This is a genomic window from Shewanella sp. FJAT-51649 (assembly GCF_019457435.1).
In the GTDB taxonomy this organism is placed as follows: Bacteria; Pseudomonadota; Gammaproteobacteria; order Enterobacterales; family Shewanellaceae; genus Shewanella; species Shewanella mangrovisoli.
The window spans coordinates 2,595,222-2,710,564 of sequence record NZ_CP080411.1 but is presented as its reverse complement, the minus strand read 5'-3'; the positions used below and the strand labels follow the sequence as shown (position 1 = coordinate 2,710,564).

Here is a 115,343-nt window from a genome sequence, read left to right as displayed (position 1 = left end):
CTTCTTGGATAGATGCTGGAATGCCCAGCGTCTTCTTGAGTTGCTCGATTTTTTCCAGCAATTTCTCGACTTTTTCCGCATCTGAGTTTCCACCTAAGGCTAAATGATCGGCAATGGCCGCGTAGCGACAGAGGGCTTTGGGTCTGTCGTATTGGCTGAATGCGGCTTGCTTAGTGGGTAAGTCGGTCGCATTAAAGCGGATCACGTTACTAATGAGTAGCGCATTGGCCAGTCCATGGGCTAAGTGGAACTCGGCGCCCAGTTTATGGGCCATAGAGTGACAGATCCCAAGGAAGGCGTTGGCAAAGGCAATACCTGCAATGGTGGCGCCATTGTGCACCTTTTCACGGGCAATAGGGGATGCGGCGCCAAGCTGATAAGCATCGGGTAAATATTTGCACAGTAGGTCAAGTGCTTGCAGGGCTTGACCATCGCTGTACTCATTCGCCATTACGCTGACATAGGCTTCGAGTGCGTGGGTGATCGCATCAATTCCGCCGAAAGCGGTTAAGGATTTCGGCATATCCATCACCAGATTCGGGTCAACAATCGCCATGTTTGGGGTGAGTTGATAGTCGGCGATGGGGTATTTTTTACCTGTTTGTTCATCGGTTACTACGGCAAAAGGTGTGACCTCTGAGCCTGTGCCGGATGTGGTGGGGATCGCCACCATAGTGGCTTTGACGCCCATTTTAGGGAACTTATAGATACGTTTACGGATATCCATAAAACGCAGGGCTAAATCGGCAAAGTCGACATCGGGATGCTCGTACATCACCCAAATAATCTTGGCCGCATCCATGGGCGAGCCACCGCCTAAGGCAATAATCACATCGGGTTTAAAGCTATTGGCGACTTTAGCACCTTGGCGCACGGTGGCTAGAGTGGGATCGGCTTCTACCTCGTAAAAGACTTCGGTTTCAAGGCCCTGGGCTTTTAAAATCTTTAAGGTTTCGTCGCAATAACCTTGGTTAAACAGGAATCTGTCGGTCACCACGAGGGCACGTTTTTTATCGCTCAATTCTTCAAGGGCGATGGGTAAACTGCCGCGGCGGAAGTAGATAGACGAAGGAAGCTTGTGCCACAGCATATTTTCAGCCCTCTTAGCGACGGTTTTCTTATTGATTAAATGGCTTGGGCCGACGTTTTCAGAAATCGAGTTTCCGCCCCAAGAGCCACAACCTAAGGTGAGCGAAGGAGCGAGTTTAAAGTTGTACAGATCGCCAATTCCGCCTTGTGATGCAGGAGTGTTTATAAGAATTCGCGCGGTTTTCATTCTAAAACCAAAGGTTTTCACCCGCTCGGTTTGGGTGTCTTGGTCGGTATATAAGCCGGATGTGTGGCCAATGCCGCCTAAGGCAACTAAGGCTTCGGCTTTATCGACGGCGTCATTGAAATCGGCGGCGCGGTACATGCCAAGTAATGGTGAGAGTTTTTCGTGGGCAAAGGCCTCTGCCTCAGTGATGTCGGTGACTTCACCAATCAATACCTTGGTGGTGTGGGGAACATCAATGCCCGCCATTTGCGCAATGGTTGCGGCGCTTTGGCCGACGATATCGGCATTTAAACCGCCATTTTTAAGGATGACTTGTTGCATTGCAGCGGTTTGCGCCGCATTTAATAGATAACCACCGTGGGTGGCAAAGCGCTCTTTAACTTGTTCGTAGATACTATCGACGACAATCACCGCTTGCTCCGAGGCACAGACAACGCCGTTATCGAAGGTTTTAGACATCAGAATCGAGCTGACCGCGCGTTTTATATCGGCGGTTTCATCAATCACAATCGGCGTGTTACCCGCACCGACACCAATGGCGGGTTTGCCGGAGGAGTAGGCGGCTTTCACCATACCAGGGCCACCTGTGGCGAGGATAAGGTTCACTTTAGGGTGGGTCATCAATTGATTGGAAAGTGCCACACTTGGCTCATCAATCCAACCGATAATGTCCTTGGGCGCACCGGCGGCAATGGCGGCATCTAGCACCAGTTTGGCCGCTGTGGTGGTCGAGACTTTTGCCCTTGGGTGAGGGGAGAAAATAATCGCATTGCGGGTTTTAAGGCTGATCAACGCTTTGAAGATGGCGGTGGAGGTGGGATTTGTGGTGGGAACAATCCCACAGATAATGCCCACAGGTTCGGCGATTGTGATAGTGCCGAAGGTGGGGTCCTCAGATAAAATCCCGCAGGTCTTTTCATCTTTGTACTTGTTATAAATGTACTCGGAGGCAAAGTGGTTTTTAATCACTTTGTCTTCAATCACCCCCATTCGGGTTTCGGCGGCGGCCATTTTCGCAAGCGATATACGTGCATCGGCGGCGGCCAGTGCGGCGGCACGGAAAATCGCATCGACCTGGGCTTGGCTAAAACTGGCATATTCGGCTTGCGCTTTGGCGACGCGCTCGACCATGAGATCCAGTTCTTGTGCATTAGTTACTGTCATGATTAAGACTCCTAAAAAGATTTAGGGAATGCGCGATTCGCTAAATCTTCTTTATGGTGAAAAATTACACCTAAAGCCTAAGTGAAAGTGTGATCGTTCAATCAGTTTGGCGCTTTTATGTAATAAAAATACAGTAACAATGATCTGTTTTAGCCTCTTTGACCTAAAATGAGTCGAGTATCTAAAGCAGCTATTACTCAAACTTGTGATTTAACCTCAAAAATCTCATTTTTCAGTCATCTGTGGTTAAGCTACTATACTTGCCCTTACGGTTAGTTTGATGAAATTGGCGTGATACGCTCAATAAGGACTGCAACTTGGAGTTAACACTTTACGTTAAATTTTTTCTTGGCCTCGTTGCCATTATCAACCCCATTGGTTTACTGCCAGTGTTTGTGAGCCTAACCAGCCATCAAACTGAAGCCGAGCGCAACCATACGGGTAAAGTGGCTAACTTTGCGGTGGTGGTGATCCTGCTGGTGACCATAGTGGCGGGGCAACATATTTTGAATATGTTTAGCATTTCACTTTCGGCCTTTAGGATCGCTGGCGGCACCTTGATCGCGATTATTGCGATGTCGATGCTGCAGGGTAAATTGGGCGAGGTGAAACGCAACCAAGAGGAAGATCGCGAATCTTCGGCCATGGAGTCTGTTGCTGTAGTGCCGTTAGCCTTGCCGTTAATGGCAGGCCCTGGTGCGATTAGCTCGGTCATCGTGTTTGCCGCAGAGCATAATTCCTTCTCCAATTTTGTGGCGATGTTTATCACAGTGATCATTTTTGGTTTGGTGAGTTTCGCCTTGTTCAGAATGGCGTCAATCATCTACAAAATTCTTGGTAAAACAGGGATTAACGTTATTACCCGTTTGATGGGGCTATTAATGCTATCGATCGGGATTGAAGTGATTGCCGCAGGGATTAAAGGGCTGTTCCCACAATTATTTAGCTAATTGATCTTATCAGGGGAGGAGCATGTTCCTCCCTTGTTTTAGGTGTGGCATTAGTACAATTATCAACCTAGTTCTTTTGGTTTTCCTCAAGCATTATTCTCCGGCTAGAGCAGGTCTTCTACCACGCTAACGAATGCAAGCATCTGTTTTTTAGGTATTTAGCAGTTGCTAAATTAGTGCAAAATGGTCGTTATCGTGTTAATCCTATGCTATACCTTATTTGTCTTACCTTTAACCCCATCTAATAAGGATATCGCTATGAAATGGCAATGGATTGGCAACCTCAGCTTAAAGCAAAAATTACTTATGGTTGTATTGCCACCGTTATTTGCGTGTTTTCTGTATGGTGCGTTGTTTCTCATTGAAAAATATGAATATCGTCAAGAGCTCAAGCTGATTGTGCAATTGAGTGAACTCGCCGTCACCAACAGTAACTTGGTGCATGAATTACAAAAAGAGCGCGGCATGAGCGCGGGCTTTATTGGTTCTGCGGGTAAAGCCTTTGCAGGCAAAATCCCCGGTCAAAGGCAGTTGACCGACACTCAGTTGAGGCAATTCCAGGATTTCATTTCAAACAATGCGTTACCTGAAGTATTTGCGCCTAAGTTACGGGAGATAAACACCCAACTTGGCCGCCTTTCTAGCATACGTTCTCAGGTCGATAGCCTATCCATTAGTGTGGCCGATGAAGTGGCCTATTACACCGACTTAAACAAACAGCTATTAGCCATCGTCGATGAAACGGCAAAAGCGGGGGCTAACCAAGAAATTGCCATTAAGGCTGCAGCATTCAGTGCCTATCTACAAATGAAGGAGAGGGCGGGGATTGAGCGTGCTGTACTGAGTTCGACCTTCGGCCAAGCGGGGTTTAAGCCTAAGGTTTATGCCAAGTTTATTACCTTAGTCTCTGAGCAAAATACGTATCTTGAGCGCTTCTTGGCGCTGGCCACGCCCAATTTAGTGGATGGTATTCGCCAGCTGCAAAATGGTAATGAAGTTAAAGAGGTTGAGGCATTAAGACAAATAGCAATCGACCAAGATAATCAGAAAATTCAGCAACAAAACCCTGAGGATTGGTTTGCAAAATCCACTGCGCGTATTGACCGTTTGCGGGATTTTGAGCAACAAGTTTCAGCCGATCTGTTAAAAACCACCACAGACCGACTCTTTACAGCCAACGAGCATATGTTCTTCGTGCTGGTGACCTTAACTGTGGTGTTAGTCTTAGTGTTATTGCTGAGTTTGTCGGTGATCCGTTATCTACACGACAGTGTGCATCATGTCTATTCGACGGTGACCAAGGCAAGAAAACATTATGATCTTAGTGTGCGTTTAACCCAAAATAGCTCGGATGAATTTGGGGAATTAGCCATTGCATTCAACGATATGATGAATGATTTCGAGAGTGTGATCCTGCAAGTGCGTGCTAGCGCGAGCAAGTTACAGCAAGCGGTAGAGCAAATGGATGTGTGCACCCACGGAATGGAGCAAGATGTGATGGCAGGGCACTGTGAGGCTGAGCAAGTGGCCTCGGCAATGACAGAGATGAGCGCAACCGTGGCAGAAATCGCCAGTAACGCCGTTAATGCGTCGGAAGCCTCCACCGCGGCAAACCATGAGGCGAAAGCGGGTAATATCGAAGTGGGCCGCACCAGTGCCGCCATTAAGGCTTTAGCCGATGATATTGATGGCGCCTCTAAAGCCATTAATGAACTCGACCGTGAAATCCACGGTATTGTGGTGGTGCTCGATGTGATCAGCGGCATCGCCGAACAAACCAATCTACTGGCTCTCAATGCGGCAATTGAAGCAGCAAGGGCTGGTGAGATGGGACGAGGCTTTGCTGTAGTGGCCGATGAGGTGCGAAGCCTCGCGCAGCGCTCACAAACCTCGACCTCGGATATTAAGAACATGACGGATAGACTCAAATCGGGTGCCAGCATCGCCGTTAAAGCGATGGAGCGCGGGCTGATGCAGGCCAATAACAGTGTGCACGAAGCTGAGCAGGCGGGGATTGAGCTTAAACGCATCGTCGAGCAAGTGGATATTATCGACCGCATGAATGAGCAAATTGCCACTGCAACCCATGAGCAGTCCGCCGTGTCTGAGGATGTGAATCGCAACGCATTAAAAATCAGTGAAATTTACCTCAATACCCAGAGGATTTCGGATGAATTACGGGAATTGACCAAAGCACTGACCTACGATGCGGCCTTAATGTCTAAGGAAGTGAACAAGTTCCACGTCAATTAATGGTGAAAGCCGGACATAAATCCCACTTTATCAGGCGGTTTGTTTAGCAATTGCGCAACCGCCTGAAATCCTCTCTTTTTTACTTGACCACCCACAGGCTTTTGCGTACAGTACCGCTCCGTTAACGACGAAAGCTTACGAGTAAAGCTTATAAAGTTGTAACATCGTGGATGATTAACACGTGAAACTAATCACAACAATCTGGTGAGATGTCCGAGTGGCCGAAGGAGCACGCCTGGAAAGTGTGTATACGGAAACGTATCGAGGGTTCGACTCCCTCTCTCACCGCCACATTCAAGTTTAAAGACGTCCTAGGACGTCTTTTTTCTTATCTGTATTTTGTAAAAATCAATAACATACCATCCTATATTGTTTAATAACATCCTACTGTATCCGAAATTTTAGTAATGCGAGAAGTAATCTGATTCAATACTTTTGGACATCTCTCTAAGTGAGTTAACTCGCTTATTGAGATGAAGTTTGTCACCTAGAAGGATGAAGCGGCCTTAAATCGCTCCTCATCTTGTTAAATCTGCTGTAGACAGTAGCATTTTCCCAAAATTTTATCTTTTGAATTGATATTGACGACACCATTTGACGTTAAAGCTAGCATCATATTGCTCAGGATGTTGCTTTAGTTGCAGCATCATTTGGCATTTAGGGGTAAACGCTATGATGAGTCAGTATTGGGATGAGCTGTTCAATTACGTTTTTAATGATTTTGTTAAGGGGTGGGATGGTTTGGAGTTAACCTCTCATAATCCGATAATTTTTATCCAAGAAAGTGATGATTTTTCGGCTATTTATGACTGGAGATCGCAAGAGTTTGAAAACGAGTACTTTGACAGCCTTCTGTTAATGCGGCTGTTTGTAATCTCGTGGTCAAAACCCTTACAGGGCTTAGCGGCATGGTTGAAAAAAGACATAATCTATTCGGCCTCATGCTTCAAATTTTCCCAGCCGTTACTACAGCGACTGTACACTTTATTTTTAGAAGATAATATCTCGCTAAAGCGTCATATACAGAATGGTACCTTTGCTGGAAGTGATGCCAACCCTGCAGCATTGATCACTGCCGCTGAAACAGTGTTGGATCAATACCTCCGTCGATGTGAAAGGCTTAACCGCCGTTTTCGAGGTGACAAGCGTCGTTGGCAGGAGGCAGATTGGTTCTCTTCTGCAGCACTAGAAAATGATCTGGCACAAGGCAAAGCTGGGTTCAGAACTAAAAGAGACCGAAAGTTTGATTGTTACTTTGCAGAATTATTTATGGCGGCGACAGTGCTAAATGAGTACTACCCCAAAAGTCCTCTTCTCCGAGCTTTGGCAACAGTGCCATTATGTTTTCCGGCATCATATGACTACTTTGAGCCCTATTTTCAACGTTATGTGCAAGAGTTATACCTGCGTAATGCTGACCCTTGGTTTCTATTCGAGCTGATGCGTCATATTATGCCCGAAGCGTTTTTATTTCTCTGTAGTAGAACTCTCTTCAGCATGCGTGAGGGAGAAGCTTTAGTGCGTTATTTTGACGAGTTGTATCCGAGCGATGGCTTGATAGGTTGTTCACATACTAAAGCTGAATACTTGCAATGTTTTGGGAAATTGGCTTTGATAACGCCAATATAAGAAAATTTGGACACAGAGAACGATAGATGACGAACAAGGATGTTTTAAAGTGCCCAAGTAAAACGGTGAATACAGTCCATCGTCAATGGATGATCTTGAAATATCTCTCAAGGACTGCAGAACGTAAGACAACCGAAGAGCTTCGCGATTATTTGGCGTCTGAGGGCGTAAACCAGACGCAGCGCACTATTCAACGTGATCTTGCATTTTTGGCAGATATTTTCCCTCTGCAATGCGATAGAGACGGCCATCAGGTGCGCTGGTATTGGCAACGTGATAGTCGTACTGAGCTGATGGCTGGGCTCTCATTTTCAGACAGTATTTCACTGCTACTGGTACAAAGCTCGTTGACGTCGTTGCTACCTAAGTTGTTATTTAAGGAACTAGAGTCGCAATTTACGCTAGCTTCAAGTACGCTGTCGAAGTCAAAAACATTGGCTAATTGGTCGCAAAAATTTGCCAGTATTGAGCCAGACCTTTCCTGCTCGCCACCCGCTATTGATGAACAGGTGTTGGAGCGAGTACAAAATGCAGTGTTACGCGAACAACAGCTTGAAGTGAGTTATCAACCCATTCACCAGTCTGAGCCTAAATCTTATCAACTGGCTCCTTTAGCATTAGTGCTGCGAGGCCAAGCGCTGTATCTGCTCGCAACAGTTGGGAAGCATACAGATGTGCGCCGGTTTGCCATGCATCGTATGCTAGCTGCTGAGCTTTATGGCGAAGCGAACCCCAAACGAGATTTTAACCTGCAAGCCTATCTCGATACTGGTGGCATGCAATTCACCAGTGAAGGTTCTGCGGGTTTAATAACCTTTAAAGCCAAAGTGAAGGCGCAGCAAGCCGATCACCTTGAAGAACAACCGTTAAGCGACGATATGCAGCTTAGCAAAATCGATGATGAATGGTGTTTGTTAACCGCCACTGTTATTGATAGCTGGCAACTGCGCTGGTGGATTATGTCGCACGCTGCCAATGTTGAGATGCTTGAGCCTAAGTCATTAAGAGAGGGAATTAAGCGTCAGCTGTCAGAAGCCTTGGCTCACTATTCTAGCTAGTGTGTAATAAAGGAAGTTGTTATGAAACAAATAAGGATACTTGACCGTCTTGAGCTTAGCTTTCAAGGTGTGAAAACAACAGATAATGAGGAAGTCGCACTAAGACAAGGGGATATGGACGGAGCCTGCGGACCATACAGCGTATTGATGGGGTTGATTTATCAAGGTGCTGTAACTCGTGACGAAGTAACTAGTTTAGCTCGATTAGATGGGCGAACTCGAATTGGTAAGTTCATGAATTGTTTATATGAATTTAACGCGATGGTTCGAGATGGTACTGATGAGGATGATTTGGTTCGTTTAGGCAACTATTTCAAGAGCTCTCCCTATTCACAGATTAATATTGAGCCACTTAAAGCAAAAAGTACCAAGGAACTAGCGCATAGAACTGCCGATGCTATTGATGATGATAAACCTGTACTCATTTGGATCGACTGGCAGGGAGGTGGTGCGCATTGGGCTCTTGTCGTTGGTTACGAGTTCGTTGACAGTGATGACTCGGGGTCAATTATCACAAAGCTGTTGTTATTAGACCCAAGCGAGGAAACTCCAAGATTGTCACATTGGAATGGTGTGATCCATGTGACTAACGAATCAGGCAAGGTTATCAATTCCGGGCAATTCCCTAGTGACCATTGGGCTGCAAATGGCGAAGTCACATCCTGCAAAATACGTTTGGGATTAGAAATGACTAAAGAGTTATTTTAGTAAGCAGAAATTTAAGCTCTCCAGTTTATTTCAAGGAAAGGAAATTAAGTTACATGAGTATTAGTAATCAAGAGCGTCAACAATTTTTAGAGCAATTTATTCACGAATGGCCCGTTGAACGTTTAGAGTCATTGAGCCTCGAAGAGTATACCTCCGTAGATGATCAAAACACATTTGCGTATTGGATTGAGTTCGGTGTTGGTCGTTATTTAGGCTCGATCAAAGGTGGTGATGCTTCTAAATTTGGCATTTATAAACGTAAATCTGAGCCGAAAGGGATTCGAGAATTTATTGATTCTGACGATGTATATTCATGGAAGCGAAAGTATGGTTCATCGGCAGAACAGGCATTTTCTAACATCAAATCGAAAATACTGTTGGTTATTCAAGCTGCTAAGCACGCAGAACTCGAAAAAATTGAGTTACTGGATTTTGAGCAAGTTCTAAAATGGAAATTGGCGTTTATTTATCAAGATCATAATGCTCCTTTAGTTCTACCTATTTATAAGCTGAAAAAATTTAATGTGTTACTTGATGAAAGACCGTTAACTCACTCAACTGCTTACACTAAGTTGTTACAGTCACGAGGGAACAAAACACCGTTGGAATACGGTATGGAGCTATGGCGAAAGGCTGATGAACTGGAAGGAAAGATAAGTAGTGAGCAGTTTGATAATGGCGATGATTATCTCGATAGTGCTCCCATCGCTCCGTTAAACCAAATCCTCTTTGGCCCTCCAGGAACAGGCAAAACCTATTCTACCATTGAGTCCGCTGTCGCCATTGCTGAACCTGAATTTAATTGGAGTTCTAGGACAGAGTTGAAGGATAAATACAATCAACTGGTTAAAGAGAAGCGTATTCGTTTTGTCACATTTCACCAGAGCTATGGTTACGAGGATTTTGTTGAAGGGTTAAGTGCGCTGAGTGACGAAGAGAATCCAGATGTCATTCGTTACTTTGTGAAGAAAGGCATCTTTAGAGAAATCTGTGAAGATGCCCAAGCAAGTCGTTATACCATCAATAATGAAATTAATAAATCTGGCCAGGTTTGGAAGCTTTCAATTGAAAGTGCGCAAAAAAATAGTACCAAAGATTACTGCTTAGCCAACGGGATAGGGGCCATTGGCTGGGGAAATACGGGTGATCTTACTGGAGGTGAGGAAAATTCTTACCATCAATCGTTAGGGAAAAATGCGAAAAACTCCCTCTATTATTTCAGCCAACAGATGCAGGTTGGTGACCTAGTACTGTGTATTGATAGCAAGACGTCCGTTGGCGCTGTTGGTGTCGTGACGGGGGACTATCAATATGTTGAATCGGCTGTACCTACTCGTTCAGATTTTAGACATCAGAGAAATATAACTTGGTTAGCAACAGATATATCTGTCGAGTTTAAGGAGCTAAACGGCAATACCAGTTTTAACCTCTCCACTTGTTATCCACTCTCACGGCTCAGTGTTGCTGATGTCTTGGAGCACCTGAATTCATATGGTGTAGCACTAAAACAGACACAATTACAGCAACAAACTCAAAATTACGTGCTGATTATCGACGAAATTAACCGTGGCAACATTTCCAAGATTTTTGGTGAATTGATAACCTTGATAGAACCATCTAAGCGTAGCGGCCACAATCAAACTGAAGCACTACAGGTAACCTTACAATGCTCGCAAATGCCATTTTCAGTTCCTGATAACCTCTACCTTATTGGTACCATGAATACTGCAGATCGCTCGTTAGCATTGATGGATACCGCATTACGTCGCCGCTTTGATTTTAAAGAACTGATGCCACAACCATCTAAAATTGCAGGGCATCCCCTCATTAATGGTATTGATCTATCGCGTATTCTCACCACGATAAATGAACGTATTAGTGTCCTATACGATCGTGAGCACACGCTGGGTCATGGATTTTTCTTCCCCGCTTTTGAGGCCGCGAAAGATGAAGATCAAGACAGAGCTTTCGAACTACTTATTTCTGCATTCAAAAATAAAATTATTCCGTTACTGCAAGAATACTTTTTTGACGATTGGCAAAAGATTCGTTTAGTTCTTGGTGATAATCAAAAGGTGAATCAAGATTTAGCGTTCGTCATAACTAAGTCAGTTGAACTAGACAAGTTGTTTGGTTATGACACTGATTTTGATTTAGATACGAGTACAAGTTATCAGCTTCAAAGTGAAGGGAATTGTTGGAGACAGCCGGCTGCCTATATTGCTATTTACGAACCACAAAACGCAGGGACTCTTTGATGGTTAGTGATGGCAAACTAATTAGTGTCTTTGAGTTTGATTTTTTGTGTGTTGAGTTACCCAGCAATGGACAGGAACGTTTTCGCCAAATTTCGATACAAGCGTTTGAGTACATAAAACAGTTATGTTTATCAAAAGAGGCTGCGCAAGCAGCCTTTAAGCTGCGAATTCAACATCAGCGAGAAGTACTCCAGGCGCAAAATTTCGCGGGTGTTGTCATTACTCCTGATGGTACTCAAATCGAAATTTTACCCAAAATTGGTAAGCAAACAGAGTGTTATACGTCAGAACAGGGGCGTATGACCTTGCTATGGATGTTAAAACGTCTTAAAGGATTTCGACATCTACAAACCAACCAAGCTAATATCAAAACGCAGAAAATGCCCCTTATGGAGCTTTTTATAAGCCAATTTTTGACCGCCGTTAGTGTTTTGGTAAAACGTGGTTTACGAAGTGATTATCGAGGACGTCAAGACAACTTATTATTTCTAAAAGGAAAATTAAGTGTCACTCGTCAACTTCGCTATAACCTAGTTAACCGCCAACGATTTGCGGTAGATTTTGATGAGTTCTCTGTCGATAGGGCTGAAAACCGATTAATCCACAGTGCGCTAACGATAGTCGCTAAGTATTCTCGGCTAGCCAGTCACCAGCGACTAATTAAGGAGCTTCGTTTTTCTTTTGATGCTGTTCCACCTAGCCGCGACTATGTTAACGATTTTGAAAATGTTCGCTCAGATCGCAGTATGCACACTTATGAAGTGCCATTAGCCTGGGCGAAAATCATTATCGATGGACTATCGCCGCAGTCAATGCTGGGAACACAGCAAGCCTTTTCGTTGCTCTTTCCCATGGAAGCAGTGTTTGAAGCGTATGTCGCAGCTGAGCTTAAACGCCAATTGCTCCCCACCTGCAAAATGACTGCGCAAGCTCGCTCTCACTGGTTAGTTACTCATGATTCAGCAAATTGGTTTCGTTTAAAGCCAGACATCGTCATTGATACTACTGAAGCTTGTTTTGTTCTAGATACTAAGTGGAAGATTCTCGATCAGAAAGAGAATAACGTTTCTGCTAAATATGGTGTTTCGACGGCAGATCTCTATCAAATGTTCGCCTATGGGCATACTTACTTAAATGGCAGTGGAGATATGTATTTGATTTACCCAATGCAATTTGGATTCAGCAAAGCCGTGCAGTTACCACTTCTTTACCATTCATCAAGCTCAAATGGAGAGACTTTAAGATTATGGCTTGTTCCATTCGAAATTAATGAAAAACTGGGCAAGCTGCATCTACCAAGAATACATCAACAGGTGGCAACAGCATTCATAGCAAACAGTAGCTTTGATAATATACGATGAAGCTAATGGCTGCAGGTGTGCATAATCGAACTTCTTGAGATAAAATGGTGAAGGCTTACACTAGCCTTCACCTCATCAAGTTAATTAAGTTTATTTGTCAGATTTTGCTAGATAGCAAAGACGAAAGCCTGTTTTCATGCCTTTAAAGCGCATAGTTGAGGTCGTCAGAGGCTTTGTTTCCTAAATCGACTCAGCAAACAAAGCCCCTCATAATTGTTCAAATATCAAACTACATAGTGAGTTTCTGGCATACCTAGCCCTGTGAGCTTGTTCAACGCCCTTATCATCGCGTAAGTTTCTCCTACCTGACCGTTATAATTTCGCAAGCTTAATCTGCCACCTAGTAGTTGCTTCACCCTGTACATGGCCGTTTCTGAGATTGACCGACGATGATACCCATAGCGCTTCTTCCACTGTTTATTTGAACCATGAAGTTGTTGCCAACTGACAGCTAAGTTACGTGGATGTCCTGGTTCCCAGAGGGCGGCACCTTCCCTCGGTGGAATGAGTACTAAAGCGCATTTTCTACGGACGGCATCGTGAAAGGCTCTCGTGTCGTAAGCACCATCACCTGAGATATTACGGATTTTTCGATGGGGTTGTTTGAGCAAACTCGGCATGACTTCAGCGTCGGTCACATTTGATAAGCTGAGTTCTGCACCAATGATCTCGTGAGTATGTGTATCAACGGCAATGTGTAGCTTACGCCACACTCGGCGTTTGAATCGCCACTATTTCACTAGACAATTTTGAGCCTCATTAAAATACTGACGTTCATACTCTAACGGTGATAAGCCATGATTGGAACTATGCTGCTGTTTAGGGTTATAAAACATCTCGATATAATTAAAAATATCACTTTTAGTCGCTTCTCTTGTCGAATAGATTTTCCGCTTGAACCGCTCACGCTTTAACAGCTGAAAGAAACTCTCAGCCACTGCATTATTATGGCAATAACCACGTCGACTCATGCAGCCTTCTAATCCATGCGCGGTCAGAAATTCACTCCAGTCATGATTAGATATTGGCTTCCCTAGTCTGAATGGACTAACTTTACCTGTAGGCTTACGGCGCCACACCGCCATTAAAAGCGCGTCTAATGCCAGTTCTTTGGTTATTCTGCTGCCCATCGACCACCCGATAATCCGACGAGAAAATAAGCCCATCACTGCACCGAGATATAACCAACCTTCATGAGTTTTGATGTAGGTAATATCCGTTACCCAAGCCAAATTGGGAGCCGATGGATTAAATTGTCGCTCTAAACGATTTGGCGTCACTACATGCTGTTCACCGCCCCGAGCACGCAGTTTCCGATATCCATAAACTCCACCAGATTCGAGCCAACTCTGCTTAAGCTGCCCAGTAAGCCGTTCATTATCCTTCTGCCGCTTTGATTTAGGGCTTAGTCTCCATGCGTAATACCCGCTCGGATGAACATCAAACAGCTGACAAAGTTGTCGAATGGCTGTGGTGATGCTCTTGAATAAAGGTGTATCTTACTCGGGGTGGCTTGCGAAGTACGCCGCGGCTTTTTTTAACAAGTCACGTTCTTCAGTGACACGTTTGAGCTCTTTCTGTAGCCGTCGAATCTCAGCGGACTCTTCAGACTTTTGCAAATGTTCTTCTGAATCGGGGCCGTAGCGTTTAATCCAGGCATAAAGACTGTGGGTGGTTGTTCCTAACCGCTGAGCAACATCAGCAACAGAATGGCCAGCAACGGTAACTTGCTTAACGGCTTCGATTTTAAATTCTTCGGGATAACGTTTATGGTTCATAGACACCTCTTTTGGGTTAGTTTATCTAACTAAAAGGTGTCTAGAAAATCGGCGGCGATTCAGTATCTTACTGGTTCCCATTGTTGCTTCTGGGCAAAATCTGTGTTTTCCTGTCCGCTTATGTCCGCTTATGTCCGCTTATGTCCGCTTATGTCCGCTTATGTCCGCTTATGTCCGCTTATGTCCGCTTATGTCCGCTTATGTCCGCTTATGTCCGCATTAAAGCCCATCATTTCAGATATACGACTTGCCATTCTTTGCGAGTCTTTAGGTATCCACTTGCCATAGTGCTTCTTGACCATAGTGGTGTGATTGTGACCAAGTTGGCGCGCTACCCACTGAAGCTGAACGTAGTTTTAAAGTGACAGACTAGCGAATGTATCATCAGTATTTCATCTTTCCGATTAAGTAGTTTTATCTCTCACTCGCCAATCTTAACAAGGTAATGACCTAGCTCGTAATACCTCTCTAAAAATCACTGTCACCGATCAGATTATTAATGCAAGGTAAGATTGTAAAAAGTATTTATCACCAGTAAGTTAGTTGCACAGGATCTAGATATTTAGATTAAGTGTGGATTGCAAAAGAGCGTCACAGATAAAGGAGTTATGATGAGAAAGTTTAAATTAGCGGCATTTTTGAGTTTGATTATGATGCTAGGAGGTTGCGCTTCCTATACTACGCCTGGCGGCAGTGTGGCTATTGGTAGTTTGGCGGAGTCGGATATTAATGCGCTGATGTCAGTACAAGCGGGGCAACATTTCCCGCGCATATTGCTGTGGCACGTATTCAAGCGCCGGGATATGCATCCTATCGTTTAAGCAGTTTTGGCACAGGCCGTTACAGTGTCGTTACTACCCGTGAAGTTGAAACCGAAGCCGATTTTGTTCAGCTAGCCAAAATGCCGCAGGTGGCAGGGATTGCACCGTTAAACCGTATTTTATTGCCCGAGCAGTTAGACTCCATTAAATCACTGCGGGAGGCCGCAGCAAGGCTCAAGGCAGATATCTTACTGATTTATACTTTCGATACCTCTTTCCATGCAGGTGAGCAGCAATTTGCGCCATTAAATGTGATTTCTCTAGGGCTGTTAAAAAATAAAGAAGTCAGTGTGACGACAACCGTATCGGCGGCTCTGTTTGATGTTCGCGCCGAATATTTGTATGGATTAGCGGAGTCGACGGCAAAGGAGAGTCGAAATGCGTCGGTATGGAGCACCTCAGATGCAGTCGATGATTTACGCCGAGAGACTGAAAAACAAGCGTTTTCGCAGCTTATTCCTGAAATTGAAAAAACATGGGCGGGAGTGATTCCCCAATATGCGAGTTCGTCAATGAAGGCGATGAACTAAACGTTGTACCTGTTTACCGATAAAAAATGCCGCGCTTAATCATTTTATTTAAACGGTTAAGCGCGGCATGACAGTGTTAAACACTTTAAGTAGATTACAAGCTTGAGTGGATTAACACTCTACAATGTTAACAGCGAGGCCGCCTTTGGCGGTTTCTTTGTATTTGCTGCGCATATCTTTACCTGTATCCATCATGGTTTTAATCACTTTATCCAGTGATACCTTGTGGTTACCGTCGCCGCGTAGCGCCATGCGTGATGCGTTAATGGCCTTGATTGCGCCCATCGCATTACGTTCAATACAAGGGACTTGTACTAGGCCGCCAACCGGATCGCAGGTCAGGCCTAAGTTATGTTCCATGCCAATTTCGGCCGCGTTTTCAACATGTTCGACAGTGCCGCCCATGATCTCGGTCAATGCGCCAGCCGCCATTGAGCAGGCTACGCCAACTTCGCCCTGACAACCGACTTCTGCGCCCGAAATCGAGGCATTTTTCTTGTACAAAATACCAATCGCAGCGGCGGTTAACAGGTAACGGGCGCAAACATCGATATCGACTTCTTGCACGAAGGTATCGTAGTAACACAGCACAGCAGGAATAATGCCCGCGGCGCCGTTTGTCGGTGCGGTGACCACGCGATCGCCAGCAGCGTTTTGCTCGTTGACCGAGAGGGCGAATAAATCGACCCAATCCATTGCGGTTAACGGATCGACGTTGTTACGGCCTTCGGCTTTGAGGCGACGATAGAGTGCTGGTGCGCGGCGACGCAGTTTTAAGCCGCCAGGCAGAATACCTTCCTTCTGATAACCTCGTTCGATACAGGTTTTCATGGTTTGCCAGATATTCCACAGCTTGGCTTTGACTTCTTCTTCGCTAGCGAGGCTAAGCTCGTTGGCCATCATCAGGGAAGAAATGCTCAGGCCATGCTCGGTACATAAATCCAGTAATTGGGCGCTGCTATTAAAATCGTAAGGTGCTGATTCAATTTGTGATGCTGGAGAGGCATTGCGTTGATGGATTTCATCTTCGTCTAAGATAAATCCACCACCGACAGAGTAATAAGTGCGCTCAAAAATACATTCGCCTTTGCTGTAGGCATACAGCGTCATGGCGTTAGCATGGGCGGGGAGCGTTTTACGTCTGTGGTAGGTAATGCCGTCTTCACGGGTAAACTTGACTACTTTGCCGCAGCTGAGGGTGAGGGTCTCATTTTTAGATACTTGCTCAAGAATACCATCGATGCTGTCGGTGTCGACGGTTTCAGGATCTTCACCCATTAAGCCTAAAATAACGGCTTTACCCGTGCCGTGGCCTTTACCTGTTTGACCGAGTGATCCAAAGAGTTCGGCTCTTAATTCATCCACTTGGGCAATCTGGCCCGCATCAGCAAGGTGCTGCATAAAAATTTTGCCCGCTTTCATTGGGCCAACAGTGTGTGAACTCGAAGGGCCAATGCCGATCTTGAACATATCGAATACGCTAATCATGATTGAAGTCCTGTTGTGTCTCGATTTTTATTTTAGTCTGTGCGTGGAAGATCTTTGCAGTTACCGCGCCAATACGCTGGTTTTTATGTCGTAAACTCTGGCAAACTGCACCCATCTACCACACAAAATGTGCTTGTGTGATACGTTTAAGGTCAGTATCCCACAGTTTAGTATCAAGATTCACATTAGTTTTTTTGATTAGAAAGACTTCGGATAAGCTGAGCTTAATTAGCTTGTGGTGAATGTCGAATTAATCGGCAAGATAATCGCTTTGTGGCAAAGTGTGACGGCGAATGGCTCGCTTTTCGGGGATTTTTGTGAACCCAGTGGCCAGTATCGCTATGGTTATTTTTTGAGTATGAATAAGAATTTTTAGGGAGAAATATGAGTTATCTAATGTTGGATCTGCTGTCTTTAGATGTTAGCGAAGCAGAAGCCGAGATGCTGCGCCATCCACAGGTCGGTGGTTTGATCCTGTTTTCCCGCAATTTTGCCAGCCGTGAGCAGTTAATTCGCTTAGTGCATCAGATCCGCCAAATTCGTCCCGAGATTTTGATTGCCGTCGACCATGAGGGCGGGCGAGTACAGCGTTTCCGTGATGGATTTACCTTGATTCCGGCCATGGGGGATATTTTGCCGGCGGCTAAGGGCGATATGCTTCTCGCTAAACGTTGGGCCTGTGAATTAGGCTTTTTAATGGCCATCGAATTACTCGCCTGTGACATCGACTTAAGCTTTGCGCCAGTGCTCGATCTTAACGGTATCAGTCAAGTCATTGGCAAACGTAGTTTTAGCGCAAAGCCCGATGAAGTGATTGCCTTAGCCCAGAGTTTTATTGAGGGCATGGCCGAGGCGGGCATGGGCGCTGTGGGTAAACATTTCCCGGGGCATGGCAGTGTTGCAGCGGACTCCCATATCGCGCAACCTATCGATGAACGTGAAGCTGAAGCGATTTTTAATCAAGATATTTTGCCGTTTAAAGAGTTGATTGCTAAAGGTAAATTATCGGGCATTATGCCAGCCCATGTGATTTACTCTAAAGTTGACCCCAATCCTGCGGGCTTTTCAACTTATTGGTTAAAGCAGATCCTACGCCAAGAGCTGGGCTTTAACGGGGTGATTTTCTCCGACGACCTAGGTATGAAGGGCGCTTCCTTTGCGGGGGATTATTTAGGCCGCGCCCAAGCTGCGTTGGATGCGGGCTGCGATATGATTTTGGTCTGTAACGATAATCCGGGCGTCATGTCACTGCTAAATGGCTTTGTGTGGCCAGCCGCTGCGCCACAACATCCGGCAAGTTTACTCAAACCCAATGCGGCGCAAACGGCTATCGCATTAGAAAACGCTAGCCGTTGGGAAAATGCTAAGCAGCTGGCTGAGCAAATCCAGCTCGCACAACAGGCAAAAGTTTGATGTAGCGCAAGGTTCTGCAATGAATATTTGCTAGGGTTAGTGGCATGCGCCGTGTTTGGCAGATTGTTAAAAGGTCTCAATATGATTTTTTATCTTCATGGATTCGATGCAACTAGCCCTGGTAATCACGAAAAAATGCGTCAGTTGCAGTTTATTGACCCAGATGTACGGCTTATCAGCTACAGCACTCTGCATCCCAAGCATGATATGCAGCATTTATTGAAAGAGGTCGCCAAGCAAATGCAGTATAGCGACGATCCTGCGCCATTAATGGTGGGAGTTGGCTTAGGGGCGTATTGGGCTGAACGAATTGGCTTTTTAAACGGGTTAAAGTCGGTGTTAATCAATCCCAATCTTCATCCTGAAGAGACGATGCAAGGGAAAATTGACCGCCCCGAAGAGTATGCCGATATTGCCAATAAGTGTGTCTCTGAATTCAGGTTGAAGAATACCCATAAAGCCATGTGTATTTTGTCGCGTGTGGATGAAGTGCTCGACAGTGAGGCTAGCGCCGCGGCACTCAAGCCTTATTACCCCATCGAATGGGACGAGACGCAGCCCCATAAATTTCCGCAGTTAGCTGCACATCTTCCTAAGATAAAAGCCTTTAAACTGGGTTAACGTTTGACGTGTTTGTCTTGTGATTGTGTCTTGTGATTAAAAAGGCTTATCGTCGCTCATTTAGGCGATAAGCACTTTCATATCAACTCCGTATTTTCCCCTTTGGATCTGTTACGCATCAATCTATTAGATTTGTCTGCCTTGGGAATGCAAGGCGATAATTCATGCCATTATTTGGAATGTGTGACGGTATACATCATTGGTTTAGCTGGTTATTTCAGCAAAAAGCATTAGATAATCCCTATTTATGTGGCTTTATCTATCATTTTGTTGAAATTAATAATGAATTGTGTAAAGTAGCCCCTCTTAACAGTTTGTTACAAAATGCTACAAACTTTTATGCCAATTAGTCCATTTATGGACAACCTTTTGCGTATGTCGCCCGACACAGCTAACAGCGGTCTCGTTAGCTGTTTTTTTATGCCTACTTTGTAGTGTTTCACTTAAAAATCCATCATTTACTCATGCTTAAGCCCAATCAAGTTGAAAACTCGGCTATGCTTAATCTCGCATAACAATAACAAACTCACCTTGTTCAGGAGACGAAAATGAAACGGGTGCTGATCCGATTGATGGGAAAAGTGCAGGGCGTTGGTTGCAGACATGCGACCCTTACCAAAGCTCGTACGCTTGGCGTCACAGGCTATGTGACCAACTGCGCCGATGGCAGTGTTGAAGTTCTTGCCCAGGGCAGTAATCCGGCGGTGGATAGTCTTATCGCCTGGTGCGAGGTGGGCGTGCCTTGTACGGATGGATTAACGGTAACAGTGGAAGAAGACCAAGGTGATGATATTTACTTGGATTTTTCGATAGTGCGCTGATGCTCTTTGCTTTGATGAGCATGAGTACTTATTCACACCATTGAGACAATAAAAAAGCGGTATGCATGGCATAACCGCTTTTTTGTTTACTCGCTCTAAGCCCATTGATGAGTTTAGGCGTTAGGTTGCGCCATCTTACGGATTTGGATCACCATGCCCATTTCGGGATGATCGAGATAATGGATCTCATCACTTTTCACTCGGCGATTTTGCTCCAATGGAATAGACATTAAATAAGGTGTCATCACTTTTGCTGGGGCCGCAGCAGTATTTGTTGCGTTCATGCTCGCCTCATCGGCTGCCACAGGCATTAATTTGCGGCCTTCTTTACGCAAATTGAGCGCGGTTTCGATGTACAGATAATGGCTAAGATAAATATTGAGTGTGCCATCGAGCTGCCACACGGGAGAGGGCAGTAATGGCGCAGATGTTTCTGTCATCATGCCTGTCGTGCCGTTATCGCCTTGCATTGAGCTTGCGATGGCTTGCTGCACAATTTGACGACCATCGAAGTGATAACTGGCGGAATAATCTTTACCCGCAAACAGGCGAATGGGCACTGAGCCACTCTTGCCCGTCATAGGTTGTTGCCACGTCATATGCAGTAAGCTGCGGTTACCACGCTCTCTCGATAGGCTGTTGATGATACTTGCAAACTGGCCTTGGCTGCTGGCGAGTAATACTGGGCCACTGCCTTGAGACGCATAGGCCTGACTTCCGCTGCCGATTTCCGATGGAATGACACTCGGATAGCGATAGCTGGTCACCACATTCGAGCTTGCAGTGCTTGGGCCTGAAATGGCTAAGGCGTCGCCGTTACTCATCTCGGTAGTGGCGTCCGTATTCGCACCAGTGCTCGTGCTTTCGGCGCAATGGCTATTGGCATCGGCATCATACACTAAGGTGCAGGGCGCGGATTCATTGCTCATGGAGACCACACCCTGACCCACAACCGGTGAAATCAGATCGATAGCGCGGTTGGTTTTGGTCTCAATTGGTGCCATCGGCCACTGCTCAGTCGATTGGCTTTGGCGTTCAAAAATATAGACTTCAACCTCGAACCAAGCTTCAGCACGGGCAAGTGGACTGTGTGAAAGTGCAATAAGTGTAGCGATAGAGACCGCGAGTTGACGTAACACTATTTATCTCCAAGACGATGTTGCGATAGTTGTTCGAGCAAGAGTTTGACCAAAGCGAGCCTATCTTTTGCCGTTTCGGCATTGAGGATGAACTTTAACTTATTCGGCCCATCCATTCGATAGATTTGTGGCTGACTTTGCAGTAATCCGATGATAAAGCCGGGATCAATCACATGGTCATCACTAAATTCGATGCTGCCGCCCTTGGCATGTACCTCAATTTTAGTCGCCCCCAGCCGAGTTGCCTGATGTTTATACAGGGTCATTTCCATCAGGTTTTTGGTGGCATCCGGCAGCAGACCGAAGCGGTCGATAAGTTCAACCTTAAGTTCATCTAAGGCTTCTTCACTGTCACAGCTAGCGATGCGCTTATAGAGTGATAGGCGAATATTGACATCACCGACATAGTCTTCCGGCAATAGCGCAGGGATCCTCAGTTCCATCTCACATTGCTGATTGAGCATTTGCGCCAGCGATGGCTCTTTACCCTGTTTGAGCGCCTTAACTGCCGATTCCAACATTTCCATGTAGAGGCTAAAGCCGATTTTAGAAATATGGCCGCTCTGCTCATCGCCCAATAGCTCACCCGCGCCGCGGATCTCTAAGTCTTGAGTCGCGAGCATAAAGCCTGCGCCTAAATCCTCGAGGGCATCGATGGCTTCGAGACGTTTACGGGCATCGCTGGTCATGCGTTTAGGATGTGGCGTCATCAAATAGGCATAGGCTTGATGGTGAGAGCGGCCGACGCGACCACGCAGCTGATGTAACTGGGCTAAGCCGAAGGTGTCGGCACGTTCGATAATAATCGTATTCGCACTGGGGACGTCGATACCGGTTTCGATAATAGTGGTACAGACTAACACGTTGAATCTTTGATGATAAAAGTCCGACATCACCCGCTCAAGATCGCGCTCACGCATTTGGCCATGGGCCACAACAACCCGCGCTTCGGGTAGCAGGGTACTAATATCTTGGGCACATTTCTCTATGGTTTCGACATTGTTGTGCAAATAATACACTTGGCCACCACGGAGGATTTCACGCAGTATGGCCTCACGCACGGTGGCGGGGTCGGATTCGCGCACAAAGGTCTTCACCGCCAAACGCTTAGCGGGGGGCGTCGCAATAATCGATAAGTCGCGCATCCCCGACATCGCCATGTTTAAGGTGCGGGGGATGGGCGTGGCCGTTAGGGTTAAAATATCCACGTTGGCACGCAGCGCCTTGATTTTCTCTTTTTGCCTTACGCCGAATCTGTGTTCTTCATCGATGATTAGCAGGCCTAAGTTTTCAAACTTAGCCTCGGATTGCAGCAGCTTATGGGTGCCAATGACGATATCGACTTTGCCTTCTTCGAGCAGTTTTAGCACTTGAGTCTGCTCTTTGGCGGTTCTAAAGCGTGACATTACCTCAATCACCACGGGCCAGTCGGCAAATCTGTCTTTAAAGTTTTCGTAGTGCTGCTGGGCGAGTAGCGTGGTGGGCACCAGCACAACCACCTGTTTACCCGCATTGACGGCCACAAAGGCGGCGCGCATCGCGACTTCTGTCTTACCAAAGCCCACATCACCGCAGACGAGGCGATCCATGGCGACGGGGGATTGCATATCGGCAAGCACGGCATGAATCGCACTTTCCTGATCGACGGTTTCTTCGAAGGGGAAACCCTGGGCGAATTGCGCATACTCTTCATCGTTGATGTCGCAACTTTCGCCTGGGCGTGCTTGTCGGCGAGCATAGACATCAAGCAGCTCGGCGGCCACATCGCGGATTTTCTCAATCGCTTTGTTCTTCGCCTTAGCCCAAGTGTCGTTACCGAGTTTATTAAGGTGAGCTTCACCATCGGCACCGACGCTGTAGCGGCTGATCATGTGCAGGTTAGACACGGGCACGTAGAGTTTATCGCCGCCCGAGTATTCCAGCTGTAGGTATTCCGCCACTAATCCGCCGGTATCTAAGGTAACTAAGCCTTGATACAGCGCCACACCGTGCTCTAAGTGCACAATCGGCTGGCCGACTTTGAGCTCGGCTAAGTTTTTGATCAGAGTATCGTTGCTGATCTGGCGCTGTTTTTCACGGCGGCGCTGCTGGGAGATACGATGACCAAAGAGTTCGGTTTCGCAGATGATGCTGACGGCGGTTTGCTTTCCTAGCCCGAGTAAACAACCACGGGAGAGGGGAGAAACGATTAAACCCAGTTTGGCATCGCTTTGAATAAACTCATCAAAATGGCCGAATAACGCTGGTTTTAACTGGATTTTACTTAAGAGTTCGAGCAAGGCTTCGCGGCGACCTTCCGATTCGGCACTAAACAACATGCGCGGCGCATGTTCGGCGTACTCTTGCAGCGCAATCAGCGGTTGTTTTAACTTGTGATTAGCGCTTACCTCGGGCAACACACTGGCATCAATCTGCACTGTGCCAGCGACGGTATCGGGTTGTGGCGCAATAAACTGATAGCGAGGTAGCGGCTTAAAAGCGGCAAATAATTCTTCAATCAGTAAATACAGCTCTTTAGGTGCCAACAGCGGCCGCAATGGGTCGACCCGTCTGTCTTCATAGCGGGTTTCAACCTCTTGCAAATGGGCACGGGCAGACTTTTCGATATCGCCTAAGGTGACTAACTGTGTGTCCTTCGGCAGGTAATCGAACAGTGTCGCGACCTCATCGAAAAATAGGGGCAGATAGTTCTCAATTCCGGCGGGCATCAAATTGCGGCTCACCAGTTGATACACAGACTCAGGCTCTTTGACTATAACCTCAAAGCGGCGGCGATAACGTTGCCTAAAACCTTCAATGGCGCTGCTGTCAGTGGGGAATTCCTTGGCGGGTAACAGGCGCACTGCATCGACTGGCGTGGATGAGCGCTGGGTTTCAGGATCGAAATAGCGAATGGTCTCGACTTCATCATCGAACAGTTCGATACGCAGCGGCATATTCACGCCGGTGGGGAAGATATCGAGAATCGAGCCACGAATGGCAAACTCGCCATGTTCGTACACCTGCTCAACCAAGTGATAACCCGTGTCGGTTAACTGTTGTCGCACATCATGGAGCTGATATTTATCGCCTTTTTTAAGCACAAATACATTGGAGCTTAAATAGGATTTTGGTGGCAAGCGCATCATCAGCGTTGTCACCGGTACTATCACTACGCTGTGCTCGGCTTGGGTGATTTGCGACAGGGTTTCTAAACGCTGGGAAATCAAATCCTGATGGGGTGAAAAACTGTCGTAGGGCAGGGTTTCACGGTCAGGGAACAGTCGTACCTTAATGGCGCTTTTTGCCAACAAATAGTTGAGCTCTAACTCGATACTCAATGCCGTCGGCGTATCACTGGTCACAATCAGTGTTGTGCTCTTGTGTTGGCGAACTAGGCTGGCGAGGGTAACAGCTTGACCAACCCCGGCGAGACTCGACAGGGTTTGCATTTGATTTCCATTTTTGACAACGGGCGGTGTTAGGGCTGAAATTTGTGTCATTGGCGTGGGATAAACTGATTCATTCACAATAAGTTGCGTTCATTGTAGTGGCTTGGGCGCTAGGGTGCCAGCAAAAACGCTAGCCTTTATTGGCGCTCGTCACGGGCCTGTTTACGCAGTTTAAGTTGTTTTTGTTGCACATTGAGGCTGGCTTTGACCAGTTGCTCGACATCTGCATCCAGTATTTGACTAAACTCGAGGTCGACGAGATAGGGCGATGCGGCATTGGGTTGTTGTGCTTGTTGCCCATCGGATTGGCCTTCCTGCGAAACTAAGCAGGCCGTGACCTTGGCAAAACATAAAATGGCGACCAATTCTTCGTGGATAAATAAAGTCACTTTATATTGGCGGCCGAGGGGGAGGGCCTCACTGCTCATTAGGCGAATGCCACTGCCACCAAACTGACAACCGCTAAATTTATCGCCCTCTTGCACTTCTTTTTCGAGCACATGCTGCAGGACTAAATCGACCTTGCGGGATTGGAGCTTGAGAAAGTCCACCACCACCTTGGCTTCGTTGTCTAAATGCCGCAGTTGCAGCAGGCAACTGGCCTCGAGTGCTTTGACTTCGCTCAGCAGCTGGATCCCTAAGGATTGCATTGATCTTAAAGCCATTTCACTGGGTAGTGGCTGGTTTTCGTCCCAAAGGCTTAAGTAAGCGGTGAAGGGATGAGGCACACTAAAATACGGATTGGTGTCAGTGAACAAGGCTTGCCTCTTTATTTATAGGACCTAAACCCCTATTATCGTGCCCATCTTTATGATTTAGCAAGTTCAGCACACAGGACGCAGCCCTCTTTCAATGGATCTTCGATTTCCTCTCTACGTTGGTTACCGTTATTGGCGGGCCAGAAAAGCAAACGCCTTTGCTTCTTTTATTACCTTATTTGCCGTTTCGGGCATTTTTCTAGGGGTGGCGGCCTTAATCGTGGTCAGCTCGGTGATGAATGGCCTCGAAGGGCAATTAAAGCAGCGCATTTTAGGTGCCGTACCTCAATTGACTGTGGTAACTGAGACGCCCTTAAGCGATTGGACTATACCTGCGGACAAACTCAAAGCCTTGCCGGGCGTTCAGGGCGTGACGCCTAGCGTGTCGACCCAAGCCATGGTGCAGTCGGCGGCGAATATCCGCGCCGTGCAAGTATTTGGGGTGTTTCCTGAGCTTGCCGAAAAACTCTCTATGGTGGCGCAGCATACCTATTCGGGCGCATTTAACGAGTTAACCAGTGGCCAATATAAGGTCATCTTAGGCAGCGAGCTTGCGCGCCAATTAAAGGTGAGCCCTGGTGATACTGTGCGCCTGTTAAGTGGCGATGGCGTAGTGTATTCGCCGCTCGGTCCAGTCCCTAGCCAACGTAAATTTTTAGTGTCCGCCGTGTTTGAGATGGGCTCACAGGTGGATGCGGGCGTTGCATATATTCATTACCAAGATGCCAAGCGTTTAATGCGTCAACCGAGCGATGAAATCAATCAGCTTAGGCTGTATCTGAGCGATCCATTTATGGCGCCAGCACTGGCTAAGGACGTAAAGCAGGTTCTTACCCAGCAGGGCATTGAGGCGACGACCATTGATTGGCGCGACACCTATGGTCATCTGTTTAGTGCCGTGAAGATGGAAAAAAACATGATGTCGCTAATGCTGAGCCTGATTGTAGCCGTGGCAGCGTTTAACATAGTGTCAGCGCTGGTGATGATGGTGGTGGATAAAACCACCGACGTGGCGGTACTCAAAACCCAAGGCTTACGTACCTCGGCGGTGATGGGCATTTTCGTGGTGCAAGGTTTGTTGAATGCGGTCTTAGGTTTAGTACTGGGGCTGGTGGTCGGCATTCTGTTCACCCTTAATTTAAATGGCATTATGGCGACCTTGGGGATTTCTATTTTAGGCACTGGGCAAGTGCTGCCGGTTAAATTAGAACTGGGGCAATTGTCGATGATTATTGTCGGCACCTTAGTCGTCACCTTAGTGGCGACACTTTACCCCGCATTGCGGGCGGCGCGGGTGCAACCTGCCACGGCGCTGCGTTACGAATAGCTGCGATGTAACAAATTAAAGCGTCGCTCCCATGATGAGAGACGTGTTTAGACATGGGGTTATCCATGTCATTTAGAATCTATAGCGAGAATCTCAATGCAAGACGTGTTACTGCAAGTGCAGGCGGTGAGTAAGAGTTATCACGATGGCGATGTGACCACTCAGGTGTTGACTGAGGTGGATTTACAGGTATTTAAGGGCGAGCAACTGGCGATTGTCGGTACCTCTGGCTCGGGCAAGAGTACGCTGCTGCATATTATGGGCACCTTGGATAAACCTTCTGCGGGCAAAGTCTTGTTAGCGGGTGAGGATTTATATCAGGTGAGCAGTGCCCGTCAGGCGCAGATCCGCAACCAAGACTTAGGCTTTATCTATCAGTTCCATCATTTATTGCCTGAATTTAGCGCGCTGGAAAATGTGGCTATGCCAGCGTTTATCCAAGGCAGAGACTGCGCTCAGGCTCAGGCCGATGCCAAAGTGTTGCTCGAGAGAGTAGGGCTTGGGCACAGAATGAGCCATATTCCCGCCGAGCTTTCGGGCGGCGAACGTCAACGGGTGGCAATTGCCCGGGCGCTGATCAACAAACCCAAACTCGTACTGGCCGATGAACCAACGGGAAACCTCGATGCTAAGAGCGGCGAGGCGGTCTATGAGCTGATCCGCGAATTAGCCAATCAACTCGGAACGGCGTTTGTGGTGGTGACCCACGATCCTAAATTGGCGGCGCGGATGGACAGACAACTCACCATGAAGAATGGTTATCTGCAAGCTGTCGCGGAACACGCCCAATGAAAGGACCATTAGCCCTCTCCATTGGTTGGCGTTTTTATCGTGCGCGCCAATCCAATAGTTTTATTAGCTTTATCTCCTTTGCATCGACCGCGGGGATTGCGCTCGGGGTTGCTGTGCTGATTGTGGTGCTCTCGGCCATGAATGGTTTTGAGCGAGAGTTAGAGCAGCGCTTGTTAGGGGTGATCTCTCAAGCTGATGTGGTTGGTGTGAATGAGCCGATTGCCGATTGGCGCGCGGTTGAACAAACCGCTATGCAGATTGAAGGCATTACGGCGGCGGCACCTTTTATTAGGATGCAAGGATTAGTACAAAAGCCTGGTGGTTTTCAGGGGCTTGCCGTTGTGGGTATTGATCCTGAGCAAGAGGCAAAAGTATCGACCCTCTCGCAATTTATGTCGAAAGAGACTTGGCAAGGCTTGAGTGAGGATGACAATCATATCGTCCTCGGTGAGAGCCTACTGAAAAAGTTAGGCCTCGAAGTCGGCGATACCCTCGCTTTGTATGTGCAAGATCTTGATCCTGAACATGCTGGCAGTTTAAGGGCGGCCAAGAGCCATCGCTTTGTGGTATCGGGTGTGTACCGTTTAGGCGGCGAGCTTGAGTTAACCACGGCGTATATTCCGATGCGCTATGCGGCGAATATCTTAAATTTACATCAAGGTGTGACCGGTGTTCGCATCAGTGTGGCGCAGGTGTTTGATGCGCCAGCGAAAATTCGCGAGCTAGGTTATGCCTTAAACCAGTCTGTCTATATCAGTGATTGGACGCGTACCCAAGGGCATTTATATCAAGATATTCAATTGGTTCGCACCATCATGTATCTCGTGTTGGTATTAGTGATAGGTGTGGCCTGTTTCAATATTGTCTCAACGCTAGTGATGGCGGTGCGGGATAAAGCCAGTGAAATCGCTATTCTGATGACCATGGGCTTAAGCCGTCTTTCAGTGATGGGGATTTTTATGGTGCAAGGCGCGTTAAATGGCCTTGTGGGTTGTGCCCTCGGCGGCGTGATTGGGATTGCGACCGCGATTAATCTCAGCGGTATCGCCCGTGGCATTGAGCAGTTGCTTGGGATTCAACTCCTGTCGGCCGATGTGTATTTTGTGGATTTTCTGCCCTCAGAGCTACATATGACGGATGCTGGTTTAGTGATAGCAACGGCGTTTGTGATGAGTCTTATCGCAACTCTGTATCCCGCGTGGAAGGCGAGCCAGATTGGCCCTGCGCAGGCATTAGCGGGTAGATAGAAAGTCTTTAAGCCGACAAGTGCGTTCCAAGCAGATTAGCCAAAGCTGAATAACTAAAGCTAAAGTACGAAAGCAGCAAACAAAAAGGCCAGTGAATTCACTGGCCTTTTTAATATGCGTTACTGCCTACAGGGTGTGATTAACGCTTTAAACCTTCGTTCAGCAATGGACGCATGGTTTTCACTAACTCTGTGGTCACTTTCGGTGAACCTGCAACGATGTTGCCAGAGATCAGGTAGTTATGACCGCCAGTGAAATCGGTGACTGTACCACCCGCTTCGCGGCAGATTAAGTCGCCAGCAGCGATATCCCATGGCTTTAAACCGATTTCGAAGAAACCGTCTAAACGGCCAGCAGCCACATAGGCTAAATCTAATGCGGCAGAACCAGCGCGGCGTAAGTCAGAACATTGACCGAACACTTCGCCAAAGATTGCCATGTAGCTTTCGGTGTGTTGACGTGCTTTGAATGGGAAACCTGTACCGATAATGGTTGGAGCCAGTTCAGTCACATTGGTTACGCGGATACGGAAATCGTTTAATTTGGCGCCTTTACCACGGATAGCGGTAAATAATTCTTCACGAACAGGATCGTACACAACGGCAACTTCAGTTTTGCCTTTGTGTTGCAGTGCGATAGAAACCGCGAAGTGGGGAATGCCTCTAACGAAGTTGTTAGTGCCATCCAGAGGATCGACTATCCAAACATAGTCTTTGTTTTCGCCGCGGTTTTCGCCTTTCTCTTCACCCACGATAGTGTGATCTGGGTAAGATTTGCGAATTTGATAGGTAATGGCGGCTTCTGCTTCCTTATCTACACTGGTAACAAAATCGTTGACACCTTTAGCACTGACTTCAACTCGGTCAAGTTCAGTGTAGGCGCGCATAATAGTTTGGCCGGCCGCGCGGGCAGCGCGAACAGCAATCGTCAGCATCGGATGCATTGCAATCCCCTGGATGTTAAAGAACGTTAAAAATAGCGGGCGGCATTATACTCGATTTGAATGTTATATCAAATACCGATTTTCATATAAGCATTCACGCACGCCTGTGATAGTATTCGCTCCCTGTGTTTTGTGAATTAAATTAAGTCGTTTCATGCTAAGTAATATTCGTGTGATTTTAGTGGGGACATCGCACCCCGGCAATATTGGCTCGACAGCCAGAGCGATGAAGACCATGGGGTTATCGACCCTGTATCTTGCCGAACCAAGATGTGAAGTGGATGGTCAATCCATTGCCTTGGCCGCCGGTGCATCGGACATTTTAAAGCATTTGGTTAAAGTGGATTCCTTAGAAGAAGCCATCGCCGATTGCAGTTTAGTGATTGCCACCAGTGCCCGCAGCCGTACCTTAGATTGGCCAATGCTCGACCCCCGTGAAGCGGGACAAAAGCTGGTCACAGAGGGCCTAACAGGGCCCGTCGCCATAGTCTTTGGGCGTGAAAATCATGGTTTGACCAATGAAGAATTACAGCAATGTACTTATCATGTTGCGATTCCTGCTAACCCTGAATACAGCTCATTGAATTTAGCACAAGCTGTGCAGATTATTTGTTATGAGACGCGTGTGGCACACTTAGCGCAAACAGAGGCGCCGCAAGTGGAAGAAGAGTATCCGCTTTCTGCCGATCTTGAGCGTTTCTTTGTGCACTTAGAAAGCACCTTATCATCGACAGGTTTTATTATTAAAAACCACCCCGGCCAAGTGATGACTAAGCTACGTCGTCTGTTTAGCCGTGCTCGTATCGAAAGCCAAGAGATGAACATTCTTCGAGGCATTCTAACCTCGATAGATAAAGTGGTGGGTAACAAACAAAAATAGCCAAAGCACATTTGGCAAATAACGCTAATCGCGAAGGATTGAAGCATGGGTGTGATAGCTAGGCTAAAAGAAGACATTGAATCTATATATCACCGTGATCCCGCGGCGCGCAGCGCCTTTGAGATCTTGGTTAACTATCCTGGCATGCACGCCATTTGGCTGCACCGGATAAGCCATAAATTATGGAAGCGTGATTGGCGCTTAATGGCCCGTTGTTTATCGACTTTTTCGCGCTGGTTGACGGGAGTGGAGATCCACCCCGGTGCCACCATTGGTGATCGTTTCTTTATCGACCATGGTATGGGCGTGGTGATCGGTGAAACCGCCGAGATTGGCGATGACTGTACTTTGTATCACGGCGTGACACTCGGCGGCACCACCTGGCAAGCGGGTAAACGCCATCCCACACTGGGCAATAACGTGGTCGTGGGCGCAGGGGCTAAAATTTTAGGTCCTATCACTATGCATGATGGGGCGCGTGTCGGCTCTAACTCTGTGGTGGTGAAAGATGTGCCTAAGGATACGACTGTGGTCGGGATCCCTGGGCGCGTGGTGGCCACACCTTCGCCACAATCGAAAGAGAAGTCTGAGCGTCGTAGCGCCATGGCCAAGAAATATGGCTTCGATGCGTATGCAGTGTCTCCCGACAATCCGGATCCCGTCGCGAACGCTATCGGTCAAATGCTGGACCATATGCATTTGATGGATTCAAAAGTGCAGGAATTGTGTCAAGCCATTCAGCGCTTAGGTGGCGATGTCTGCACCGAAAGATTGCCAGAGCTGAATGTGGGTGAGTTTAACGACGCGGAAAAAGCCGCCGCCGATAAGCGCCAGAGTGCGCTCGATGAGTTTGACCCCAGCATCTAATTAAGGTGTTTTGCGCAGTGGCGTGTTGATGTTAATCCACATGCTTCTGCCAACGATTATCGGGGTTCAATTCACTCTATGGTTGCGCGGTTTTTAAACCGAGTGGACCTAGGTGGCTAGCATTCATTCTAAGAGAGTGCGTTAGATCCCGATATGGGGGCGATTAGGACGATTAATTGCCCCTTTAGCATTGAATCTTAGGGCAGAAAAAGGTTAAATACCCCACCAAGATGAAAGGGTATTGGTTCACTGCACGCTTATATACTTGAGTGTTTTACTAGGTTTTATACTTGACTGAAATACTCGGGTATGTTGAAATAACCCCCATACCTGTTTGGGAGCTATGGTAGTTATGAAACTTACATCTAAAGGCCGTTATGCAGTAACCGCAATGCTCGATGTGGCCATCCACTCGGCTTCGGGACCGGTTCCCTTAGCGGATATCTCTGAAAGACAAGGGATTTCGCTTTCCTATCTGGAACAACTCTTCGCAAAGTTACGTAAGCATGGCCTAGTGGCCAGTGTCCGTGGTCCAGGTGGTGGTTATCGCTTAGGCCTCGAAGCTAATGATATTTCTGTTGGCATGGTGGTCCATGCTGTGGACGAGTCTGTCGATGCGACTCGTTGTCAAGGATTAGGCAATTGCCAGAGTGGAACTCGCTGCTTAACGCACTCGCTCTGGGGCGATTTAAGCAAACAAATTTCAGATTTTTTAGATGGTATCAGTCTTGCTGGCTTAATGCAGAAACGGGATGTGCAGTTTATCTCGCTTAAGCAAGACATTATGCAAAAGGAGCAAAGAGTCAGCTTATAGGCTTTTTGTTATACGATAAAAATTATTTTTGTACGTTGTATGTAGCCTCGGCAGAGACTGCTAAGTACGGAGTGTGTTATGAAGCTTCCTATCTATTTAGATTATGCCGCCACCACGCCAGTTGATCCGCGAGTCGCGGAAAAAATGTTCCAATACATGACGATGGATGGCATCTTCGGTAACCCAGCATCACGTTCTCACCGTTATGGCTGGCAAGCGGAAGAAGCGGTGGATGTGGCACGCAGCCAAGTGGCTGATCTGATCAATGCCGATCACCGTGAAATCGTGTTTACCTCAGGTGCAACTGAATCAAACAACCTAGCGATCAAAGGCGTAGCGCATTTCTACAATAAGAAAGGCAAGCACATCATCACCAGCAAGACTGAACATAAAGCGGTACTCGATACCTGCCGTCAGCTTGAGCGTGAAGGCTTTGAAGTGACTTACTTAGAGCCAGATGCCAACGGTATCATTCCGATGGAACGTTTAGAAGCGGCGATGCGCGACGACACCATTCTTGTCAGCATCATGCATGTGAATAACGAAATCGGAGTGATCCATGATGTGGATGCCATCGGTGAGTTATGCCGCTCAAAAGGCATTATCTTCCATATGGATGCGGCACAAAGTGCGGGTAAATTACCTATCGATGTACAAACGACTAAGGTCGACCTCATCTCTATCTCTGGCCACAAAATGTATGGTCCAAAAGGGATTGGTGCGCTGTACGTTCGCCGTAAGCCACGCATTCGCTTAGAAGCGCAAATGCACGGCGGTGGTCATGAGCGTGGTATGCGAAGTGGCACACTGGCGACTCATCAAATCGTCGGTTTAGGTGAAGCGGCGGCGATTGCAAAAGCGGAAATGGCAACCGATAACGCGCGTATCGCTCAGCTGCGTGACAAGTTATGGAATGGCATCAAGCACATCGAAGAGACGTATGTAAACGGCGACATGACTCACCGTGTGAGCGGTAGCCTGAACGTCAGCTTCAACTATGTTGAAGGTGAGTCGCTGATGATGGCATTAAAAGATTTAGCGGTTTCATCGGGTTCTGCCTGTACTTCAGCCAGTCTCGAGCCAAGCTACGTGTTACGTGCGCTCGGTTTAAATGATGAAATGGCGCATAGCTCAATTCGTTTCTCAATCGGTCGTTTTACCACCGAAGAAGAAATCGACCACGCTATCGAAACTATTACACAATCTATTGATAAATTAAGAGAAATGTCTCCATTGTGGGAGATGTTCAAAGATGGCATCGACCTGAATCAGGTGCAGTGGGCCCATCATTAATTCGACCGTTTACAATAGATAATTTTGGAGCAGTACCATGGCTTACAGTGAAAAAGTGATAGATCATTATGAGAACCCACGTAACGTTGGTTCTTTCGACAAGAACGATCCTTCGGTCGTGACCGGTATGGTGGGAGCACCTGCCTGTGGTGACGTGATGAAGTTACAGCTGAAAATCGGCGCTGACGGCATCATCGAAGACGCTAAGTTCAAAACCTACGGTTGTGGCAGCGCGATTGCGTCTAGCTCACTGGTAACCGAGTGGGTGAAAGGCAAGACTATCGAGCAAGCGGCGGCAATCAAAAACACCGATATCGCGGAAGAATTGGCCTTGCCACCGGTGAAAATCCACTGTTCCATTTTGGCAGAAGATGCCATTAAAGCGGCGATCGACGAGTACAAATTGAAACAAGCTAAGTAACATCTGGAGTTAAGATGGCGATTACAATGACCCCAGCGGCAACTGAGCGTGTCAGATCTTTCTTAGCGAATCGAGGCAAGGGCATCGGCCTGCGCCTCGGCTTAAAGACCTCTGGCTGTTCGGGTATGGCGTATGTGCTTGAGTTTGTTGATGCGCTGAATGATGACGATGAAGTGTATGATATTGATGGTGTTAAAATCATTATCGATGCGAAAAGCTTCATTTATCTACAGGGCATTGAGTTGGATTTTGTTAAAGAAGGCCTGAACGAAGGTTTCCAATTTAACAATCCTAACGCAAAAGGTGAGTGCGGTTGCGGTGAGAGTTTCACTGTTTAATTGCCGAATTGACGCATGAATTATTTCGAGCTGTTTAAGTTTTCCCCTGCCTTCGATATTGACACCGCTGTGCTTGCAGAACGCTACCGCGAACTGCAACGGGCGGTGCATCCCGATAAGTTTGCCAACGATACCGAGCAACAACGCTTATTGTCGGTGCAACGCACTGCGCAAGTGAATGACGGTTATCAAACCCTAAAAGATCCTATCCGCCGTGCCGAGCATATGCTGTCGCTACGTGGTATCGATTTAAGCCACGAAACCACCACAGTGAAAGACACTGCATTTTTAATGCAGCAGATGGAATGGCGTGAAGCATTAGAAGACATTCGCGATAGCGCCGATCCCCAAGAAAGTATTGATGAGTTATACGACTCTTTCGCGGCCTACCGGACTAAGTTGACGAAATTGCTCACCGCCCAGCTAAGCAGTGGCAGCGAAGAAGATGCCTTGTTAGCGGCAGATCAAGTACGCAAGCTTAAATTTATGGCAAAATTACACGATGAGCTGACGCGTATCGAAGACGCGCTGCTCGATTAATTTTCCCTATTGCAGTTATTTAGCCGATTCAGACGGGTCTGAGTCGGCGCTACTAAGTTGGATACATATGGCCCTTTTGCAGATTGCAGAGCCCGGACAAAGCGCCGCGCCGCACCAACATAGACTTGCCGTTGGCATCGATTTAGGTACCACTAATTCCCTCGTGGCCGCCGTCCGCAGCGGCGTAACGGCGACCTTACCCGATGAAAATGGCCAGCATTCTTTACCTTCTATCGTTCGTTATACCCAAGATGGCATTGAAGTGGGTCAAGTCGCGGCGTTAAGTTCAGCGCAGGATCCGAAAAACACTATTGTATCGGTCAAGCGCTTTATGGGTCGCAGCCTCACGGATATTCAATCCGGCGAGCAAGCTTTTCCATACCAGTTTGAAGCCAGTGAAAACGGTTTACCGCTGTTTGTCACGCCTCAAGGGCAAGTGAATCCGGTGCAAGTGTCAGCGGAAATTTTACGTCCGCTGGTTGAACGCGCCGAGAAAACCCTCGGTGGCGAACTGCAGGGTGTTGTGATCACTGTGCCAGCGTATTTCGATGATGCGCAGCGTCAAGGGACTAAAGATGCCGCGTCTTTGCTTGGTGTGAAAGTATTGCGCCTGCTCAACGAGCCTACCGCGGCGGCAATCGCCTACGGGTTAGATTCAAAGCAAGAAGGCGTGATCGCGATTTACGATCTCGGCGGCGGAACCTTTGATATCTCTATTCTGCGTTTAAATCGTGGCGTCTTTGAAGTGCTGGCCACTGGCGGCGATTCGGCGCTGGGCGGCGATGACTTTGATCATCTGTTGCAGGCTCATATGCAGCAAGTGTGGCAATTAGCTAATATCGATTCACAGCTCAGCCGTCAGTTATTGATTGAAGCGCGCCGTGTGAAAGAAGCCTTAACCGATGCGAGTGAAGTCGAAGCGAGCCTGACACTTGCCGACGGCAATGTGCTTAAGCAACTGGTGACCAAAGCTGAATTTGATGGCTTAATCAGTGCATTAGTGAAGAAAACCATCGCCACCTGTCGTCGCACCCTACGTGATGCGGGCGTAACGGCTGATGAAGTATTAGAAACTGTGATGGTGGGCGGTTCCACCCGCGTACCGTTAGTGCGTGAACAGGTTGAAGCCTTTTTTGGTAAGGCGCCGTTAACCTCAATCGACCCTGACCGTGTCGTTGCCATTGGCGCGGCGATTCAGGCCGATATTCTGGTCGGTAACAAACCTGAGTCTGAATTATTACTGCTCGATGTGATCCCCTTGTCATTAGGGATTGAAACCATGGGTGGTTTAGTGGAGAAAGTGGTTTCTCGTAACACCACGATCCCAGTCGCCCGCGCCCAAGAGTTTACCACCTTTAAGGATGGTCAAACGGCGATGGCCTTCCATGTGGTGCAGGGCGAGCGTGAGTTAGTCGATGACTGTCGCTCACTCGCACGCTTTACCCTAAAAGGTATTCCGCCGTTAGCGGCGGGCGCAGCCCATATTCGTGTGACCTTCCAAGTCGATGCCGATGGTCTGCTCAGCGTCACTGCGATGGAGAAATCCACCGGCGTGCAATCGAGTATTCAAGTGAAGCCTTCGTTTGGTTTATCGGATACCGAAATCGCGACTATGCTCAAGGACTCGATGAAGCATGCGAAGGAAGACATTAGTCGTCGTATGCTGGCCGAGCAGCAAGTGGAGGCGGCGAGGGTACTTGAGTCGTTAAATGCAGCGCTTGCAAAAGATGGCGACCTGCTGACAAGCGATGAGCGTCAGCAGATTGATGCGGTCATGGCGCAACTTGCCGAAATTGCCCGTGGTGATGATGCCGATGCGATTAAGCAAGCGATTGAAGTCCTCGATGAACATACTCAGGATTTCGCCGCGAAGCGTATGGACAATTCTATTCGAGTGGCCTTTAAGGGTCAGTCAATTGACAACATATAGGTGATGTGATGCCCCAGTTAGTCTTTCTTCCCCATGCTGAGTTATGTCCCGATGGCGCAGTGTTGGAAGCCAAAGTAGGTGAAACGATTCTCGATGTGGCGCTGCGTAACGGCATCAATATCGAGCATGCCTGTGAAAAATCCTGTGCCTGCACCACATGCCACTGCATCGTGCGTGAAGGCTTTGATGAACTAGAGCCAAGCGATGAGCTTGAAGATGATATGCTCGATAAGGCTTGGGGACTCGAGCCTGAGAGCCGCTTGTCCTGCCAAGCCAAAGTTGTCGATAGCGATCTGGTGATTGAAATTCCTAAGTACACTGTGAATATGGTGAGCGAAGGTTAATCAACCCGATGCGACAATATCGTCAAAAACCAGTCCATGTGACTGGTTTTTGGCTTCTGGCGCCCAGCATTTGCGCAAGCAATAATTGCCATGATTGATTTATCCTAATCCGAGCGTATGATGCGCTCAAAATGAAATGGTTGTCGGAGACCAAAATGAGAATCGCGATCCTATCGCAAGGGCCTGAGCTATATTCCACAAAGCGACTCGTTGAGGCTGCGACATTACGTGGTCACGAAGTCCAAGTGATCAACCCGCTCGAATGCTATATGAACATCAATATGCGTCAGTCGAGCATTCATATTGGTGGTCAAGAGTTGCCGCCTTTTGATGCGGTTATCCCGCGTATCGGCGCTTCGATTACTTTTTATGGCTCTGCTGTGCTGCGCCAGTTTGAAATGATGGGCGTGTATGCGCTCAATGATTCCGTCGGCATTTCGCGCTCCCGCGATAAGTTACGTTCGATGCAGTTGATGTCACGCCGTGGTATCGGTCTGCCAATTACTGGTTTCGCCAATAAGCCGAGCGATATTCCTGATCTTATCGACATGGTGGGCGGCGCGCCGTTAGTGATCAAGTTGCTCGAGGGCACGCAGGGCATTGGGGTGGTGCTAGCCGAAACCCGCAAGGCGGCCGAGAGCGTGATTGAAGCTTTTATGGGATTAAAAGCCAACATCATGGTGCAGGAATACATTAAAGAAGCCAATGGCGCCGACATTCGCTGCTTTGTGCTGGGCGATAAAGTGATTGCGGCGATGAAACGCCAAGCCATGCCTGGGGAGTTTCGCTCAAACTTACACCGTGGTGGCACTGCAAGTTTAGTTAAATTGACCCCAGAAGAGCGTTCAGTCGCAATTCGTGCGGCCAAAACCATGGGACTCAATGTCGCTGGGGTGGATTTATTGCGCTCAAATCATGGCCCTGTGGTGATGGAAGTGAATTCTTCGCCAGGCCTTGAAGGGATAGAAGGGGCAACCGCAAAAGATGTCGCCGGTGCCATTATTGAGTTTGTTGAAAAGAATGCCCTCAAGGCAAAAAAGCCCACACAAGCGTAGAGTTAAGCCGCGATTAGGCTACACTCAGGAGAGCAACGTTTAGCTGCAGATGGCACAAGGGGGAGAGGATGTCGTTAAAATGGATTGATTCACTAGATATCGCCTTAGAATTGCTAGAAAAGCATTCCGAGGTTGACCCCCACAAGCTGCATTTTACTCAGTTATACGAGTGGGTGTTGGCTCTCGATGATTTTGACGACGATCCTAAGCATTGTAATGAGCGGATATTGGAAGCCATTCAGCAATGCTGGATTGAAGAGAAGTAATCTTGCCTACTTGGGCATCTTGTCCAAGTGAAAAAGATGTCACGTGAGATTGATCACGTTTCATCTCTCCTAAAATGGGATTTTTGTAGGAGTTTGATCAGTATCAAATTCATTTTAAGTGAATGACGTACCTTGTTATGTATCAGTTAAGTGATTAACCGCTTAATGTTATTTCCGCTACGCAAGGATGTTCACATGAAACTTTTGTTTGCTATGTTATTCACACTGTTACCCGCCTTGGCATGGGCTCATCCTGGTCATGGCGGCGTCGGTTTATTCCACCATCTACTCGATTTAGCCCCTGCAATCATTTTAGTTGCCTTGATTGCGTGGGCGGGTATTTGGGCAAAAAATAGAAAATAACCCCTGAGTCTTTGGCAAATATGCCAATTTAGTTGTGTTGTTATCCTTTCGCCAGTCCGGTGGAAAACATGGACTGGCGTTTTTGTGTGAACAATCCGGTTACAAATCCAGCCAATGTGCGCAATATCTCAGACTTATTTGCTTTAAAGATAGGATTTGGTTTTTAAATTTCGTATAATCCGCGCGAATTTTTTCAAACTTGCTGACAAAGGAAGCTTGTTATGGCGATCGAACGCACATTTTCTATCATTAAGCCTGATGCTGTTGCTAAAAACCACATCGGTGCAATCTACAACCGTTTTGAAACTGCTGGTCTGAAGATCGTTGCAGCTAAAATGTTACACCTGACTAAAGAACAAGCTGAAGGTTTCTATGCTGAGCATAGCGAGCGTGGCTTCTTCGGTGCTCTGGTTGCTTTCATGACTTCTGGCCCAATCATGGTTCAAGTTTTAGAAGGCGAAAACGCTGTTTTAGCTCACCGCGAAATTTTAGGTGCAACTAACCCAGCTCAAGCGGCTCCAGGTACTATCCGTGCTGATTTCGCTGAAAGCATCGACGAAAACGCTGCTCACGGTTCTGACGCTTTAGAATCTGCTGCACGTGAAATTGCTTACTTCTTCAGTGCTGAAGAACTGTGTCCACGTACTCGTTAATCTGAGTGTGAGACCGAAGAAGGGAGCCTAAGGGCTCCTTTTTTATTGGCGATATTCGACTAACCACGCCAGATACAAGGTTTTTAATGCTAATAACCTGCTCTTTTTATTTAGCTTTTAAAAAATTTTAAAAAACTGCCTTGAAATACGCTTTCCTATCCTTATATCTATTGCAGGATCGCTCGATGAGGATCCCAATCGATTCTGTGCCGCTAGGACAGAAGTTAATTTAGGCGAGACAAATACGTTTTCAATTGAAAAACGTTCGCCACTTTCCCATATTGCTTAAGACAAGGATATGAATATGCGTACTTATGATTTAACTCCTCTTTACCGTAGTGCTATTGGTTTTGATCGTTTAGCCCAAATGGCAGAACACGCTGCCGCGAATAATGGCAACTCAGGTTATCCTCCATATAACATTGAACTCCTTGGCGAAAATCGTTATCGCATTACAATGGCCGTGGCCGGGTTCTCGATGGAAGAGCTTGAGATCAGTAGCGAAGGTGAGAAATTACTGGTTAAAGGCAATAAGGCCGAGAGCCAAACCGAGCGTAAATACCTATACCAAGGTATTGCCGAGCGCGGGTTTGAGCGTACCTTCCAACTGGCCGATTATGTGACTGTATTGGGTGCCAGTTTAGAGAATGGTTTATTGAACATTGATTTAGTGCGTGAAATCCCTGAAGCGTTAAAACCACGCAAGATTGAAATCACCACCTCGCGCCTATTAGATGGTCAGTCCTAATCCTGAATTGCGCGGATAAAGAAGGGGAGCTTAATGCTCCCTTTATTGTTATCCCACCAATTAAAATCCCATGTTGGCTATTTCAAAGCATTGCGATGGCAAGCTCGCATGCGTTAATGGGCATTTCACTTCTATTAGGCTCTCATCGCTTTCTCGCCGCGGGCCAAGCCCACAACGCCAGAGCGCGACACTTCAACCACTTTGGTTACTTCACCCATGGAGTGAATAAAGGCATCGAGTTTTTCGGTCGTGCCCACCAATTGAATGGTGTAGAGATTGGCAGTGACATCGACAATCTGCCCACGGAAGATATCGGCGGTACGCTTAATTTCTTCCCGTAATTCCCCTTGAGCGCGGACTTTAACCAGTGCCAACTCCCGCTCAATATAAGCCGATTCGGTGACATTCGACACCTTGAGCACATCGACTAACTTGTGCAGTTGTTTCTCGATTTGCTCTAGCACCTTTTCGTCGGCCACTACGGTAATATTGAGGCGCGATAAGGTGTTATCATCGGTTGGTGCCACAGTTAAACTTTCGATGTTGTAACCGCGTTGGGAAAACAGACCGACAACACGAGATAATGCGCCGGATTGGTTTTCGAGTAATACAGATATAATTCGACGCATTAGCATTTCTCCGTTTTGCTTAACCACATTTCATTCATCGCGCCGCCGCGGATAAGCATGGGATACACGTGCTCAGTCTCATCCACCATAATGTCGATAAATACCAGTCTGTCTTTCATGGCAAGGGCTTCGGCCATCTTAGACTCAAGCTCAGCGGGATCGCTAATCGTCATGCCAACATGGCCATAGGCTTCAGCAATTTTGGCAAAGTTGGGTACCGAATCCATATAGGAATGGGAATGGCGACCCGAGTAGATCATATCCTGCCATTGTTTAACCATGCCAAGGAAGCGGTTGTTTAAGTTGATAATTTTAACCGGCGTATCGTATTGCAGAGCGGTTGAAAGCTCTTGAATATTCATCTGAATCGAGCCATCGCCCGTGACGCATACAACGGTTTCGTCAGGCATTGCCATTTTGACTCCCATGGCAGCGGGTAAACCAAAGCCCATGGTGCCAAGGCCGCCGGAGTTAATCCAACGGCGAGGTTTATCGAAGGGATAATAGAGCGCGGCAAACATTTGATGCTGGCCCACATCCGAGGCGACATAGGCCTCACCATTAGTGAGTTTGTAAAGGGTTTCAATCACTTGCTGTGGTTTGATCCGATTGCTTTCCTTATCGTATGCTAAGCAGTTGCGGTTACGCCACACTGTGATTTCTTGCCACCATTGATTAATTGCCTCGCTATCGTTGCTCTCCTTCGACTCCTCCAGCAGGGCTAACATGCTGTCCAGTACGATGTCTGCCGAGCCAACGATGGGGATATCCACTCGGACGGTTTTTGAAATCGATGAAGGGTCGATATCGATATGCAAAATAGTGGCATTTGGGCAGTATTTCTCGATGTTGTTGGTGGTTCTGTCATCGAAACGCACGCCAATCCCGAAGATAAGATCGCAGTTATGCATGGTCATGTTGGCTTCATAGCGACCGTGCATCCCCAGCATGCCTAAGCTGTTTTTATGGGTGCCAGGGAAAGCGCCAAGGCCCATCAAGGTGCTGACAACGGGGATATTTAATTTTTCCGCTAGGGCTAAGATTTGCTTTTCACAGCTGGAGATAATGGCGCCGCCACCCACATAAAGCACGGGTTTTTTCGCCGCCAGTAATGCCTGCAATCCACGGCGAATTTGCCCCTTGTGGCCCGATGTCGTTGGATTATAGGAACGCATTTTAATGCTCTCGGGGTAAATATAGTCGTGCAGCAATGCAGGATTGAGGCAATCCTTTGGCAAGTCGACAACGACGGGGCCGGGGCGCCCCGTGGAAGCAATATAAAAGGCTTTTTTAATGATTTCAGGTATTTGAGTAGGATCTTGTACTAAAAAGCTGTGTTTGACGACTGGGCGTGAAATCCCAATCATGTCGCATTCTTGGAACGCATCATTACCGATAAGATTGCTGGGTACTTGGCCGGATAACACCACTAATGGAATTGAATCCATATAGGCGGTAGCGATGCCGGTAATGGCATTGGTGGCACCTGGGCCTGAGGTCACGAGTACCACGCCTACTTTACCCGTGGCGCGGGCATAACCATCGGCCATATGTACGGCGGCTTGTTCGTGGCGAACCAGAATATGTTCAATACCGGGGATAAGGTGCAGGGCGTCGTAGATATCTAACACTGAGCCGCCAGGATAACCAAATATGTGCTTTACACCTTCATCGATAAGGGATCGCACAATCATGCTGGCGCCGGATAACTTCTCCATGTGAAACTCCTATTGCATAGTACCGTTACGGTAAACAGTATCTTGTTACAGCGACGGTAATCGCTCTAAAAATAAGCCTGAAGGGTAATTCAGACTCCGATTGCTGAGCTTGAAATTATCGATTTCAAGCGCTCATCCCTTTGGATGCAGCAGCTGTTGCAATGAACAGAATTTCATCATATTCAAAAAAGAACACATTTCAAGGCTTTTATGTAAAAAATAACCAACTTGAAACAATTTCATGTTTAGACGCGATAAACGCTTATGAAACGGGAGTTTTTGTGTGTGAAGATTCTATTTAATCTCTTTTATTAGAATGGGTTAGCAGATTTACCATGAAAAACGGCACTCAAGGTTCTATATATAACCTGAGTGCCGTTTATTTAGAAAACACTTAATTTGTTACAAATCAGCTACAAAAGCGGTAGATACCACAATTGCTTCGTTTACGTGGCATAAAGATGCAGATTACTCCTTCGGCTTGGCTTGATGGGTCGGTCGGTTAAATTGACAGAATCCCACCAACAACACTGCCGTCAGCATTAATGCCGAGAAAGGCACTGCGGTGCCATTGTAAAACAGCGCGAGTAATGGCCCTGCAAGGGCGCCAAAGCCGAATCTTAAGGTGCCAATCACCGCCGTTGCTGTGCCCGTTTCCTGCTTGAATTTCATCAGCACAATGGCATCGGCGTTGACCGACATGATGCCAAGGCTCCCCATCAGCGGGATCAGCATCAACACGGTGAAGTGATAACTGAGTCCCAGTAAGTTCACTCCCAGTAAACCTACCGCCGCCAGCGCACCGAAGAAGGTCGACACGTGCAGCATCCTCAACGAGCCATAACGGCCCACAATTCGGGTATTGATAATATTTGCCAGCATCAGCGCGCCCACATTGGTACTAAAGAGTAGGGCAAATAAGGATTTATCTAAGGAAAAAACCTCCATATAGACAAAGGGCGACGCGGTTAAATAACAAAAAAACGCAAAAGAGGTAAGCACGCCACTGGCAATATTCATTTTGACGCCGGGACGTGAAAACACAGTAGCATAAGCCCCTAAAAAGGATTTTTGACTGCGACTACTCTGATCTTTATCGCTCGGCATTCTGAGCAACGTAATGACCAACAACAGCAACAACATGGCATAGGCCGATTGGATAAAGAAGATCAAATGCCATTCACCAAGCTCGAGGATAAGGCTGCCGATGCTTGGGGCTAATAATGGTGCTAACATCATGATTAAACTGACATAAGACATACCCTTAGCCGTGTTTTCACCATAGACTTCTTTGATATACCCAGGGACGACCACTGTGGCCGCCGCGCCGATAAAGGCTTGTAAAAAGCGCAGCCCTAAAAACACTTCAATCTGCTCGGCTAAGCCTAATAACAGGCTGACTAACATAAAGCCCGAGAGCCCCATTATTACCATGGGGCGACGACCAATACGGTCTGCAAGTGGGCCAAAGCACAGCATACCCAGGGCGTAGCCGCCCAAGTAAACACTCAAGGATTGTTGCACTAGGGTGATATCGGTATGAAAACTATGGGCGAGGGTTGCCATGGCGGGCAAATACATGTCGATCGCGAGCGGCGTGATCGCAACAATGGCTGCGAGCATAGGGATCAGCAGGGCCAAATGGGGAATGTTGCTCGGTTTAGTCGGATAGCTTGACGGTTGTGGGTCCACTGTTACCTCGGGTGGCGAAAGAAGGCGATATAAAGTGTTATGTCACTCGAAAACCAAAATTGTAGGGTAACAATTTTGCCTATTGGCGGCTCATTTCGCCTCAATTGACATAGCGTTTCTCGCCATGAGCATTGGAGGAGTATAGGGGAGAAATGAGTGACCAGCGAAGACTCAGCCAACAGTTGAACTGAATGATAGGTCTTGTCATCGAGTATAAGGATATTAAGCCATAACATAGTAAAACGCTCGGGCAAATAAGCCAATCTCGATGACGATATCTTTACACTTAAATTGTAACCAAAATCGCTTTACTGTCCTTGTATTGCATTAATTTACCAATGCATGCCTGAACGTCATTCATTCGACTGAGATTGTCACTCCGGTGTCATCTATATGTCATCTAACCGTCTTGAATGCGGATTAATTTAATGGGCTTTAGCTTAACCCTACGACTAATAACAACACATTCAGGAATGATGCAATGAACACAAAACGACTGCCGCTGGCCGGTGCGATACTGGCAAGTTTACTCCTTGGTGCCTGTAATGGTGATGATGGTACCAATGGTGAGCAGGGGGATAACGGCTTAAATTCATTAGTTAAAGTGACCGCACTCGCCATCGGTGATACGAACTGTCCCGCCGGTGGTCAACGCATCGATACTGGGCTTGATGCGAATCGTAATGGCCAGTTGGAAGAAACTGAAATCGATGCGGCGCAAACACAATTTATTTGCCAACCCCAAGCTGCGGGAGTCACAGCTGAGCTGATTGGCCGTCATCAAACGGGCGTTTATGGCCTGAGTGCCGCTGAGATTGTCGAATATCACAGTGCTTCTGAGCGTATTTTTGTGGTTAATGCGAGAAGCGGTAAAGTCGACATTATCGATGCGCACTTACTTGGTAATGCGACCACGGCAACTGCGCCATTAGCTTTGAATAATCTTGATAAGCTCGGCGAGTTGGATGTTGCCAAGGATGTGGGTTTAAGTTTTATGGGCAGCGTTAACAGTGTCAGTATTTCTGGTAACTTGTTAGCGGCGGCCATTGAGCGCGGCGATGCGGCGGGCAATAAGACTCAAGCCAATGGTTATGTGGCTTTCTATCAACTTAATGGCAATGACACGCCGCAGTATCTCAGCGCGATAGAAGTCGGTGCACTACCGGATAACGTGGTCTTTAGCCATGATGGCAAAACGGTACTCGTTGCCAACGAAGGCGAACCAAATCAAGACTATAGTGTCGATCCTGAGGGCAGTGTTGCCATTATTGCCATTGCGGATGGCAAACCCGCAGCGACGGCAACGCTAGTGACATTCACTGAGTTTAATCAGGGTAATGCTCGCTATAATGAAATCACCAAGGACATTAAAATCAATGGCCCTATGGCCACTGTTGCGCAGGACTTAGAGCCTGAGTATATCAGTGTCAGCCCCGATAACAGCCGTGCCTTTGTGAGTCTGCAGGAGAACAATGCCATCGCCGTGATTGATATTGCCAATGCCAAAGTAGCGAAGATTTTACCTTTGGGACTGAAGGATTACGGTCTTGATGTGAATAAAATTGATGCAAGTGATAAGGACGATATGATCAACCTTCAGGCCTATGCGGGCGTGTATGGCATGTATCAACCTGATACCGTAGCGAGTTACCGTTGGAATAATGCTGATTTTATTGTTACCGCAAACGAAGGGGATTCCCGCGACTATGCTGGGTTTTCGGAGGAAGCCCGCGCCGGTGACTTAACCTTAGATCCTAATCATCCACAATTTGCCGCCGCGAAAGATAAGACCCAATTAGCCCGTTTGAAAGTGACTAAGAGTATGGGGGATGACGATAACGACGGCGATTATGACAAAATCGTGAGCTTTGGCGCGCGCTCCTTCTCAATCTGGACGGCCGATGGTCAACAGGTGTTTGACAGTGGTAGCGATTTTGAGCGGATCACCGCAGCCTTGTTGGGCAATAACTTCAACAATAACAACGAAGAAAACAAAGGCGATAGTCGCAGTGACGATAAAGGACCCGAGCCAGAAGCCTTAGCCCTAGGCAAAATTGGCCAGAAACTCTATGCCTTTATCGGGCTTGAACGTACCTCTGGTTTTATGATTTACGATGTGACCAATCCCTTTGACGTGCATTTTGTGGATTACGTGGTAAACCGTGATTTTGAGGCGGATTTCAGCATAGATACAGATACGGGTGAAGTGAAAGGCGATGCCAGTTTGGCGGGAGATTTAGGGCCAGAAGGCATGAAGTTTGTGAGTGCCGAGAAGAGTCCAAATGGTCAGCCTCTGTTGATTATCGGCAATGAAGTCAGTGGTACAACCAGCGTGTACCAGATTAAGGTGCAATGGCCATAGCTTGTGTTCAAGGCGCCATAATGTTACATCTCGACACCTAAAATGCTTGTGATTAAGCAAGCTTAAAACGCCAGAGCATCACTCTGGCGTTTCTTTTTGCTTCTTTCTCGCGATAAAAATGCAATGTTAAACGACTGAATAGGCGTTTTGCTTGAGGGCGTTAAAGGTGGATTCGATACATTCGAGCGCAAGCTGGAATTGGGTATCGTTTTCGGCGCCGCCTAAACTTAAACGGATAAAGTTATCATGGCAGTTAAAGTCATCCCCATTACGGATCAGCACACCTTTCGCCGCTAAGGCGGTCACCAGATGATGAGCTTTAATGTCTTCGGGCAACTGAACCCAGCCATTTAAACCACGCCAGCGTTGAGTTAACCCCAGCCTGTCGCCCAATGCCATGCACTGCTGCTGACGCTCGCGAATAATGGCATCGCGATTGGCGGTGATTTGCCCGCGCTTGATTAGCTGACAGGCGAGCTCCACATTGAGCGGCGACACCATCCAACATTGGCTGTGGATGGCGAGGCGCAATGGGGCGATGAGCGGGTCGGGCACGAGAATAAAACCTTGCCTTAAGCCCCCTGAAAACAGCTTAGACAGGCTTGAAATGTAAATGACCCTCGGCACATTCAGCGTCTGTGCTAACTGCCACAGCGGAGGGCGCCATTCTTCTGGGAGGCAATAATTCACATCATCTTCAATGATATAAAACTGGTACTGCTCCGCGAGTGATAACAGTTTTTCTCTCTGTTGCTCACTGTATTGAATACAAGTGGGGTTTTGATTGTTAAGGGTTAAATACACCAGCTTAGGTTGGTGGATTTGCACTAAGGCTTCGAATCTAGCGAGGTCGACCCCGTCAGAGGTTAACGGCACGCCAATGCTATTGATACCTAATTGTTTTGCGCAAATTCGCACTCCGGGATAGCTGTACTGCTCGTGCAGTAGTACCTCGCCCTTGGTGAGGAAGGCATTTAGGCAGGCAAAAATGGCCTGTTGGCCACCATGGGTAAAAATCAATTGCTCGGGTTGCTGTTCAATCCCGCGTTGTAAAAGCCAGTGGTGAAATATCTGTTGATGCTGGTCTAAGGGGCTGGCGCGATAGCCAAGGAGTTGACTCAATTTAGCCGGATCCTTAGCCAGTTGGCTTAGGCAATCACTCAGGGTACTAATTTGATCCGTCAGCGGCTGCTGACACGTCGCCATATTGAGCTGCAAGTTACTGAGCTCTGGCACGGGAGAGGCGTTGACATAAGTCCCATCACCGACACGTGCTTCCACATAGCCGCGCTGCTCCGCAAGGGCGTAGGCCCGGGTAACAGTACCTATGGTCACCCCAAGTGCATCGGCTAAACGCCGTTGTGGTGGGAGTTTTGTGCCATGGGGCAGGACTTTACGCAAAATGCCTTGCTCAATGGCACTGACGAGACGTTGATATTTAGGTCCAGTAAATGCCTCTAGATCCGGTGTCCAAATTGTACCCATGACAATAAATCCATTGATCTCCGTTAATCTACCTATATTATTTATTGTATCGTTTATTGTCAAATATTGTATGCGTACAATTTGAGGTGTTTATGGATATTCAACTTGTCAATGACCCACAACTCTGGACTTTAATGGCCTCAGCGGCACTCTTTTGTGCAACCATGACCATGACTCCCGGTCCGAATAATATTTTACTCGCCAGCTCCGGCGCTCATTTCGGGGTGATGCGCACCATTCCACATATCGCGGGGATCCGCTTAGGCTCGACTTCTCTGCATCTGTCGGTATTACTGGGGCTTGGGGCTTTGTTCGAGGCGTTTCCAGTGTTGCACCAAGTGCTAAAGTACGCGGCATTAGTGTATTTACTGCATCTTGCCTATCGATTAGTGACCTCTCCCGTTAAGGCGGCGCATTTGGATGAAGGGCGTAAGCCGATGAGTGTGATGGAGGCGGCGCTGTTTCAGTGGATTAATCCTAAATCTTGGATGTCGACCATTACCCTTTGCAGTGCGTTTACTTTAGGGGGCGATGGTTTTTGGCTCAGTGCGGTATTGGGCGTGCTGGTGTTTAATCTGGTGGGATTTCCCGCGTCCTTCACTTGGGTATTTGTGGGCGCCGCTATCAGTAAAAAGCTGAATACGGATAAACGTCGACGTCATTTTAACTGGTTTATGGGCAGTTTATTGTTGGTGTCCTTACCTATGATCCTGCGTTAAAGAGTGCTAATTGCGCTAAAAGCTTAAATATTCTGGGATACTGACTCGCGTAAGGATTGGCTTTATGCCATAACCAACATACTATTGGTGGCTTTTTTAGGTAACGGCCTTTTGGGATCCCATTGAGGCTTAGTTATACTTAGCCACCGCAAGTTAGTGATTAACTTGGGAGTGAGTATATGGAGGTTACTGCGTGAAGTTTCCCAGTTTAGTATCGTTAATGCCCGGTTTGGCGCAGATGCTGCAGTATGAGAAGCAATGGCTCAGGGATGATGTGAGGGCGGGATTATCCGTTGCGGCGGTTGCTTTACCCGTTGCTATCGCCTACGCCCAATTGACCGGGGTCAATGCCGCCGTGGGTTTATACTCCTGCGTGCTGCCTATGTTGGTATATGCACTGTTTGGCACATCTAGACAATTGATTGTTGGCCCCGATGCCGCCACCTGCGCCGTGATTGCCGCCGTGGTGACGCCGCTTGCTGCTGGCGATAGCATGAAGCACTGGCAACTGGTGATGACCATGACGGCGATGACGGGCTTTTGGTGCTTAATCGCCAGCCGTTTTCGCCTTGGGGTATTAGCAGACTTTCTCTCCAAACCTATTCTGATGGGGCTACTCAATGGTGTGGCGATCACCATTATCGTTGGCCAATTCTCAAAAATTTTTGGTTTTACCTTCGATGAGCGTTATTTAATTGAGCGCTTATCCGGCGCGCCTTCCTATTTAACTCGAACCCACTTGCCTACCTTGCTGATGGGAGTGGTGACCTTAGCAACCTATGCCTTAGTGAAACGATATCGTCCTCAGTGGCCAGCCTCTATGTGTGCGATGGCGATGGCGGCGTTTTTAGTCTGGGCCTTTAATTTAACCAGCTTAGATATCAATGTGGTGGGTGAGGTGAGCGCGGGCTTGCCATCGTTTCAAGCGCCTGTGTTCGATATCGGTATTGCCCGTGAACTGGTGGTGCCCGCACTCAACTTAGCCATGGTGAGCTTTGTGAGCATGATGCTGACGGCGCGCAGTTTTGCGGCGAAAAATGGCTACGATATCGATGCGGATAAAGAGTTTCGTGCCCTTGGGATTGCCAATATCGCCTCCGCGTTATCCCAAGGTTTTGCCGTCAGCGGCGCCGATTCGCGCACCGCGGTGAACGATGCAAACGGCGGCAAGAGTCAGTTGGTGTCCATCATCGCAGCGGTCTTAATTGCATTAGTTGCGCTATTTTTTACCGCACCACTGAAATATATCCCCAGTTCTGCGCTCGGCGTGGTATTGGTGATTGCCTCGATTTCCTTGATTGATTTAAAGGCGCTGTGGAACCTGCGCGTGCGGGACCGCTCCGCCTTTTTACTCGCCTGTACGACCTTATTCTCGGTGCTGTTTATTGGGGTTATTCCAGGCATTACCTTGGCGGTATTGCTGGGCTTATTCCAATTTTTAGCGACCGTGATGCGCCCAACCGATCAAGTGCTCGGGCTTGACCAAAAAGGGGTGATTCGTAGCGTGGATGATTCTGGCAAAGCCAAATCTGTACCTGGCGTGTTTATCTACCGTTTCAACTCGCCGTTAACCTACTTCAACGCCACTTACTTTAAGCGCCGCCTACTGGAGAAGTTTATCCGCGAGCCAGAGCCCGTAGATTGCATTATCATCGACGCCGTCCCGTGTTTTACTCACTTAGATTTGAGTGTGATGGCCATGCTTGCGGATTTACACCAACTACTGAAGAAACGCGGCATACGCTTAGTGTTAGCCGGGCGTAAACGGCAGATGCTCGGTTGGTTTGAACAAGCGGGAATGCAGTCCGGTGAAGGCGGTATCTTGATCCGGCCCGATTTATATCTGGCGCTGAAAATGAACCAAAGTTACAAACAAGCGTTAGCCGAGGGGCAGGCGCCAGTGATCAAAAAAGATCCCGAGGATGATGTGTTATTGCACAGTCATTTATAGAAGCAAACCTAATAAAAAAGCGCGATATTGTTCGCGCTTTTTTATGGCTCATTCAACACCCTTAGAAAACATCGGTGAGCTTAAATTAACTTAGTCATTTGGCAGTTTATCTAAGGGGATTAAACCGTGGTAGGCATAGTAGCCTATGGGGCCTAAAAATAAACTCAGTAGACACCAGAGGCATTTTTTATTGGTGCTGAGGTTAGCTTGACTCTTAAATACCCTACGCGCAAAGACGCAATGTAGTAGGGTTAACCCTATGAGCATCGCAATGATGTTAATATCCGTATTTTCCAAGTACCTGATCCCTGTCATTCATCGTGATGATTTAGCATAAAATGTTAAAAACGGTTGAGTTACTTTACCTAAGTGCTACGTACTTTACTCGAACATTTTACCGATTGCTATTATGTATATCAAAAATAAACGTTAATTCTTATTCACTTATAGACGTTCCTAACAAGTAAGTCGGCGGATTGCCAGCTTGCCAGATCACATATTTTTCCATTGCTTGTAGAAATATTTCACTGCTGGTTAGCGCCGTTAACCAGCTCATTAGGCGTGGAAACGCCACTGTCAGATCACGTTTGCTATCCACCGCCGTAAATTGGCGGATAAAAGGCACAATCGCAAAATCAGCTAGGCTTAACGTGGGGCCGATTAGGTAAGGATGTTGCTGAAGCTGTGCTTCGAGTCGTTCAAGAAAAGTGCTGGCCTTGTGGAAATAATCCGCTTGGGTGTATTCAGGATAACGGTCGGCATACTTGTACTTATCCAGCCAAGGTTTAAATTCAACATCATTCTGCGCGATAAGCTCAGCAATCAAATTTTGCGCTGACGCGGTTTCTCCGAGTAACGGCTGTGCGGCTTGTGAATGCGTATTTGTCAGTGCCCAGCGCATAATCTCTAAGCTCTCGGCAATAACCTCACCCGTAGGGAGCTGTAATACCGGCACTGTGCCCTTGGGGGAGATGGCTAACATTTCTGTGGGTTTTGCTTTAAGGGTGATTTCCCGCACTTCTACCTGGCACTGGCCGAGCAATAGACCAAGGCGAGCGCGCATGGCATAAGGACAACGGCGAAAACTGTAGAGTATAGGTAAGGGCATAGTCGTGTTCCTTAAAGCAATCATAAAAGCGATGTCGCCACTGCAGCGGCTTAAAAGTCGGCAATAGTAGTGACTTTAAAACAGAAATACTGCGTTTATTACTGATTTTTCCACCGTTTGGCTTGTAAATAAACAATGACCTTGGTTTTTGTCTGTGTTTATCTGACTGTGACTCAGGTAGAATTTCGGCCGATTTTTGCGACCCAGCCTAGGCTTAGGTTGGTTATTAGTTAGTGCACTGGAAATTAAGTTCCAGCCAGCAGTTGAGGGTGTTATGTCTAACGTTGTTGTTTGTGCTTTATATAAGTTTGTTTCATTACCGCATTTTGAGTCGCTGCGTGAGCCACTCCTGTCCATGATGGAGCAGGCCGAGATTAAAGGCACATTATTGCTGGCAAATGAAGGTATTAATGGCACTGTGGCTGGCTCTCAAGCCGCCATCGATGCACTGCTGGCTTGGCTGAATAACCAAAATGGCCTCGAAAACATCGTTTACAAGTTATCCTTTGACGATGAAATGCCTTTCTACCGCACTAAGGTGAAGCTGAAAAAAGAAATCGTCACCATGGGCGTTGAAGGTATCGATCCGCTTAAAGTGGTGGGCACCTATGTAAAACCACAGGACTGGAACGCACTGATTTCCGATCCAGAAGTCATCCTAGTGGATACCCGTAACGACTATGAAGTGCAAATTGGCACCTTTAAAAATGCCATTAACCCAGTGACCGAAACCTTCAGAGAATTCCCTGAGTATGTGAAGCAGAACCTCGATCCTGCCAAACATAAGAAAGTCGCGATGTTCTGTACTGGTGGTATCCGCTGCGAAAAATCGACCGCTTATTTAAAAGAGCAGGGCTTTGAAGAAGTCTATCACCTCGAAGGTGGCATCCTTAAGTACCTCGAAGAGGTGAAACAGGAGGAAAGCCTGTGGGAAGGCGAATGTTTCGTCTTCGATAACCGCGTCGCCGTTGACCATGATTTAAAGAAAGGCCAATACGATCAATGTAATGCTTGTCGTATGCCGATCACTGAAGCCGAAAAATTAAGCCCTGCCTATGTGCAAGGCGTTAGCTGCCCACATTGTATCGATAAGATTTCAGACGAGCAGCGCAAGCGCTTCGTTGAACGTGAGCGCCAAGTAAACTTAGCGAAATCACGTAACGAAGCACACATTGGTAGCGATGTGAATCAAGTGATTGAAGCTCGCCGTCAAAAGAAAGAAGCGCTGCGCCAGCAATCGGCTGAAAAGAACAAAGCTAAGCAATAAGGTAAGTAATAAGGTTTTTACCTATCTCTTGAGCGCGAGCGTTCTCGACTATGACCACTATGGCCCGACATGTTCGGGCCATTTTTTTACTAAATGTCTTAGGGCGTGTTGACGTTTCGAGATTAGATTTTGTTCGTTCTGGCAAGCACGTGCTTGCGAAACGAGGAATGAAGTGTAGTTATTCTACTAAAATGACGAGCGGCTCTTATGACAGAAAGTAAGAGCAAGGGCTTGCCAGACGAACCCTTCGGGCAGCATTTGGCTGACGTTTCTGCTGCGTTATCGTCCGTTTATGTAGAATAACTACACTGCACGGACGTTGCCTTGCATAAAAGTCAGTCAAATTGCTGCAAAAATAACCCGGAAACGTCAGCACGCCCTAGTAACAGTGTTAGCATTTTTAACCCTATGATAAATTTGCCTAAATAAAATCGTGTCTTGGCCAAGTCAGCAGCGCCAGACATCTTGCAGCAGGGATAGGGCATGAGTATTTGGAAAGAGTTATACGACATTTTTGATAAAGAGCGCAGCCGCTGGCAACAATCGACGGCGGGTAAGCAGGCCATCAGCTTCGAATTAAAGGCTAATTTAGGCTTTCTCGCCGATGCCTTGAGCAGTGGTTTACCGCAACAGGCGATAATTCAAGGGCTTGAGTGCTCACTCTTTGAGGCAAAAATCAAAGAAGGTTTAGCGCTGACCAGCCTGAATCGTCGTAAAGTGACACTGAAATTTATCGGTGAATTTGCCGAGTTTGCTAAGTATGTGGGCAAAGAGAATGCCGAGCTGGTGGAGAATGCCTACTCAAAAATCAAATCCTTACAAAAGCTCGCATCGGCAAAACCCGATAACAATTACGATCTTAGAATTAAATCACTGTTTCGGTTTTTGGTGTTTATTGTGGCACATCTTGAGGAGCGGCCGCTCACTCGTCAATCTGCCAAAGACTAATACGTTTCACGCAGGATTCAGCAGAGTGTTGAGCACAAAAAAAGATTACCAATCCAAAGTGCTGCAAGCAGGAGGGTGTTTCAAGGATGAAGATGAATAATACTAAGTGGCGAGAATGTTTGAGTATATTGGCCGCGCATCGGGTTTATCTGCAACTGCGCTTAGTGGGAGATGCTGATTTTTCGCTGGATTATGAAGCCGCCCATCGAGTGATTAGCCAAATAGAGACTCGAGATTTTGTGTTTGTCCGCAAGACCATCCCCTATAAAGACATTGCGGCGCTGCGGATTGTGAAGGATACATTTCCCGCAGCCGAAACGCATAACTTAAACCAAGCAAGTGCGACGCTTTTTACTGCAGAACTTGCTGAGTTAAGAGGTAAGCTGATGCAACTGGGGCAATTACCGCTGACAGAAGATGACGAGTCTATCCTGATCACGGCTTATTGATGCCGCGAATCGGCGCTGGCGAAAACAGTTGAGCAAACCCTGATGTCAGTGGTGGAGAGCTGTGCGTTGTTTGGGAGAGCGACTGGCAGGCAAGGGGCTCTGCCAGTGATCGTTCGTAAGCGGGCGGTAAAGCGGATAACCGTTAAAGCTGAACAGTAAAAATCGCGTCTTTACCTGCGGTGACGCTACCTTGGGCTTTATCTAAGTATTTCACATCTTCCATATTGGCCAGCACAACGGGAGTGAGTAGGCTATCTACTTGATCTTTCAGGTAATCAATATCGAAAGACAGAATGGGATCGCCCACTTTGACCTCTTGGCCTTCCTCCGCTAAACGGCTAAAACCTCGGCCCCTTAACTCTACGGTACCGACGCCAAAGTGCACGAAAAGCTCTAATCCCTGTGGCGATTCGATACTAAAAGCATGATTAGTCTCAAAAATTTTACCTATGGTGCCGTCGATTGGGGCGACAATCGTGTCTCCCTTTGGCGCAATGGCGATACCATCACCCACAATTTTCTCTGCAAATACCACATCGGGGACCTTTTCAATGGCCACAATTTCCCCGTTCACAGGGGCGTAAACCATAATGCCGCCAGCCAGTTGTGGTTGCCCTGATACCAATCGCCTTATTCGGCTTAAAAATCCCATTATCCTGTGCCCCTTCGCTTGTTTTTGTTGTTATCTTTTTAGTCTGTAAAGCAGCATAACCAATAAAATGTATTATTTATAGCTTGTTATACACTGCTGTAGTTCTGAAATTCTATTCTGTTGCATGGCGGTGTGCGCTAACGCAGAAAATTTCGTCAATTGCCCTTGGCAAACTGCGGCCTTCACCTCCAGCAATGCACTTAAGTTTACGCTGAGTTCATCGAGTCCCATGCCGATAAGGAGCGGGACCATCAGCGGCGAGCTGGCAAGTTCGCCACAGAGTGACACTTTGACTCCAGCAGCTTTGGCTTGCTCGACGGTCATCTTGATGAGCCCTAAAATCGCCGGTGACAGGGAAGGGTAATCCCGCGTCAGTTGCGGATTCGTGCGATCCGCCGCCATGGCATATTGGGTTAAGTCATTGGTGCCTATGCTCACAAAATCTAAGCGTGGCAGCATGGAGGCAAGATTCATCACGGCGGCGGGCGTTTCGACCACTATCCCGTAACTGAGTTCACCGAAGCCTTTTTCTTCCTCTTCGAGGGCATCTTGGCATTCGGCAATGAGGGTAAAAATCTGATCGAGTTCTTCAACCTGATTCACCATGGGAAACATGAGTCGAATGGGGCCATGATTGGCCGCTCGCAAAATCGCCCTGAGTTGGGTCTTAAACAGCTCTGGATGCGCCAAGGTATATCTAACTCCGCGTAGCCCAAGGGCGGGATTGTCCTCGACCTCCTGGCAGAGGCAGGGCAGCTCTTTATCGGCACCAATATCTAAGGTTCTGATCGTAAAGGTCTTACCGCCTAGCGCATGCAAGGCTTCGCAGTACAGATTGTATTGCGCTTTTTCATCCGGCAGTGTACTGGTGTGCATCAACATAAACTCGGTGCGAAACAGACCAATACCATCGGCACCCACATCACCAACATGGGTGATATCGTTCAAGTTGCCCACGTTGGCCATAAGGCCTACGAGGTGGCCATCTTGGGTCTTGGCGGGCACGTCTCGATACGCTTGCAGGGCGGCACGTCGGGCTTGCTCATGGTGCAATGTGACGGTTAAGCGTGCCTGCTGTTCGGGCGCAGGATTAACAAATAGCTCGCCACTGAGGGCATCGAGCACCAATGGTGTGCCATTGGGAATAAACTCGGCATCGAACTGGCAGCTAAGAATGGCGGGGATCCCCGCCGCGCGGGCTAAAATCGCCGTATGGCTGGTTAAGCCGCCGGTTTTGAGCACTATGCCGCTGATCTGCTCCTTGGGTAATAACGCAAATTCGGCGGGAGTGAGATCTTGCGCCAAGAGGATTGTCGGCTCAGTTAACTGGGCTAAGCCTTGATCTAAGCGTCCGTTGATGGCGGTAACTAATCGTTGGCCTAGGCAACGTACATCTTGGGCACGATTGGCAAGATAGGGATCGTCTAAGGATTCAAGCTCATTCGCCTGATGGGCGAAGATCCGCTCGACCGCAACACTGGCTGATAACTGCAGGGTACGGATCGCTTCCTTCACTTGGTCGATGAGCTCTTCGTCTTCAAGCAGTAACAAATCGGCTTCAATTAACTGATAGTTCTCACCTTGTGGGTCGAGCTTAGTTTGGCTGTGGCTGAGTTGTTGCTGCAGTGCCTGTAGGGCTTTGACAAATTTACTCTGTTGCTGCGGGATCCGTGATAGGGGAATAGGGCGATAATCGAGGTGGTGTTCGGCCTGGGTAAGGTGGAGCGCCTGTCCGAAGGCAATCCCCGATGACACTATGATCCCCGTAATCGACATATTCGTTCCTATCAAGCTGGCTAAGATGCCGTTTAACTTAAAGTGATGAGCAGTTCCGAGACTTTCTCGACCGCTTCCTGTGCCTGCTCACCTTCGGCAAACACTTTGACGGTGACGCCATGATACAGGCCTAATGTTTGCAATTTAAATAAGCTTTTGGCACTGGCCTGTTTGCCATTGCATTCAACTAGTACATCGCAGTTGAAGGTTTTCGCTTCTTTCACTAACAGGGCGGCTGGGCGGGTATGAATACCATGTTTTGCGGTGATAGTGACAGATTTTTCGTACATAGTGGCTTAACTCTTTAGCAATATTATGGCGCTTCGTTCGACTCAATAATCTTGTAACCCGCCTTTTTTAAGGCGGCAACGGCGCTTTGGAGACAATTTTTCTTGACCAAAATATAGTCGGTATCGAAGGTGGAAAGGGCAAAGATACTGATCTGCACATCGGCTAAGGTACCGGATATTTTCGATAAAATGCCTGTCATCGAAAATCCCAGCGGGCCTAAGACTTCAAAACAGCACCAATGGGGTTCTTGCTCTAAACTGTCGAGCTCAAGTTCACTCGATACCACGACTGTCAGACCTTCCTCGGTTCGGCCGATAAAGTACACTTCTTCGGCAAAGACTTCGCTAGGTAATTGAGCATTAGGGCTAAAACTGTGGATGGTATACTGCCGCGGGTGAACGGCTAAGGTCATGCGCATGGGCGTTCCTCAATCGGCAATAGGGTAAAGTCATATCCTAGTTTATAGCATGGATACCCGTCTAGATTGCATCCAACCTAGTTGAGTGAAGTATTTTAAACTAAAAGAGGACGTTCTAATACGTCCTCTTTGATGGCGGTTACTCTGATTATCTGATCCAGCGAACTAGATTTTGAATTGGCCTAAGGTATGTGACATATCTTGGCTGATATCCTGCAAGGACTGCGCCGCGCGGCTGTTACCTTCATTAGCTTTGACTGAGACTTCGGTTAATTCCGAAATATTACAGATATTGCGGTTGATTTCCTCCGTCACCAGCGATTGCTCCTCGGTCGCACTGGCGAGCTGGGTGTTCATATCGCTGATATGGGCGATAAGCTGCAAAATCGCCGCCATGGCATTACCCGCTTCGCGGGCTTTGGCTTGTAATTCATCGGATTGAGTCTGGGTTTGGCTATTGCTCTTCATTACAGAGTTCACGCCCATTTGAATATCCGAGATGATTTTTTGGATTTCGTTAGTAGAGTCTTGGGTGCGATTGGCCAGTGCGCGCACTTCATCGGCGACCACGGCAAACCCGCGGCCATGGCTCCCCGCACGGGCGGCTTCGATGGCGGCATTGAGGGCTAACAGGTTCGTTTGCTCGGCAATAGAGCGAATGACATCGAGGATGCTGCCAATTTGTGCCGAGGATTGCCCGAGTTTTTGGGTGATCACTTCCGATGCTCTTAGCTCTTGCACCAGTTTTTCGGTATCACGCACCGTATCATCGATTACCGCTTGGCTTTGCTGCGCCTGATTTTTCACGCTGTTGGCCGCATCGGCAGCCTGCTGGGTGTTGCTCGCCATCTCATGGGTGGTCGAAAGCATTTGATTCACGGCGGTGGCTACGCTGCCGGTTTCACGGTGGATATGCTCGGCGCTTTGGTTCGACTCTTCAACGGCCAGCATTAACTGCTTGGCATCATTGTCGAGGGACTGGCCCAATGGCTGTAAATGACCCACCATGTCGCCAATTTTCTGGGCAAACAGGTTAAAGGCGTGGGCAAGGTGCGCCACTTCATCCTTACCTTGGGTGCTTAAACGCTGGCTTAGGTCGCCTTCGCCTTGGGCGATATCCTCAAGCGCATCGATAGCGTCGTTTAACGGTGAGGTAATGGAGTGATTCAGCACTAGGAAAAACGCGAAAATCGGTACAGAAATTAAAAACATGATAATCAGATAATCGATGATCACGGCTTTAAGACTTTGTTTTACGTCGCTTAAGTAGGCACCAGTGATGAGCGTCCAGCCCCATTCGGGATAATAACGGGCTTCGACCAGCTTATCTTCAATGTTCTTCGACACGGGATTCGCAATTGGATATTCGAGCATGGTTTTGCCGTTTTTACGGGCTATCGGCAACATAGTGGCAAGGGGATTCGTGCCATTTTGCAGCTTAAAATTGAGCGCCGATGTGCCAATAAGATCGCTGCGTTCGCCATGGGCGAGGATCTGATTATTATCATCGATCACAATAAAGTAGCCGACACCGGCGTAACGGGTTTGGTCAATCAGGTTTGCCGCCGCTTGTTGCGCTTCTGCTTCTGACAGCTTGCCGCTTAGGGCATCTTGGCGATGAATATCGATTACACTGAGGAGGCTGCCGAGCTGGCCATCAATCTGTTGCCACTTTTGCTCAATAAGATTGCTGTATTGCTCTTTAATGGAAAAACTCGCAAAACACACAGTACCTATAGCCGCCATCACTAACATCATCATCAGTCGTTGGAGAATAGTGAATCGGCGCAAGAATGTGATCATGTGGGGTCCTTTAGGCGCAAAAAGAATGGTGTCCAATATACCTTCGAATCGGTATCAAATGAATCAAACTTGAGTTTATTTCGTGTAAAGACGTTAAGAATATTGGGATTCTTTGATCTTAAGCAGAATATTGTTTAGCACTGTGACTGATTGATGCTTTTATCGCTAATCCGTGTATCACCAAGGCGAATAAGACGTTAGACTGAATCGCGTATTTTATGAAATTCAAGTAGTTAGCCTTTAGATATACTTAATATTTCAGAGCCAGACTGCTAATTAATTGTTTTGGTTTTGATTTTTTATGCTTTTACGCGCAAGATTAATCATCGGTTTAGTTTGAGAATGGATTATGACAACAAACACTATTGTGACTTCGGATGATATTTTACTGAAGTTATGCCACTCGGTCGCCCATGTGTTATCGAGCACCAGTGCCAGCCATGTGGGCCACGCGGGCATGGTGCAAAGCATTACTCGCACCCGCTTAAAACCCGACCTAGGCTGTTTTTCGATTTTTGATGGCGGCTTTTCAGGGTTAGTGGTGATCAACTTTTCTGCCCCTGCGGCCATCGAAATCTATCGTCGCTATATGCTCAATATGGGCATGCCAGAGGAAGAGCTCGCCTTTTCCCACACGTCCGATGAAGTGGGGAACGTGATGGGCGAGTTGATGAACCAAATCTTGGGCGACTTTATTAATAAGGTTTCCAAGGAACTGCAAACCTCCATTAGCCAAAGTCAGCCTAAAATGTTAACCATAAACAAAGAGTTGACGATTTCTATCGATGCAAACTTAGACGATGCTGTCGCCAGACGCGTGTCCTTTAAGACTGAAAATAATCATATTTTCTACCTCGAATTTGCCATGGATAAGACCGAGTTTATTAAGCTGGATGAGTTTGAATTCGACGAAGAGTTCGACCCTGACAGCTTGCTCGAACAACATGGTCTTGGCGCTAATGCGTCTTCGCACCCAGATACCGCATCACCCTGGAGCCGTATGACGGATAAACCCGCCATCGCCAGTACGAATGCCGATGATTTGCTCGATGAGTTAGGAATTTAACTTTATTTAGCGCTGTTGGGTGTCGGTATAAGCCTTAGTTGTATCGACACTGCTTTGTTAGCATGGGTGAGGGCGTTTGTTGTACAAGCTTTGCAGCCATTTTCATCAAGGTTTTCATCCCTGCTAACTTGTTAGTCAGTTGTAAACCCTTCGGCTATACAAGTCATTCGAACTGTTTTAGTATCGCCTCAAAATAATAATTATGGTGACCTTGCTATGGCATCGAAAGCGACCTCTATTGATATTGCTTATCGTGCTGGTGTATCCCAGTCTACGGTTTCCCGAGCCTTGAGAAATAGTCCGTTAGTCAATTTAGAAACCCGTCAACGGATCCAAGCGATTGCGAAAGAACTCAACTACAAAGTCGATAAAAACGCCAGTAATCTACGCACCCAAAATAGCCACACCTTAGCCCTGTTGTTGTGTGAAGATCCCACCAATGATGATTCACTGATCAACCCCTTTTTCCTGTCGATGTTAGGCTCAATCACGCGGGCGACGGCGCAACAAGGTTATGATTTACTCGTGTCATTTCAACAGCTTTCCAGTGATTGGCATGCCGATTATGAAGATAGCAATAAAGCCGATGGGATTATCTTGCTGGGGTACGGCGACTACATGGATTACGAGCAAAAGCTCGAAAAGTTGCTGGCACAGAACACCCATTTTGTGATTTGGGGCGCCGAGCATAACAATAAAGCCGTGTTATCCATCGGCTGCGATAATCATCAAGGCGGCCTAATTGCCACTGAGCATTTAATTTCCCTCGGCCGTAAGGATTTTGCATTCCTGGGCGGGGCATCGAGTCATTGCCCTGAGTTTAGGGACAGATATTTAGGCCATGTCAAAGCACTGCAAACCGCTGGGCTGACTGTCGATCCTCGTCGGCAGATTTCGGCGATTAGCACTGAGGGGGCGGGTTACTATGCTACTTTGGAGTTGCTCGATAAAGGATTGAATTTCGACGCGATTTTTGCCGCCAGTGATTTAATCGCCATAGGTGCGATCCGCGCCTTAAAAGAGAAGGGGATTTTAGTGCCCGAGCAAGTCGCAGTCGTCGGGTACGATGATATTCCCGTGGCGAGCTTTGCCAATCCGCCGCTAACCACTATTAAGCAAAATACTCAGTTAGCGGGGGAGATTTTAGTGGAAAGCCTACTCAAGCTTATTCGTGGTCAAGCGGTGAGTCCGCAGTTGATCCCAACGACGTTAGTGGTACGTAGCTCCTGCGGGATTGACTGTACGCCGCTTACTTAAGTCGTATCTATTTTGATCGAATCATTAAGCCGAGTGATTGATAACACTCGGCTTTTTTATTGATGATTATACTCATCCTGCCTGGTGGAGGACCTAAAATAGGGCTAACCTCTGGCGTACTGGCGTAAAAACTTAGGCACCTCGGCCTTTGTCTTCGCCATAATTTTCTGCATCAGGCTAAAGGGCGGCTCAGTAATCGCATACCCTTGTTTAAGATCGGCCAGCATGCGCAGCCATAAATGTCCGGTCATTTCTGCATCTGCCAAGGCGCGGTGATAAGTACCGTTAGTCGGTAGCTGTTTGTGGCGAACTAAGGTCGCGAGTTGATGATTAATGGCCTCAGGATATAAGCGCCTTGCCAGTAGTAACGAGCAACCAAATTGGCCGGGATATTGATGACCTATCTGGGAAAACTCGGCATCGAGAAAGCGTTGATCGAAGGTGGCATTGTGGGCAACTAAATGATGTTTACCGATAAACTCAGCAAAGCGGACCATGACTTCTGCACAGGGCGCTGCATGGGCGAGCATCTGATTGCTGATCCCTGTGTAATCTTCAATAAAGCTGTTTATCCGAAACCCCGGATTCATTAATTCAGAAAAGCGCGCGGTAATTTGCCCTTGCTCAATTAATACTGCGCCAATTTCAATGGCACGTGCCCCTTGATTGGGCGAAAGCCCAGAAGTTTCAAAATCGAGTACGACCACAGTATTGGCAGGCGAATAGGTTGGCGTTTTAGACATAGGCTCCACACATATCAACGTAAGTCGCAGAGGACATTCATACGTTGGCATTGTAACAGAGTCATGGCGCGAGTTCGCACGGTTTTATCCATCAACAGCAAAAGAATATTGCTATTCACTGATGCTAACCTATTGTAAATTCAGTGTACTCTAAGGTTCATTACCGCTGATTAGGGCCTCAACTGCTCAACCATAGCGACAAATTGGCTGACACCATTGCCGACATCGGCAAGGCCGGCGGCGACATGATTGATACTGTCCTCCCCATGCAATGCCACATTGGTGATGTTGCTCAGTTGATGATCGATGTTTTTGATAAGGTCGGTATTTTGCTGAACCACATTCGCGATTTCGCTGGTCGCCGTGGAGGTGCGAGAGGCTAACTTTCTGACCTCATCTGCTACGACAGCAAAACCTCGCCCAAGATCGCCCGCTCTTGCTGCCTCAATCGCCGCATTGAGAGCGAGTAAATTGGTTTGTTCTGCAATGCCACGGATGGTGATCACTATGTCGTTGATATTTTTTGATTGTACGAGTAGCTCACCACCAATATTCGAGGCATTTTTAACTTGTTCGGCAATTTGATGCGAAGTACAGACGGCTTCGTTCAGCACTTGCACCGCATTTGTGGTGATTTGTGAGGTTTGCTCTGACGTCGCCGCCGCCATGTCCACCGCTTGAAGGGCGGTATTGACTCTATGGGAGATATCCGAAGCAAACTTTACGATCTTATACACCTTATTTGATGCATCACGGATCGGATTGTAGGTAGCTTCAAGCCAAATCACATTGTTATGTGCATCGATGCGTTTAAAGCGTCCGGTGAAGTGTTCGCCTGCGGCGAGTCGTTTCCAAAAGTCGGGTCTAATACGGTAAAACTCGTTGTCGCAGAACATCTTATGGTGCTTACCTTGGATTTCATCTAAACGGTAATGCATGATATCCAAGAAGTTTTGATTCGCGGTGATCACTGTGCCATCGGGTAAAAACTCAATAACGGCTTGGGAGCGATCGAGGGCATCGAGAATGGCATTTTTAGCAATGAGGTTAAGTTGTGACGCCGTGACATCATTGGCGATTTTGATGATTTTCACGACGTCACCCGCACTGTTTTTTACGGGGAAATAACTGGCCTCGACATAAACTGGGATGTGGTTTTTCTTTAAACGTTGGAATGTCCCCGTAAACGCATTGCCTACAGCAAGTTCCTGCCAAAACTTTTGATATTCCTGCGAGCCCGAGTATTGTGTCGTACAAAACATTCTATGGTGTTTACCAAGAATTTCATTGGCACTGTAACCCATGACATCTAAGAAAATATCATTGGCTTCAATGATTTCACCCTTAGGTGTGAAACAAATATAGGCGGTGTAGGCACGAATCGCCGCCAGTTCATTCTCAAGCGTTTCGGCTGCAGTAAAACCTGATAAATGGTTGTTCGCATCCCTGTTATTTGATTTAACTTTCCACCAAAACATAATGTCATTCCTTTATTAATCATTTGGTTATTAACAAGAAAGCATCACAACGGCACTGTGCTATCTGCTTATACACCACAGGTTCATCAAACCTATATGTAGGAGTGAGGTTTAGACGCGTTGTCGAATTAACCTATTATTAACATATAGTATGATGTTCTTTATATCCATCTGATATTCATTATATTTTTAGCTGATTGTTTAGTGTGCTATTTAGTCGCTCCGAATTGGCTTTCAACAAAAGCCTAGTCTGTCATGCTCCTATTTGCCGAGTTTATAAGCAAAAAATCTACCCATGATCGACAAAGAGAAACAAACTGTGCCTTGATTGGATAGGTTCTTACGCTTTGTAGCTAACTAAGTGATGTTATTTTGTGCAGTAAAGGGCTGCGGTTAAACGCAAAGGTAAAGCATTTTTACCGATAGATGATTAACGCAATATTGATTGGCCTTATCGGTTAATAGGGCGGTTGTGAGTGAATGATTAATGATTGCAATGGGTTAAGTGTTTGCTAGGTTTAGGGCTACTTATGCTAAGCACCCGCTTGCGCCAGAATAAAGAGATCCGTTGTAGCCGTTGTTCCCTCTGGTGTTGGAAAGGGCTGGCGCTTGACATCTCGTATCTGAAAACCATTGGCTACAAGTTGTTGTTCAATAAAATCATATTGATGGTAATGCACATAGACACTGTCGCCAGTGCTACCAGTTTGTAAACCAGAACGGCTATCTTCACCCTCCATGGTGCTCAGATACACTATGCCCTGCGGCGCAATCAGGGCGCGAAGATGCGCAAAAAACGCGACCAGATCCGTTTGGGATAAGTAAGGCAGCGCAAAGCCGCTGGCGATAAGATCAAACGGCGGCATTTTTCGGTCAATAAGCTTATGAAGATGACGGCAGTCCATGATCTCAAAGTGACCCGAGGGGACATTTTGTTTCGCGAGCGCAATCATTTGCGGGGCGAGGTCGATACCAAAAACCGTTAATTTAGGTTCCTTCGCAACCAGATAGCGGCTGATACCGCCTGGCCCACAACTGATATCGAGTAGGCGACTATGTTCGGTGAGATAGCTCAGCAGGCAATCATAGGTTTGGGTGTATGGGGCAAATTCCAGATATTTGTCCTGATACTGTTTGGCATGTTTATCAAAGGTCGCCACTGTAATTTGATAGTTATCTTTTACTTGCGACTTCAAACCTTGCTTCCTTTATCAGTGACCAAAGACTTCGATGATAACCAGTCTAGTACAATGCATTTCAGCCCAACAAAGTGAGACTAGACGGGATAATCCAAATCGAGCTTGATATTGAGCCCTAACTGATAGGCGTGTTCTTGCATCAGCCTCGTCATTAAAGCGGTATCCGTCAGTTGCGACAAGGTGATGGGGCGAGCTTCCCATCGCGGCGCGTGACCAGCATAGTTGCAATGGGCAAGATATAAGCGGTGCTGACTCTGATACAGGGTAAAAAAACGCATATCACAGTTTGCTGCAACGGTTAAATAAGGTTCAAAATCAAGCTCGTATACTTGCATTGCCTCAAATTCAGACCAACGAATGTAACGTGAGCATTCGTAGCATTGTGCGGGTAATTGCGCCTCAGCTTTAATGCCATCAAATAAATTGATGACATCTTGCATCTGGTGCAGTTTGATCATGGCTTGTTCCGTCAATCTTAAGATCCTTTTACTTGTTTATTCTTAATTTTAATCAATAGGTTAACTATTCATTCGTTATCACTTAATCGCGCCAGAGCCTATCGGCTAAACCTGAGGCCCGCTGGGTGGCTTGTTGGCTTGCTCGCTCGAAAACTTGCTGTGTGCCTAAACAGCTAAAGTGTTGTTTTGCACGGGTAATCGCAGTGTAGACTAGCTCCTTGGTGAGCAATTGCCACTGTACTAGGCTCGGATTTGGCGGAAGTACGAGGGCTACTCGATTAAATTCACTGCCCTGACTTTTATGTACCGTCATGGCGTAGCTGGTTTCATGGCTAGGCAGCCTTGCCGGGAGCACTTTAAGCAGTTTGCCATCGGCTTTGATAAAGTGGGCCATCAGTCGCTCTGGCCTGTCTTCATCCTGCAAAATCAAGCCAATATCACCGTTAAACAAGCCCAAGTTATAGTCGTTGCTTTGGATAATAATCGGCCTGCCGAGGTAAAACTCTTGCTGCGGATGGATCAGCTTGGCTTGAGACAGCGCCTTAGTCACGGCTTGATTGATACCTTCGACACCATAATCGCCACTGCGCATGGCACACAGGATGCGATACTGGTTAAAGCGGGCAATGGCTTCGATGGCGCTTGGCACCCTGCTTGGATCTGAAATTTGCAGCGGACGTAAATACTCGGCGTATTGCTCACAGGCCTGTGTTAGCTGGGCATGAAGTCCGCTGTTGTTTGCAGGCTCGCTGATTTTGGCTTGGGTCTGGCTCAGATCCATACTGTGTTCTAGCCAAGTAAGCTCGGCCAGTCCCCGTTGCCATACGGCCAAAATCCCCGCCAGATCGGAGTGATTTACCGCACTGGCTAATAGGCCAATGCCCGCATCGCCCTTAAATCTGTGGCTGTGGGTCAACATACACAAACTGTCGCCAATCTTTGGCTCGCGGTGAATATAGGCGCGTAAGTCAAAGCCGGTGAGCTTGCTCAATTGTTCGGCCTGAGCTTGGCTATAACGCATTCGCCATTCAGAGTGTTGCTCCGACTCGTATTTTAGCCCTGCGCAAATATCGGCTAGCACGGCGCCTGCTTCAACCGAGGCGAGTTGGTCTTGATCCCCCAGCAGTATCAGCCCCGCCTGTTCGGGGAGGGCCGTGAGCAGCTTATACATCATAGGCAAATCGACCATTGAGGCTTCATCGACAATCAAGAGATCTAGCCGCAGGGGATTGCCCTGATGGTGACGAAACTGCGCCGAATTGGGGATAACCCCCAGCAGACGATGTAAGGTTGATGCCTCTTCCGGCACTTGCTTGAGCGCGGCTAACAGCGCTTGGGTTTCGTGACTTTGTACTTGTTCGTTTGTCGCTTGAGCCTGTTTGAGTTCCTGCTCGAGTCTTGCTTTCGAGGCCTTTATCGATTCACTTAAACGGGCGGCGGCCTTACCTGTCGGGGCGACGAGTCTTATCTGTTTTGGTGAACCTAATTGCTGTAGCAACAGTAACTTAGTCACTGTGGTGGTTTTGCCTGTACCAGGGCCGCCGGTGATCACCGCAAGCTTCTTGCCGAGCGCCGTTGCCGTCGCCACCTTTTGCCAGTCGATATGAGGCTCAAGGGTTGTGGTTGCATGGGAAGATGCGGCGATTGGAAATAAGTAATCGAGCTGCCTGCGTAGCGGCGCGTCTGAATCTTTATCATTGCTGTTGGCGGGCTGACTCAATGATAGCCTTGTCAGGGCGATGGCAACCTCGGTTTCGAAATGATGATAACGCTCAAGATAGAGTCGACCGCCATCAAAAATCAGTGGCTTATTGCTGTGAGGTTCGCCAACGGCCTCAAAATTTTGCAGCCTTGCAATCAGCTCTGGCAGGCTCAAACGGATTTGGCAGTGGTTAACCGGCTCAGCCATCGGATTGGCTGGCACTATATGCTCGAGCACTAGGCAGGTATGTTGGGCCGAGAGCTGTTGGCTTAACAGGGCGCACAGCAGCATAAACAATGGCTCTTGGGCATCATTAGGATGAAGCCTTGCCATCTCGAGGGCAAAATGGCGATCCAGCGGGGTGATCAGCCGCTCCTTTTCCCAGTATTTGAGTAGCTCTGCGAGCGGCGCCTTGAGTCTGAGTGCGCCAACGTCAACCCATTGGGGTGATACTTTTGGGGGCGTCAGTTCGGTGCTGTGGTTCATGCCATTGCTCCCGTATCCTGTTGATTCACTGTGCTTGTCTCTAGGCTGCGCTGAAACAACGCATCTAAGGCCAAAATAAGCGCCTTGGGCGGTTTATCGTAATAAATACCAAAGCCAGGATGTTGCACCGACATTCCCCGTAAAAACAAATAATAACAGCCGCCGATATGGGTATCGTAATCATAATTGGGCAAGCGCATCGCTAAATAACGGTGCAGCGCAAGGGAGTAGAGAATATATTGCAAATCATACCTATGATCGCCAATCGCCTGTTTCAGCGCGCTATGATGATAGGCTTGAATATTATCCCCCAGATGGTTCGACTTATAGTCGGCAATATAAAACTTGCCTTGATATTCAAAGGTTAAGTCGATGAAGCCCTTGAGCATGCCCTGTAATTCATCAAACTGCAGCTCGGTGTCATAGCCAAATTGCCCAAGGAGTTGGTTAAGATCACTATCCTTTAAGCGATTCAGGGGCAGGTAAAACTCCATCTCAACTAAGGTGTGCTGCGGCGCGAGTGCGGCTAAACACAGCTCGGGATTAATAAGCTGATTATCCTGCGCCATTAATGCCAGCGGAGCTTGCAATACCTCAAGATACCAATCCTCTAATACGGGCTGCCATTCGGGGGCAATGCCGTATTGCAACATGGCCTTAGGTAGCTCTCGGGGTAAGTCGATTTGAGCTTGGGTAAAATCAATTAACTCAAGCACTAAGTGCATAAAGCTACCCGCGTTGGCGCCGCGCTCAAAACTAAAGCGATTGAGCAGAGGTTGTGCTTGCGGTTCAACTCCTTGCCACAAAGCTTCTTGCCACAAGGGATCAATTGCGCTATTTGCTGTATCGGTACCCAATACGGCATTCACTTCATCATCGGCGCCGGGAGTGGCTTTAGCGTGGGGCGCATTTTTAACTAAGCCAGAATAACTGCCGACGCGCCATGGGGTGCGATACTGACGGCTGACCTTGCGGGCACTCAAGGTATGAGAATCACTTCCCCCCGTATGCAGTTTATTAGCCGCAATGTCGTCGGCCACTACCTCAATGCTGATCGCAGGTTGACTCGATTCGAGACCCGCGACCAGCGCCTTGGCGGCATTTTGTAGGCGCGAAAAATCACAATCAGTGTCAGTGATCCCAAGCAGATAACCGATGGCGGTTTCATGCAGCTGGCTTTTAAGCCCCGCCTTTAACATGCGGCTATGGTTGGCGATGTACAAATAACACAGGTACACGGGGCGGGTGAGCGCCACATAGAGCAGACGCAGATCTTCGGCTAAGGTTTCCTGCTTTGCCTGTTCCCAACCTTCATCCGTGCCTTCTAAATCCCACACCAGCTCCTGCGCGCCATCGGCATTGGTTCTGTGGTAGAGCATGGGCGTCGGGCGGCGGCGATTGTCCCGCGCAAGGCTGACAAAGGGCACAAAGCACACTGGGTATTCCAGCCCCTTACTCTTATGGATGGTGACGATTTGCACTAAGTTTTGCTCGCTTTCAAGGCGCAGCTGCTGTTCATCTGTCCCTGTGTTATCAATCAGTTGTTGCTCATACCAGTTGAGCAGGGCACTGATCCCATCGATTTCAGTCGCCTTTTGCTGTAACAGCTCGGCTAAGTGGCGAAAATCCGTGAGTCGACGTTCGCCATTGCTCGCCTCAAGATGAGCGGCAGCATCTTGCTCCGCTTGGTCAATGCTTGTCGGAACAGGGGAATGCAGCAGACGCGCAACCATCTGGGTGGCATTGGCTAGGCTAAGCAGCGCCGGCATAATGCCGCGTTTTTGCCAGATCTGGTGCAGCTCAAAAAACTGCTCTAGCAGTTTTTGGCGCTGCTCTTCATCTTGGTTAAAGGCATGGATTTGCTCGGCGCGATAACCAAGCAGGGCGGTCGCAAGGGCGCTACGCAGGGCACGCTCGTCCTTGGGACTGGCCAAGGCGCGCAGAATGAGCGCCATTTCCCGCGCTTCGACGGTTTCAAATACGCTGTCGCGACTTAAAAAGACGGCGCCAATCTGGCGCTTGCTCAGCGCGGTTTTCATCACGGCCGCTTCGTTTCTATCGCGCACTAAGATGGCGATATCTTTAGCAATTAATGGCCCTTTGGGCGTACGGCATTGACCATTGGCGGCCTGCGTCAGCAAACGGGTTATTTCGGCGGCGGTGTCTTCGGCCAAGGTTTGCCGAGCACTGGCCTTATTGAGCCCAGTTTCGCCTTCACTCAAGAGTTTTAACCGCAGTGCGGCACTATTGGGCGCATGCTCAACGAGTTGTTTGGCCGCCGCACTGGCTGGCGTCTTTACTGGATCGAAGGGAATCGATTGGCTGATAAAAGGATCCGAATGCTGGGCAAATAAATGATTTACTCCGGCCACCAGATTGCGACTCGAGCGATAGTTAGTATCGAGGAAATAGTGCGCCTCGGTTTGTCTGCGCGCCTCGATATAAGTGTAAATATCGGCGCCGCGGAAGGCATAAATCGCCTGTTTAGGGTCACCAATCATCAGCAGGCTTAATTTGCTATCCGTGCGAGGCTTAAGTTCAGCCGCCGTCGAACCTTGAGCTTCAATCCCCAAACGGGTTTGATAAATCCCTGAGAAAATAGCAAATTGCAGTGGATCCGTATCTTGGAACTCATCGATAAGTGCCACGGGGAAGCGATTCGCCACCGCCTTAGGTAAAGTGTCGGGATTGGCCTGCATCGCCGCTGCCAAGGTGGTGAGCAGATCATCGGGTGTCAGCACATTTTTCTGCTGTTTTTGCTTGGCAAAGCGCTCGCTGATCCCTTGTTTGGCGCTGTAAAGAAATGCGGGTTTTATCGCGTTAATCAGCGCGGCTAACTGCTCCATATGGTCAAGTAGTGGCGCTTCGCTCGCACTTGGGAGCACGCCGCCTTTATTCAGCTTAAGCTCGGATAGCGATAGGGATTCGAGCACTTTGAGCGGCGGTAAGCCGTGACCAAAGGCTAGGAAGTTATCCAGCTGGTCGAACATTTCCGCCAGTTTAGGGTAATTGTCGCTTGCTTTACCAAAACGTTGGCCGTTAAGTGGCAGGCTATGAAGTAACTCTAACAGCGCGTCGCGGCCACGCGGCCAGGCGAGTTTAAAGCGCTGCACACTCTGGCTTAAGGACTCTGCCAAACGAGCAAAGGGCTGCACTGGTTTTAACGGTTTGGCCTCACTGGCACCGAGCAAGGCTCTCAACTGCTTGACTAATCCGTCGGGATCGCCAAATTCGCTGGCAATGATTTGGGCTAAATACTCAGGTAGCGGATAGCAGGCCTCACGCCAAAAGTCCCGCACCGCATGGTGTAAAAATTCGCTGTCGTCTAAGGTGAAATCCGACTCGAACAGCAATGATGATTCGAAGGCGAGATCGGCCAAGATCCGCTGGCAAAAACCGTGAATGGTAAAAATCGCCGCTTCGTCGAGGGATTTGAGCGCCAAGTCGAAGCGTCTCAGGGCGATAGCGCGCTCGGCTTCAGGGGTCTTATCGTACAGCGCCTGCACAAAAGGATCGTTAATCTCAAGCCCTAAGAAACACTTAAAGGCAACCTGAATGCGGCGGCGAATCCTGTCCCTCAGTTCCTCTGTGGCGGCATTGGTAAAGGTTACGACCAGAATTTGTTCACAATTGAGCGGTTCGCTTAAGCCATCCCCAAGCAGTAATCTGAGATACAGGCCTGAAATGGTATAGGTTTTACCCGTGCCCGCACTGGCCTCGATTAAGCGACTGCCGCCAAATGGCAGGGCGAGCGGATCTAACGGCAAAGCGGGTGATACCTTAGTCATCAGTGCGCTCCCTCTGTGGCGGTTGGGGCTTCATTCAGGGCAAATTCCTCGAGTTGGGCGAGGGTATCCTTATGGTACAGGCTCAACATAGGGCGATAGATGTCATCGGCGAGTTTGCCAAAATGTGCCTCGGTAAAGTCATCGGGAAAATGAAACAGCCGCTGATAATGGGGATCTGTGCCTTCGCCAAGTTCACCTTGCTCGTCCAGCCATTCGCTCTGTGCCGCTTCGAGCCGGGCTTTGTGCGGATCTGTGCTTGTGTGCAAGTCTTCCGCTTCATGCGCCTCAGCGCTGGCATAGGCGAGGGAGGTTCTTGGCATAAAACACAGGGGATGAATTTGGCCCTGATAAAAAAGCTGTAATAAGTTGGCAAGCTGCGCATGGGCAAGCTCTGGCGTAATGGGCGCGAGGGCATGAAAATGCCCCATATCCAGCAGATAGCTAGGTTGCAGGTAGCTAGGTTGAGCCACTCCGGCGGCCATCAAACATAAATGACGCAAATACAAGGCTAAAATATCCCGCCCATGGGCACTGCCGGGGCGGCAAGTGACCAATCCTTTAGGGCTGATATCATCGATACGGCCTTCGAGGATCACCCGCTTGGCCTTTAACTGAGTCCCTAGATTCTGAAGGGGTAACTCGAATCTGAGCCGAATATCGGCATGGCGGGGAGCGACATCGCCCCGCATAAACAGGGTTCTACCGATTAGCGGCGCGATATCATGGCTGTATTGGCGCAGCAGTAGATCATCAAAGGGCTGCATAGGCAAATTACCGCTGGCTTTAAGGCGTTGTAACAGTTCAGTACTGGGCTCGTTTTGCCCTTGCTCAAGCGCATCGCCAAGGAGCTGAGCCTGTAATAAATAGCGCTCTAACGCATTAAGACTAAAGGGCTCATCGTTATCATCCGCTTGAATATTCAGGTTTAAATCGACTTTCAGGGTACGATTAAAGAAATACTGCGCGGGATTGCGAAAGAAGCGAATAAAGGCCGAGATATCGACATGCTCTGCTTCGCCAAGGGGCTCAATATCCTGTTGTGTCTCACTGTCACCAATTGCGTCATCTTCGAGCACTATCTGGGTATGGGCTTCGATAAATCGGCCATGCTGTAACTGGCTATTGCTATCGGGCGGACACCACTGCTGGCTATAACTCTGTTTTATCCCGTGGAAGGTGGAGGCTTGTGGCAGTGCTGCTTGATACAGTTTAGGATCAAAAGGTTGCAGCGGCTGATGGCTCACAATAGCCTCAAGTAATGCCAGTTGGGCAACTTCGTTATTGACAGTAGAAGCTTGTGCTGCAAGGGATTCAGGCAGATAACATAACTGGCAATATTCTATTAGCTCGGAGACCAGCATAGATGGAATACGCTCCGAGTTATCCCGTTCGCTACGGCCAATATAACTGATGTACAGCTGCTCCCGCGCCGAGAGTAACGCCTCTAAAAACAGGTATCTATCATCTAATCTGCGGGAACGATCGCCTTTGCGCGCACCAAAATGGGCCACCAGGTCAAAGCCCACTGGATGTTGCACCCTAGGATAGACACCATCATTCATCCCCAGCAGACACACCACCTTGAAGGGAATCGAGCGCATCGGCATTAAGGTACAAAAATTCACGCTGCCCGCGAGGTATCGTTGGCCGACACGTGACTCGGTTAAGCGTTGATTAAACCAGAGCGCCAGTACTTCGATGCTTAAATCTAAGTCGTTGGCCTGTGCCCCCATATCGGCAGGGCTTGCGGCAAGCAGCTCTTGCTCTAAGGCGGCAATCGCATCGCGAATTTCCTGCAACTGCTCACGTTCATCCTCATCGGGGGCGTAAAAGGCATTTAACAGCTCGGTGAGTTCGAGTAATCGCAATGAGGGCGCTTGCGCCTTGGCTAATACTTGGGTGGTTTCATCGAGGACTTCAATAAAATTCAACAGCTTGCCAAGGGCCTGCGCCGATTGGCCCTCAACCCCTGCAACGGTTAAATAGTGCGTTCCCTGCGGGGATGATTGATATAGCGGCGCATCGTCCCGTAAGGCATAGCCTAAGATTAAGCGTTTGATCCCAAAGGCCCAGGAGTTTTGCTCGAAGGCGGGCACGCCCTGTTTAAGGCGGCTCTGTTCATCGCGGCCCCAACGCACGCCGGCTTCATCTAACCAGCGGCGAATGAGTGGCAGCTCGTCTTCTTCGAGCTGAAAACGTCGCAAAATGGCTGGCACTTCGAGAATGCTTAAAATATCGGTCAGTCCGAAGCGGCTCTGATTAATATTGAGTAAATTCAAAAAGCTATTAATGAGTGGCGATTCCTGCGCCGCGCCTCGGTCGGCAATGGCGTAGGGGATATATTCCAGTCCCTGTTTGGCCGCAAACACCGCATCGATATAGGGCGCGTAGGCCGCGACATCCGGCATCATCACCACTATGTCTTTGGGCGTGAGTTGGTTGTCGCTATCCAGCAGATCGAGTAAATGATCGTGCAGGGTTTCGACTTCCCTAAGCGGGCTGTGGCAACTCTTGATTTGAATCGAATCATCGTCGGCTGTGAATACTCGACGATTTGCGACCTCTTGATATAGCTCAGCATCCGGCCCGAGTACTCGGTCGAGTGTCTGCATTTCTAAGATATCGTATTGCACCCCGGCCAGCATGCTAGCGTTGGCGTGGGGATCGTTAGGATCACCGCAGGGCTCGCAGTACACATCGTCCCCAAAATCACAGTGTTCTGGAGGCAGCTCAAGCAGCATATCGAGTAATTCACGGCCCATCTTGCCATTGTTGGCGAGCAGGGGATTGCCGACTTCGAGTTTATCTTCCCATTGTTCGGCTAATTGGCGTTTTCCGGCATATTGCAGTGCCATACGCGCCCGATGGCGTGGGTCGATAATGTCGCCCCAATAATGCTGACAGGGGCTCAGGCTTAAGATAATCACATCGATGCGGCCCGCGAGCTGGTGGAGCACATCGATGGTTTGGGGCGCCATGGAGGAGATCCCAAATACAAATAAACGCTGCGGCAATTTTGCGAGTGAATTGGCGCTATCGCCCAATGCGGTAATTAAATCCTGATGTAGATTGGCCCTGTGGTAGTGGCTTTGACGCAGCTCATCGCGGTTGTAGGCAATCAGCGCGCGCCAGAGGATGGGTTGCCAGCCTTGCTCCTCATTTAATTTGAGTGAATCGAGCGGTTCATTGGCTTCCCACGCGGCAATCCAGTCGGGGCGGTAAACCAAATATTGGTCGAAGATATCGGCGATGCGACCGCAAAGTTGGTAAAGCTTAATATCATCGGCACTTACGGCGTCAAGCTGATGGTTGCTATTGAGGTCAGCCGCGCTCGACTCCACATTATCTAAGGTATGGCCCAAATAATGGCGCAGTGGCCCAAAGGAAGGTTCATCCAGTAGCCGCGGCAGTAGCTGCATCAGCTTCCAGGTCATTACCGCCTTAGTGAAGGCGTTTTCCTTAGGGACATTGGGGAGCAAATCGTGGCAAAGTTGCCAAATAAAGCTTGAAGGTAGCGGAAACTCCAGCGCGGCGGCGATGCCATTTTGTTTTGCAATTTCAAGGCGTAACCAAGTCGACATCCCGGGGCTTTGCACCAAAATATGCTCACTTTGCAATAACGCCGCGCCGGGTAGCGGCTGACGCAAATACGCGGCAAGATGGGCACAGAGCACTTCCATTTGATTGGATTGGATTAACTTCAGCATATTCGACTCACAATTTGGGATTGCTGTTATGCATAGCAAAGTGGCTTGGCAATTCTATGTGACTGATTTATAAGATTCAACAATCTTGTCCGCCTGCGGTTTATCCCGCCTATTTTAACTGTTTACTCGGACCAAATAGTCGCCAGTTTAGGGCTTTAGCTGCGCTATTAAAGCGCTTTAACGCCGTTTGATAGTCACGGTCCGCAAGCTGTTGGTATTTCAGCGCGACATAGTTTTGGGTCAGGTTGTCAAACTCACGGCAAAACTCTGGGGATTGCTGCTGGTGCGTGTCAATAAGCTGGGCAGCAAAGGCATTCGGGCCAAGGTGTGCAGGGCGAGTGATGCCAAATTTACTGAGGCGCTGGCAGATACGCTGGTACTTAGCGCTGATAGGATCCTGCTCCCGTTTAAATCGAAACAGCCCCACACTGTAGGCGATATAGAGGCCGATAAGGCTAATACACACACTCATAAACACCGCCACCTTGGTTTTAGTGACATCCCCTAAAATGCCGCTTAACACTTTGTTTTGTCGTTCCTGATTGAAACCGAGCACCCAGAGGCTCCAGTAATAATCCAGGCTGGCAAAGCGCTGCCTTAACTCGTTGAGCCAAGGCATAGTTTTAAAGCGCAAACTGCTAAAAGGGCTTTCTTGTAGGTAGCTTTGTTCGGGGGAAAACTCGGCATCGAAGCCTTGTTCGATACGGTTAGGGGCGACCATGGCCGTTGGATCGAATCGTACCCAGCCTTCATTCTCGAGCCAGACTTCGGCCCAAGCGTGGGCCATATATTGATACACGCTCAGGTAATCGGCCTGCGGGTTGTATTCGCCCCCTTGATAGCCTGTGACCATACGTGCGGGTAAGCCGGTGGCCCGCGCCATAAAGATAAAGGCGGAGGCGTAATGGGCGCAAAATCCGGCTTTATTTTCAAACAGAAAATCATCGACTTGCTGCGGGCCAATGGGCGGCGGGGTGAGGGTGTAGAAAAACGGTTCGCGATTAAAATAACCCATCATGGCGAGCAGACGCTGCTTTGGCTCTGGATAGTTGGCCTTAAACTCGGTGGCGAGCGCCAGAGTTTTGGGGTTAGTGTCTTCGGGCAGTTTCAGGTTTATTTGCCGCTGCTTGGCACTTAACTTGAGATCCATTTGGGCCTTAGGAAACGAACGGGCACTGTAGCCCATGCGTTGGTCGACATTACGTAGGGAATAGAGTCGATAATCGGGTAGGTTGATGACCTTTTCATCTTGGCTATAGGCCACATCGAGTCCAAATAACCAAGGCTGGTGGCTAGGTTCAACAATCACTTGATAGTCGTATCGCTGCGGCGCATGACTGCCTGTATCATCCGTCATCGCTGTGGGGAGTCGCCGCGCGGGATCGGGTCTTGAGGGCGGAAAAAACAGCGCATCCTTTTGAATTTGTTTGATGCCGACATCTTGGCGCCAGGTTTGGCCGTCGTAATCTTCCAGCACCAGCGCGCGCCAATAGAGTTCGGCTTGGATGGGTCTTGCCTCGGTAAAGCTTACCCTAAAGGCCAATGCGGAGGAGCGGGTGAGTTTGCTGATATCGCTCACGGAAAGGGTATCCGAGAGTCCGGTTTGGGCTTCCTTCATATTCGGGACTAGCCAGAGCGGGGCAAAGCGCGGCAGAACCAAAAACAGCAGCAGCGCCAGAGGTACACTCTGCAGCAATAATTTAGCGCCAATCCAAGCGGTGTGCTGCCAGTTGTGTTTGCTTTGATACAGGGTCACCAGTACGCAGGTATTGATGATAGTAACCCCAATTAAATGCACGGTATTGAGCATAGATTGGTGGTCAATAAAGGTCAGCGCAATTAAAAAGTAGCCCACAATCACCACGGCTCGCACATCTCGGACGCTGCGCATCTCAATGTATTTTAAGGCATATCCTAAAATCAGCAGGTTGACTAAGGCGTTTAATAGCCCAATCTCTCCCGATACCAATGCGAGCGTAATCGCGGCGCCAATGGCAAGACTTGTGACTAAGTAGCGTGGTGGTTTTGCCACTTTGCCAACATAGATACCGACTCGCCACACCAGGCAAATGGCGCAGATCCCAAGGGTCCAAGGCGTCGTTTTATCAAACAAGGGGCTGAGTACCGCAATATTGGTGAGCAGCAGCCAAAACAGCGTTTGGCGGCTGATATTGTCCCCCGTCTGCGGCCCATTGGCATGATAGGTTGTCAGCTTAGATGGATTCACTTTTTGATGCGTCGAAGTTTGCGTTGTCATCGCCGCCGCTCCATTTTTGCCGCATGAACGCCTTGCCCATGGGGAGGAAGCGGGTGCTTATGGCTAACGCCTTGGTTATTCATCAGTTTATCGGTTTTATCCAGCGTGCTGATATCTTGCCCGTAGAGTGCGAGCGCCCTTTGGCAGGCGATGCGATGGGCATTGCCCGTATCGGGTGTGAGGATCAGATCTTCCGCCCCGACACGCTGTAGCCACAGACCAAAATATTGCTCCTGTTGACTCAAATGGTTGACTTGCCAACTGAGCTGACCTAATTGCTGTTCAAGCTGTGCGGGATCGGGGACTAAGGTTAGCCACACGGGATCGCCCTGAGGCTGTTCGAACTCCTTGGTTAACATGCCGCGCCCTTGGGCCCATTGTTTCCATGCCACTTGTTTGAGGGATTCTCCTAGCACATGGGGCTTAAGCCCTTTGTATTCATCGATGCCTGCAATGTATTTTCCGGCTCTTTCTAACCGTTCGTCTTCACCGGATTCGGTGGACGCTTTTAGCTGCAAAGGGCTTTCAATCGGATGGGCGTAGACAATGTGCGCATTATCGAGATCAATATGGGACCAAGCGCGGCAAAGCCCTAAGGGATAAAAGGATTCAATCTTAAGTCGTCCAGGCGATACCAGACCACGGCGATCATGGGCAAACGAGACCAAGGCTTGCACCTCATCGGCGCCGACCTGTTTGAGTAAGTAAGCTAAATTATTGGGGTAATTTAAGCTGATATTGTGGCTGCTGTGACTTGAGGTGAGCAGGACCGGAAAGGTGATGGTTTCGCCCGCATATACCTCCGGCGCCGTCAGCGCGCGAAGGCGCAAACCCGCGAGATTTTTATAGCTGTAGAGGATGCAGGTATTAAATAGACTGAGTAGCAAAATACTCAGGCCAATCACTAGGTTGTTTTGATAGTTAGTGCCAAACAGATACAGCAGCAGTACCAGAGCAAGCCAGACTAAACCAAAGCCACTGGGCAGAATAAAGATGCTGCGATGGCTGAGGACAAACTCAGAACTGGGCGGCATGCGCCTTGCCAACCAGCGTTGCCAGAAAGCCGTAAAAACTCGTTTCATCCTGTCCTCATCATAGTCTGAGCATCCTTATCGATATGATTAGCAAGGCATTACATGATGGGATTGACACTGGCGAGGATCCGCTCCGAGAGCGCTTCCCCCTGCAATTGGCTGCTGGTGCGCAGTCGATGTTCGGCGACGCTGCAAAACACCGCTTGCACATCTTCGGGGACTAAATAGTGTCTTCCCTCTAAAAATGCCCATGCTTTAGCCGCCTGCAACAGGGCTTTGGTTGCGCGGGGCGATAAGCCGACGGCATCGGTTTGGTTGCGCGACTCATGCACTAATGCCAAGACATAATTGAGCAGCGCATCGGACGCCGCGACCTTATCGCATTGCTCCTGCAACTGGGTTAACGCCAATGGGGTTAAACATTGGGGTAAGTTATCGAGGGTTTGCGGCGTTTGATCGCTTTTGAGCATCGCCAGCTCCGCATCATGGCTAGGATAACCGATGGAAATCCGCATCATAAAGCGGTCGAGTTGGGATTCGGGCAGCGGAAAGGTGCCGGATTGCTCCGTGGGGTTTTGTGTGGCAATCACAAAAAACGGATTGGGTAATCTGTGGGTGACGCCATCGACAGAAATTTGCTGCTCGGCCATGGCCTCGAGCAGGGCGCTCTGAGTCTTAGGGCTGGCACGGTTAATCTCATCGGCCAGCACCATTTGTTTAAAAATAGGGCCGGGATGAAACACAAATTGCGCTTGGTGTTTATCAAAAATCGATACCCCGAGAATATCGGCGGGCAGCATATCACTGGTAAATTGAATACGTTGATAGCTAAGGCCGAGGCTTTGGGCGAGGGCATGGGACAGGCTGGTTTTGCCCATACCGGGTAAATCTTCAATTAACAGGTGCCCACGGGCGAGAATACAGGCGAGGGCTAAGCGAATTTGCCGTGGCTTGCCCAATAATACTTGTTCAAGTTGTTGTAATAGTTGGCTTAAACCAGAATGTGCCACGGGAGACTCCTTGTGCATGGATAAGGTCATTCGCTCTACCACTATGGCGGAATATGTCGCGCTTAGCCAGTCGCTTTTACTGTGAAATCAATCGGCTTAGTGTGATTCTTACCGTCAACAGAGAGGTGAGCCAAGGCATTCCATTATCTTCACACCGTATGATTTGAGGCTGAAAAGCATTACAAATGAGTTCAATAGAATTTGTCAGTGGAAGAATGGTTGTTTAGCACTAAGGTCTTTTGTTTAGATTTATAGGTGAGCCATGGCATTTGCTTAACGACGCGAAGCAAGTCCATCCTTGGATGCTCGACCGCCCCGTCCGTGGGGCGGACGGTCGTCTCGCTAATCACCATGGCTCACCTGTTTAGCATTGTCGTAACCTGTAGACTTAATAATCTCACTCTGCAAGCTTTGGGACAAAATCAACATAGACCCTTTGCTCTAACTCTTCAGTTTCGGATTAAAATTTCTAAGGAGATAACGCCCAGTTAAGGGGTGAAGCACGCAATACCGATGTTACTGCATTCCACTTCAACACCGAAACTAACGCATACTAAAAATGCCACGCGTGCTGAATCCCTCTTGAACTGTTTGTTAGGCATTTAAGTGCGACCATTCTACCTTTGAACCCAATAGAGGAAGAGAAAATAACTTTGAATCAATAGTGTTAAAAATAAAGTTTGAATTCCTAAGCCCTCCACAAAATGTTGGTTCTGTAGCGATAGTCAGACCTTGCATTCGTTCAAAACACCAAGACATAAGTTTGGAGCTCGGATCAATTACACTTTCGATATCGGTCTGGGACATCACTGTCAAATTCTCACCGCCCCCACACGGATCTGAACTTTCAGTAAAATAGTCTAGATCAATATCTAAATATATAGAGTCTTCAGCACTGTTGTTGAGTGCCGCCACCAAATCATTTTTGTGTTCAAAGCAATATATCGTATGTTCATTACCATACGTATCCACAAGCACTGAGATAGGCTCGTGAATTTCTTGCTTACACAAAACATAAACGTTCCCAATTAAGTTTAAATAAGCAGCAGCAAGAATGTGCCCATCATTTAAGCTATTGAGCCCCTCCCAACTAAAGCGTGCAACGCTAAGAAAGCTATTTAGGTCAACGCCAAGCAACTCACTTTTCTCGCTTTCACAAGGAGCACACAAGTCTTGATGCCAATCAATTGATATCAAAGCAGGAGCGGTTTCAAAGGCTTTAACTTTATGCCATTTAAACCAGTAGTAAAATGCAAATCGATGTTCTTTCATCAGAGCTACTTCCATAGCCCTATTCTTGCCATCAGGAGTAGCTACAATACTGTAGTCAGTGCCTGGAGGACATATATACTGATTATCTTCGTTCATATAAAACCCTATGCCTAACGCTGAGCGCACGCGCGGCAACTGCATCGCAGTTGACGTCGCTGCGGCCGCAGGTGCCGCGACTTGTTAGCCGAGAGCCCGGATAAGGGCTACGCGAAAACACCAACAACGCCGCACGTGCAAATTTAAAAACTACCCCGCGAACAGCCGACTTTTGCAGCTTGGCTGCCATAAAGCGTTGAGCGGAGCCTGTAAATAATTGGTGAACACCAAACTACCAGAAGGGAAACGAAGAACGCAATTTCCGTTTGCACTTTACCCAAGCAACGAACCGCCCGAACAAAGCCACCTCCCTGGTGTTGGCTGCACAACCAGCCAAAAACTATAAAACCGATTAACGGCTAACGCCGCGCTCTGCGGAAATTTAGGAGCGCCAGCGAGAAAATTTTCCGTAGCAGCGCCTTGTTAGCCACTACAGGCCACCTATCAGGTTCTTAAAAGACTCCCTATTTTTCTTTCTTGCAGCAAGCTCGCTGATTAGATATTTAGTGCAAGCTTGAATAGCTTTCGCTCTCTCTAGACATTCCCCATCATCGTATTTGTGAACGCCCTCACTAAGAACTTTGTACAATCGACCTAGCGGATTAAGCCCTGAGGGAATGAGATAGTCAGGTAGTGCATGATTAGCGATACTTATCTTATCGCTCATCGGAGATTCAGTTCTAAGCTCGGCCAATTTAGCTAAAACTGGTCTTTCGCTTTCAGAACCTTCAACATCTTCCTGAATTAGGCTAAGCAACTCGTGTATATTTCTTTCGATAATTCTTCTCATATATGCGAAAGCAGCTATTCCATAGCCATTAGAAATGCACACAACCGCTTTTTCGTAGCACTCAGAGTCATGAGAAAAGAAATTTTGAAGAAGTGGATCTCTCTCTAGCTTTTTCCTAGGGCGTTCACCATATTTCTGAATTTTTATTGTTTCATCAGTAACAATTTGTTCAACTAAATATTCATGCTGATTACCACGGCAAGAAGCACATGAGAATTGAAAATATGACGTCCCTGTAGAAAGTGCTTGAAACGCCATGCCAGCGCCACCACCTCTTGACCTCATGTCTTGAAACGGCCTCAATTGATTGCACGTCTCACAAAACGAATCGATTTCCTTGATCCAGAGACTGCTTCTATTCATATCGGGCTTTTTGAACTCCTTCCACGAATATAGAGGTGCAGTTTCAAGAAAATCTTTAATGCATTTATCTGAAATCTTTTCCATTTGCACGAAACTCAATTTGTATGGCTAACGTTTGGTTAATGGGCGGGCTTTAGCCCGTCCCAGTGAGCGCAGCGAGCGATTTGAACCGGTTGTTAGAGGTTGCTCACTCGGTTGATACTGAAATGATTTTCCTCGCGCTATGGTACGGCCAATTTAGGCTCGAGAAAATTACAGCAGTGACGAGAAGCAGTAGAGCTGCAAGAGTTAGGCTAAGAAGAGTCAAGGTGTTACCAGAGCTAATAGTAAGCACTGCATAAACCATTACGAATAAAGCATATGCGCCGACTAAGTAGCAGAGTGTTGTTACTATCCACCGCATTAGGTGTTCATGCCACTGTAGGCTTGCGGAGATTTTAGTGCCTGAAAGGGTAATGTTTGAGTACGCTCTTCTTATGTCATGCCAGCCAATTTTTCGCTGATGCTTTCTATGAAATTTTATAAGTGCTTCTCTCATTTCAGCATCTGCATTTATTCCATAGTACTTGCGAAATGCATGCCTTTCTAAGTGTTCGCGTAGGAATTCGTTGGCCTCTTTCCCAAGTTTTTGGGAGTCAAGTAATGTTTTTGCCAGATCATGCTCTTTTTCTTTCTTTTCGGAATAATGAGCAAATACTTTGAAGGGCTCCTTTTTGAGTACGTAGTAAACAGCCAGGAATAAGAAAGCAATCCAAACCTTGTCGCCAGTGACGTTCGTTGTGAAGTATTTGAGCAGTTCTTCCATGATTGGATGTAACCTCTAACATTTTATTAGTGCGCATGCGCGTTTACCTCGTTGGACCAGTGAAAACGCGCACAGTTAACTATCTGTATGCAAAGAACTTATCAGCATTCTGTTAAATATACCATCTGGAAAAACGCGCATGCGCGTTTTTCAAACCTATTAACTAAAATTCAGTTACTATATTTAACTGATTTTATAGAGTTTTATTTATTTCTGATGGAATTAGTGCGTACTGATTTTGTCTAAAAATCAGACCAAAACACCTAAATTTAAATACGACTGTATACCCATACATTGTTAGCCGATTTCTGGTAAGGCCAAACATAGGCAAATAGATAAGAATATGTATGGCAGCAGGTGTGGGAATTTCCGGTTGAGCTAACGAGCCGAAATACGGAATGGGGCAAAAAGCTTTTAGCTAGATGAACAGTTCAATGGTCGTAAAGATTGCCACTGTTGCACCTGTGACCGTTGGCGGCATAGCCGCTCTTTCAAATCAGACCCATAGGGATATGGGAAATGCCACTATGATGTCGGGAACATCATAGGCCATGTGAACGAAACATTTACACTTCCATGTGTTGCAGATGCCGCCGTCGAGGCCGATTGGGACACTTCTTGTTAAATAAATAGGCGGCGTGTCACAGGGGAAACAATGACAATCAATATCTGCACTATATGATTATTAAATTCGAAGAACCCTTAACATTATTAATGGCGGCAAACCAATGTTCACTCTGCCATTTTGAATAAAACCTTATTATCCCTAACAAATTAACCTTTCGCTTTGCTCCGGGCGGATAAACCAAGGTTTGAATAGGAATCCCTGCACTAGATCGATATTTAGCTCGCGGGCTAGCTGGAGTTGGGCCTCGGTTTCTATGCCTTCGAGGATGCATTGTTTGCCCGTGCGTTTGCCAAATTCAATCAGGGCGCCGAGCAGGGCGATGCCATGGGGCGCGTCGATTAATTTAAGCCAGTAGCGGTCAAACTTGAGGTAATTCACATTCATCATTAAATCGATGGAGAGCATGGAGTGGGGCGCGCCGATATCATCGAGCGCCACTTGAATATTGGCCGCTTTAAATTGATGGAATAGGCGATTAGCAAGCTCGGCATCACTCACGCAGGTGTTTTCAATAATTTCTACCGTCAATTGCGGATGCTGTGATAGTAGGTCGAGTAATTTTTGGGTATGCGCCCCATCCACCGCGTGGGGGTCTACATTCACAAATAAACGCTGGTTCTGTGGGGCGTGTTTGAGCTGAAAGGCTTTTGCCTGAAACTCAACTGCCGCCAGTTGTTCGCTGGCTTCGTGTAATTGCTCAAAGATTAGATTCGGGGCGATGGCTTGACCCTGCTCGAGGTAAAAACGGGCGAGTGCTTCATAGCCATGAATGCGTTGGGTATGGGGACAGACAAAGGGCTGATATTCGCAACTTAAGGATAAACCGCTGAGATTGAGCATCGAGACTGGCGTGTTAAATGACTAATCGCTAATTATTCGCATTTAGTGACCAAGAGTGCAAACAAGTTTACCTCGCTTGAGCGCGTTTGCCGATTAAACACCCATACGGTTAAACCTTGTGATAAAACGGCATCTTGATGTTGCCAAAAATGATCAAGGTGGCTAATGCCACCTTGATTACTGTTCGATTACTATCCCATTTTCGCCATGTAGCTTAGTAATGGAACTTGAGCTCAGCTTCGTTAAATAAAGGCTGTGGCTTTTGTTTTTGCGCCTCGTAAATCAACCGATAACTTAACACGGCTTGCACATATTCACGGGTTTCGGTGAAGGGAATGGACTCAATAAAACTCATGGCATCGAGCTTTCCATTCGACTCCGCTAACCAGCGGCGAACCCGCGAGGGGCCCGCGTTATAGGCGGCGGTTGCTAACACGCGGTTTTGATTGAAATCCTTCAACAATTGCGCGTAATAGGCGCTGCCTAAGTTTAAGTTAAGCTCGGCGCTGTAGAGATCCTTAGGATCGCTGTACTTAGCCCCGTGTTTCTTCGCGGTTGCCTTGGCGGTCGCGGGCATAATCTGCATTAAACCGCGGGCACCGACACCCGAGGTCGCATAGAGGAAAAACGCACTTTCGCGGCGGCTAATGGCACGGATTTCATCAATATTGACCTTGTGCTTTTTACTGGCGTGTTCGAAGCCTGACTGATGCGCCATCGGGAAGCGCAGGGGAATATCATCCCAGAGCTTGCCTTGAATACTGGCCTCCACGCCAAAGTCATACCAGCCTTGATCGTGAGCATAACGACCATAGCGGGCGCGCATCTCATTATTGCTGCGTTTTAGCAGGGCGACCCATTCATAGCGGGCATCGAAGTAACGATCCAGCGCCATCAGCTCCAGTACGCGCACAAAGCCTAAATCGTCTTCGAGTTTTTGACTGGTCCCATCCACCACAGGCTCAGGGCTTTGATTTAAGGACACGGGCTTATTCAATAACTGCGATGCAGCAAAACCGTAAAAATTGCGCTCATTACTGACAGCTGCTAACGCCTTAGTGGCGCTTTCGGGGGCGTGTTTCGCGTTAGTGCGATACAACCAATACTGCCAGCGCTCTTTGGCTACGCTTTCAGGCGATAATAAATCTAAGTAGCGCGCGATATGGGTGCTGTCCTGCTCGCGGATCGCCCAGCGTAAGCGGCGCTCGAACATATCATCGCTTTTCATCTCGGGCAGCAGGTTATCGGCCCAGTCTCTAAAGTTATCATCCTGCTCAATCAACACGCGGCGCACCAAGTACTTTTGCAGCTGTTGATCCTGTGCTGGGGTAAAGCGTTTCGCTTTTTGATACCGAGTATATAAATTGATGGCTTGGTCGAGATCCTTACGGGCAAGGCGTTTTAAGCCCGCGGCGACGATATCGCCAACGATAGGATTTTTGTCCTTAAATTTTTCGGTATGACGCAGGCTATTGGGATCTTTAAACACCGCCACTAAGCGTTTTGCCTCGGCGCTATGCACGGTGATTTTTTGCGATAGGTAACTCAGCAGGCTGGTTTGTCCCTCATCGAAACTCAGTAACATCCGCGCCCAAATCACATCCTGAGTGCGCTTACCGGCCTTGGTCCAAGCATTGAAGAGGGGATCGCATTCCTTGGGACGGGAATCGCCATAGACCCAAAGTGACTGCGCCGCCGTGTAGGCGGTTTGGGTTTCGCCCTTGGCGAGTTTGGCCTCATAGAAATAACACTGCAGCCTGACATCGGTCGGCGCGTCTTGAGCGAGGCTCAAAAAGTCGTTCCAACGCTTTTGGCCGCCAGCATTTAATAAATATTTTGAACGCAGGCGCTGGTACATAGGCGTGGTTTGATACTTATCGATCATGGCCTTAGCGTCGTTGCCGCGTAAATCATTGAGCTTGCCAATGTCGATATCATGGTCGAGATAAATCGCCAGCGGATAATCGCCTAACTTAGCACGCAGGGGCTTGTAGGTGGCATAGTCTTGTTTCTTCAAGGCTTTTTCAGCCTCAAGAAAGGTCTTCTGGGTAGAAGTTAACGCGAAAGCCGCAGAGGCATTGAATGCCCCTGCGATGATAATTGCGCTGGATAACACCATCTTTGTCAATGGGTTGCACATGCAGAACTTGCCTCCGGGCATCAAGGTTACAATCGACTTTTCCCTATCGATTCAGGATTATGAGTTATTGGCTTTTAAACTGCGTGTTGATCGTTATTGTTCGAGTGCGGTGGCATCCTCAGTATGGGGCAAAAGCGTATCGCGATGAATTTGATTATCACCGCTGTCCTGCGCATCACTCTCGTCTAAGGCCTCGTTAAGCGCCTTCTCAAGTAACATCTTATCGAGTTGCTTGCTGGTATCAACACCTAGTTGCTGCATTAAATGCGCTTGACGCACTAAATTGCCTTTGCCCGATGACAATTTGTTCATGGCACTGTGATAGGTTTTCTCGGCGTTATCCAGAGCGCGACCGAGTTTTTCCATATCGTCGAGGTAGCCACAGAGTTTGTCGTAGATCCGGCCCGCCTGTTTGGCAATGGTTTGGGCGTGCTGGTTTTGATACTCGTAACGCCAGATATTATTGATTGTTCGCAGGGCAACCAAGAGGTTGGTTGGACTGACCAGCATAATATTTTGCTCAAGGGCAAAGTTAACAAGGCTTGGGTCATGCTCTAGGGCCAGTAAGAACGCGGGTTCAATTGGGATAAACATCAGCACATAATCTAAGCTTTTGAGGCCGTGTAAACGCTGATAATCCTTTTGACTTAATCCCTTAATATGATTGCGGATCGATAAAACGTGTTCATTGATGGCCTGTTCACGCACCAGCGGATCTTCGCTATTAAAATAGCGCTCGTAGCTGACAAGCGACATCTTGGCATCGATAACGACATCTTTATTTTCAGGCAAATGCACTATTACGTCTGGCTTAAAGCGTTTGCCGCTGTCGTCCTTCAGCTCTTGCTGGGTGTGGTATTCGTGACCTTCGCGCAGACCGCTTTCTTGCAGCACGCGGTCTAAAATCACTTCGCCCCAGTTACCTTGCTGCTTGTTATCGCCCTTTAAGGCTTTGGTCAGGTTAATGGCATCCTGACTCATTTTTAAGTTGAGCTCGCGCAGATGTTCTAATTGATGTTTGAGGGCGCTGCGCTCCGACTGTTCATGGTTGTAGGATTCGCGAATTTGCTGCCTAAAGCCTTCTAACTGCTGCTTCAACGGCCCGAGCACGCCTTCTAACTGGTTGGCATTTTGATGTTTAAAGCTTTCGCTGCGCTCTTCGAAAATTCGATTGGCAAGGTTCTCAAATTGGGTTTGTAGGCGCACTTCGGCCATTTCTAAGGTGGCGATTTTTTCCTGCATGGCGGATTGCTGGGCATCGGCCTTAGCTTGAATGGTCTGTTGCATCGCGTTGGATTTAGATAAGGCCAGTTGGAGCTCGAGTTGGCGGCGATGGCTGTCGGCAAGTTGCTGCTCAACACTCGGCAAACGCTCGGCCATGGCTTCGGCTTTACCCAGTTGTTCTATCTTTTGCTCCAAGCGCTGTTGGCATTGGCGCAGTTGGTTATCTTTGTCGTCGACTAAAACTTGCTGCTGGGCGAGGGAGAGCTCGGCGTCTTCGTTTACTTGCCGCATTTCTTGCTCTAATTCGTCTTTAAACTGTTGCCAGCGTGAGCGGGTGAGACGTTGATTGAGTAGGGCACCGATTAGCAGTCCTAAAAAGGCCACGGCGAGAAGACCGATGATCTGGGCGAGGGAAAAAGATTGAGAAAATGGCATCTTATTAGCACTCCTTTAGCTGTGGCGCCTAGGGTCGCATGCCCCCAAAAAGGCTTCAAGTGCTTTAATTAACAATCTGTTTAGGCGATGACTCAAATGAGCAAGACTTAGTCGCTTAAGTTGAGATACTGTGAGGGATGAAATTTTTTTGCTGTTATCTGTGTCTATATCCCTACAGCTTATCAACACAGGTAAATGTACCTGAGGCTTTTTAGGCGAGCGCAGAGTGTGAGTCAGCGCCGGTACATAACATTTATTTTTGCAGAGGTGTCAATTGGCTAATCAATCACGTTTTACACCGGGTATTTTGAAAAAAGCGCGCTGGCATATCCAAGATAATCAAGTGACACCCGAGTCGGTGTTTAAGGCGCGCCGTCACATAGTCAAAGCCATGGGCCTTGGTGCGATTGGGGCCAGCATTCCGGGTTATGTGCAGGCGGGATTATTCGATCTGTTTGGCGATCAGCCCAAAACCAGCTTTATCACCACGCCATTAACCTTTGAGGCCAATGCCCGCTTTGGTAAGGACGAAGTGCTGACCCCCGTGGATAAGGTCACCACCCACAATAACTTTTACGAGTTTGGTACCAGCAAGCAGGATCCGTCTGATAACGCCCAGCAGTTTAAGGTCGACCCTTGGCAATTACGTATCGAAGGTGAAGTGGAGCGCCCGATGACCCTCGATTATCAAGATTTCACTAAGCTGTTTCCACTGGAAGAACGCATTTACCGCCTGCGCTGCGTCGAAGCTTGGTCCATGGTGATCCCTTGGGTAGGCTTTCCGCTCGCCGCTTTATTGAAGAAAGTCGGCGTGACCAGTAAAGGCAAGTATGTTGCCTTTGAAACCGCCTTCGATCCTGAGCAAATGCCGGGGCAAAAGAGCCGCTTAATGGGTGGCGGCATTCATTATCCCTATGTGGAAGGTCTAACCATTGCCGAGGCGATGAATGAGCTGACGCTGATGTCGGTCGGACTCTACGGAAAAACCTTGCCGCCGCAAAACGGCGCGCCGATCCGTTTAGTGGTGCCTTGGAAATACGGTTTTAAGAGCATTAAATCCATCGTCCGCATTCGGGTGATGGACAAGCTGCCGCCCACCAGTTGGAATCAACTCGCGCCCCATGAGTATGGTTTTTATGCCAATGTGAATCCTGCGGTGGATCATCCCCGTTGGTCGCAGGCGAGCGAGCGGCGCATCGGCGAGGGCGGGTTATTCTCGGCAAAACGCATCGATACGCAGCCCTTTAATGGCTATGGTGAGTTTGTCGCCTCGTTATATGAGGGCATGGATTTAAGACAGTTTTATTAATCCATTTAGCGGCCGTAGCCTAGGCGCAATCGATTGCGTCTAGCGAACGAGCTGCAAAAGCTGCAAATAGGTCAGCGTCTTTAAAGGGCAAAAGAGTAGGAGTCCTATGTTCAATATCACGGCGTTAAGAGTCACGCCAAAACAGCTTTTGTGGGTAAAGCTGGTCTTTCATTTGATTGGGCTTATTCCGATTGCTTGGTTGGTTTTTACAGTGCTGTTGGGCCGTGCGGGCGGCGATCCCGTACAGCATATTATCCACTTTACTGGCATTGGCGCTTTAAATGCGTTGGCGGCCACACTGCTGATTTCCCCCCTTGCTAAGGGATTAAAATTAGGTTGGTTAATGCAGACGCGCCGCTTAGTTGGCTTGTACGTGTTTGCCTATGCGACCTTGCATATTGTGGCGTTTTTTAGTTTAGATCTGCTGTTTGCTTGGGAGTTATTCTTCAGTGAAGTGGCGAAACGGCCTTATATTTTAGTCGGTGCACTGGCCTATGTGATTGTTACTGCGCTAGCACTGACATCCTTTAAAGCCTTGATGCGTAAAATGGGCCGCCGCTGGCAAACGCTGCACAATGGGGTGTATGTGGTGGCGATACTGGCGCCGATTCATTTTTATTGGTCGGTAAAATCCGAAATCATCGAACCGAGTCTGTATATCCTTGGCTTTAGTTTGTTGCTCGCGTGGCGTTTACCCATTTGGCAGAAGAAGCGCAACAGCCGTATCGCCATGGCCGCCGAGGGTAAGCGGTAATCTGTGGTGTTGGCATTTATTCATGAGTAAAGAAAACGGCGTTTACAGCTTTGCAAACGCCATTTTTATATCAGGCGGGAAGGTAATAGGCTTAACCTAAACCTTGGGTCGCCGATTTCATTTGAATAAATTCAATCTTATAACCGTCGGGGTCTTCCACAAAGGCAATTTCAGTGGTGCCACCAGCAACAGGGCCGGGTGCGCGAGTCACTTTACCACCCGCAGCGGCAATGGCTTCGCAGCGGGCATAAATGTCTTCATCACCGATGGCGATATGACCAAAGGCCGTGCCGAGATCGTATTTTTCCGTTCCCCAGTTGTAGGTCAACTCGATGACGGCCTGACCCGTTGATTCTTCACCGAAACCCACGAAGGCGAGGGAATATTTGTACTCTGGGTTTTCTGAGGTGCGGAGCAGCTTCATGCCCAGCACTTGAGTGTAAAAAGCGATACTGCGTTCTAAGTTACCGACGCGAAGCATGGTGTGTAACAGTTGTGACATAGGATTATCTCGGTCAATGAATTACGGCGGCAGTATATCAAAATTTGCCGTAAGTCATGCCGGAATGTTAATCGAATAAATGGATTGCCAGGTCTTGATTTCGATAATTGCGTGCGCTAGGGAAGCTCTTGTTTCGTGAGCTATGTCACTTTGCTTGGCGGTGCGGTGTGAAAAGTGCACGATTATTTAGCTCTTGCTCACAAAATAACTATCTCAATATAGGCATTTATCTCAGCCTTGATAATAATGGGGTTATACCAACTAGGAGAGTGAATATGAACACCGAACTAAAAATGGCGCTAGGTACAACAGTTGTAATTGCTTTATTTTTCAGTGCATTCTTTGTATCCATGTTCTGATATTGCCTTCAAATCCCTTCCCATGCAGAGGCGCTTAAGTCGATTGATTTAAGCGCCTTTGTGTTATTTGCTTTATCGTTTTTATCGCTTACCCGTTTCGAGTTTATGCCTTGTCTATACGCACATTGTGAATGTGGGATGGTACTTTGCTGCGTTTAAATTTTGTGAGTCGTTGCAACACTTATACAAATAGTTTGAAAAATGATTATTTTGATATTTATATATTTTGATTTTCAAACTAAACTGGCGACAGAAGTCATCAATCACCACAGTGGGTTTGCTCTTGCTGCATGAATTTACGCACTCATTTATGCAAGCTAGGGAAAATCGCTTAGGAAAAAATAATGAAAACAACATCTTCAACCGAGAAGCCGATGCAGAGTACTGGGCTTGGGCATTCTGTCGCGCAGTGGCAACATTCCCATGGATTTTCTAACCAAAATACCGCGGGCGAAAAAAATACCCGTTATGTGTTGTATCTCACCGTGATTACCATGGTGGCCGAGATTGTGGCGGGGACCATTTATGGCTCTATGGCCTTGCTGGCCGATGGTTGGCATATGGGTACCCACGCCGCCGCCTTTATGATCACCTTATTTGCCTATTCCTATGCCCGTAAGCATGCCAACGATCCGGCCTTTGCCTTTGGCACTGGTAAAGTCAGTGTGCTCGGCGGTTACACCAGCGCCATCGCCTTGGGCTTAGTGGCCTTAGTGATGTTAATTGAATCGGGCATGCGCTTGATTAATCCTGAGGATATTCACTTTAATGAAGCGATTTTTGTCGCCCTGATTGGCTTAAGCGTGAACGTACTGAGTGTGTTCCTGTTGAAGGATCATCATTCCCACGACCATTCACACGGCCACTCGCATGGCCATTCGCACAGTCACTCACACGACCATGATCACGACGATGAAGATGATGACCATAAGGATCATCAAGATAATCATTGCTGCCATGGGCACGATCAACATGCTGACCATGACCATGACCATGACCATGACCATGACCATGACGACCATTCACACAGCCATGCACAGGATCATTCTCATGGGCATTCACACGGGCATTCGGGCCATGATCACAATCTAAGGGCGGCTTATTTCCACGTTTTAGCCGATGCGTTAACCTCTGTACTGGCGATTGCGGCGCTGTTATTCGGTAAATATATGGGCTTAACCTGGCTCGATCCGATTATGGGGATTGTTGGCGCGATTATTATCAGTCGCTGGTCATGGGGTCTTATCCAACAGACCAGTCCGATTTTGTTGGACGGTGGAGTAAAAGCCTCGCTACAGCGCAAAGTGCGTGAGACCATTGAAGCGGTACCGGACCATCAAGTTGCCGATTTACATATTTGGCGCGTGAGTGCCGATCACCATGCTATGATGGTGTCCATTGTGTCTCACTCACCGAAAGAAGCCAGTTATTTTAATCAGTTACTGACTAAGTTCCCTGAGTTATCCCATATTACCATTGAGCTGCATACTTGCCGTCAACGTGAGTGTGTGGCTAAGGAAGCCTAATGACAGTTGCACACCCGCATGATGCTTTATCAGCCGCGTCCGCCCATTCTACGGATCAGGCCTTGAACCATGTGATTATTGAGTTTTATGAAAAATTATCATCGTGGGAGCATGCTATTGTGCGCGATAAGGGGTTTAGCTTATCGCAGGTCCACACAATAGAGTTGTTGGGGGTGCACGGCGCGATGCGAATGAAGGAACTGGCTGACAAAATCGGCGTGACCACAGGCACGCTCACGGTACAAATCGATAAAATGGTCGAATCCCAGTGGGTGATGCGTCGTCCCCATGAGAGTGACAGACGCTCGATTCTGGTCGAGCTCACCGAGAAAGGTCAGGCGCTGTTCCTTGAGCATGATGCGCTGCATTTGCAATTAACGACCGATCTCACCGCTAAGATGAGTGCAGAGGAGCGAAGCTTACTGCTGAGTCTGTTGACGCGGATGAACCAAGAGTTTTAATGGCAGAGTTAACTCGCTATTGAGTATTCACTAAAGCGCCCCATTGGGCGCTTTTTTATGGCATAACATCTCGAATATTTTCGATTCATTCTCGATTAATCATTCGTGATTACAATATCTTACCTTTTGTTACATTCTTGTTGTATTAAAGGTTGAACTGGAGGTCAATTAAGGTAATGTAGGGCAGAAATCAAGATGGACTCAATTTAAGGGCTCTGTTCAAGGACTCTGTCTAAAAAGGAATAACATGAATCGTAAATTACTGCCTTGGTGCATTGCAGGGGTACTCACTATGAGTGGTCAACTCCACGCCGAAGAAGACAAATATATTTGGCTCGAAGAGGTTGAAGGCGCAAAGCCGATGGAGTGGGTTAAGGCCCAAAATGCTACTTCTGCCGCCGAAATAAAAGCCTTCAAAGGATTCGATACTTTAGTTGCCAACAGCCTCGCTATCCTCAATGACAAAGAGCGTATTCCTTACGCCACCCATATTGGCGATAAGCTGTATAACTTTTGGAAGGACGATACCCATGTGCGCGGGATTTACCGTCGCACTACGATGGAAGAATATGCCAAGGCGGATCCAAAGTGGGAAACCGTGCTCGATGTCGATGCCTTAGGCAAAACCGAAGCGGTTAACTGGGTGTTCAAGGGGATTGATTGCCAGTATCCACAGAATCAGCGCTGTTTTGTGTCCTTATCCCGTGGCGGCGCCGATGCGGTCGAAGTGCGTGAATTTGATTTAAGCACCAAAGACTTTGTGCCCGCGAAAGATAAACCTTTCTTCTTAAAAGAAGCGAAATCTAGCCTTAGTTGGATTGATACCGATCAGGCCTTTGTCGGTACCGATTTTGGCGATGACCAAAGCATGACGGACTCGGGTTATCCCCGCGTAGTGAAGTTATGGCAACGTGGTACGCCGCTTGAGCAAGCGAAAACCATTTTCAGTGGCGACAAAACTTCGGTCGCGGTATCGGGTTGGGTGATATTTGACGATAAAACCCCACTGAGCCTAGTCACCGAGGCGCATACCTTTTACACCGCTACTCAATATGTTTACCAAGACGGCAAACTCATTAAGCTGCCACTCCCACAGGATGCCGAGATTAAAGGCTATTTCCAAGGCAAGTTGTTTATTGAGCTTAAGAGTGACTTAGCAACCCCTGCGGCGACATTCAGCCAAGGCGCAGTGGTGTACGCCAATGTGACGGATTTGATTGCCCAAAAAGCATCCTTTACTGAATTTGTTAGCCCTACGCCTACCGCATCAATCGCCCAGTTAACGTTCAGTAAGAGCGCGATTTTTGTTAATTGGCTCGATAACGTGAAGAGCAAACTTGTTCGTTATGAGCAAGACGTGAAAGGCGCATGGCAAAGCACGCCGGTACCCTTTGAGGCCAACGGCGCGCTTACCGTGATGGATATGGAGCGCGACAGTGATGATTTCTTTGTCAATTACACAAGCTTCCTTGAACCATCGAGCCTGTATACCGTCAATGCTAAGGCGCTAAAACCGCAAAAGATGAAAGGTATGCCTCAGCAATTTGCGGCGGATAAATTTACCACCGAGCAGTATTTTGCGACCTCAAAGGATGGCATCAAAGTGCCGTATTTTGTGGTGATGGCAAAGGATCTTAAGCTCGATGGCAGCAATCCCACACTGCTCTATGGTTATGGTGGTTTTGAAGTGTCACTGCGCCCAGCCTATTCGGCAACCATTGGTAAAAACTGGTTAGAGCAGGGCGGCGTGTATGTGCTGGCCAATATCCGTGGTGGCGGCGAGTACGGTCCTGCGTGGCATCAAGCGGCACTTAAGCAGAATCGTCATAAGGCCTATGAGGACTTTGAAGCTATCGCCGAGGATCTGATTGCCCGTAAGATTACCTCGAGCAAGCATTTAGGCATTCAAGGTGGCAGTAATGGTGGTTTGCTGATGGGCGCTGCCTTTACTCGTCGTCCCGATCTCTACAATGCTGTGGTCTGCCAAGTGCCGTTACTCGACATGTACCGCTTCAATAAGTTACTCGCCGGCGCAAGTTGGATGGGGGAATACGGTAATCCCGATGTTCCTGAAGAATGGGCCTACATTAAAACCTATTCGCCATACCATAATCTGCACAAGGACACCCAGTATCCTAAGGTGTTCTTCACTACCTCAACCCGTGATGACAGGGTACACCCAGGACACGCGCGTAAGATGGTAGCCAAGATGAAGGACATGGGCATCGATGTGCTTTACTATGAAAATATCGAAGGTGGACACGCAGGCGCTGCAGATAATAATCAAGCTGCGGAACTAAATTCGATGGCGTTTGCCTACTTATTACAGCAGTTAAAATAATCGTGATGCGTGACAATAAAATTTTAACAATTCGCGATTAATACCGAGCAAGTCCCTATAGGTTGGGGAGCAAAAAACGGTCGAATGCCTTGAGGTTCGGCCGTTTTTTTAATCCGTATTTTAACTTGTTAATAATATTACTCATTTTATTGAGTAGGCCAAGTTCAGTTGCTAAGATGACATTCATTTTTAGGCATAAGATTCCCTTAAGAAAACTAAGCTAGTTTCGGCCCACTATTTATTTAAGAGAGCATTACCAGTGCTGACGAGATTTAAAACTCTAACCGTGAACCGCTTCACCTTTATCACCGCATTATTTTACGTTTGCGTTTTTAATATCCCACTCTTTGAAGTCATCAAGAAAGGCATTGAAAAACAGCCTGATGTCGATCCGATTTTTATCGCATCCATGCCGCTGTTTTTAACCTTTGCACTGAGTTTTGTGTTTTCACTGTTTACGGTGAAATACCTAGTAAAACCCTTTTTCATCATTCTCACGCTGCTGTCATCGAGCGTGTTTTTTGCGGCGCTCAAATACAATGTCGTGTTCGACTACGGCATGATTGAAAACACCTTTCAAACCAACAGCGCCGAAGCCTTGATGTATGTGAACTTTGCTTCCATCCTCAACATGCTGCTCACGGGGATTTTACCCGCCTATTTGATTTACAAAGCCAATATCCAATACAAGCCATTTTTTAAAGAGTTGCTGCATAAAGTCTTGTTTATGTTGGCGATGCTAGCGGGGCTTGGGATTATCGCCTTCTTCTATTTCCAAGATTACGCCGCCTTTGGCCGCAATAACGATGAGATCAAGCGTTATATCGTGCCGACTTATTTTATTGGTGCGGCCGCTAAGTACATCAATGTGCACTATTTGCAAACGCCGATTGAATACCAACAACTGGGTTTGGATGCCAAAAATGTTACGACCAATACCAATGGTAAACCTAACCTGTTAGTGCTGGTGGTAGGCGAGACTGCCCGTTCAATGAACTATCAATACTATGGTTATGATAAACCGACCAATGCTTACACAGAGGGACAAGGCTTAATCGCCTTTAAAGATACCCATTCCTGCGGTACGGCCACTGCGGTCTCGCTGCCTTGCATGTTCTCGCGTATGGGACGTGAGGATTACGATTCTCGCCGCGCCTATGCCCAAGACACGGCCATCGATGTGTTAAATCACGGCGGGATTAAAGTGCAGTGGTTTGATAATGACTCTGGCTGTAAAGGGGTATGCGATCAGGTTGAAAACATCACAATTGACTTGAATAGCGATCCAGAACTCTGCTCGGGCCAATATTGTTTCGACCAAGTGCTGCTCAATAAACTCGACGAAGCCTTAGCCAATGCGGAGCAGAAAGACACTGTGATTGCCCTGCATGTGATTGGCAGCCACGGGCCGACGTACTTCCTGCGTTATCCACCAGAGCACCGTAAATTTACGCCGGATTGCCCACGTAGCGACATTCAAAACTGCAGCGCCGAAGAGCTGATGAACACCTATGACAACACGATTTTGTATACCGATTACATTATCAGTGAAGTGGTGAATAAGCTTAAACAGCAACAGGCTAAGTTTGATACCGCCATGTTCTATGTGTCGGACCACGGCGAATCTCTGGGTGAGAAAGGCATGTATTTGCATGGCGCGCCGTACGGTATTGCGCCGATTGAACAGACCAGTATTCCTATGCTGGCCTGGGTGTCGGAGGATTTCAGCCAAGACAACCATTTGAATATGGCGTGTTTAGCCAAAGAGGCCGAGAAGGGCGGCTTCTCCCACGACAATCTGTTCGACAGTCTGCTGGGATTAATGAATGTTCAGACCCAAGTGTATCAGCCTAAGTTAGATATTTTTGCTCGCTGCCGCGGCTAAGTTCAGCGGGTATGTGAATACATAAAGGAGGATGGCAACATCCTTCTTTATTTTTTGCGCCTTATCATAATAATTATTGTGTCCCGTATCCAAATCGAAGCAGTTGAGTTAACTTAAGTTATACAAAAAAATAACAACACTAGGTGCGCGACTCATGTCATCTCCTGCTGCCACTAAAGAGCTCGATTCAGCGGCGCAAATTTTGCGTTTAGCCGTGCCACAAATGTCGGCGCTCGATATTCCGGTCACTCCAGAGAATTACACGGTTTGGTATGAGTATTTTGCCCAGACGAATCTCGACTTAAATCGCGCTATCGATGGCTTTCTGGCGAATAAAGTGGTGTTCACTAAGGAGGTAAATACCAGTCTGTATAAGAATTTTATTCAAGAGAAATCCCCCGAAGTTATCGAGAACGTTCAAATTGAAACTCAGATATTGATCAACTCGCTGATCAGTAAAATCACTCAGTTAAATCAGGGAACGGAGGCATTTTCAAGCACTCTGGCGGACTTTGGCCTACAGCTTCAGACTAAGCCGGATGTGTGCACGCTCAATCAGTTAGTGGATGGGGTGATTGATGAAATGCAAAGTTTACTCGTCAATAACCAAACCATGGAGCAGAGCCTGAGCGCCATGGGGCAAGAGGTACAAAACTTAAAGACCGAAATGGAAAATTTAAGTTTGGCGGCGATGACGGACCAATTAACCTCATTACATAACCGCCGCGCCTACGAAATTGCGATTCAAGATCATATCCACCGCGCCGAGCAGCAACATACCCGTTGCAGCTTATTACTCATTGATATTGACCGCTTTAAAGTGTTTAACGACAACTATGGCCATCAAGTGGGGGATAAGGTGTTAGCCTATGTGGCGCTCGCCCTCAAACAATGTGTGCGGGGGGATGACTTTGTCGCCCGCTATGGCGGCGAAGAATTTGTGGTGCTGTTGCCCAATACCCATTTCCACGATGCGTTGCAAGTGGCCGAAACCCTAAGGGAGCGGATTTCTGAGCGGCGCTTAGCCATAGGTAAAGATAAAAAACTCTCCTTGGGCGCCATCACTGTGTCTATCGGTTTAGCGTCTTTGCAGGAAGGCGATGATGCCGATACCTTGTTTAGCCGAGCGGATAAAGCCTTGTATGAAGCCAAATCCGATGGGCGCAATTGTGTCCGTGGTTAGGTTTTACCGCAAAGCGTTAGGTCATTCACGCCCTTAACTTGTTCCTGTGCCTTTAAGTGCTTTGAGTCAGATAGTCGTTGGAATCACTCGATGAACAAAGATTAATGCCCTATTTGATCAATAGCTTAACCCTTAACTCCGTCTGACTTTGCATTTTGTTACCTTTGTTGATTGTGCTGGCAATTGCTTTACATTCGATGTCATCCATATAATAAGTAATGCTTACTATGTGGATGGCTTATGAAAACCTCATCAAATACCCTAGGCGCGCTCTTAAGTGATATTACCCGCATGATGCGCCGCGTGTTCCAAGAAACCTATAGACCCACGGCGGATTGCTCGCTGACGTTATCGCAGGCAAGAGCCTTATTACATATCGCCCGTAATGAAGGACTTAAGCAGATTGAGTTGGCGGATCGCCTCGAAATTAAACCTATCACGGCCGCGAGATTAATCGATGTGCTGTGCGACGCTGGCTTGGTTGAACGTAGGCCCGATGCCAAAGACAGACGCGCTTTTCAGCTATTTTTGAAAGAAGCGGCAGCGCCCCATTTAGCCGAAATTGAACGTGCCGTGACGATTGTCTACGCCCAAGCCTTTAAAGGATTCGATGAAGCAGAGTCGGACACTGTTATCAGGTTGTTGTCGCAAATCCATAAAAATTTTTCAGCTTAATCAAAGCTGATAACCCATCCCTGTGATAGACATTTAGTGAAGAAGTTGGAGTTGTAATGAGTGACGCAAATCCTCAAGCACCTAAAGCGAATATGCGTAAAAAGCGCGGCGTATTACTGATTGTGGTGCCGCTGTTATCCGTGCTGGCCATAGGTGCGGTTTACCTGCATGGCGGCCGCTACATGGAAACCGATAACGCCTATGTGAAGGCGGATAAAGTGCCTGTAAGCGCGCAAGTGGCCGGGAATGTCGACAGCTTGTATGTGGTCGAAAACCAACGGGTTGAGAAGGGGCAAGTGTTGTTTCGCCTCGACGATGCCATGTTTAAGGTGATGGTCGATAAGGCGAGTGCCAAATTGGCACAGGCCAAGACGGATTTAGCGGTACTCAAGGCGAGTTACCATGAGAAGCAAGCCGAAATCACTCTGGCAGAGACCAAGTTAACCTTTGCCGAGAAAGAGCAAAAGCGGCAGGAGAATTTGATCGGTAAACACTTTGTGTCTGAATCTCAGCTTGAAGATGCAAGGCAAAATACCGATATTGCGCGGCAGAATATTCAGACCCTGCAAAAAGACTTACACCGCATTGCTGAAAGCTTAGGCGGCAGCCCCGATTTTCCGATTGAACAACATCCAAGCTATTTAGAAGCCTTAGCCCAATTAAATGAAGCCAAGCTTGATTTAAGCCGCGTGGAGATTAAAGCCCCAGTATCAGGTGTTGTTAGTCAACTGCCAAAGCTAGGACAATATGTGAATGTTGGTGCCATCGCTTTAGCGCTGGTGGCCGAACATGCCCTCTGGATTGAAGCGAATTTCACCGAAACCGATTTAACCCATGTCAAACCCGGGCAAAAGGTGAATATCCATATCGATACCTTTCCCGATAATAGCTGGCAAGGTACGGTCGAGAGTTTAAGTCCGGCAACGGGTGCTGAGTTCTCGCTGATCCCCGCACAAAATGCAACCGGCAACTGGGTGAAAATTGCCCAGCGCGTTCCGGTGCGAATTGCTATTGATACCGCGCTGCCCGAGGCGCCGCTGCGCGCCGGATTAAGCGCCGTGGTGGATATCGATACTGAATATCAACGTCAGTTGTTGGGTTTTAGTCTGTGAGTCAGCAAGTGATAGCAGGACAAGACCATGCCCAAGCTGAGCGCGTGAATTCGAGCGACGCTTTGCAAACCGATACCAAAAAGCCCGAGCAACATCTTGGATTTATCACCCTTTCGGTGATGCTAGCGACCATTATGCAAGCGCTGGATACAACGATTGCCAACGTGGCCTTGCCCCATATGCAGGGCAGCATGGGGGCGACTCAGGATCAGATATCTTGGGTGTTAACCTCCTATATTGTGGCCGCGGCGATTTTTATGCCACTGACGGGTTTTTTAACCGCAAGGCTTGGGCGTAAACGGGTATTTATGTGGGCCGTGGTAGGCTTTACGATTGCCTCCATGCTGTGCGGCGCGGCGCAAAACCTTGAACAAATTGTGTTATTTCGCTTATTGCAAGGTGTGTTTGGTGCCAGCTTAGTGCCATTATCCCAATCGGTATTACTCGACAGTTACCCGCCAGAGCGCCATGGTTCGGCCATGGCCCTTTGGGGAGTGGGGGTGATGGTCGGGCCGATTTTGGGGCCATCCCTCGGTGGTTGGTTAACTGAGTATTACAACTGGCGCTGGGTGTTCTATATCAACCTGCCTTTTGGGCTATTGGCCTGGTTTGGTCTTGCCGCCTATGTGAAAGAAACGCCGCTGGACCATAGCCGCAAGTTCGATTTACTCGGTTTTGCCATGCTGAGTCTGGCCATTGGCGCCCTACAAATGTTGCTCGATAGGGGAGAATCCCTCGATTGGTTTTCCAGTCGTGAAATTGTTATCGAAGCCATAATTGCTGGCATGGCGTTTTATTTGTTTGTGGCCCATATCTTTACCCATAAACATCCCTTTATTGAGCCCGGGCTGTTTAAGGACAGAAACTTCAGTGTCGGGCTTATTTTCATCTTTATCATCGGGATTATTCTGCTGGCGACCATGGCCTTACTGCCGCCTTTTATGCAGAACCTGTTAGGTTATCCTGTGATTGATGTGGGTTACTTGCTGGCGCCAAGGGGCGTCGGCACTATGATCGCCATGATGACTGTGGGTAAGCTCGCCGGCAAAGTGGATGTGCGTTACCAAATCTTTTTAGGTTTGATGCTCACTATTTTGTCCCTGTGGGAGATGACGGGCTTTAACACTAATATTACCGGCTGGGACATAGTGCGAACTGGGATTATCCAAGGCCTTGGCTTGGGCTTTATCTTTGTACCGCTCTCGACCATTACCTTTGCAACCTTAGCGGCGAAGTACCGTAATGAGGGGACTGCGCTCTTTAGTCTGATGCGAAATATCGGCAGCAGTATAGGGATCTCCGTGGTAATCACCTATCTTGCCCAGCACACACAGATGAATCATGCGGTGTTTGCCGATTACATTCATCCCTTTAGTTTTGCGCTTAAGCACGCCGTTGATCTTCATGCCGTTGATTTATCAACGACGCAGGGCATAGCCTTACTCAATGCCGAAGTGAATCGTCAGGCGGCGACCTTGGCCTATTTGCAGGACTTTAGGTTAATGATGTGGGTGACGTTATCCGCCGTGCCCTTAGTGTTTCTGCTTAAAGGCCTGCATAAAAAACCAAAGCTATGAGACAAGCAGTAAGTCGGAGTTGAGGGTATCACGCTAGCGCTAAATGCATGATCAATTGAAAAACGCCGCATCTTTTGAGTGCGGCGTTTTTTATTGTGTCCAGCGAGGTGAAGAGTGCTTCGCGCTATTGACTCGTATTGACGTTGGGCGCCTTAAGATCCATATGCATTTTGATCAAATGCTCCTCCATATCAAAAGTCACTTTAAAGCCTAGGCTCTTGGCAAGGCTTGCCATATTGCGGTTTTCAAACATGGTAAAGCCCGTCAGCACTGGGGTATCGTTGGCTTGATAGTATTTAATCAATTTTTCGAGCAGCAATTTACCCAGCCCAATACCCTGATGATCGCCCCGTACCGCCATGGCAAATTCGGCTTCGGTATTGTCGGGATCGATGGAGGCCCTGACCGCGCCTAAGGTGATGTCATCACCGTCCGGTCCCTTGGCGGTGGCGATAAACGCCATTTCGCGGGCGTAGTCGATTTGGGTCAGTACCGCCATTTCCTCGTGGGTCATCTTAGAGCGCACGCCAAAGTAGCGTTTGTACCTATCTTCATCGGAGAGGGAATTATCAAAGGCCAAATGCTTGGGCTCATCCTCGGGCAAGATGGGGCGCAGCATGACCTTAAGGCCATTTTTAAGCTCGGCAAATTCCTCTAACTCCTTGGGATAGGGCATAATGGCAAGGCGTGAGGTGTTATCGGTATTGGCGTCGTGCAGACGGATATTCACATCGAGCAGGGTGATGTTTTCTCCCGCCGCCAGCACAGGGTTAAGATCTAACGATGCTATCTCTGGGCAATCGATGATGATGTGGGAAATTTGCGTCAGCATCACGCATAGGGCGTTCATATCCAGCCCCAGCGGTAAATGTCTGTCCTTTAACTTATGGGTCTTTAAGGCTTGGATCACCATGTAGCGGGCCAGCGCCATATTGAGTGGCGGCAAGGCGACCGCCGCATCTTGTGTGGGATCCCACTCCGAGCCGCCTTCACCTAAACAGATGGCAGGACCAAAGACGGGATCGCTTATGACGGCAACCCGAATTTCCTGCGCGCCCGCGGTCAAGGCCATCTTCTGCACTATCATGCCCTCGATAATCGCGTCGGGATTGGCCTGATGTACCCGCTGAGTGATTGCGTTGGCGGCATGGCGAATATCTTCCGCCGAAGTGAGGTTAAGCATGACGCCGTGGACATCGGATTTATGCAGAATATTCGGCGATTGCACCTTGAGGGCGAGGGGATAACCCGCCTCATTGGCAATGGCGACGGCCTCATCGGCATCTTTGACAAACCAAGTGTCGATAGTATTGAGGCCATAGGCGCGCAAAATCGGGCTGGCCTCGTGGGTTTCGAGTACCGCTTTGCCCTTGGCCTGCGCGGCTTGCAGCAGTTTGCGTGCCGTTTGGCTGTCGGTCGGAATATTGTCGGGGATAGACTGTGGCACTTCCTGCAGCAGTTTTTGGTTACGGCGATATTCCACCATATGCATAAAAGCGCCGACCGCACCTTCGGGGGTGCGATAGGTGGAGATGCCTCCCTTGGTAAAGCGTTTGCGGGCCTGATAGGCCGAGTCTTCACCGCTCCAGTTGGTGAGGATATTTAAGCGGTTTTTCTTTGGATGCGCGTGGATCACTTTAATTAAGGCATCGGCAATTTCGACACTTTCGCCAAGGGCGGAGGGCGAGTGCAGCACCAAAATGGCGTCTAATTCTTCACAATCCATCAAGATATTGAGTGCGCTGGCGTAACGGCTGGCGTTGGCATCGCCGATAATATCGACGGGGTTTTGCTTCGACCACGTATTGGGCAGCACGGCATCGAGTTTGGCGATGGTCTCTTGGGATAACTCCGCCAGTTTGCCACCGCGCAGAATAAGTTCATCGACGGCCAATACCGCTGGTCCGCCACCATTACTGATAATCCCTAATCGCTCGCCCTGCAATGGATTAGAGTGGGCGAGGCTTTCTACCGCGGCAAAAAGTTCAATTAAATCATTCACCCGCAGCATACCTGCGCGCCTAAAGGCGGCTTCGTACACGGCATCGTTGCCGCCAATGCCACCCGTATGCAACTTGGCAGCACGCACTCCTTCGGCGCTGCGGCCGGATTTAATCACTAATATTGGCTTATTGCGGGAGGCTGCGCGGGCGGCGGAGAGGAAATGGCGTTTCTCATTGACCGAGTCGATATACAACATGATGGCGCTAGTACGACTATCGCGGCCGAGGAAGTCGAGCAATTCATCGAAGTTAATATCGGTGGCATCCCCAAGGGAGATAAAGGATGAAAAGCCAATACCTTTGTTGTTGGCCCAATCCAGTACCGTGGTACAAATCGCCGCCGACTGCGACACAAAAGCAATTTTGCCGGGCAGGGCGCTGGCATGGGCCAAACTGGCATTGAGCCCTAACGGCGGCAATAACATGCCCAAACTATTGGGGCCAAGGATACGCATGCCGTAGCGTTTCGCATGTTGCATGGCTAAGTCGAGTAGGCTGATACCTTCTTCATTGACCTCCTGCGCCATGCCGGATGCCATGATAATCGCCACCTTACAGCCGAATTGCGCCAGGGTTTCGACGATGGTGGGCACGCGACTGGCACGGGTACAAATGACCGCCAGATCGGGCTTTATCGGCAAGGCTTCAATATTGGGATAGGCAAGCACACCCATCACGGCGCGGTATTTTGGCGTCACGGGCATGATGGGGCCAGAAAATCCGCTCGAGAGCAGGTTTTTCATCAGCACATTACCGGCGCGTTTCTCACTATTGGAGGCGCCAATAATGGCTACGGATGTGGGTTTAAATAAGGAGTGTAATGTACGTTGACTCATAAATGATCCCATCCCAGTCGAAGACAACGCCAGTGTAACCTAGGCTTTGCAGGCTGCACAGCTAAGTTTATGTATCCACTAGACAAGTCTATGAGTTAATCAGCCATTCGCCTGATAAAAAAAGCCGTTCTACTGATTTAGTTGGCGCCAAATCACTATTCGTACAATTTTTGCGCACGCCGTGCTGATTTGAGCGAAAAAAATCAGTTAGTCGTTTGAAAACCCCTGAATATGAAACTACTTTTTAATCACAGATCAATAATTGCGAAGTCTCTATGACATACAAGGATGGCATTGTTGCAGTGTTTGCAGCAGTAATAGGATATTTTATCGGCAGCTTAGTCAGTTTTACGCTGAGTACCTTAGTTGCCGTGTTTATCATGCTCGGTTGGCAATTCTATCGACAATCCTCAGCCTCTCAACCCATAGCTCACTCCTTTGTCACTTCCGCAGCGAGCGGCGACTGGCAAGATCAGCTTAATCTCTATCAAGAAGTGTCAGTGTCATTAAAAACCTGCGAGCAGAGTATCGACGATGTGCTGTCGGTGCAGTCGGATGCGGTTGATTTGCTAGGTGGCGCCTTCGATGGCTTAGGTAAATTAATGCACGAGCAAAGTGAGTTTATCTCGGCATTGGTTCATAGCGCCGATGATGAAGAAATCTTTCACTCAGAGCAGATGAAGCTATTTGCCAATAACACTTCGATGACGCTAGAGCGTTTTATTCAATCGACCATTGAGATGTCTGCATCGAATATTGATCTGCTCGAAAAAGTGAATGTGATTTATGAATCTATGCCTCAGGCGATGAAGGCACTGAAGGATATAGACCAAATCTCTTCGCAAACCAATCTATTAGCCTTAAATGCGGCAATTGAAGCCGCCCGCGCGGGCGATGCGGGCAGGGGCTTTGCCGTAGTGGCCGATGAAGTGCGCGCCTTATCTAATCGCAGCGCCGGTTTTAGCGAAAGTATTCAAAAGCAATTACATACCATTCAAGTGCAAATCGAGCAGCTTACTCATCAAGTGAGTAAAGTCGCTGCTCAGGATATGTCTTACATTATTGAAGCGAAAAAAGATCTTGATACCGCGCTGGAGCAAATCATTGTTAAAGCAGAAAAAGATGCCGCAGTGATTGACAGAATCGATGCCTCTGCCCATGAGTTGGAAAGCGCCATTGCAGACGCTATTCGTGGCTTGCAATTTAGCGATATCACCTCCCAAAGTATGATTTACACCAACCAGACGCTGCAACATTTGCGGGAGTCCTTAAATAGTGTCACCGCGATGTCGCCTGAAGAATTTGATGAGCAGTGTGATGGTCTTGTATCCCAGATCAGTGGTCGGCGTAAAAATACCCATAACCCAGTCTCAGCAAGCCAAATCAGTTGCGGTGAAATTGAGCTTTTCTAAATAGGGACATTGTGATGGCTAATATTTTCTACATCTCTTTGCCGGAACGTTTTGATTTTTATCACCATAAAAAATTCACCAACGATTATCAAAAGGCCTTTCTCGAAGAGGACATTAAGCACTTAGTGCTGGATTTTAGCCGCGTGCTGTACATTGATAGCTCGGCCCTTGGAATGATGGTGTTGCTGCATCGAAAAGCGTTGGAGCGACAGATCAGCACGGCGATCCGAGGTTTGCACGGCCAAGCGGAAGAGATTATCAGCATAGCTAATATGGGTCGTTTGTATCTTGTCGAACGGGATGTATAAGTGCCTAAAAGCCAACGCTATATTCTGGTCATTGAAGATGACCTAGTGACAAACCAAATTATTACCGCGTTTATTCACAGTAAAGGTTGGGGGGTGATCACTTGTTGTAGTTTAGAAGAGGCCAGTGAGGAAATTTACCAGCAGAATATTGAGCTTATCTTATTGGATTATTTTCTACCCGATGGTTCGGCTTTAACGCTTTTAGAAAAATTAAGATATTGCGAATCCCCTGTACCAGTGATTGTGATTAGCGCTGATAATGAGTATCAAAAAATATTATCTTGTTTTAGATTAGGCGCCCTCGATTACATTATTAAACCAATTAATTTAGAGCTATTTTGGCATAAAGTTGAAGGTCTGCTCGCACATTTTTCCTTAGAGAAACAAGTTAAGCAACAACGCTCCATTTTAGAAAAGATGCTATATCAAAAGGCCCGCGAAGAACAAATGGCGAGGCATTTATTTGAGCATCTTGTCAATATCGGTAATGTCACTTACGACTTTGTCAAAACGTTTACCCAAGCCAGTGCCAATTTTAGCGGCGATATTATTCTCAATACCGTGGGGCCTAACGGTAATTTCTTTTTAATCATTGCCGATTCCACCGGCCATGGATTAAGCGCGGCCATGCCGATTTTACGGGTGGCGAATACCTTCAGAGCCATGGTGGCGAAAGGCTTTAATCTCGTCAGTTTGATTTACGAGCTCAATGCTAACGTGTATGAAGACAGCCCTGGCGACCGTTTTGTTGCTGCTATGGTATTGGAAGTCGATTTCTTTAAGAATCAAATACATCTTTGGAATGGCGGCATGCCGGATGCACTGCTTTACCTAGATGAGTTTGAGGGTTCAACTGGGCATAGCGAGCTGGATCATATACAAAGATATCGCTCTAAAAATATGGCACTGGGTATTTTATCGCCTAGTTCGTTTATCGCTAATATTGCTACATTCCCGATCCCTAAAACTGGCCGAATTTGTCTACTCAGCGACGGTTTAATCGAGCAACAGAGTAAAGGCGGTGTTTTTTTTGGCATGGATAGCGTGATTTCACTGCTGAGTTTTTATGGCCGTGATTTAACCGAGCACCTTAAAGCAAAACTCACAAGTATTTTTGAACATGAGATAACCGATGATATTGCCGTCTGCGTACTCGATTTTGAGTTATTAAATAACTGGTATCGAAAACGAGAACATAAATCGAGTCAAATATGCATGAAAGGGGAGTTTGCCTGGGCGATAAAAATGATGGGGTCAATGCTGTTAAATGTCGATTATTTAAATTCACTGAATCAGTTTTTGAATATTTTTGGGTTTTCTACTACGTTTAGTCAGAGGGTATTTACTGTTGTTTCTGAGTTAGTTACCAACGCAGTAGACCATGGTGTGCTTAAGTTAGATTCGCGACTTAAAAATGATCCCGAGAGCTTTGAACTGTACCACAGTATACGTGAAGGCAGCATAGACAAATTGATCGCTTCTGACTGGGTTAAGGTCGAGCTCGAATGGCATGCACAGTTAAATGAACTCAAGATTATCGTGTCCGACAGTGGTGAGGGTTATATCCCCAAAGAGCAGGCAGCATCAACAGATTGGTTTCAAATTTCGGGTCGTGGGCTTTTATTAGTCAAGTCTCTTTGTAAGAGCTATGAATTAGTGGCTCCAGGAAATAAAACTAAAGTCATAATGGAATTGTAAATGAGCAAAAAAATATTAATTGTTGATGACTCGGCCGCGATTAGACAGATGGTCGAGGCGACATTAAAGTCGGCCAATTACCAAGTCGTATTAGCAAAGGATGGCCGTGAAGCCTTAGATTTATGCGGTGGGCAACGATTCGATTTTATTTTGACGGATCAAAATATGCCCCGTATGGATGGCTTAACCTTAATCAAATCCCTCAGAGGCATGTCGGCCTTTATGCGCACGCCGATTGTGATGCTGACCACTGAAGCCGGTGAAGATATGAAGGCCCAAGGTCGAGCTGCTGGCGCCACGGGATGGATGGTCAAGCCCTTTGACCCCCAAAAGTTATTAGCTATCACAGCCAAAGTGCTGGGCTAACTTAGGTCGGGGGGATGCTATGTCCATTAATATGGCAGAGTTCCATCAGGTTTTTTTTGAAGAAAGCCACGAACATCTTGAAAATATGGAGCAATTGCTCCTTGCACTAGATTTAGCCGCCCCCGATCCCGAAGAATTAAATACCATCTTCCGTGCTGCCCATTCGATTAAAGGGGGCAGTGGCATTTTTGGTTTTACCGCGCTGACCAGCGTGACCCATGTAATGGAGAATTTGCTCGATAAAACCCGAAAGGGCACGTTTGAGCTGTCATCCTCCGTCATTGATCTCTTGCTTCGTACCGTCGATACCCTGTCACATATTTTAAATCTCTATCGAGAAGAAGAACCTATCGATTGGCAACAGGTGGAGTTTGCTAAAAACCAGTTAGTGGCGGCGTTAAATGGTGAGCCGTTTTCGACCCAGGCTGCCAAGGTTGTCGAGACCGCTAACCAAGAGAAACCTGCTGCAGTATCAACCAATTCGGCGTCGCAAGAAGAGGCGAGTTTTGGTTTTTTTGAAGATGAGGTCGAGCTGGGGCTGGTCGATGAAACGGAACATTTCGGCTTTTTTGACGAGGCTTATACCGCAAAGGAAATCCGTGTCGAGGATATTCATTCAAACGCTGCGGATTCAGCAACCCATGCTGCTGTGAGTGATGATGAATTAGGTTATGGCTTTTTTGAATCACTGACGGCAGAGAGTTTTGCAAATGAGCTGGACGCATTATCAACACCCGCTAAGGATACGCAAGTAACCGATAAGGCGGTACATAAAACCTTGGCTGAACAATCTGACGCCAAAACGACTCGCTCAAAAAAGCCGCCTAAAGATAGTGCTCAACTTAAATCTCAAGCGACTACGGATGTAAAACTGGAGGCGCAAACCCACTTAGCTTCATCCCCTGCGCAGAATACGACATCATCGACACCCGCCGCCTCTAGCCAAGTGGCGAAAAAGGCGAGCACATCGAGTCAAGATGCCACCTTGAGGGTGGAAACCTCCAAGATAGATACCTTAGTTAATCTGGCGGGCGAATTGGTGATCACCCAATCCATGCTCACTCTTATAGGCAATGAACTGGGCGGTGAATTAGGTGAGCGGCTTAAAACCGCGCTCAATGAGTTAGAGCGCAATACCCGGGAAATGCAGGAAGCCGTGATGTCGGTGCGCATGTTACCCGTGTCGTTCGTGTTTAACCGTTTCCATCGTTTGGTGCGGGATTTGTCGGAGCAGCTTGGCAAAAATGTCACTCTGGTGATTGAAGGCGGTAACACTGAAATTGATAAGGGAATGATCGAAAAGTTGGTCGACCCTTTGACCCATCTCGTACGCAACAGTCTAGACCATGGTATTGAAAAGCCAGAAAAAAGAGTCGCGGCAGGTAAAAGTGAGGTCGGTGTGTTGTCCCTTAAGGCGAGTCAGCGTGGCGGCAGTATAGTGATCGCCGTTCACGATGATGGCGGCGGTTTAAACCGCGAGCGCATTTTGCAAAAGGCCCGGGAAAATGGCATGGCACTGCCTGAGAACATGACGGACAAGCAAGTATGGCAATTGATCTTTGCCGCGGGGTTCTCAACGGCCGCTGAGGTCACCGATGTCTCTGGTCGCGGCGTGGGTATGGATGTGGTGCGCAAGAATATTGAGGCCTTAGGCGGTCGCATCGATATTGATTCCGTTGCGGGCGAAGGCGCGACCTTCGAAATCCAGCTTCCTCTTACCTTAGCCATAGTCGATGGCATGAGCGTCAGCGTGGGCAATCAAATCTATATCTTGCCCTTAGTGCACATTATTGAATCGATACAGCCGCAAACCGAGCAGCTTAAATTTTTGGCTAAAGAGCGGTTACTCAGGGTGCGGGAAGAATATTTACCCCTGCTAAACCTCTATCAATTAATGGAAATTGAACCTCAAGCTAAGACGCCAGAAGCCGGCATAGTGGTCTTGCTCGAAAGCAATAATAAACGCTTTGGCCTGTGTGTCGATGCACTCGTCGGGCAGCAACAAGTGGTGATCAAGAGCCTTGAAAAACACTATCGGCGGATCCCCGGCGTATCGGGGGCAACCATTATGGGCGATGGCAGCGTGGCCTTGATCCTCGATGTTGAATCACTTGCACTGCATATCAAAAATTAACTAAGGATGTCGCAATGGATAACCGCACGAACACGGCGAGTAAGCAGGAATATAGCGTTCACGATGAGGTCGAGTTTTTAAGCTTTGTGCTGGGTGAAGAACATTATGCGCTCGACATTATGTCGGTGAAGGAGATCCGCGGTTATGAACCCGTCACTAAAATTGCCAATGCGCCAAGTTTTATCAAAGGCGTGCTCAATCTCAGGGGCGATATCGTTCCGATTGTCGATTTAAGGATGAAGTTTGCCGTGGGCAGTGCGACCTACAACGAGTTCACCATCGTCATTATGTTGAATGTGTTTGACCGTATCGTCGGGATTGTCGTTGATGCGGTATCGGATGTGATTAAACTCGCCGCCGAAGAAATTCTACCCGCCCCCGAGTTTGGGGTAGCCTTCGATAGCCGTTACCTTAAGGGGCTGGCCACGGTAGAAGACAAGATGATCATTTTGGTAAATATACAGGCTCTGATCAGCAGTGATGAGCTGGGTCTAATTGATGCAAATAGTCTGTCTGATCAGGAGTAATCATAATGGGTATTTTCAATGTGTTTGGAAATGAAGAGGCGCGCCAGCAAAAGGAAGAAGAGCTGCAACGCTATTTCCAATTATTAGATAACAGCGGCAACAGCTTTATGATCGCCGACAGCAACCGCAATATTATTTACGCCAATAAAGCGGTATTGAATATGTTATCCGAGGCCGAGGCGGATATTCGTAAAGAGCTGCCGCAGTTCTCTGTGGCGAAGGTGGTGGGCAGTAATATCGATATTTTCCATAAAAATCCGGCCCATCAACGCAATATGCTCGAGCGCCTTACCCAATCCCATACGGCGCAAATCACCATAGGGAAGCGGACTTTTAAGTTGATCCTGACGCCCATTATCACCCGCGAAAATAAACACTTAGGCACGGGCGTTGAATGGATTGATAGAACTGAGAGCATAGAGTCCGAGCGGGCGACGCAGCGCATTTTAGAGGCGCTGAATAATACCAGTACCAATGTGATGATCGCCGATGCCAACCGCACCATCATCTATATGAACCGCTCGGTGGAGTCGATGCTACGACAATCTGAGAGTGAGATAAGACAAGCGCTACCGCATTTCTCCGTGGATAAAATTCTTGGTAGCTCGATGGATATTTTCCATAAAAATCCAGCCCATCAAGCCAGTCTGTTAGACAAGCTCGACCGTAAGTATGAATCGCAAATCAAAGTGGCGAGTTGTCACTTCCGCTTAACTGCCAGCCCGATTATTTCCAAAACTGGTGAGCGGTTAGGCTCTGTCGTCGAATGGCTCGATCGCACGGTCGAAGTGCAAATCGAGCAGGAAATCTCGCGCATCGTCAATGCGGCTGCGGCGGGGGATTTCTCCCAACGGGCCGAGACGCAAGGTAAGCAGGGTTTCTTCTTGATGCTCGCCAATAGCCTCAACGCTTTAATTGAAACCTCGGATCGTGGTTTACAGGATGTGGCGCGGGTACTGATGGCGCTCGCCGAAGGTGATTTAACCACGCGTATCTATAATGATTACGAAGGCACCTTTAATGATTTGAAAAACTATTCAAATCAAACGGCTGAAAAGCTCTCTTACATGATAAGAGACATCCAAAAAGCCGCCGATACCATCAATACCGCCTCTTCAGAAATCGCCCAGGGCAATGCCGATTTATCGAGCCGCACCGAGGAGCAAGCATCGAGTCTTGAACAAACTTCGGCGAGTATGGAAGAGCTGACGGGCACAGTGAAGTTAAATGCCGACAACGCCAGTCAAGCCAATGCACTTGCCTCTAAGGCCGCTGACGTTGCCGTCGATGGGGGCGAGCTTATTCAGCAAGTGGTGCAAACCATGGCATCGATTAACGAATCGGCACGTAAGATCGCCGATATTATTGGGGTTATCGATGGCATTGCCTTCCAAACCAATATCTTAGCGCTTAATGCCGCGGTCGAAGCGGCCAGAGCAGGCGAGCAAGGCCGTGGATTTGCGGTGGTGGCCTCTGAGGTGAGAAGCCTAGCCCAACGTTCGGCTAATGCAGCCAAGGACATTAAGGCCTTGATCTCAGACTCTGTGACCAAAATCGAGAGCGGCAACAGTTTAGTCGGCAAATCCGGCGATACTATGAAAGAAATCGTCATCGCCATTAAACGGGTGAACGACATTATGGCGGAGATTGCCTCGGCCTCGAATGAGCAGGCTATTGGCATCGATGAGATCAGCAAAGCCGTGGTGCAAATGGATGAAATGACGCAGCAAAACGCGGCCCTAGTGGAAGAAGCCGCGGCCGCAGCCGAGAGCATGCAATCACAGGCGCAGCAATTAGCCGACAGTGTGGCCAATTTTACCGTGGATGAAGACACCAGCGCTGCGCCCAAACCTGTGGCGAGCACCAAAAAGTTAGCGGTTAAACAACCGTCATCGACAGTGGCTCGCATGCCCGTGAAACCTAAGGCGATGGCGCCAAAGGTCAATAAAGCCGACCAAGACGAATGGGAAGATTTTTGATTGAGCGAACATCAACCTCTAGGGAAAGAGTTTGTTTTTACGGCGGCGCACTTTAATACGGTGAAGACACGGCTGTATCAATTTGCCGGGATTAAGTTAGCCGACAGTAAAGACGCTATGGTGTACAGCCGTTTAGTCCGGCGGATCAGGGCGCTGAAGTTAGCGGGATTTACCGCGTATTTCGAGTATTTGCAGGCAAACGAGGGTGAGCATCAGGAGTTTATTAATGCGCTGACCACTAACCAGACGGCGTTCTTTCGTGAGCCGCATCACTTTGAGATTTTAAGGCAATATTTGCAGGCTCATCCGCATACCAAAAGGATCTGGTGTGCGGCCAGCAGCACTGGGGAGGAGCCTTATTCAATTGCCATGGTGGTTGCGGAGCATTTTGGCCGTTTTAATACTCCCATCGAAATCGTCGCCTCCGATATCGACAGTCGGGTGTTATACAAGGCGCAAACAGGGATTTACCCCATCGAGCGTATCGAGGCGGTAAGTGCTGAGCGCAAGAAGGCGTTTTTTCAGCGTGGACGTGGGGCACAACAAGGCAATGTGCGCGTGGTCCCTGAACTTAAACAGATGTTGCATTTTACGCGGCTTAATTTGGTCGATGAGTTTTGGTCAATCAAGACGCCCATCGATGTGATTTTTTGTCGCAATGTAATGATTTATTTTGATAAAACAACGCAGGAAAGCATTCTTAAACATATGATGCTTTCCCTTGCCGACGATGGACTCTACATCGCTGGCCATTCGGAGAACTTTAATATGTTTCCCCAAATCATTAAGCCCGTGGGCCAAACAACCTACAAGGCGGTAAAGGGAGCTTGAGTGCCAAAACCGAATATTGAGTACCCTGTTATTGAGCCGAATCGGTATTTTGACCATCATTTTGGCTGTGACGCCGTAAAAATTCTACCAGGAGAATTCTACGCCACACGGGATCAAACCATGATAGTCACAGTGTTAGGCTCATGCATTTCAGTATGCCTCTATGATCCTGACTTAAGAATTGGGGGAATGAACCATTTTTTATTACCGAGCGATAACGGCAACAGTTCTGGGATATTAACCGATTCGGCCCGCTACGGTGTATACGCCATGGAGTTGCTGATTAACGAGTTGCTCAAACTCGGTGCGCGGCGCCGCGCCTTGGTCGCTAAAGTGTTCGGTGGCGGCAATATGCTCAATGGGATCACCGCCCATAATATTGGGGAGCGCAATGCGGAGTTTGTGCTCGAGTATTTGCAGGTGGAGCAAATCCCGATATTGGCGGCGGATTTACTCGATTTTTATCCTCGAAAAGTATATTTCTTCCCCGGGACGGGATTAGTCAAAGTACGAAAAATCAAAACGATGCATAACAGCACCATTATGGACAGGGAAAGTGAATATCGCCTACGGATCAGGAATTTGCCCAGTGGCGGAGATGTAGAATTTTTTGGTGACTAAGCGATGACGATAAAAGTACTAGTGGTAGATGATTCGGCACTGATCCGTAACCTATTGGGCAAAATGATCGAGGCCGATCCTGAGTTATCTTTGGTGGGTATGGCCGCCGATGCTTATATGGCCAAGGATATGGTGAATCAGCATCGCCCCGATGTGATTACATTAGATATTGAAATGCCCAAGGTGGATGGGCTGACCTTTTTAGACCGATTGATGAAGGCCAGACCTACGGCGGTGGTAATGATTTCCTCATTAACCGAAGAGGGCGCCGATGCCACCTTCAACGCGCTAGGATTAGGTGCGGTGGATTTTATCCCTAAACCGAAATTAGACTCCCCCCAGGATTTTAATGAATATCAAGATTTGATTCTGGAGAAAATTAAATCGGCGGCGAATGCTAAGCTGAAAACCCAACGCACTCAACCCGTTGCTGCGACTCCGCCAAGCCTAAAACCCAACCTTGCAAATCGCGTGATCAATACTCAACTGCTGGCAATTGGCGCTTCGACGGGCGGCACTGAAGCCATTTTATATCTGTTGCAACAGTTTCCTGCAGTCATGCCACCGATAGTGATCACCCAACATATGCCGCCGGGCTTTACCCGCACCTTTGCTGAGCG

Annotated in this window: 92 protein-coding genes, 1 tRNA gene and 2 pseudogenes (2 of these 95 cut by a window edge); 58 read left to right on the top strand and 37 right to left on the bottom strand. The window is 47.9% G+C overall.

Annotation, left to right across the window (positions count from 1 at the left end; translation table 11 throughout):
* Positions 1 to 2,440, bottom strand: partial view of a bifunctional acetaldehyde-CoA/alcohol dehydrogenase gene (gene adhE / locus K0H59_RS12065; protein WP_220053268.1) — the 5' portion only. Its footprint begins 161 nt before the window's first position; 2,440 of the gene's 2,601 nt are visible here — the first part of the coding sequence; it begins with the start codon at positions 2,438 to 2,440; its stop codon lies beyond the left edge, outside the window.
* 317 nt (positions 2,441 to 2,757) lie between these two features.
* On the opposite strand from adhE, the gene K0H59_RS12060 reads away from it, so the two are divergent.
* From K0H59_RS12060 to K0H59_RS12025, 8 genes are all read left to right on the top strand, one after another.
* Positions 2,758 to 3,390 (top strand): YchE family NAAT transporter, encoded by a 633-nt coding sequence (locus K0H59_RS12060; protein ID WP_011622460.1) that lies wholly within the window; start codon positions 2,758 to 2,760, stop codon positions 3,388 to 3,390.
* A gap of 258 nt (positions 3,391 to 3,648) precedes the next feature.
* Positions 3,649 to 5,643 carry a methyl-accepting chemotaxis protein gene (locus K0H59_RS12055; RefSeq protein ID WP_220053267.1) on the top strand — a complete coding sequence of 665 codons (1,995 nt, stop codon included), beginning with the start codon at positions 3,649 to 3,651 and terminating at the stop codon, positions 5,641 to 5,643.
* A gap of 203 nt (positions 5,644 to 5,846) precedes the next feature.
* Positions 5,847 to 5,934: transfer RNA gene (locus tag K0H59_RS12050), tRNA-Ser, on the top strand.
* A 381-nt stretch (positions 5,935 to 6,315) separates the two neighbouring features.
* Positions 6,316 to 7,272: a hypothetical protein gene (locus K0H59_RS12045; protein WP_220053266.1), complete on the top strand. Its 957-nt coding sequence runs from the start codon at positions 6,316 to 6,318 to the stop codon at positions 7,270 to 7,272.
* Between the two features lie 89 nt (positions 7,273 to 7,361).
* Positions 7,362 to 8,330 carry a YafY family protein gene (locus tag K0H59_RS12040; RefSeq protein WP_258405925.1) on the top strand — a complete coding sequence of 323 codons (969 nt, stop codon included), beginning with the start codon at positions 7,362 to 7,364 and terminating at the stop codon, positions 8,328 to 8,330.
* Between the two features lie 21 nt (positions 8,331 to 8,351).
* Positions 8,352 to 9,038 carry a hypothetical protein gene (locus tag K0H59_RS12035; protein WP_088211629.1) on the top strand — a complete coding sequence of 229 codons (687 nt, stop codon included), beginning with the start codon at positions 8,352 to 8,354 and terminating at the stop codon, positions 9,036 to 9,038.
* A gap of 53 nt (positions 9,039 to 9,091) precedes the next feature.
* Positions 9,092 to 11,296, top strand: a complete 2,205-nt coding sequence (locus K0H59_RS21285; RefSeq protein WP_258405840.1) for an AAA family ATPase — start codon at positions 9,092 to 9,094, stop codon at positions 11,294 to 11,296.
* A complete protein-coding gene (locus K0H59_RS12025; protein WP_088211631.1) occupies positions 11,296 to 12,657 on the top strand; it encodes an McrC family protein in 1,362 nt (453 codons plus the stop codon). The genes K0H59_RS21285 and K0H59_RS12025 overlap by 1 nt, the downstream gene beginning before the upstream one ends.
* A gap of 224 nt (positions 12,658 to 12,881) precedes the next feature.
* Here K0H59_RS12025 and K0H59_RS12020 read toward each other — a convergent pair.
* Positions 12,882 to 13,379, bottom strand: a pseudogene (locus K0H59_RS12020) (IS5 family transposase); the annotation flags it as partial.
* 9 nt (positions 13,380 to 13,388) lie between these two features.
* Positions 13,389 to 14,435: pseudogene (locus tag K0H59_RS12015) on the bottom strand (IS3 family transposase).
* 611 nt (positions 14,436 to 15,046) lie between these two features.
* Here K0H59_RS12015 and K0H59_RS21280 point away from each other — a divergent pair.
* Positions 15,047 to 15,256, top strand: coding sequence for a hypothetical protein (locus K0H59_RS21280; RefSeq protein WP_258405839.1), 210 nt, complete (start codon positions 15,047 to 15,049; stop codon positions 15,254 to 15,256).
* Positions 15,214 to 15,786, top strand: coding sequence for a hypothetical protein (locus tag K0H59_RS12010; protein ID WP_258405838.1), 573 nt, complete (start codon positions 15,214 to 15,216; stop codon positions 15,784 to 15,786). Before K0H59_RS21280 ends, K0H59_RS12010 begins: the two co-directional genes overlap by 43 nt.
* A 111-nt stretch (positions 15,787 to 15,897) precedes the next feature.
* On the opposite strand, the gene K0H59_RS12005 is transcribed toward K0H59_RS12010, so the two are convergent.
* On the bottom strand, positions 15,898 to 17,274 hold the full coding sequence (locus K0H59_RS12005; RefSeq protein ID WP_220053264.1) for an L-serine ammonia-lyase: 1,377 nt from the start codon (positions 17,272 to 17,274) through the stop codon (positions 15,898 to 15,900).
* 384 nt (positions 17,275 to 17,658) lie between these two features.
* Here K0H59_RS12005 and nagZ point away from each other — a divergent pair, with 384 nt between their 5' ends.
* The 3 genes from nagZ to K0H59_RS11990 all read left to right on the top strand — a co-directional run bounded on the left by nagZ (position 17,659) and on the right by K0H59_RS11990 (position 20,129).
* A complete protein-coding gene (nagZ, locus tag K0H59_RS12000; RefSeq protein ID WP_220053263.1) occupies positions 17,659 to 18,687 on the top strand; it encodes a beta-N-acetylhexosaminidase in 1,029 nt (342 codons plus the stop codon).
* Positions 18,688 to 18,768: 81 nt separating this feature from the next.
* Complete coding sequence (gene ycfP, locus K0H59_RS11995; protein ID WP_088211706.1) at positions 18,769 to 19,308, top strand: alpha/beta hydrolase YcfP; 540 nt, start codon at positions 18,769 to 18,771, stop codon at positions 19,306 to 19,308.
* 548 nt (positions 19,309 to 19,856) lie between these two features.
* Positions 19,857 to 20,129: an acylphosphatase gene (locus tag K0H59_RS11990; protein ID WP_133181152.1), complete on the top strand. Its 273-nt coding sequence runs from the start codon at positions 19,857 to 19,859 to the stop codon at positions 20,127 to 20,129.
* A gap of 113 nt (positions 20,130 to 20,242) precedes the next feature.
* Here K0H59_RS11990 and K0H59_RS11985 read toward each other — a convergent pair whose 3' ends face one another.
* The 3 genes from K0H59_RS11985 to K0H59_RS11975 form a co-directional block, all read right to left on the bottom strand.
* The gene (locus K0H59_RS11985) at positions 20,243 to 21,268 is read right to left on the bottom strand and encodes a peptidoglycan binding protein CsiV (RefSeq protein WP_220053262.1); all 1,026 of its coding nucleotides are present in this window, start codon (positions 21,266 to 21,268) and stop codon (positions 20,243 to 20,245) included.
* Positions 21,268 to 24,750 (bottom strand): transcription-repair coupling factor, encoded by a 3,483-nt coding sequence (gene mfd / locus K0H59_RS11980; RefSeq protein WP_220055597.1) that lies wholly within the window; start codon positions 24,748 to 24,750, stop codon positions 21,268 to 21,270. Before mfd ends, K0H59_RS11985 begins: the two co-directional genes overlap by 1 nt.
* Positions 24,751 to 24,836: 86 nt before the next feature.
* Positions 24,837 to 25,457 carry a hypothetical protein gene (locus tag K0H59_RS11975; protein WP_220053261.1) on the bottom strand — a complete coding sequence of 207 codons (621 nt, stop codon included), beginning with the start codon at positions 25,455 to 25,457 and terminating at the stop codon, positions 24,837 to 24,839.
* A gap of 94 nt (positions 25,458 to 25,551) precedes the next feature.
* On the opposite strand from K0H59_RS11975, the gene K0H59_RS11970 reads away from it, so the two are divergent.
* The 3 genes from K0H59_RS11970 to lolE all read left to right on the top strand — a co-directional run bounded on the left by K0H59_RS11970 (position 25,552) and on the right by lolE (position 28,823).
* Positions 25,552 to 26,784, top strand: a complete 1,233-nt coding sequence (locus tag K0H59_RS11970; protein ID WP_220053260.1) for a lipoprotein-releasing ABC transporter permease subunit — start codon at positions 25,552 to 25,554, stop codon at positions 26,782 to 26,784.
* Between the two features lie 96 nt (positions 26,785 to 26,880).
* On the top strand, positions 26,881 to 27,576 hold the full coding sequence (gene lolD / locus K0H59_RS11965) for a lipoprotein-releasing ABC transporter ATP-binding protein LolD (protein WP_220053259.1): 696 nt from the start codon (positions 26,881 to 26,883) through the stop codon (positions 27,574 to 27,576).
* Entirely contained in the window at positions 27,573 to 28,823 is a 1,251-nt protein-coding gene (lolE, locus tag K0H59_RS11960) for a lipoprotein-releasing ABC transporter permease subunit LolE (protein WP_133181142.1), read from the top strand. The genes lolD and lolE overlap by 4 nt, the downstream gene beginning before the upstream one ends.
* Positions 28,824 to 28,962: 139 nt before the next feature.
* Here the strand turns inward: lolE and suhB are convergent, their stop codons facing one another.
* Positions 28,963 to 29,766 (bottom strand): inositol-1-monophosphatase, encoded by an 804-nt coding sequence (gene suhB, locus K0H59_RS11955; protein WP_011622509.1) that lies wholly within the window; start codon positions 29,764 to 29,766, stop codon positions 28,963 to 28,965.
* A 154-nt stretch (positions 29,767 to 29,920) separates the two neighbouring features.
* On the opposite strand from suhB, the gene trmJ reads away from it, so the two are divergent.
* The 14 genes from trmJ to K0H59_RS11885 all read left to right on the top strand — a co-directional run bounded on the left by trmJ (position 29,921) and on the right by K0H59_RS11885 (position 40,278).
* On the top strand, positions 29,921 to 30,646 hold the full coding sequence (trmJ, locus tag K0H59_RS11950) for a tRNA (cytosine(32)/uridine(32)-2'-O)-methyltransferase TrmJ (protein WP_011717221.1): 726 nt from the start codon (positions 29,921 to 29,923) through the stop codon (positions 30,644 to 30,646).
* A gap of 45 nt (positions 30,647 to 30,691) precedes the next feature.
* Positions 30,692 to 31,513, top strand: a complete 822-nt coding sequence (gene cysE, locus K0H59_RS11945) for a serine O-acetyltransferase (protein ID WP_011626050.1) — start codon at positions 30,692 to 30,694, stop codon at positions 31,511 to 31,513.
* 352 nt (positions 31,514 to 31,865) lie between these two features.
* Complete coding sequence (gene iscR, locus K0H59_RS11940) at positions 31,866 to 32,327, top strand: Fe-S cluster assembly transcriptional regulator IscR (protein ID WP_220053258.1); 462 nt, start codon at positions 31,866 to 31,868, stop codon at positions 32,325 to 32,327.
* 78 nt (positions 32,328 to 32,405) lie between these two features.
* Positions 32,406 to 33,620, top strand: a complete 1,215-nt coding sequence (locus K0H59_RS11935; protein WP_220053257.1) for an IscS subfamily cysteine desulfurase — start codon at positions 32,406 to 32,408, stop codon at positions 33,618 to 33,620.
* A gap of 37 nt (positions 33,621 to 33,657) precedes the next feature.
* Entirely contained in the window at positions 33,658 to 34,041 is a 384-nt protein-coding gene (iscU, locus tag K0H59_RS11930; protein WP_220053256.1) for a Fe-S cluster assembly scaffold IscU, read from the top strand.
* A 14-nt stretch (positions 34,042 to 34,055) separates the two neighbouring features.
* Positions 34,056 to 34,379 (top strand): iron-sulfur cluster assembly protein IscA, encoded by a 324-nt coding sequence (iscA, locus tag K0H59_RS11925; RefSeq protein ID WP_011072278.1) that lies wholly within the window; start codon positions 34,056 to 34,058, stop codon positions 34,377 to 34,379.
* Between the two features lie 15 nt (positions 34,380 to 34,394).
* Positions 34,395 to 34,919: a co-chaperone HscB gene (gene hscB / locus K0H59_RS11920; RefSeq protein ID WP_023265642.1), complete on the top strand. Its 525-nt coding sequence runs from the start codon at positions 34,395 to 34,397 to the stop codon at positions 34,917 to 34,919.
* A gap of 67 nt (positions 34,920 to 34,986) precedes the next feature.
* Entirely contained in the window at positions 34,987 to 36,849 is a 1,863-nt protein-coding gene (gene hscA / locus K0H59_RS11915; RefSeq protein WP_220053255.1) for a Fe-S protein assembly chaperone HscA, read from the top strand.
* An 8-nt stretch (positions 36,850 to 36,857) separates the two neighbouring features.
* Positions 36,858 to 37,193 (top strand): ISC system 2Fe-2S type ferredoxin, encoded by a 336-nt coding sequence (gene fdx, locus K0H59_RS11910; RefSeq protein WP_011622515.1) that lies wholly within the window; start codon positions 36,858 to 36,860, stop codon positions 37,191 to 37,193.
* A 155-nt stretch (positions 37,194 to 37,348) separates the two neighbouring features.
* Positions 37,349 to 38,248 carry a 30S ribosomal protein S6--L-glutamate ligase gene (gene rimK / locus K0H59_RS11905; RefSeq protein WP_088211644.1) on the top strand — a complete coding sequence of 300 codons (900 nt, stop codon included), beginning with the start codon at positions 37,349 to 37,351 and terminating at the stop codon, positions 38,246 to 38,248.
* A gap of 68 nt (positions 38,249 to 38,316) precedes the next feature.
* Positions 38,317 to 38,514 carry a Fe-S cluster assembly protein IscX gene (gene iscX / locus K0H59_RS11900; RefSeq protein ID WP_011622517.1) on the top strand — a complete coding sequence of 66 codons (198 nt, stop codon included), beginning with the start codon at positions 38,317 to 38,319 and terminating at the stop codon, positions 38,512 to 38,514.
* Positions 38,515 to 38,709: 195 nt separating this feature from the next.
* Entirely contained in the window at positions 38,710 to 38,877 is a 168-nt protein-coding gene (locus K0H59_RS11895) for a hypothetical protein (protein WP_041412653.1), read from the top strand.
* Positions 38,878 to 39,098: 221 nt separating this feature from the next.
* A complete protein-coding gene (gene ndk / locus K0H59_RS11890) occupies positions 39,099 to 39,530 on the top strand; it encodes a nucleoside-diphosphate kinase (protein WP_011717218.1) in 432 nt (143 codons plus the stop codon).
* Between the two features lie 304 nt (positions 39,531 to 39,834).
* Positions 39,835 to 40,278, top strand: a complete 444-nt coding sequence (locus K0H59_RS11885; RefSeq protein ID WP_011622519.1) for an Hsp20 family protein — start codon at positions 39,835 to 39,837, stop codon at positions 40,276 to 40,278.
* 134 nt (positions 40,279 to 40,412) lie between these two features.
* Here the strand turns inward: K0H59_RS11885 and ilvN are convergent, their stop codons facing one another.
* The 3 genes from ilvN to K0H59_RS11870 form a co-directional block, all read right to left on the bottom strand.
* Positions 40,413 to 40,907, bottom strand: coding sequence for an acetolactate synthase small subunit (gene ilvN, locus K0H59_RS11880; protein WP_011622520.1), 495 nt, complete (start codon positions 40,905 to 40,907; stop codon positions 40,413 to 40,415).
* Positions 40,907 to 42,625 carry an acetolactate synthase 3 large subunit gene (locus tag K0H59_RS11875; RefSeq protein WP_220053254.1) on the bottom strand — a complete coding sequence of 573 codons (1,719 nt, stop codon included), beginning with the start codon at positions 42,623 to 42,625 and terminating at the stop codon, positions 40,907 to 40,909. Before K0H59_RS11875 ends, ilvN begins: the two co-directional genes overlap by 1 nt.
* A gap of 468 nt (positions 42,626 to 43,093) precedes the next feature.
* On the bottom strand, positions 43,094 to 44,317 hold the full coding sequence (locus K0H59_RS11870; RefSeq protein WP_088211646.1) for a multidrug effflux MFS transporter: 1,224 nt from the start codon (positions 44,315 to 44,317) through the stop codon (positions 43,094 to 43,096).
* A gap of 481 nt (positions 44,318 to 44,798) precedes the next feature.
* Here K0H59_RS11870 and K0H59_RS11865 point away from each other — a divergent pair, with 481 nt between their 5' ends.
* On the top strand, positions 44,799 to 46,679 hold the full coding sequence (locus K0H59_RS11865; RefSeq protein ID WP_220053253.1) for a choice-of-anchor I family protein: 1,881 nt from the start codon (positions 44,799 to 44,801) through the stop codon (positions 46,677 to 46,679).
* A 126-nt stretch (positions 46,680 to 46,805) separates the two neighbouring features.
* Here K0H59_RS11865 and K0H59_RS11860 read toward each other — a convergent pair whose 3' ends face one another.
* Complete coding sequence (locus K0H59_RS11860) at positions 46,806 to 48,164, bottom strand: PLP-dependent aminotransferase family protein (RefSeq protein ID WP_088211647.1); 1,359 nt, start codon at positions 48,162 to 48,164, stop codon at positions 46,806 to 46,808.
* Positions 48,165 to 48,256: 92 nt separating this feature from the next.
* Here K0H59_RS11860 and K0H59_RS11855 point away from each other — a divergent pair, with 92 nt between their 5' ends.
* Positions 48,257 to 48,883, top strand: coding sequence for a LysE family translocator (locus K0H59_RS11855; protein ID WP_011717213.1), 627 nt, complete (start codon positions 48,257 to 48,259; stop codon positions 48,881 to 48,883).
* A gap of 193 nt (positions 48,884 to 49,076) precedes the next feature.
* Positions 49,077 to 50,834, top strand: a complete 1,758-nt coding sequence (locus K0H59_RS11850) for a SulP family inorganic anion transporter (protein ID WP_088211649.1) — start codon at positions 49,077 to 49,079, stop codon at positions 50,832 to 50,834.
* Positions 50,835 to 50,924: 90 nt separating this feature from the next.
* On the opposite strand, the gene K0H59_RS21275 is transcribed toward K0H59_RS11850, so the two are convergent.
* Entirely contained in the window at positions 50,925 to 51,149 is a 225-nt protein-coding gene (locus K0H59_RS21275) for a hypothetical protein (protein ID WP_088211650.1), read from the bottom strand.
* 121 nt (positions 51,150 to 51,270) lie between these two features.
* Positions 51,271 to 51,942 (bottom strand): glutathione S-transferase, encoded by a 672-nt coding sequence (locus K0H59_RS11845; RefSeq protein WP_088211651.1) that lies wholly within the window; start codon positions 51,940 to 51,942, stop codon positions 51,271 to 51,273.
* A gap of 274 nt (positions 51,943 to 52,216) precedes the next feature.
* On the opposite strand from K0H59_RS11845, the gene K0H59_RS11840 reads away from it, so the two are divergent.
* The 3 genes from K0H59_RS11840 to K0H59_RS11830 all read left to right on the top strand — a co-directional run bounded on the left by K0H59_RS11840 (position 52,217) and on the right by K0H59_RS11830 (position 54,606).
* Positions 52,217 to 53,209 (top strand): rhodanese-related sulfurtransferase, encoded by a 993-nt coding sequence (locus K0H59_RS11840; protein WP_088211707.1) that lies wholly within the window; start codon positions 52,217 to 52,219, stop codon positions 53,207 to 53,209.
* Positions 53,210 to 53,692: 483 nt separating this feature from the next.
* Positions 53,693 to 54,157, top strand: a complete 465-nt coding sequence (locus K0H59_RS11835; RefSeq protein WP_088211652.1) for a hypothetical protein — start codon at positions 53,693 to 53,695, stop codon at positions 54,155 to 54,157.
* 92 nt (positions 54,158 to 54,249) lie between these two features.
* Positions 54,250 to 54,606: a hypothetical protein gene (locus K0H59_RS11830; protein ID WP_254915771.1), complete on the top strand. Its 357-nt coding sequence runs from the start codon at positions 54,250 to 54,252 to the stop codon at positions 54,604 to 54,606.
* 142 nt (positions 54,607 to 54,748) lie between these two features.
* On the opposite strand, the gene crr is transcribed toward K0H59_RS11830, so the two are convergent.
* From crr to K0H59_RS11805, 5 genes are all read right to left on the bottom strand, one after another.
* Positions 54,749 to 55,258 (bottom strand): PTS glucose transporter subunit IIA, encoded by a 510-nt coding sequence (crr, locus tag K0H59_RS11825; RefSeq protein WP_011622534.1) that lies wholly within the window; start codon positions 55,256 to 55,258, stop codon positions 54,749 to 54,751.
* Positions 55,259 to 55,330: 72 nt separating this feature from the next.
* Positions 55,331 to 57,034 (bottom strand): phosphoenolpyruvate--protein phosphotransferase, encoded by a 1,704-nt coding sequence (gene ptsP, locus K0H59_RS11820; RefSeq protein ID WP_220053252.1) that lies wholly within the window; start codon positions 57,032 to 57,034, stop codon positions 55,331 to 55,333.
* A 32-nt stretch (positions 57,035 to 57,066) separates the two neighbouring features.
* Entirely contained in the window at positions 57,067 to 57,324 is a 258-nt protein-coding gene (locus K0H59_RS11815) for an HPr family phosphocarrier protein (RefSeq protein ID WP_011717205.1), read from the bottom strand.
* 23 nt (positions 57,325 to 57,347) lie between these two features.
* Entirely contained in the window at positions 57,348 to 57,743 is a 396-nt protein-coding gene (locus tag K0H59_RS11810; protein ID WP_220053251.1) for an ACT domain-containing protein, read from the bottom strand.
* Positions 57,744 to 57,908: 165 nt separating this feature from the next.
* Positions 57,909 to 59,546, bottom strand: a complete 1,638-nt coding sequence (locus K0H59_RS11805; RefSeq protein WP_220053250.1) for a methyl-accepting chemotaxis protein — start codon at positions 59,544 to 59,546, stop codon at positions 57,909 to 57,911.
* 349 nt (positions 59,547 to 59,895) lie between these two features.
* Between K0H59_RS11805 and K0H59_RS11800 the strand changes: the two genes are divergently transcribed.
* The gene (locus tag K0H59_RS11800) at positions 59,896 to 60,612 is read left to right on the top strand and encodes a DUF3334 family protein (RefSeq protein ID WP_220053249.1); all 717 of its coding nucleotides are present in this window, start codon (positions 59,896 to 59,898) and stop codon (positions 60,610 to 60,612) included.
* Positions 60,613 to 60,828: 216 nt separating this feature from the next.
* The gene (locus K0H59_RS11795; protein WP_220053248.1) at positions 60,829 to 61,869 is read left to right on the top strand and encodes a LacI family DNA-binding transcriptional regulator; all 1,041 of its coding nucleotides are present in this window, start codon (positions 60,829 to 60,831) and stop codon (positions 61,867 to 61,869) included.
* Positions 61,870 to 61,973: 104 nt separating this feature from the next.
* On the opposite strand, the gene K0H59_RS11790 is transcribed toward K0H59_RS11795, so the two are convergent.
* The 16 genes from K0H59_RS11790 to rmuC all read right to left on the bottom strand — a co-directional run bounded on the left by K0H59_RS11790 (position 61,974) and on the right by rmuC (position 88,324).
* Positions 61,974 to 62,612, bottom strand: coding sequence for a PolC-type DNA polymerase III (locus K0H59_RS11790; protein WP_088211657.1), 639 nt, complete (start codon positions 62,610 to 62,612; stop codon positions 61,974 to 61,976).
* A gap of 170 nt (positions 62,613 to 62,782) precedes the next feature.
* Positions 62,783 to 64,090: a PAS domain-containing methyl-accepting chemotaxis protein gene (locus K0H59_RS21340; RefSeq protein ID WP_220053247.1), complete on the bottom strand. Its 1,308-nt coding sequence runs from the start codon at positions 64,088 to 64,090 to the stop codon at positions 62,783 to 62,785.
* Positions 64,091 to 64,623: 533 nt separating this feature from the next.
* Positions 64,624 to 65,286 carry a class I SAM-dependent methyltransferase gene (locus K0H59_RS11780; protein ID WP_220053246.1) on the bottom strand — a complete coding sequence of 221 codons (663 nt, stop codon included), beginning with the start codon at positions 65,284 to 65,286 and terminating at the stop codon, positions 64,624 to 64,626.
* 80 nt (positions 65,287 to 65,366) lie between these two features.
* Positions 65,367 to 65,747, bottom strand: a complete 381-nt coding sequence (locus K0H59_RS11775; RefSeq protein WP_041413044.1) for a hypothetical protein — start codon at positions 65,745 to 65,747, stop codon at positions 65,367 to 65,369.
* 82 nt (positions 65,748 to 65,829) lie between these two features.
* A complete protein-coding gene (recD, locus tag K0H59_RS11770) occupies positions 65,830 to 67,935 on the bottom strand; it encodes an exodeoxyribonuclease V subunit alpha (RefSeq protein WP_220053245.1) in 2,106 nt (701 codons plus the stop codon).
* The gene (gene recB, locus K0H59_RS11765; RefSeq protein ID WP_220053244.1) at positions 67,932 to 71,723 is read right to left on the bottom strand and encodes an exodeoxyribonuclease V subunit beta; all 3,792 of its coding nucleotides are present in this window, start codon (positions 71,721 to 71,723) and stop codon (positions 67,932 to 67,934) included. Before recB ends, recD begins: the two co-directional genes overlap by 4 nt.
* Positions 71,723 to 75,430: an exodeoxyribonuclease V subunit gamma gene (gene recC / locus K0H59_RS11760; protein ID WP_220053243.1), complete on the bottom strand. Its 3,708-nt coding sequence runs from the start codon at positions 75,428 to 75,430 to the stop codon at positions 71,723 to 71,725. Before recC ends, recB begins: the two co-directional genes overlap by 1 nt.
* 109 nt (positions 75,431 to 75,539) lie before the next feature.
* Entirely contained in the window at positions 75,540 to 77,687 is a 2,148-nt protein-coding gene (locus K0H59_RS11755) for a DUF3488 and transglutaminase-like domain-containing protein (protein WP_220053242.1), read from the bottom strand.
* A complete protein-coding gene (locus K0H59_RS11750) occupies positions 77,684 to 78,769 on the bottom strand; it encodes a DUF58 domain-containing protein (protein ID WP_220053241.1) in 1,086 nt (361 codons plus the stop codon). The genes K0H59_RS11755 and K0H59_RS11750 overlap by 4 nt, the downstream gene beginning before the upstream one ends.
* Positions 78,770 to 78,819: 50 nt before the next feature.
* Positions 78,820 to 79,731 carry a MoxR family ATPase gene (locus K0H59_RS11745; protein WP_220053240.1) on the bottom strand — a complete coding sequence of 304 codons (912 nt, stop codon included), beginning with the start codon at positions 79,729 to 79,731 and terminating at the stop codon, positions 78,820 to 78,822.
* Positions 79,732 to 80,325: 594 nt separating this feature from the next.
* Complete coding sequence (locus K0H59_RS11735) at positions 80,326 to 81,099, bottom strand: UPF0489 family protein (protein WP_220053239.1); 774 nt, start codon at positions 81,097 to 81,099, stop codon at positions 80,326 to 80,328.
* A gap of 430 nt (positions 81,100 to 81,529) precedes the next feature.
* Positions 81,530 to 82,336, bottom strand: a complete 807-nt coding sequence (locus K0H59_RS11730; RefSeq protein ID WP_220053238.1) for a hypothetical protein — start codon at positions 82,334 to 82,336, stop codon at positions 81,530 to 81,532.
* Between the two features lie 103 nt (positions 82,337 to 82,439).
* Complete coding sequence (locus K0H59_RS11725) at positions 82,440 to 83,057, bottom strand: hypothetical protein (protein WP_220053237.1); 618 nt, start codon at positions 83,055 to 83,057, stop codon at positions 82,440 to 82,442.
* A 766-nt stretch (positions 83,058 to 83,823) separates the two neighbouring features.
* A complete protein-coding gene (locus tag K0H59_RS11720; RefSeq protein WP_220053236.1) occupies positions 83,824 to 84,525 on the bottom strand; it encodes an EAL domain-containing protein in 702 nt (233 codons plus the stop codon).
* A gap of 214 nt (positions 84,526 to 84,739) precedes the next feature.
* Positions 84,740 to 86,665, bottom strand: a complete 1,926-nt coding sequence (locus tag K0H59_RS11715) for a transglycosylase SLT domain-containing protein (protein WP_220053235.1) — start codon at positions 86,663 to 86,665, stop codon at positions 84,740 to 84,742.
* Between the two features lie 93 nt (positions 86,666 to 86,758).
* On the bottom strand, positions 86,759 to 88,324 hold the full coding sequence (rmuC, locus tag K0H59_RS11710) for a DNA recombination protein RmuC (RefSeq protein ID WP_220053234.1): 1,566 nt from the start codon (positions 88,322 to 88,324) through the stop codon (positions 86,759 to 86,761).
* A gap of 274 nt (positions 88,325 to 88,598) precedes the next feature.
* Here rmuC and msrP point away from each other — a divergent pair, with 274 nt between their 5' ends.
* Together msrP and msrQ are read left to right on the top strand one after the other, a co-directional pair.
* Complete coding sequence (gene msrP / locus K0H59_RS11705; protein WP_220053233.1) at positions 88,599 to 89,633, top strand: protein-methionine-sulfoxide reductase catalytic subunit MsrP; 1,035 nt, start codon at positions 88,599 to 88,601, stop codon at positions 89,631 to 89,633.
* Between the two features lie 106 nt (positions 89,634 to 89,739).
* The gene (msrQ, locus tag K0H59_RS11700) at positions 89,740 to 90,387 is read left to right on the top strand and encodes a protein-methionine-sulfoxide reductase heme-binding subunit MsrQ (protein ID WP_220053232.1); all 648 of its coding nucleotides are present in this window, start codon (positions 89,740 to 89,742) and stop codon (positions 90,385 to 90,387) included.
* 91 nt (positions 90,388 to 90,478) lie between these two features.
* On the opposite strand, the gene gloA is transcribed toward msrQ, so the two are convergent.
* The gene (gloA, locus tag K0H59_RS11695; protein WP_011717181.1) at positions 90,479 to 90,889 is read right to left on the bottom strand and encodes a lactoylglutathione lyase; all 411 of its coding nucleotides are present in this window, start codon (positions 90,887 to 90,889) and stop codon (positions 90,479 to 90,481) included.
* A gap of 703 nt (positions 90,890 to 91,592) precedes the next feature.
* On the opposite strand from gloA, the gene K0H59_RS11690 reads away from it, so the two are divergent.
* The 8 genes from K0H59_RS11690 (at position 91,593) to K0H59_RS11655 (ending at position 102,008) form a co-directional block, all read left to right on the top strand.
* Positions 91,593 to 92,774, top strand: a complete 1,182-nt coding sequence (locus K0H59_RS11690; protein WP_220053231.1) for a cation diffusion facilitator family transporter — start codon at positions 91,593 to 91,595, stop codon at positions 92,772 to 92,774.
* On the top strand, positions 92,774 to 93,235 hold the full coding sequence (locus tag K0H59_RS11685) for a MarR family winged helix-turn-helix transcriptional regulator (RefSeq protein WP_011622868.1): 462 nt from the start codon (positions 92,774 to 92,776) through the stop codon (positions 93,233 to 93,235). The genes K0H59_RS11690 and K0H59_RS11685 overlap by 1 nt, the downstream gene beginning before the upstream one ends.
* 247 nt (positions 93,236 to 93,482) lie before the next feature.
* Positions 93,483 to 95,576: a prolyl oligopeptidase family protein gene (locus K0H59_RS11680; RefSeq protein ID WP_220053230.1), complete on the top strand. Its 2,094-nt coding sequence runs from the start codon at positions 93,483 to 93,485 to the stop codon at positions 95,574 to 95,576.
* 259 nt (positions 95,577 to 95,835) lie between these two features.
* Positions 95,836 to 97,461 (top strand): phosphoethanolamine transferase, encoded by a 1,626-nt coding sequence (locus tag K0H59_RS11675; RefSeq protein ID WP_220053229.1) that lies wholly within the window; start codon positions 95,836 to 95,838, stop codon positions 97,459 to 97,461.
* Between the two features lie 154 nt (positions 97,462 to 97,615).
* Positions 97,616 to 98,644, top strand: a complete 1,029-nt coding sequence (locus tag K0H59_RS11670) for a GGDEF domain-containing protein (protein ID WP_011717177.1) — start codon at positions 97,616 to 97,618, stop codon at positions 98,642 to 98,644.
* A gap of 240 nt (positions 98,645 to 98,884) precedes the next feature.
* Positions 98,885 to 99,319 carry a MarR family winged helix-turn-helix transcriptional regulator gene (locus tag K0H59_RS11665; protein WP_220053228.1) on the top strand — a complete coding sequence of 145 codons (435 nt, stop codon included), beginning with the start codon at positions 98,885 to 98,887 and terminating at the stop codon, positions 99,317 to 99,319.
* A gap of 56 nt (positions 99,320 to 99,375) precedes the next feature.
* Positions 99,376 to 100,431: an HlyD family secretion protein gene (locus tag K0H59_RS11660; protein WP_220053227.1), complete on the top strand. Its 1,056-nt coding sequence runs from the start codon at positions 99,376 to 99,378 to the stop codon at positions 100,429 to 100,431.
* Positions 100,428 to 102,008 carry a DHA2 family efflux MFS transporter permease subunit gene (locus tag K0H59_RS11655; protein ID WP_220053226.1) on the top strand — a complete coding sequence of 527 codons (1,581 nt, stop codon included), beginning with the start codon at positions 100,428 to 100,430 and terminating at the stop codon, positions 102,006 to 102,008. The genes K0H59_RS11660 and K0H59_RS11655 overlap by 4 nt, the downstream gene beginning before the upstream one ends.
* A gap of 124 nt (positions 102,009 to 102,132) precedes the next feature.
* Here the strand turns inward: K0H59_RS11655 and K0H59_RS11650 are convergent, their stop codons facing one another.
* Positions 102,133 to 104,847, bottom strand: a complete 2,715-nt coding sequence (locus K0H59_RS11650) for an acetate--CoA ligase family protein (RefSeq protein ID WP_220053225.1) — start codon at positions 104,845 to 104,847, stop codon at positions 102,133 to 102,135.
* Between the two features lie 275 nt (positions 104,848 to 105,122).
* Here K0H59_RS11650 and K0H59_RS11645 point away from each other — a divergent pair, with 275 nt between their 5' ends.
* The 10 genes in view from K0H59_RS11645 to K0H59_RS11600 are tightly spaced (at most 19 nt apart) and all read left to right on the top strand, a layout consistent with a single transcriptional unit that may run on beyond the window.
* Entirely contained in the window at positions 105,123 to 106,259 is a 1,137-nt protein-coding gene (locus K0H59_RS11645; RefSeq protein ID WP_220053224.1) for a methyl-accepting chemotaxis protein, read from the top strand.
* Between the two features lie 14 nt (positions 106,260 to 106,273).
* The gene (locus tag K0H59_RS11640) at positions 106,274 to 106,567 is read left to right on the top strand and encodes an STAS domain-containing protein (protein WP_220053223.1); all 294 of its coding nucleotides are present in this window, start codon (positions 106,274 to 106,276) and stop codon (positions 106,565 to 106,567) included.
* Positions 106,568 to 108,265 carry a fused response regulator/phosphatase gene (locus K0H59_RS11635; RefSeq protein WP_220053222.1) on the top strand — a complete coding sequence of 566 codons (1,698 nt, stop codon included), beginning with the start codon at positions 106,568 to 106,570 and terminating at the stop codon, positions 108,263 to 108,265.
* On the top strand, positions 108,266 to 108,631 hold the full coding sequence (locus K0H59_RS11630) for a response regulator (RefSeq protein WP_011622857.1): 366 nt from the start codon (positions 108,266 to 108,268) through the stop codon (positions 108,629 to 108,631).
* 19 nt (positions 108,632 to 108,650) lie between these two features.
* Positions 108,651 to 110,765, top strand: coding sequence for a chemotaxis protein CheA (locus K0H59_RS11625; protein WP_220053221.1), 2,115 nt, complete (start codon positions 108,651 to 108,653; stop codon positions 110,763 to 110,765).
* A gap of 14 nt (positions 110,766 to 110,779) precedes the next feature.
* Positions 110,780 to 111,292, top strand: coding sequence for a chemotaxis protein CheW (locus K0H59_RS11620; protein ID WP_011717167.1), 513 nt, complete (start codon positions 110,780 to 110,782; stop codon positions 111,290 to 111,292).
* Between the two features lie 5 nt (positions 111,293 to 111,297).
* Positions 111,298 to 113,271, top strand: coding sequence for a methyl-accepting chemotaxis protein (locus K0H59_RS11615; protein WP_220053220.1), 1,974 nt, complete (start codon positions 111,298 to 111,300; stop codon positions 113,269 to 113,271).
* Positions 113,272 to 114,102: a CheR family methyltransferase gene (locus K0H59_RS11610; protein ID WP_220053219.1), complete on the top strand. Its 831-nt coding sequence runs from the start codon at positions 113,272 to 113,274 to the stop codon at positions 114,100 to 114,102.
* Entirely contained in the window at positions 114,103 to 114,723 is a 621-nt protein-coding gene (gene cheD, locus K0H59_RS11605) for a chemoreceptor glutamine deamidase CheD (protein WP_011717164.1), read from the top strand.
* A gap of 3 nt (positions 114,724 to 114,726) precedes the next feature.
* Positions 114,727 to 115,343, top strand: the 5' portion of a protein-coding gene (locus K0H59_RS11600; RefSeq protein WP_220053218.1) for a chemotaxis response regulator protein-glutamate methylesterase. It continues 439 nt past the right edge of the window; only the first 617 of its 1,056 coding nucleotides appear in the window; its start codon is at positions 114,727 to 114,729; the stop codon falls past the right edge of the window.

Bases quoted from the DNA above. Each gene is read 5' to 3' on its own strand.
- K0H59_RS12055 (WP_220053267.1), top strand. From the start codon at position 3,649: ATGAAATGGCAATGGATTGGCAACCTCAGCTTAAAGCAAAAATTACTT.
- K0H59_RS12045 (WP_220053266.1), top strand. From the start codon at position 6,316: ATGATGAGTCAGTATTGGGATGAGCTGTTCAATTACGTTTTTAATGAT.
- K0H59_RS12040 (WP_258405925.1), top strand. From the start codon at position 7,362: ATGATCTTGAAATATCTCTCAAGGACTGCAGAACGTAAGACAACCGAA.
- K0H59_RS12035 (WP_088211629.1), top strand. From the start codon at position 8,352: ATGAAACAAATAAGGATACTTGACCGTCTTGAGCTTAGCTTTCAAGGT.
- K0H59_RS21285 (WP_258405840.1), top strand. From the start codon at position 9,092: ATGAGTATTAGTAATCAAGAGCGTCAACAATTTTTAGAGCAATTTATT.
- K0H59_RS12025 (WP_088211631.1), top strand. From the start codon at position 11,296: ATGGTTAGTGATGGCAAACTAATTAGTGTCTTTGAGTTTGATTTTTTG.
- K0H59_RS21280 (WP_258405839.1), top strand. From the start codon at position 15,047: ATGAGAAAGTTTAAATTAGCGGCATTTTTGAGTTTGATTATGATGCTA.
- K0H59_RS12005 (WP_220053264.1), bottom strand. From the start codon at position 17,274: ATGATTAGCGTATTCGATATGTTCAAGATCGGCATTGGCCCTTCGAGT.
- nagZ (WP_220053263.1), top strand. From the start codon at position 17,659: ATGAGTTATCTAATGTTGGATCTGCTGTCTTTAGATGTTAGCGAAGCA.
- ycfP (WP_088211706.1), top strand. From the start codon at position 18,769: ATGATTTTTTATCTTCATGGATTCGATGCAACTAGCCCTGGTAATCAC.
- K0H59_RS11990 (WP_133181152.1), top strand. From the start codon at position 19,857: ATGAAACGGGTGCTGATCCGATTGATGGGAAAAGTGCAGGGCGTTGGT.
- mfd (WP_220055597.1), bottom strand. From the start codon at position 24,750: ATGACACAAATTTCAGCCCTAACACCGCCCGTTGTCAAAAATGGAAAT.
- K0H59_RS11970 (WP_220053260.1), top strand. From the start codon at position 25,552: ATGGATCTTCGATTTCCTCTCTACGTTGGTTACCGTTATTGGCGGGCC.
- lolD (WP_220053259.1), top strand. From the start codon at position 26,881: ATGCAAGACGTGTTACTGCAAGTGCAGGCGGTGAGTAAGAGTTATCAC.
- lolE (WP_133181142.1), top strand. From the start codon at position 27,573: ATGAAAGGACCATTAGCCCTCTCCATTGGTTGGCGTTTTTATCGTGCG.
- suhB (WP_011622509.1), bottom strand. From the start codon at position 29,766: ATGCATCCGATGCTGACGATTGCTGTTCGCGCTGCCCGCGCGGCCGGC.
- trmJ (WP_011717221.1), top strand. From the start codon at position 29,921: ATGCTAAGTAATATTCGTGTGATTTTAGTGGGGACATCGCACCCCGGC.
- cysE (WP_011626050.1), top strand. From the start codon at position 30,692: ATGGGTGTGATAGCTAGGCTAAAAGAAGACATTGAATCTATATATCAC.
- iscR (WP_220053258.1), top strand. From the start codon at position 31,866: ATGAAACTTACATCTAAAGGCCGTTATGCAGTAACCGCAATGCTCGAT.
- K0H59_RS11935 (WP_220053257.1), top strand. From the start codon at position 32,406: ATGAAGCTTCCTATCTATTTAGATTATGCCGCCACCACGCCAGTTGAT.
- iscU (WP_220053256.1), top strand. From the start codon at position 33,658: ATGGCTTACAGTGAAAAAGTGATAGATCATTATGAGAACCCACGTAAC.
- iscA (WP_011072278.1), top strand. From the start codon at position 34,056: ATGGCGATTACAATGACCCCAGCGGCAACTGAGCGTGTCAGATCTTTC.
- hscB (WP_023265642.1), top strand. From the start codon at position 34,395: ATGAATTATTTCGAGCTGTTTAAGTTTTCCCCTGCCTTCGATATTGAC.
- hscA (WP_220053255.1), top strand. From the start codon at position 34,987: ATGGCCCTTTTGCAGATTGCAGAGCCCGGACAAAGCGCCGCGCCGCAC.
- fdx (WP_011622515.1), top strand. From the start codon at position 36,858: ATGCCCCAGTTAGTCTTTCTTCCCCATGCTGAGTTATGTCCCGATGGC.
- rimK (WP_088211644.1), top strand. From the start codon at position 37,349: ATGAGAATCGCGATCCTATCGCAAGGGCCTGAGCTATATTCCACAAAG.
- iscX (WP_011622517.1), top strand. From the start codon at position 38,317: ATGTCGTTAAAATGGATTGATTCACTAGATATCGCCTTAGAATTGCTA.
- K0H59_RS11895 (WP_041412653.1), top strand. From the start codon at position 38,710: ATGAAACTTTTGTTTGCTATGTTATTCACACTGTTACCCGCCTTGGCA.
- ndk (WP_011717218.1), top strand. From the start codon at position 39,099: ATGGCGATCGAACGCACATTTTCTATCATTAAGCCTGATGCTGTTGCT.
- K0H59_RS11885 (WP_011622519.1), top strand. From the start codon at position 39,835: ATGCGTACTTATGATTTAACTCCTCTTTACCGTAGTGCTATTGGTTTT.
- ilvN (WP_011622520.1), bottom strand. From the start codon at position 40,907: ATGCGTCGAATTATATCTGTATTACTCGAAAACCAATCCGGCGCATTA.
- K0H59_RS11875 (WP_220053254.1), bottom strand. From the start codon at position 42,625: ATGGAGAAGTTATCCGGCGCCAGCATGATTGTGCGATCCCTTATCGAT.
- K0H59_RS11865 (WP_220053253.1), top strand. From the start codon at position 44,799: ATGAACACAAAACGACTGCCGCTGGCCGGTGCGATACTGGCAAGTTTA.
- K0H59_RS11860 (WP_088211647.1), bottom strand. From the start codon at position 48,164: ATGGGTACAATTTGGACACCGGATCTAGAGGCATTTACTGGACCTAAA.
- K0H59_RS11855 (WP_011717213.1), top strand. From the start codon at position 48,257: ATGGATATTCAACTTGTCAATGACCCACAACTCTGGACTTTAATGGCC.
- K0H59_RS21275 (WP_088211650.1), bottom strand. From the start codon at position 51,149: ATGACAGGGATCAGGTACTTGGAAAATACGGATATTAACATCATTGCG.
- K0H59_RS11845 (WP_088211651.1), bottom strand. From the start codon at position 51,942: ATGCCCTTACCTATACTCTACAGTTTTCGCCGTTGTCCTTATGCCATG.
- K0H59_RS11840 (WP_088211707.1), top strand. From the start codon at position 52,217: ATGTCTAACGTTGTTGTTTGTGCTTTATATAAGTTTGTTTCATTACCG.
- K0H59_RS11835 (WP_088211652.1), top strand. From the start codon at position 53,693: ATGAGTATTTGGAAAGAGTTATACGACATTTTTGATAAAGAGCGCAGC.
- K0H59_RS11830 (WP_254915771.1), top strand. From the start codon at position 54,250: ATGAATAATACTAAGTGGCGAGAATGTTTGAGTATATTGGCCGCGCAT.
- crr (WP_011622534.1), bottom strand. From the start codon at position 55,258: ATGGGATTTTTAAGCCGAATAAGGCGATTGGTATCAGGGCAACCACAA.
- ptsP (WP_220053252.1), bottom strand. From the start codon at position 57,034: ATGTCGATTACGGGGATCATAGTGTCATCGGGGATTGCCTTCGGACAG.
- K0H59_RS11815 (WP_011717205.1), bottom strand. From the start codon at position 57,324: ATGTACGAAAAATCTGTCACTATCACCGCAAAACATGGTATTCATACC.
- K0H59_RS11810 (WP_220053251.1), bottom strand. From the start codon at position 57,743: ATGCGCATGACCTTAGCCGTTCACCCGCGGCAGTATACCATCCACAGT.
- K0H59_RS11805 (WP_220053250.1), bottom strand. From the start codon at position 59,546: ATGATCACATTCTTGCGCCGATTCACTATTCTCCAACGACTGATGATG.
- K0H59_RS11800 (WP_220053249.1), top strand. From the start codon at position 59,896: ATGACAACAAACACTATTGTGACTTCGGATGATATTTTACTGAAGTTA.
- K0H59_RS11795 (WP_220053248.1), top strand. From the start codon at position 60,829: ATGGCATCGAAAGCGACCTCTATTGATATTGCTTATCGTGCTGGTGTA.
- K0H59_RS11790 (WP_088211657.1), bottom strand. From the start codon at position 62,612: ATGTCTAAAACGCCAACCTATTCGCCTGCCAATACTGTGGTCGTACTC.
- K0H59_RS21340 (WP_220053247.1), bottom strand. From the start codon at position 64,090: ATGTTTTGGTGGAAAGTTAAATCAAATAACAGGGATGCGAACAACCAT.
- K0H59_RS11775 (WP_041413044.1), bottom strand. From the start codon at position 65,747: ATGATCAAACTGCACCAGATGCAAGATGTCATCAATTTATTTGATGGC.
- recD (WP_220053245.1), bottom strand. From the start codon at position 67,935: ATGAACCACAGCACCGAACTGACGCCCCCAAAAGTATCACCCCAATGG.
- recB (WP_220053244.1), bottom strand. From the start codon at position 71,723: ATGACTAAGGTATCACCCGCTTTGCCGTTAGATCCGCTCGCCCTGCCA.
- recC (WP_220053243.1), bottom strand. From the start codon at position 75,430: ATGCTGAAGTTAATCCAATCCAATCAAATGGAAGTGCTCTGTGCCCAT.
- K0H59_RS11755 (WP_220053242.1), bottom strand. From the start codon at position 77,687: ATGACAACGCAAACTTCGACGCATCAAAAAGTGAATCCATCTAAGCTG.
- K0H59_RS11750 (WP_220053241.1), bottom strand. From the start codon at position 78,769: ATGAAACGAGTTTTTACGGCTTTCTGGCAACGCTGGTTGGCAAGGCGC.
- K0H59_RS11735 (WP_220053239.1), bottom strand. From the start codon at position 81,099: ATGAACGAAGATAATCAGTATATATGTCCTCCAGGCACTGACTACAGT.
- K0H59_RS11730 (WP_220053238.1), bottom strand. From the start codon at position 82,336: ATGGAAAAGATTTCAGATAAATGCATTAAAGATTTTCTTGAAACTGCA.
- K0H59_RS11725 (WP_220053237.1), bottom strand. From the start codon at position 83,057: ATGGAAGAACTGCTCAAATACTTCACAACGAACGTCACTGGCGACAAG.
- K0H59_RS11720 (WP_220053236.1), bottom strand. From the start codon at position 84,525: ATGCTCAATCTCAGCGGTTTATCCTTAAGTTGCGAATATCAGCCCTTT.
- K0H59_RS11715 (WP_220053235.1), bottom strand. From the start codon at position 86,665: ATGTGCAACCCATTGACAAAGATGGTGTTATCCAGCGCAATTATCATC.
- rmuC (WP_220053234.1), bottom strand. From the start codon at position 88,324: ATGCCATTTTCTCAATCTTTTTCCCTCGCCCAGATCATCGGTCTTCTC.
- msrQ (WP_220053232.1), top strand. From the start codon at position 89,740: ATGTTCAATATCACGGCGTTAAGAGTCACGCCAAAACAGCTTTTGTGG.
- gloA (WP_011717181.1), bottom strand. From the start codon at position 90,889: ATGTCACAACTGTTACACACCATGCTTCGCGTCGGTAACTTAGAACGC.
- K0H59_RS11690 (WP_220053231.1), top strand. From the start codon at position 91,593: ATGAAAACAACATCTTCAACCGAGAAGCCGATGCAGAGTACTGGGCTT.
- K0H59_RS11685 (WP_011622868.1), top strand. From the start codon at position 92,774: ATGACAGTTGCACACCCGCATGATGCTTTATCAGCCGCGTCCGCCCAT.
- K0H59_RS11680 (WP_220053230.1), top strand. From the start codon at position 93,483: ATGAATCGTAAATTACTGCCTTGGTGCATTGCAGGGGTACTCACTATG.
- K0H59_RS11670 (WP_011717177.1), top strand. From the start codon at position 97,616: ATGTCATCTCCTGCTGCCACTAAAGAGCTCGATTCAGCGGCGCAAATT.
- K0H59_RS11665 (WP_220053228.1), top strand. From the start codon at position 98,885: ATGAAAACCTCATCAAATACCCTAGGCGCGCTCTTAAGTGATATTACC.
- K0H59_RS11660 (WP_220053227.1), top strand. From the start codon at position 99,376: ATGAGTGACGCAAATCCTCAAGCACCTAAAGCGAATATGCGTAAAAAG.
- K0H59_RS11650 (WP_220053225.1), bottom strand. From the start codon at position 104,847: ATGAGTCAACGTACATTACACTCCTTATTTAAACCCACATCCGTAGCC.
- K0H59_RS11645 (WP_220053224.1), top strand. From the start codon at position 105,123: ATGACATACAAGGATGGCATTGTTGCAGTGTTTGCAGCAGTAATAGGA.
- K0H59_RS11640 (WP_220053223.1), top strand. From the start codon at position 106,274: ATGGCTAATATTTTCTACATCTCTTTGCCGGAACGTTTTGATTTTTAT.
- K0H59_RS11630 (WP_011622857.1), top strand. From the start codon at position 108,266: ATGAGCAAAAAAATATTAATTGTTGATGACTCGGCCGCGATTAGACAG.
- K0H59_RS11625 (WP_220053221.1), top strand. From the start codon at position 108,651: ATGTCCATTAATATGGCAGAGTTCCATCAGGTTTTTTTTGAAGAAAGC.
- K0H59_RS11620 (WP_011717167.1), top strand. From the start codon at position 110,780: ATGGATAACCGCACGAACACGGCGAGTAAGCAGGAATATAGCGTTCAC.
- K0H59_RS11615 (WP_220053220.1), top strand. From the start codon at position 111,298: ATGGGTATTTTCAATGTGTTTGGAAATGAAGAGGCGCGCCAGCAAAAG.